Consider the following 115,343-nt stretch of genomic DNA (forward strand, 5'->3'; position numbering starts at 1 on the left):
TTACCGTTGCCGCCGTCGCCCACAATCAAGCGAATCAGCTTCATGCCGGTGACGTCGCCGGAAACCTCCTGAGGAGTGTTGCTACCGGTGATCACGCCGGTCTGCGGTACCACATCAACCCAGTTAGTGCCGTCGGTGGTGCCTACCACACGGAAGGTAACCGAGCCGCTCTGGCCATCTTGCACACCCACGGTGGCCTTGAAAGCCTTGCACTTGCCGCTGAGCTCGAAGCCCACATCGGCAGGAGAGTGGGTACCTAGACCCTTGGTGTACTGCTTGCCGCCCATCACGATTGGGCCGCCATCACCCTTTTGGTTTTCGCCAACCTCACTGTCACGCTCAACCGGACCCCAACCGTTGGAGTTGTACTTGGGGCTGAAAGGCAGGTCAGAGAGGTAGTTGACAGCGTCAGGTTTCACCGAGCCCAAAACCGCCACGTTAGTGTCACCACTAGCGCTGCGGGCGCTACCAGCGATCTTGTAGGTGGCCGTGTGTACCACGTTAGCGGTGGAGCCGCCCGCACCCTGGGGAACCTTGACGGTCCAGGTGGTGGTGAAAGTGGCGCCCTTGGCTAGCTTGGCGGTGGTGGCCGGGGTGTCAGCAGTGGCGCTCCAGCCGCTAGGCAGGGTCAGCTTGCTGGTCACATCGGTGATTTCGCTGGGTTCGTTGTTCACCAGGGAGCTGGTCATGTGGAAGGTGGAGCCTTCAATGGCCGTCTCGTTGGTGTCAATTGAGGCAGCGGCACACGCGGGCATATCCGTGGTGGCACCCAGGTCCTCTACGCGGAAGTTGTCGAGCGTAAAGTCGTTGCCGTCCTGGCCGCCCTGGGTGTTGTACAGACCCACCCAGTAGGAGCCACAGCCACCCACGTTAAGTTCCTGTACATAGTGAGTGGGGCTGGTGGCCACCGGCATCACCGTGGAGTACAGGTAGTTAGCGTTTAGTCCGTTGGCACCCTGGGCGTCATAGGCGGTAACCCAGTAGTAGGAGCCGCTGAGCGCGTTTTCGTAGTCATACGAAATGCGGTAGCGGTGTCCGGCCTTGAAGTTTACAGTCTGAGGCACGGTGCGGTAGACCAGTCCCCCATTTTCTTCGTGGCTCTTTAGGGACCAGTGTCCGGCGACGGCGTCGTCGGTGGCCTTCTTGGAACCGTCCGGTAGGGTGCCGCCCTTTTGGGTGTAGGGGCCGTTGAGGGAGGCCAGTACCGTACGCGGGTCGGTGATTTCGCCGGCGTCGCCCTTAACGAAGGGGCCCCAACCTTCGGGGACATTTTCAAAGTCCTCAAAGGCGATGGTGACCGGCTTGTCGCGGGTGGCGCCCAGATCATCGTTGCGCTGCTGGCTGGCGGCGCTGGTGACGCCTTCACCTGAAGCAGACACGCTAACCTGGCGGGTCTTGCCGTCCTTGACCTGTACCCAAGCGCTGCCCTGGTAGGTGCCGGCATTGAGGGTCATTTCCTGGCTAATGGAGGAGTTGCCCTTACCCAGCTGGGCGATCGGGTCGCCGTGAGTGTCGTGGGGGGCGGTTACCTGGCCGGTGGTCTGGTAGCCCTTGAAGCTACCGGAGTTGAAGCCGGGGTCCACAAACACAGTTCCAGCGCCCCACTTGGGGGTGGCGGCGGCTGCGGGGGCCTTGGCGGGAGCCAGTACAAAGGCGGTGTGGTCGCGTTCAGCGGCCGGCACGGTCTCGTATACGGACTCAGGGATGGTTACCTTGCCGCCCTCTACCTTTACGTCAGTTACCTTTACACGGCCCTTGTCGGTGAGGCGGTAGACGCTCAAAGAGCCCACGTTCTGGTAGGACTTGGTTAGGGTCCAGGTGGTGGCGGTACCAGCGGGGTTGTAGTAGTACAGACGTGGTGCGCCGCCCTTAGCGCCATTGTCGATCCAGGGCAGCAGGTAGCTGTCGCCCTTAAGCACGGTGGCGCCGTCGTAAACAAACTGGCGGCTAGCGGACATGTCAGCCTTGATAGCCCCGGCAACCTGGGTGGCCGGAGTCTGGTTGGTGACCGCCGTAGCACCTGAGGCTACAGTGCCGTTAGCGAAGGTGTAGGTGTAGACGGTCTTGCCGTTTTCACCCTTAGCGCTTTCTTGACGCATAATGCGCGAGTTCTGCAGGAACTTAACCGGCAGGTTGTTAGCCCAAATATTGCGGTAGAAGGCGCCCTGGTCTTGGTGGCCAGTCCAGCCCTCAAACTCAACAATCTGGGGGTAGCCCAAAACTACGTTGGGGTTCCAGTTGTCCTTGTTGGAGTTGTCAACAAAGCGGATCACGTCAGAGTTCAAACCCTTGTTGGTGGCGCCGCCATAGTTTTCATCATTGGACCAGTGCGACCAGGTGGAGTAGCGCTCAAAGCGGTCAGCCCACTCTGAACCCATTTCCCAACCCATCTTGTTTAGCTCGCGGCCCAGGCGCTCAGCTTGCCAGCCCGAACCGTAGTAAACGTCAATGTAGATCCAGCGGAAGTTGGGGTAGGTAGCTAGCGGGAACTGGTTACGCAGATCCTGGAAACGCTTAATTACCGCGCCGCTACCTAGATCAGCGCGCTGATCAACGTAGTAGGACTGGTTTAGCCAGTTCCAGCCGCGCCCGCCAGTGAAGGGTAGGGAACCGAAAGAGTTGGCTTCGGGGTAGGCCTCAGTGGTGTTGACGTGGACGCCGTAAATCGCGTTGGAGTTGGCGGTGGTGTTGAACAGGGTGGCAAAGTCCTTGTCACCACCGGCGCGGGTGTTGATGTTGCCCGCATAGTCCATGTGTCCAGAGTCGTGGCCTTCAGAAGCGTAACCCTTGAGCATCACGCGCTGGCCTAGGCCGTCAGTGGCCAGGTTGACGCGCTTTACGTCGTCGGCTACCTGCAAGAAGGGGTGCGTGGCGGCCGAGCCGAAGTCAAAGGGAATATGGGTTACTACCCACTTGTGGTTGTCAGCTGCACCGGCCACCCAGGGGGTGATGTCCGCATAGGCGACGGCGGCATCCTGCCAGTTCACCGTGCCCGAGGAGTTGGCGTCACCGGTGAACACCAAAGTGGTGTAGGGGCGCTCTTCATCGCCGACGGCGTCGGTTGCTGCAGCTGAGCGGTAGGTCCACTGGCCGTTGGAGGCCAGTAGGGTCTTAGAACCATCTTGGTCAACTACCCGGCGCTTCCAGCGCGAACCGTCGTCAGCTTCCCAGCCGGTGGGGCGGTCATAGGTGGCGTTGGTTTCCATACCCACAGCCACCTTAGAGGTGTTAACCATCAGGTAGGTACTGGGGGCGTCAGCGTCGCTGACCGGGGTGGACTCGCTTAGGCTCTCAATAGTGTCAGCCACACCAGCGTATTTGTTCTTAGCGCTAGCGCCACGTGAAACCAGGGTGATACCGGCAGCGTAGGCGCCGCCGTCTTTAGCGCTAACCGATACCAGGCCATGGCCGGGAATCTCGACGGTGTGGGCGCCACCGGTGAGTTCAGTGATACGGAAGGTTAGGGTGGGACGCTTGGCACCAGTTGTGCCCTGGGCCTTTGAAGTAATCTCCTTTACTTCAATTTCGGCCTTCATGGTGACGTCAGTGTCATTGAAGTCAACCGTGTAGGCCACCTTGGTGTTGGATTCTTTAACTGCCTGCACCGACTTGACAGTGTAAGCCTGATTGTCAATCAGTACTGAATCGAGGACCTGGGTGCGGCCGCCAACTTTATTGCCCGCGAAGGTGTAGCCAAGTACCTGGGGGAAGGCGTTGGATACGGTCGCGGTCAAGTTACCGGCGCTAATGGTCTCCGGAGCACTAATGACACCAGAAGTTTCCGGGGTCACTGCGCCAGCAGCTGCCCCTGGAAGGGATAGGGCGACAACCCCTAGCAATGCTAGGGACCGTCGGTGGAGGTGTCTTACCTTCATCGTGTAGGGCTCCTTTGCCTAGACGTGGTTGACCCAATTTTGTCCTTTTGCAACAAAAAGCGTCAAGTCTAAGCAGAACCGAACAGCAGAAGTTGCAACCAAACAGTTACAAATCTGGTTTGAGCTAATAATTTAACTAACGCCTACTGCGCGCATTTGTTCGTTTATTGTAAAGACTGTTTTGCGCACAAACCGAAAAGTTTGGGGTAGTCCATGTACCACAGCTTCATTGCCGCCTGTACATGGGAACACCGCCGCCAGTGAGCAACACGCACTATAGCCAGGGTGATGAGCTAGCTATAACGGAACACTCGCAGTAGCGGCGGTGCGGCGATAGATTACCTTGGTTTTTACTAGTAATTCCAGTACCTAAACCTCATTTTTTGCACTTTCTTTTAAGCCAAAAGTGTTTCTGCAGGCCAGCAAGTTACAAGTAGTCGCAAATCACTTTATATGTGGGCTAATTAACTAAAAACGGTGCTGAGCGGGTCTAAACCCACCCAGCACCGTCGAATTAGTTAAAAGCGCAGGTCACTCCGCACTGGCGGCGCTAGCAGCCGAACCGGCCACAGCCGCACCGGGAATTAGCGTCAGACCGTCGTCGGCAACGTCAACCGTAACCTGCTGGCCGTCAGCAACCTGGCCGGCCAAGATCAGGCGGGCCAAGCGGTCACCAATCTCACGCTGCACCAGGCGACGCAGCGGGCGAGCCCCGTAAGCCGGGTCGTAGCCCTCGTCAGCCAGCCAAGTGCGGGCGGCGTCGGTAACATCCAGGCTGATGCGGCGGTCAGACAGACGCTTGCTCATCTTGCTTAGCTGCAAGCCCACAATCTGGCCCAACTCATCCTTGCTCAGCGCATTAAAGATCAGCACATCGTCAAGGCGGTTGAGGAACTCAGGCTTGAAGGCGGCGCGCACCGTAGCCATAACGTTCTCGCGCTTTTCCTCCTGGCTCAGCGCCGGGTCTACCAGGAACTGGCTACCCAGGTTGGAGGTCAGGATCAAGATGACGTTACGGAAGTCCACCGTGCGTCCCTGGCCGTCAGTTAGGCGACCGTCGTCGAGCACCTGCAGCAAGATGTCAAAGACCTCAGGGTGGGCCTTTTCCACCTCATCTAGCAGCACCACAGAGTAGGGGCGACGACGCACCGCCTCGGTCAGCTGACCGCCCTCTTCGTAGCCTACGTACCCGGGAGGGGCACCCACTAGGCGCGAAACCGAGTGCTTCTCGGAGTATTCGCTCATGTCGATACGCACAATGGCGTGCTCGTCATCGAAGAGGAACTCAGCCAGGGCCTTGGCCAGCTCAGTCTTACCTACACCGGTGGGGCCTAGGAACATGAAGGAACCGGTGGGGCGGTCAGGGTCAGAAACCCCGGCGCGCGAGCGGCGCACAGCGTCGGCTACAGCCGCAACCGCGTCCTTCTGGCCGATTAGGCGCGAGCCTACCTGCTCTTCCATGTGCAGCAGCTTTTCGCTTTCGCCCTGCATCAGCTTGCCTACCGGAATACCGGTCCAAGAAGAGATAACCTCAGCGATCTCCTCAGGGCCAACCTTCTCAGCGATCATCGGCTCGCCAGCATCAGGCTGGTTTTGCTCACTGGCTTCAGCCTCAGCGATTTGACGCTGCAAGCTGGGCATTTCGCCGTAGCGGATACGTCCGGCGGCCTCAAAGTCACCTTCACGCTCAGCCAGTTCGGCGCGGGTACGCAGCTCATCTAGCTGGGCGCGCAGCTCACCAATGCGGTTGTGACCGGCCTTTTGGGCTTCCCAGCGGGCGTTTAGGGCGCTGAGTTCTTCGTTTAGGTCAGCCAGGCGGGCACGCAAGGCAGCCAGGCGCTCTGCCGCACCGGCGTCGGCCTCATCTTCCTTGGCGCTGGAATCAGCCAGGTAGGCTTCTTCCATCTTTAGGCGGTCTACGCGACGGCGCAGCTCGTCAATTTCCACCGGGGAGGAGTCCAGCTCCATGCGCAGGCGGGAAGCAGCCTCATCAACCAGGTCAATGGCCTTGTCGGGCAGTTGGCGGCCGGTGATGTAGCGGTCTGACAGGCTGGCGGCAGCCACCAGGGCGCCGTCGGAGATGGTCACATGGTGGTGTGCCTCGTACTTGGGGGCGATACCACGCAAGATAGCCACGGTGTCAGCCACGGAGGGCTCACCCACATAAACCTGCTGGAAGCGGCGCTCTAGAGCTGGGTCTTTCTCAATGTTTTCGCGGTATTCGTCCAGCGTGGTGGCACCCACCATGCGTAGTTCACCGCGCGCCAGCATGGGCTTGAGCATGTTGCCGGCGTCCATGGCCCCTTCGGAGCCACCGCCTGCGCCCACCATGGTGTGTAGCTCATCGATGAAGGTGACTACCTCGCCGTCAGAGTTCTTGATCTCGTTGAGCACGGCCTTGAGGCGCTCTTCGAACTCGCCACGGTACTTGGCCCCGGCCACCATGGAGGATAGGTCCAGGGAGATTAGGCGCTTGTTGCGCAGCGATTCGGGCACGTCACCGGCCACAATACGCTGGGCTAGGCCTTCTACCACGGCGGTTTTACCTACGCCGGGTTCACCGATTAGCACCGGGTTGTTCTTGGTGCGGCGCGATAGCACCTGCACCACGCGGCGGATTTCGCTATCGCGGCCGATTACCGGGTCTAGTTTGCCGGCGCGGGCGGCCTCGGTCAGGTCAGTGCCATATTTCTTCAGGGCTTCAAAGGTGCCTTCAGGGTTGGCGCTGGTTACGCGCTGTCCGCCACGCACGGTGGGCAGGATTTCGCGTAGGGCTTGGGCGGTGGCGCCGGCGTCACGCAGGGCGCGGGCAGCAGCGTCGTCGCCTTCAGCGATGGCGATCAGTATGTGCTCGGTAGAGATGTACTCGTCAGTTAGTTCTTTGGCGAGTTTGTCGGCCTTTTCCAGGGCGGCTAGGAAGCCACGTGAGGGGTTGGGCTCCACTACGGAGCTGCCTGCTGAGGAGGGCAGGGAGGTTAGTGCGGTGCGGGTGGCGGTCCCTACGTTTTTTAGGGTCTGCGGGCTTAGTGCGTTTAGTAGCCCGACGGCGACGCCGCCCTCTTGGCTTAGTAGCTCACCAAGTAGGTGGAGCGCCTCCACCTGGGGGTTGCCAGCGGCTGCGGCGGCTTGCACAGCCCCCGATATGGCTTCTTGGGATTTGGTTGTGTAGTTGGTGTCCACGGTTCTCCTTGAATTTAAGTAGTTATAGCAACGCGGTCAGTCTCACTTTTAGCTGCATGAGCTGATGGAACCGACAGCGTCACGTTCCGGTGAGTACAACTTCCACAGACTTGAGTCTATTCCACTCAAGTTTATTTTTCTTGAGTGACGCCAATCACTTATCTTTGATGTATGGCTATTTGGGACTAAGGGCTAGACTCGCTGCTGATAGTTCCCTATACGTAAGGAGAAAACGCATGGGTATCGCAGATTTCGCCAAGCAGGCCGAAGAACTAGCCGACAAGGCTAAGGAGGCCGCCAAGAACGTAGACGCTGACCAGGTTGCTGAGACCGCCCACGACCTAGCCGACAAGGCTAAGGGCACCGCCGGTGGCAAGTTCGACTCTGCCATCGAGACCGCTGAGGGCCTAACCGACAAGGCTGCCGACGCGCTCAAGAACCTCAAGTGATCTAAAGTCGCGCTTATCGCAGGGGAGTTGCCAGCAGGCAGCTCCCCTGACGTTTTATATTTGGGCTATGACTTTTGCGTCTCGCAATACTTTGACCCTCGCGCTCGGGCATGGTGCCCGGGCGGCCTCCCGCCTGCGTGGCAGCGGTGGTAGCGCCTTCCCCGGCCTAGTTATGGAGAAGGCAGACCCGCATTTTATGGCTCGCGCCTTGGCTCCCCTGCCCTATGGGGTGGTGCTGGTTAGCGGCACTAACGGCAAAACCACCACTACACGCATGGTGGTTGAGTTACTGCGCGGCCAGGGCCTGAAGGTGTTTACCAACCCCACCGGCTCAAACTTCACTCGTGGTGTAGTTGCCGCCCTGCTGGGGGCCATGCCGTTAAATGGCCGCCTTGACGCCGACGTCGCCGTACTGGAGCTGGACGAAGCCCACGCCACCCATTTCGTGCGCACCGTCAAGCCGCGCGCCGCCCTGCTGCTAAACGTCATGCGCGACCAGCTAGACCGCTTTGGGGAGATTGACTACACCGCCTCCCTGCTACACAAGGTTGCCCGCGCCACCACTGGCACGGTAGTGCTGAACGCTGACGACCCGCGTCTGGCCGCCCCCAGTTTCCGTGCCGACCTGCGTGCTGATGTGCGAGGCTTTGCGGTCAGCCCCCAGCTGCGTAGCGTTTTTCTTTCCGACGACGAACTGCACGACTCTCTCGACGGCTGCACTCTAGGCCAGCCCAAAAAGGACGCCGAGGCCAAAGCGGACACTAAGGCCGAGCCGACCACCGAGACTGAGCCAGCCGCCAAGCCAGAGCCGACAGAGCAGCCCGCCCAGCCAGAGCCGACAGAGCAGCCCGCCCAGCCGCTAGAAATTGTGGCCACACTGGAAGAAATGATGGGCCGTCACGCGGTTATCGACCTGGCCGGGCGCCGTCATGAAGTGGACTTCGCCATTCCCGGCGCCCACAACATCCTCAACGCCACCGCCGCCATGGGCCTAGTTAAAGAGCTACTGGGCGAGCGCACCGATGAGCAGGCCCTGGCTGCCAGCGCCGCTAAGGTCACCGCCGCTTTCGGGCGTGGCGAGCTACTGAGCATTGACGGCCAAGAAGTTGAGCTGGGCCTGGTCAAAAACCCCGCCGGCTTCCGCATGAGCCTACTTAGCGCTGCCGCCGTACGCTCCCAGCAGCCCCCGCTGATCATGATCGCCATCAACGACCAGTACGCTGACGGCCGCGACATGTCCTGGCTGTGGGACGTGGACTTCACCCCCCTCAAGCAGGCGGGCGTAAGCATCGTTACCGGCGTGCGGGCCACGGACATGGCGCTGCGACTGAGCTACGACGACGTCGCCGTCGGCAAGGTTGAAGCAAACCTCAGCCAGGCGCTAGCCCAGCTGGTCAAGCTTTCACGCGAGCAGCACCGGCCTATCCGCATTTTGAGCACCTATACCGCCATGTTGGAACTGCGTTCCCTGCTGGCAAGTTACACCGACGTGGAGGAGGTCCTATGAGCGCCATTAAAGTTTTGCAGCTCTACCCGCGCGACATGAGTATTTATGGCGATCGCGGCAACACCCTGACCCTAACCAAGCGTTTGGGCTGGCACGGCTATGAGGTGGAGCTACTTTCACACAACCCCGGAGATCAGCTGCCCGAGCAGGTAGATATTTTGGTTGGCGGCGGCGGCCAGGATTCAGCGCAAGAGCGTATCCAGGACGACCTGCAAAAGGTTGCCCCGCAGCTGCGCGCCTGGGCCAGTGACGGCGTGCCCATGCTGGTGATCTGCGGTTTGTATCAGCTGTTTGGGCATGAGTTCCGCACTGTGGGCGGGGAGGTTATCCCGGGCATTGACGTGCTTGATGCACATACCGTGGGTGGGCCTAAGCGCCTGATCGGCAATCTTACGGTTGAAACTGATGACTTCGGCAAGGTGGTGGGCTACGAAAACCATTCGGGTCTGACCACTTTGGGTAGCCAGGCGCGTCCGCTAGGGCGCGTAAGTGGCGAGTGGGGTAATAACGGCACTGACGGCACTGAGGGCGCGCGCGCCCATAACGTGATCGGCACCTATCTGCATGGCAGTGTGCTGCCTAAAAACCCTCGCCTAGCTGATTGGCTGCTGGCCCGCGCGGTTGAACACGCAGGTCAGACCTGGCACCCGGCCGAGTTGGATGATTCACTAGCTATAGCTGCCGCCAAGGTAGCTATGAGCCGTCCCCGGTAGAGGTTTACAAATGCCAGTTCCCAATTTCATTACTGAGTTACGTTCCAGCGTGGGCCACCGTCCCCTGTGGCTGCCGGGCGTATGTGCGGTTATTTTCGACGACGCCGGCAGGGTGCTGCTGGGGCAGCGTGCAGACAATGGTTTGTGGGCTGAGATCCGTGGCATCCCTGACCCGGGTGAGCAGCCGGTGGCCGCGCTTAAGCGCGAGGCACTAGAGGAGGCTGCTCTGGAGATCGAAGTTGATGAAGTGTTTTTGATTGATGCTTCTGACCTGGTCACCTACCCCAACGGGGATCAGGCCAGCTACATGAATCTGTGCTTCATTGCCCATGCAGTCAGTGCCGAGGCAGCAGCCGGAGCCCATATCAATGATGATGAATCAGTGGATATGGGTTGGTTTGAGGTTGATGATCTACCTTCACCACTAGCCCCTAGCGCCAGACAGCGTCTAGAGCTAGCTCAGCGCTACCTGGCTGACCCGCAGCGCCGTACCTTCCTAGGCGAGTAGCCGCCTAGCGGCGCGCCTCAAAAACGGCGCGTAGGCCTGCGCGCTTTACGTGCCCCTGGCTAAGCCGGCGCCGACTCCCAAAGCGGCGCGCACCATAGAAATTAGTGAACGCTAACCAATGCGGCCCCAAGGCTAATGCCTTGGGGCCGCAGGCTTGCTTGCGCACCGCCATTTACCTGGTATTTCGTTTTTAGTTCACACCCCATGTGGTCATATCACATACGACATTTACTTAGGTAAACATAAGTCTGCGCACGCATAATTTTCCACGTTTTTCAAAGCTTATTTATCCCTGTGGTTAACTGCTTTAGCTGCGGTTTACTTGATCCTCATTATTTACAGAAAACACTCCCGTATTAGGTATAACTATGCACACTAATTTACCATTACGCTCACAGTGATCAGACCTATATGCGTCCAGGCGGTTTTGTATCCTATTCGACAAGGCGCATGACTTTCGTAGAAGCCGCACAAAATTTATGGCTCCACCTTGGAGCATCTGGTGCGATTGCAGGCTCGGAACAAGCGGCTACCACCTTTGGTTGACTAATTATTTAGAGCGCCAAGACTGCTATAAGGCACGCACTTATTAGCTGTGCCTGGAATATGGGTAGGGATATCTTAAATAAATCCTGATTTCGTTCGGGAAATCCAGTAGATATTACCTCTTTACCCCCATATTTTCAGCCCCCCAAACCCTACTTGGCATAGATGTAGCTGTAAACAAGTACCGCAAGTGTCTCTACCGTCTGGAGCGAACATGAATAAGGGAGCAGAATCTCTAAGTTCAGGAAATCAGCCTGTTAGCGAGTCGCGCCATCGTAAGGTAAAAAAGGCGTGGCGACTACGCCAGCTGTGGCGCAAGCTAAATTCAGAAGAGGCGTCACTAGTAAGTACCAATCGCCTACTGGAGCTACTAAAGACCCAGCCCCAAGACGCTAGCATCTGCATCGATTGGAGCGGTAAGAGCGACGGAAGCGTCAATGTCATATTGGAAGCAGTGGGGGTTAACGACAGTTTCGACCGCGACCTAGAGTGGGCCTGTCGCGGCGCCCAAGTGTGGGAACCTATCGAGGTCTATCAACCTGCCTGCCCAGATCAGGTGTATGAGGTTTTCGGCGCACTACCTGGTCACCTAGAAAACGTTGAAGACATCCTCAGCCCCACCAAGCCTGAGGTTATGCTGCCCGGGCGGCGTAAGCCCACCTGGCCCTTGCCTCGCAGCTCAAACTCGCAAATGCTTATGGAAACCCTCAATGAAGTGGGTGGCCACCTACGTGTGCGGCTAGGTAAGGCCGAGGAAATTGAATGCGAGATGGCTGAAGAGGCCTTCACCAGCACCGAAAAGCTAATGGCGGGCAGCGACGTCGGCAATTACCTGGGCACCCCCATGCGCCTAAGGGTTTTTATGGGCGCAGACAGCTCCCAGGGATTCCCCTCCCGGCTATGGATCGCACTATGCAGCTGGGCAGTAGGCATCCGCTACGAACAAATCACCAACCGCGCCGAAGCTGAAAAACTATGGTGCAGCCAGGAAGCACTTGTGGGAGCAGCCCAACCGGAGGGGCTAGTTAAAGTATTTGCGCGCCTACCTGTAGCAGATACGCAAGCCAAGATCATTGGTCTGCCTGCAGTGGAACAGGACCCCGCCGTCGTACCCCTATCTGACCACACGCAGGTACGTGAGGAAGCAGGCGGGATGCGCCTGGGCACGGCCACCACCACTACCGGGGACGCCGCTGACGTCTACCTGAACTCAGAAGGCGCCTTGCAGCACGTGCAGGTTGTGGGCGCTTCGGGTGCAGGCAAGTCCACTCTGGCTGCTGCCATGGTGCATTCACTGGTGGCCCAGGGGCGCGGGGGCATTGTGCTAGACCCGCACGGGCAGCTGGTGCGGCGTATCGCGGATGAACTGCCCGCCGAGGCTTTGGAACGCTGTCTGTTTATTGACTACGCGGATCTGAGCCACCCGGTACCTATCAACCTGTTTCACTGCGGCGACTTTGACATTGCATGTAGCAAAGTCGTTGAGATCATGTATCTCACTTTTGACCCAACCAGGCAGGGTATTGTGGGACCGCGTTTTGAGCGGATTATCCACCAGCTAGCCGAGCTTCTAAGCCACATCTATGAATCTGAGTTGCCAATTACCCTGATCCCCGAGCTGCTGCTAGATAAGAAGGCTCTGGAGAATCTGGCCAGGGCCGTCTCAAACATAAGCCCAGAGCTGACGCGCAGCGTTATGACTGAGATTGTCACTAACCGCTCCTCCGACTACGCGGAGCTTATCGCCTGGGCGAGCTCTAAGTTTGAGCGCATGCTAAACTCGCAGGCTTTGCGCGCCGCCCTAGAAACTGGCGCCGACGCGCTGGATTTAAACGAGGCTATGGCATCCAACAAGATTGTGTTGGTGAACTTGGCCTCACCCAAGATTGGTCGCTTCGCCGCACAAATGCTGGGCATGTTGTGGCTGGCTAAGCTGGCCCTGGCAGTACCTAACCGTCAGGATGACTACCTGCCTTTCCATGTGGTGGTTGATGAAGCCCACCTTTTTCAAGAATCCCTGCTTAGCCAGATGCTGGCGGAGGGACGCAAGTTTGGGATTGCTTTGACGCTGCTGCACCAGCACATGGGGCAGCTGTCTATGAGCTTGCTTGAGGCTTTGCGCGGTAACGCCTCTTCAGTGATTGCGTTTAGGACCTCAGTTCGTGACGCCCCGGAGGTTGATGAGCGTTTGGGGGTGTGGCCGGGCGGTTCTTTGAGCCGGCTACCTAACTTGAGCGCTGCGGCGACGCTGGCCACCAGCTATGGCCAGACCCAGCCTTTCACCTTGCAGGTTGACCACAATGAGCAGGTACGCGCGGGGGTTATTAACGGCCACCCGGTGGTGCACGCTTTTGACCAGGTTTTGAGCCGCTCACACAAGCAGCTGGTGCAGCCGTTTAACTTTGTTGCCCCCAAGCAGATGGATAATGTTCGCGCCCTAACCGAGCAGCTGCAGGAGATCAACAAGAAGGCAGGTGTACAGGACGGCGAGGCTTATACCTCCACCAAGCCCACCCCCACCTTCTTGGAAAAGTGGGCCGCCAACCGCAAGAAGCTGACCGACACGGACAGCGAGGACTCCGACTAGGCCCCATTCGCGCGGCTTCCCACCCCGCTGGGGGCTTGGCTATAGCGCCAGGCCCCCAGTTCCACTCAGTTCAACCTATGCAGCCCGGCGCAAGCCGACGCAGCCCGGTTCACTCTGGCACAACCCGGTCCACTCTGGCGCAGCCCGGTCCAGCCCAGCACAACCTGGTGTAACCCGGCGCAACCCGGCGCGGTCTGGCGCAAGCCGACGCAGCCCGGCGCAACCCAGTCCAGCCCGGCGCAATGACCCCGGCAGCACCTTGCCTGCATGTAAATGTAATAAGGCCTTGCATATAACTTATGTTTGGCATTAAGTTGCTTTCCGTAAGTGGTGCGCAACACTGCCACCACCCCTGAGTACGCAGCTCACGGGTGGTGTTTGCGCGCCTACATCCTCGACACGGAAAAGCGCTCGGTAGCTGGTGAACGCTGCGCCGTTCATTGACAGCGTTTGTCTTTAAGTTGCTGTAGCTATTTTTGAAGCGCTTTTTAACTGGTGATAAGGCATGGAAGAACAAAAAAACTGCGCTTGGCCCTGGTTGGTGCGCTGGTAGTTATTTTGGTGTTGGTTGGAGCTTTAATTTGGGCTTTAACTGACGACGACGCCGTTAAGGCTGCTTCTGGGGCTGCAACTCCCGGCACTAGTGGTTCTAGCCAGGCGGCACCTAACCAGACAGGGTCTAACCAAGCAGGATCTAACCAGGCGGGGCGCAGCGATGCTAGTTCTGGAAGTACTTCTTCAACTACAGGCAGTCAGAGCTCAACCGCCCCTAACGGGAAAGTAAACACCTGGGGTTCAGTCTGTGGCCTGGCCGGCTCTGAACTTAAGCCTACGAGTCAGGTAAACATGCCAGCCATGCGCAGCAGCCTGTTTGTTGATAGCACTTATTACTACTACAACAACCTGACCGGCCCAGGTAAGCGGGCTGATGGTGATTTGCCCACCTGCTATGCCCATAGTAGTGAAGGCGCTATCCTAGCGGCCACTAATTTTCAGGCATTGGCAGGTGGTGGTCGTAGATTAATTGATTTAGTTAAAGCAACTACCTATGAAGATGATGATCAAAAACGCCTGCTAGCCAAGGGTAAAGATTCGTCTGAAAATCCCACAACTGTACAAACTGTTGGCTACAGTATTCAGGTGATTGATGAAAATAATGTTGTTGTGCGTTTAGCTATACGTATCCCTAAGTACCCATATATCTTGAGTCAAAGTACCTTTACTCTAATCTGGGATAAGGGTGATTGGAAAATTAAGATTGGCCCAAAGGGGCCACTAGATATAACGGTAATTAGTTCTGTAGAAAATGCCGGTATGGTGCCCTGGGTAAACTAATACCAGCCTGCTTAGCACAAACGATCATCAGCAGGATTGCCTCTAAACATGGTGGGGGACTTTCTTTAGAAAGTCCCCCACCATCATTTCCCCGCCGCATCACCTTTACGGTTGACATATTTACGAGATTCAGGCCATCTGAGCCCAATAAATGTGGTCATAGTCATCATAAGATAAGAGGTCATTTTGAAAAGTATAACTTAATTCTCGGTCAACTTCTCCTTCATTTGGACCTACGGCGACATCACCGACAAGAGTTGACGGTATGGTATATAAACCAAATTCATAATTGATTACGAGCTGAGTCAACTGTTCAAGTGTTAAGTTACCTTCACCATATTCTTTAATCATACGGGTAACCGTGCATAGACGCTCGAAACCAAGCTTTTCTAAAGCTTCAGGAACCTGCTCTTCTAGCATTGCCTTTACAAGATCCCAGTCAATCTGATCTTGCCAAGGCCGCCTGAAATCATAAAGGTGTTCTTGGGTGCCCGTAAATTCCCAATCAAAGAAATTTAACAACGCTCGTAACTCTCTAGGCTCAACCTTACAATCAGAATATTCATCCAAAATCTGGAGTACTGTGCGCAACCGGTCCACACCAACTTCATCCACAGCCTCAGGCGCTAAACGCCTAATCGCTTCCTCGGCTACCTGCGGATCAATCGTTAGATCCTTAGTCGGATACTGTTCCATTTCAATCTTTTCCCTTCTGATCAAATACTTCTTTATACATAAATAGAATCAGAGCTTATTCAGCCCTTTGAGCCCAATAAATGTGTTCATAGTCATCATAAGATAACTGCTTCTCAGAAAAAGCCCTACGCAGTTCCTGACTAACCTGTCCTTCAGCTGGGCTAGAACCAATATCTCCCACAAGCGTTGCAGGTATATCAGTCAGACCAAAATTGTAGTGGATCACAAGTCGAGTCAGTTCATCAAGAGTTAGGTTACCTTCACCATATTCTTTAATCATGCGGGTAACTGTGCATAGCCTGTCGAAACCAAGCTTTTCTAAAGCTTCAGGAACCTGCTCCTCTAGCATTGCCTTTACAAGATCCCAGTCAATCTGGTCTTGCCAGGGACGCCTGTAGTCATAAACATGTAAACGAGTTCCAGTCAATTCCCAATCAAAGAAATCTAACAACAAGTACAGCTCTTCATCATCAACCTTACAGCTAGAGTATTCATCTAAAATCTGGAGCACTGTGCGCAACCGGTCCACACCAATTTCATCCACAGCCTCAGGCGCTAAACGCCTAATAGCATCCTCGGCTATCTGCGGATCAATCGTTAAATCCTTAGTCGGATACTGTTCCATTTTGTTCTCCTCTCAAATTCAATGCACCCAAAAGCCAATTAGGGCGCACAAACTCCACCTACTCAACTAATTAGCGAGCAGGAAACCTAAATAAATCAATGTTTCCACCATTAGGGCAGCGCCAATACAGGCACAGCATTAATTGCCGCCCTTAAAAGTTTTAGTCGGTTGCAGCGTTATCGACATTGACTCAGCTGCTTGTTGTTAGGGCCTTGAAGTATCAGCCCCTTCAATCACTATGTTAACCCCAATGCCCCTATATGGCCAGCATTTTTAGTTTGGAAAATTTACAAACATCTGGCCACCAAAATTTACCCAGCCTATACCCTCGAACACTGGCACAGCAGAGCCGGCAAGGGGGCAGCTAAGCTGCTCCCTTGCCGGGGCCCAGCCTTGGTTAACAAGGTTTAATTGGTGTTGCCCTGATAGCCGCGCTTAAAGGCCAAGACCCACTCAGGCCAGTCCAAACGCTTGTGTTGCCAGCGCGCGTAGATCTCTCCGACCAACCAACACACGGTGCCAACCAGCCAAATGATCATCAGTTGTGGCCGGGTGTTCCACACCTCCCGGGCAGCGAAAAACAGGAACAGGCTCAAAACCAGCGGCCCGCTCGTGCGCATCCTCGTAAATAACTGTTCCATCATGTTCACCTCTAGACACCTGCTTTGTCTGCGGCTACAGAACACTGGCGCAGCCAAGGCAGTAGGGATGGGTGTATGCACAACCACTATGTAGCCGCGCACATATTCATTAAACACCCAACCAAGTGACGGGCGCCATAGAAATTTAGTCAACATTTAAACGGCGTGTGCCCCAAGGCCAAGCCTTGGAGCACACCACCAAACAAAATCACCAACTAGCCTCGCCAACTACTGCACAAACGTGCACCGCTGTGCAGCGCCCACGCAGCAGCCAGACCTAGACCAGCCAAGCTGCGCCGTCGTCGTAGGCGAAACTAGATACTAAAACGCAACTTACACGCGGGGCTGACGCTGCGCCCACACTACCGGCTCTACGCGGTGACCGGTGTAGAAGGGGGTATCTACGCGCACGTGCAAACGCGCCTCGGTGTAACGCTGAGCGTGCATAACCCCCTCAAGGCGATCAAGGCCGTCAGCCTCAAAAGCCAGCACCCACTCATAGTCGCTCATACCAAAAGCACTCAAAGTCGAGCCCTTAACATCTGGATACTGAGCAAAACCATTACGGCCGTGATCAGCCATAATGCGTGAACGCTCAGCCGCATCGAGCAGATACCAGTCATAGGAGCGCACGAAGGGGTACACCATGATCCACTCGCGCGGCACCACACCCCCAAAGCAGGCGGGAATGTGGCGGCGATTGAACTCGGCCGGAGTGTGCAGACCCATGCAGCTCCACACCGGCTCCAGGTAACGCCCCAGCGCACTGGCGCGCAGACGCTGGTAGGCATCCTGTAGCGCCTTGGGGTCGTCGTTAAGCCACCAAATCAGCAGGTCAGCCCCAGCCCTAAAACCGGCCAGGTCATACCAGCCGCGCGTGGAGGCGCCTGAGCCGGCCACATACTGCACCGACTCGTACACCAGTGCCTCACGGACGGCGTCGTCGGCAGGCAGCGGGGCGGCCAGCTTCCAAACCGTGTACAGGGCGTAGTGCTGCTTGTTGTTTACCTCGTCAAAGTCCACGGTGGCGACGTCGCGCGGATCGTGGCGGCTGACAGTGTCTGGATGCCCATGCGGGCGGGTTTTAGCCATAGCTTTCTCCTTTGGCTGTGTGGTTACCTTAGGGTCTTTAGGATCCTGCGCCTGGCCCGGGTGGCAGTTTTTAGTCTCGACGCCGTGGCTCGCCTCAGCCGGGCAAGCGGCGGCCTGGTTACGGTTTTGCGTCTCTGCAGCCAGTTTGGCCAGGTATTTCTTGCCAACCTTGGGGTGGCCCTGCGGCAAGGGCAGCACCTGCCCTTCCTTAACCAGCTTGTGGGCTTGCTTCTTGGTTAGCGGGCGGCCATCCCAATCCTTAGCGTTGGCACTGATTTGCGCTTTACGCTCTTTCTTAGCGGCTTTTTTGGCAGCTTTCTTAGCTTTTTTCTGGCTGCGCTCAAGCTCCTGCTCGGCGCTAAGCTCCTTAGCTTTCCCCATGTTCAACTCCTAAAACTGTTAAATGCGGACGCCGGGGCGAAACGGTCTGGGCCGGGGCGGGCCGGGGTGGCCCCGCTACGACAGCACTGCGGCGGACATACAGTATGGAACGGGCCAGTGCCGGTGGTGTTAACAATTTCGTAGCTTTCGCCACGGGCGTGTGCGGCGCGCTCCTCCATAATGTCCACCAGGGAGGACACAAACTCTGGGTCTTCGCTGACAGTGTCTGCGCGCTCATAGCCCAAGCCCAGTTCGGCGGCAGTTTGGGCGGCTTCCGTATCTAGATCGTAGACCACTTCCATATGGTCAGTGATGAAACCAATGGGAGCCACCACCACTGCCTGAATCTGGTCTCGGTCAAGCTGGGTCAGCACGTCATTAATGTCGCTTTCAAGCCACTTGGCGTGCGGCGGGCCAGAACGCGAGCAGTAAGCCAGATCCGCGTTCACCTGCTTAACTCCCAGCGCCCACTCCAAAGCTGGCTGTAAAGCCTCAATCAAAGCCTGGTGCTGGGCCACATAACTAATCTCGTTAGCCAGGCGGGGGAAACGCTCCAGCTCCTCAGCGCTAGGGGCACTACCGGCCTCCATAGCCAGCGGGATCGAGTGGGTTACATACAGAAGCTTGATTTGCTGCGGCTTAAAGCCCTGCTCAGCTAGCTTGGCGTAAGCCACCTGGATGGAACGTACCTGGGCGTTAAACATGCCGTCAGTGTTGTAGTAGGGACGCACCTTATCCACGGTCAAAACCCCGGGGGCGTAAGTGTCCTCTAACTCCACCAGGGCGGCTGCAATATCCTCACGGTACTGGCGGCACCCCGAGTAGGAAGCATAAGCAGAAGTGGGCAGGGCCAAGATGCGGCGCGCGCCGGCGTCGGCCAATTCCCGTAGGCCCTCACTAACGAAAGGATGCCAGTTACGGTTACCCCAACCCAAGGCAATGTCACAGCCGCGCTGATCCAGCTCCCGCCGCAGGTGGCCCAGCAGGCGACGGTTGCATTCATTAATGGGTGAAACCCCGCCAAAAAGCTTATAGTGCTCACTTACCTGCAGCAGGCGTTCATCAGGCACGCCGCGCCCGCGCGTAGCGTTACGCATAAACGGCAGTACATCCTCGGGCCCATTAGGTCCGCCGTAGGACAGCAGCATGATCGCGTCATAGGGCGCAAGTGAAGACATTTCTCTCCTTATTAGACACTGTCAAAGTGTCGCTTGGGCTAGCATCCATGCCTAACACTAGCTGCAAAGCCTCCAAGTATGCGTCCTGTTGTCCACTTTCGCCCGCTTTGCGGGCCATAACGGTGGGATTATGGATCAAACGTGCCGCCAAATGACGCAGTGCGCGGGTGGCGTCGTCGGCGCTAATGCACCCATCCACAGGGCGCAGCCGGGAGATCTCCTCCCCCACCACCTCATCCACATGGTCACGCAGGCGCCGCACCACCGGATCCATAGAGCGCGCCCCCAAGCTGCGCTCAAATACCTCCACTTCGCGGGCCACAATCTCGCGGGCCGCACGCACCTGTTCACCGTGCGCCTGGGGCACTGCGCGCTGCACGCTAAGCAGGTCAATGTAGCTGATGCCAGCTAGGTCAGCTACCGCCGCCTCCACGTCACGTTGCAACGCCAAATCCAAGATCACCAGTGGAGTTTTAACCCGCTGCACAATCTCGCGGGTGAGCACCGGGCTACCCAAGCCGCGACAAGTAACCACCAGATCTGCCGCGTCAAGCGCCTGCGCTAGCCGCGCCTCATCAACCCAGCCGATGCCACGTCCCTGCGCAAACAGCTGGGCGCGCTCGGAGCGCGAATACACCCGCACATTAGTGGCCCCCAGCTCGCGCAGGGCAGTAACCGTGGCACCCGCATAGGCGCCGGTGCCCACCAGCACAACCTGGGCCTCTTTAAGCGGGCGCAGTTTGGCGTCCTGTAAAGCTTGGGTAGCCAAATCCAGGCCCACCGCCACCACTGAGCGGCCCGAAGAAGCCAAGCCGGTGTGCGTGGCCACCAACCGACTGGTGCGTGAGGCGTGCTCAAGCGCGCGCCCCAAATCGCAGCTAAGAGTGTCTTCCTCCCAGGCCGCATGGAAGGCGCGGCGCAGCTGGCCAGCAATTTCGCGCTCCCCCACCACCATGGATTCCAGCCCGGCGGCGGTGGCAAATAGGTCTAGGTGGGCTTGGTGTCCGGCCAGGTGGCGCAAATGCACCTGCTCAAGGGGTAGTTCAGTACAGCGAGCCAGCACCGCGCGCACGTCGTCGGCAACAGCGGGAACAGCAGGGGCGACGCCAGAGCCAGAGACGGCGGAACCGGGGCAAGCTGAGCCAGCGCGGGCGGCGTCGGAGCCAGACTGACCAGAGCTAGCCAGCCTGCTTGGGGCGTCAACCAGGATTGCCAGGCGGTTGCAGGTACGCACCACCACGGCGCCGCGCAGGTAGGGCAGCGCGCGCATGAGTTTGGGGCCCAGGTTGTCTACCCGACTGAGTCGGGCAACCTCATCCAGGCTTTGATAACGATGATCGGCGGAGAGTAGATGAATAGTCACAGCGAGTGCTATTCAAGCACCTATCGGCCCGCCACACACACTTATCTCGCGATTTGCGCAAAACTATTTTTATGCCACCACGACAGTTAACTCTAGAGCGTCGGTTTTCCCTGTAACCGCAAGGTTTTTTAAGTGTCGAAGTGTCATTTTAAATAAATAAAGACGCGGCGTCATAAAAGCGGTTAGGTAAGCATAACTGCCACTAATGCGGTATTTGAAAACGTGAATATTATTTAAATTATCTATGGCTAGAATTAATAAACGATGAATGCTTTGCCGCCACCCCACTCGCCCCAGCCCGCCCTCTTGGCTGCACTTAATGGGCAACGCCCCGCCCGCACCCCGGTGTGGTTTATGCGCCAGGCCGGGCGCTCTCTGCCTGAGTATCGCCAGCTGCGCGCCCAGGTGAATCTACCCATGCTTGAGGCTTGCCTAAATCCGCAGGTGGTTGCACAGGCAACGCTTCAGCCGGTGCGCCGTCACGGGGTGGATGCGGCTATTTTCTTCTCAGACATCATGGTGCCACTACGCCTGGCAGGGGTGGATGTGGAGATTAAACCGCAGGTGGGGCCGGTTTTATCGACTCCAATCCGCACGCGCGACGACGTTGAGCGCCTACTTGGGTGCGGTTTCGGCCAGGGCACTTGGGCCAGTCACGACGGCGCCACTCACCAGGGCGCTGAGGGCGTGGCCGCCCTACGTGAGGCTATTGCCCTGATTTTGACCGAGCTAGGTACGCCCGCGCAGGCGCCGAAACCAGGGGCGCTGCAACAAGGGACGCCGCAGCCGCTAGCTCAGGCACAGCCGGCGGGCTGGACCCCGCTGATTGGCTTTGGGGGCGCGCCTTTCACCCTGGCCGCGTACCTGGTTGAGGGCAAACCCAGTCGCGACCACCTGGCCGCGCGCTCTCTAATGCACGCCGACCCGCCCACTTGGGACCTGCTAATGCGCTGGTGCGCGCAGGTCACGGGCGATTTCATAGCATTGCAAATTAGCTGTGGCGCCTCGGCGGCGCAGCTGTTTGACTCTTGGGCCGGTTCGCTCAGCCCCACCGACTACCGCGAGCGCGTGGCTCCTTACTCGGCGCTGGCTATTGCGCGGGCGCGTGAGGCGATCAGCCCAACTACTGGCAAAGCAGCGCCGCTGATTCACTTTGCTACTGGTAGTGCGCGCCTGTTGCCGCAGATGCTGGCGGCGGGGGCGCAGGCCGTGGGGGTTGATGACCGCACCGAGTTAGATTGGGCGATTGGCCAGCTTGAGGGTAGCTGTCCGGTGCAGGGCAACTTGAACCCGGCTTTACTGACGGCGCCGTGGCCGGTGATTGAGCAGGCCATCGTGGAGTGTTTGCGTGCGGGGCACCAAGCGCCAGGGCATGTGTTCAACCTGGGGCACGGGGTGCCGCCAACTACTGACCCAGCTGTGTTAACGCGAATCGTCGAATTTGTTCATAAGGAAAGCTTATGAATCTGGATATTAAAAACAGCTCTGTCCCTGCTGGTCACAAGTCCTCTGCTGAGCGCAAGAGCGCTGCCGCCCCGGCCACTCTGACAGCTTCGGCCGCCCCGGCCACCCCGGTCACCTCTCACCCCAATCCGCTTAGCGACCTGCCCGATGAGGTAGATGCCCTGGTGATTGGCGGCGGGATCGCCGGCCTGTCTGCCGCCTGGCAACTAACCCAGGATGGGCTCAAGCCGCTGCTGGTGGAGGCGCGCGGCTATCTGGGCGGACTGATTGCCCCCGGCTATATTGGCCCGGTCCAGGTGGATTTGGGCGCTGAGACTTTCGTTCCGCGCGGGGTGGAAACCGCCCAGATGGTGGCCGCTTTGGGGCTGGAGGCACTGGCCCCCAGTGGTGACGGCGCGCGCCTGTTTTTACCTCCCAACCGCGCCAATGGTGAGAGCCACTGGCGTCTGTGGCGGTTCTTGCGTGATGCCTACCTGGGCATTCCTGCCGATCCGGGCGCGGACGACGTCGTCGCTATTTTGGGCGCTAAGGCTGCGCAACGTGCCGCCCAAGACCGCCAGCTGGGCAGTGAGGTGGGCCAGGGCGCTGAGGGCGAGACTTTGGCGGGGTTTGTGGCCGCGCGCATGGGGCAGGCGGTGGTTGATCGCCTGGTGCGCCCGATAGTTGCCGGCATTTACACGTGCGATCCGGCCGATCTGGCCACTGACACGGTTACGCCGGGGCTGCGTCAGGCTACTCGTGAGCATGGCTGCCTGGCTGATGCGGTGGCTTTCCTGTTGGCGCGTTCGCGTAAAGCTACTGGTGGGCGCAGTGTTGATAAGTGCGTTCGCGGTGGCATGTTCCAGCTGACTGCGGCTTTGAGTCAGGCCATCACGACGGCGGGAGGCACTGTGCTCACTCGCGTTGGGGCCCAGCAGCTCATTGCTCCCGACGCCGCCTCCCACGGCGTCAGCGAGGATACCGCCCACGGCACCAACTGCGGCGCCAGCAATGCGGCTTTCCACGACGCCAGCGACGGCGTCGGCTACTGGCAGGTGGTGCTAGCTCCCACCAAGCCGGGCCCGACCCCTTCGAGCGAGCCGGTCCCTGCCGGCGCGCCGCGTACTTTGCGCACTAAACGCCTGGTGGTGGCTTGTTCGGCGCGACCGGCCTTGCGGCTGTTGGCCAGTGCAAACTTGGCGGCCCTAGACACTGACATCACTATTCCGGTGGGCGCGCCTATTGCGCGCTACTCGCTGCTGGTTGATAGCCCTGAGCTGGACGCCGCCCCGGTGGGTCAGGGCCTGCTGGTAGCTCCGGCGTCGCCCGCAAGCTGCACCAACACCCAACCCGACGCCGTCGAGAGCCCCGTGGGAGCCAAGGCCCTGTCGCATTTAAACGTTAAGTGGCCCTGGATCGCCCAGGCTTTGGCGCCTCACCAGCATTTATTGCGCCTGTCCTATGGGCGTTTGGGGCAAAGTGAGCCGCAGGTGAGCCTGGAGCAAGCCCTAGCTGACGTGCAGGTTTTGACGGGCGTAACTATCCACCCCGAGCAGGTAAGCGAGCACAAGCTGGTGCGTTGGAATGGCACTTTGCCGCCGCTGCCGCCCAGCTACCGTGCGCGCATTGCGGCTTTTATGAGCCAGGTTGAAAACATTGAGGGTTTGGCGGTTACTGGCGCCTGGGTTGGTGGCACGGGCGTCAATGCGGTGGTAGCTCACGCGCGCACGAACGCCAGGCGCCTACAGCGCTCATAACGCCACAGTCCGCATAGCACTACAAATATATAGGAACTTCTTATGAGTGAAAAGGTTGTGCGTCTGGGGACGCGCGGGTCGGCTTTGGCTTTAGCCCAGTCGGGCATGGTGGCGCGCATGTTGGAAACTGCCGCCGCCACCCAGGGGCTGGATTGGCGCGTGGAGCTGGTTACTGTGCGAACTCAGGGCGACACTTCGCGCGCGGCGCTAAGCCAGCTTGGGGGCGTTGGGGTGTTTGCCGCTCAGCTGCGCACTCACCTGCTTGAAGGGCAGGTGGATTTGGCGGTGCACTCGTTTAAGGATCTGCCCACCGCCCCGGTTGCGGGGCTGCGCATTGCCGCTACCCCGCGTCGCGCCGATCCGCGTGACGCCCTGGTGGCCTCGAACGGCATGAGCCTGGCGCAGCTGCCTAGTGGGGCGAGTGTGGGTACCGGCTCGCCTCGGCGTGTGGCCCAGTTGAAGGCTTTGCGCCCCGACATTAAGACCGTGGATTTGCGGGGTAACGTGCCCACGCGGCTAGGTCGCGTGCGCGGGGTTCAGGTTGCCGCCGACGCTGGCACATCCCCCCAGGCTCTTGGCACCGGCGCTGATTTGGATGCCGTGGTGCTGGCTTGCGCTGGATTGGAGCGGCTGGGTTTGGCTGAGCACATAAGCGAGGCTTTCAACCCCGAGCAGATGCTGCCGGCGCCGTCGCAGGGTGTGCTGGCTATTGAGACCGCCCAGGAGCTTGACCCCCAGTTGGAGGCGGTGATCGCCCAGGTGAACGATCCAGCTTCGCACTTGGCTGCGGTGGCCGAGCGCGCGGTGATGTCTACTTTGCAGGCTGGGTGCGCAGCCCCCGTGGGCACTTACGCCTACTTGGTGCACGCCGGCTTTGATTATGAGCTGCACTTAGAGGCCGGGGTGTTTGCTCTCGACGGCGCCGCTAGCGTGCGTAGTCGCCAGGCCGTGACGCTTGGGGGCGTGGACCTAGCCAAGGCTTGCCACCTGCAAAAAGCGGCGGAGTTGGGTCAGCGCGCCGCCCAGGATTTGTTGGCGCAAGGCGCCGGGCAGGTAGCGGATTTACAGGCTGTTAAGGAGCGTGGCTAAAGAGTTAGGGGGGTAGCTGAGGCATTAAGGAGCGCGGCCAAGACAGCGCTAAGCCCAGAATTAAGGGTGCGGCGAGGATAGCAAAAGCCGCAGCAATGCTGAGGCTACGGCGACAGGGCAACAACTAAGCGCGCAGCAAGGTGACAACTAAGGTTTTACGATCGGATTTAGAGGTAGATGGTTATGGTTGTTTCACGTGAAACACTCGCCGGTTTACGGGTGGCTTTGCCGCGCCTAAAGTCCGACGACGCCATTGCGGCAGCCCTTAAAACTGCCGGCGCCCAGGTGGATACTTTCGCGCTAACTCAAACCGTTCCCATTGAATCTGCGCAGCTAGAGCAGGTGCGCGAAAGGCTTGCGGCTGGCCATTACGCCTGGGTGGTGCTGTCTTCTTGGCGAGCAGCGCAGGCCGTATTGCCGCAGTTAAATGCGCTCGCGCTAGCACCCACCTCAACCCCCGCACTCAACTCAGCCACCCTCGCATTGAGCTCATTTGCACTAGCCTCGGAAGCTGCGACTCGCGAGAGTTCTACACAATCCCTTGGTCACGCCAGTCAACCAGATTCCGTTCAACAAGCAGATTCCGTTCAAGGAACCACGCGCTTGGCGGTGGTTGGCCAGTCCACTGCCGACTGGGTAAACACCCACTGCACGCTTAAGCCCGCCCTGGTGGGCGCGGGTAGCGCCGCCAAGCTACTGGAAGTTTTCCCGACGCCGCCCGCCGCCCCGGCCACGCCACAGCAACCCACCCTCACCACACCCGCCACCCCAGCTGCCACGCCTGCAGCTCAGGCCAACGCGTTGGCGACGCCCACTGCCACCACAGCAGCAGCCTCCACGGCGACTACACCCACCATCTGCCTGCCTCAGTCGCAGCTAGCCGCCCCCACGCTAGCCCAAGGACTTAGCCAACTTGGCTGGCAGGTGGACGCCGTTGCCACCTACACCACCGAGCCCCTCCCCCAGCTACCCGCCCACCTCAAAACCCAGTGGCAAGCCGGGGCGTGGGACGCCGTCGTCGTCACTGCAGGCTCTAGCGCCCAGGCCCTACTGCAACTGCTGGGACCCCCACCTGAGAAAACCGCAGTGGTCAGCATCGGCCAGTCCACCACCGCGCGCTGCCGCGAACTGGGCCTGCGCGTAGACGCCACCGCCGCCAGGCCGCGAGCCGAACACATCACCCAAGCCATAATTAACCTATTTAAAGCAAAGGATTTTTCATGACCACCATCCCCCAAAGCGCCCTGGACCTGCTAGCCAGCCACGGCGTCGCGCCGGCCCCCATTCCCACGCTACGCCCGCGCCGCCTACGCTCCACCCCGGCCATGCGCGCCCTGGTTAGCCAGCACCGCATCGACCCGGCCAAACTGATCCTGCCGGTGTTCGTGCGCGAAGACATCAGCGAGCCGCAAGCCATTAGCGCCATGCCCGGCGTCTACCAGCACACCCTAGATTCGCTGCGACGCGAAGCGGTGGCCTGCGCCGAAGCCGGTGTGGGCTCAATTGACCTATTCGGCGTGCCCGCAGTGCGCGACGAAGTAGGCAGCCAGGCCTGGGCCAGTGAAGGCATTTTGAATCAGGGTATCGCTGCTGTGCGTGAAGAGGTGGGCGACGCTGTGGTGGTTTGCGCCGACACCTGCCTAGATGAGTTCACCAGCCACGGCCACTGCGGGCTGCTAGACGAGCGCGGCGGCGTCGACAATGACGCAACTTTGCCGCTCTACCAGGCCATGGCCGTCAGCCAGGCCGAAGCCGGCGCCCACATGGTCTCCCCCTCAGGCATGATGGATGGGCAGGTAGCCGCCATTCGCCAAGCCCTAGACGCCTCCGGGCACGCCGACGTAGCAATCCTGGCCTACTCGGCCAAATACGCCTCCGCCTACTTTGGGCCCTTCCGTGAGGCCGTGGGTTCCACCCTCAAGGGTGACCGCCGCACCTACCAGCAAGACCCAGCCAACCGTCGCGAAGGCCTGTATGAGGCACTGCTCGACGCCGCAGAAGGGGCTGACATGGTGATGGTTAAGCCCGCCGGCCCCTACCTGGATGTGCTCAGCGATGTGGCCGCAGCCAGCGACATTCCGGTAGCGGCCTACCAGGTCTCCGGGGAATTCGCCATGGTTGAGGCGGCCGCAGCCAACGGCTGGATTGACCGCGAGCGCGTGATCCTTGAAAGCGTGCTGGGCATTTTCCGCGCCGGCGCTGACACGGTACTTACCTACTGGGCCCGCGAAATCGCCCAGATGCTGCGATAAGCCAGTGAAGCCAGGGATGCGGCAGCCCAGCGGTAGCCCGGGCACAGCAGCCCGGCGGCAGCCCGGCTGCAATCCAGGCACACTGGCTCGGGCGCACCATCCCGGCTGCCGCAACGCCGCAGGAAAAACAGACCAAACGCTGCGATAGGACTTAATTATGAATCTAAATGAACACTTATTTACCCAGGCCAAGGGGATTATTCCGGGTGGTGTTGACTCTCCCGTACGCGCCTTTGGGGGCGTGGGCGGCACCCCGCGTTTCATCAGCGCCGCTAAAGGGGCCTACGTTACCGACGCCGACGGGCGCGACTATGTGGACCTGGTGGGCTCCTGGGGCCCGACCCTGCTAGGCCACGCCCACCCGCAAGTGGTGGCCGCCGTACAGGAGGCCGCCGCGCGCGGGCTATCCTTTGGCGCCCCCACCCAGAGCGAAACCCTGCTGGCCCAAAAGGTGCGCGAACGCGTGCCGTTTGTGGAGCGGGTACGTTTTGTTTCCACCGGCACTGAAGCCACCATGACCGCGATCCGCCTAGCGCGCGGTGCCACCGGGCGCGAGCTGATCATTAAATTTGCCGGCAACTACCACGGTCACAGCGACGGTCTACTGGCTGCGGCCGGCTCTGGCGTGGCCACGGGCGGCCTACCCGGCAGTGCGGGCGTGCCCGCAGCGATTACCGCCTGCACCATCGTGTTGCCCTACAACGACTTTGAGGCGCTAGAAGCCTGCTTCGCCGAACGCGGTCAGGAAATCGCGGGCGTTATTTTCGAAGGCGCCCCCGCCAATATGGGTAGCGTGCCCCCACTGGCCGGCTGGAATGAGCGCATCCGTTCCCTATGCACCCGCTACGGTGCGGTAATGATTTTGGATGAGGTACTCACAGGTTTTAGGGTCAGCTCTGCCGGCTGGTGGGGTTTGGAGGCTGTGGCCGGCTGGCAAGAGCACGACGGCGCCACCCCCGCCACCGCGCTGGACGCCGTCGCCGCAGCTGAGCCCAGCGCCGTCGCCACCCCCAAATGGGTGCCTGACCTGGTGACCTTCGGCAAGGTCGTGGGCGGAGGGATGCCACTAGCCGCCGTGGCTGGGCGCGCCGACATCATGGACCTACTGGCGCCGCTGGGGCCGGTGTACCAGGCGGGCACGCTCTCAGGTAACCCGCTAGCCACCGCCGCTGGCCTAGCCACGCTGCAGCTGGCCGACGTCGACGTTTACAACGCCGTCAACGCTAACGCCCAGGCTGTGGGTGAGATTGTGGGCCAGGCACTCACCCAGGCCGGGGTGGCGCACCGCGTGCAGCGTACCGGCTCGCTGATGTCCATCATGTTTGGCCCACAGGCAGCCCGCGACGGCGTCTACAACTACGACCAGGCGCGCCAGCAGGAAACCTGGCGTTACGCGCCCTTCTTCCACACCTTCCTGGAGGCGGGGGTGGCATTGCCGCCGTCGATCTTTGAAGTGTGGTTCCTATCCGCAGCTCACGGCGAGGCCGAGCTGGAAAAGATCGCTAGTGCTGCCCCGCGCGCTGCCGCAGCAGCCGCTGCAGCCCAAGCACCAGCCCAGTAACCAGCGCACCAAACGCCAGGCCGAACACGCCCGAGCAGGCCGTCTCCACGCACCACTTGACCACGCCACTTAACGAGTTGCCCAGACCCTGGGCAGCGTGGGTGGCGGCGTGGGCGGCGTGCTCCACCAGGTGATGCAGGGCGCCCACACCCAGGTTGTTGAGGGCGTCAATCACGATGTGACCGCCCACCCAGAGCATGGCCACGGTGCCAACCACCTCGATCACGCGGAAAACGCGCGGCATGGTTTTGACGATGGCACGCCCCAGTTTCTCCTGGCCGCGACGCACCAGGGCCAAGCCCAGGTCATCCATTTTCACCAGCAGCGCCACCAGGCCATAGACGAAGAACGTCATGATGAAGCCCACCACCACCATGATGGCGACTTTGCTCAGGTTGTCATTAGTGTGCAGGCCCGCCAAAGACACCAGCATGATCTCAGTGGAAAGAATCAGGTCTGTGCGCACCGCCGAGCTGACAATGGCTTTTTCCACGGCGGCCGGGTCTGTGGATTTGTCGCTGGCGCCGTGGGAGTTCTCATGTTCCTTGATAATCCCCCAGGCGCTAAGTACTTTCTCTGCGCCCTCAAAACACAGGTAAGTGCCTCCCACTAGCAGCAAAATAGGCAGCGACCAGGGTGCCAGCCAGGTCAGCAATAAGGCCACTGGCAAAATAATGCCCAGCTTGTTGATCAGTGAGCCGCGCGCGATGCGTTTAATAACTGGCAGTTCGCGTTCAGGCTTGATGCCCTGCACGTATTGGGGAGTCACGGCAGTGTCGTCGATAACCACCCCGATTGCCTTGCTAGATGCTTTGGTTGCGGCTCCCGCCACGTCATCAACCGAGGCGGCGGCGGCTTTAGCCAGGGCGGCAATGTCGTCAAGAAGGGCGACTAGACCGATACTCAAGTGACTCCTAAAACTGGTGTTGCATTCAGTGTTGCTTAATATCCAAACTGATTTTGTCTCTCATGACAAGCACAGGCAGGCACTGCAGACAAACAGGCAGTACAAATACAGGCATGCAGACAAATACAGGCAAAATCATCCCTTCCCTATGATTTTTCCATGGGGTTTTATAGGCAACGGACGAAATCTGCGTATCTGTAAACCATATCTGCGCGTCTAGCCATGTATGCCTGGAAACTACAAGGGCAAGGTAACATGCAAAGCTATCGCACCCGTCTAGCCATGCCTGTCTGGAAACTACGTGTGCTTGGTTGACCAGAGACATGGTCAGACAAAGGGGGCCTCTGGCTGGTCAGGGTTAGCAAAATGGGCACACGCCTGCAGAGTCCGGCGTCGTAGAACTATGCGGCCACCGAGCCACCAATCAGCTAATCAGTGGCAACCAGCCAGGCCGGCGACGTCCGTACCATCGTCATCAACCAGCCAGGCCGGCGTCGTCGGTACCGTCGGCGTCAACGTTAGAAGACCTATGAGGTTGAGCCAAAAACCAGGCCACTCAGGTGGACATGCAACATACATGCCTTGAGCCGCATAGGTATACACAATGTGAGCATGCGCCGCGTAAGCGCCATGCAAATACTGACATTTCGTCTGTTCCCTATAAAACCCCATGAATTTTTTATAGGGAAGGGATGATTTTGCCTGTATTTGTACTGCCTGTATTTGTATGCATTTTCTGCCTGCAGACATTTTACCTGCATTTGCCTGTGCTTGCAGACATGCCTGCATGCACCTCAGCCCAGGACTTTGGTGGACTCCACTGCCTCACTGTTGGCCTGGTTGCGCCGAGCCAGAATTGGCCGCAGCACTAAACCAATTATTAATGCCGGAATTATAAATAACAGCAAATGACCAATATGCCCCAAATATTCATTGCCGCTATACCCAGCCACTCCGCAGCGCAGCGCATCAATTACCGGCTTTGCAGGTAAATATGGGCTTAGTTCAGATAGGAATCCTGGCAAAATAGCCAGCGGGAAAGACCCGCCCGCACCGGAAACCTGCATCACTAAAAACAGAATACTAATCGCTTTGCCAACGTTTCCAAACGCGGCCACAAACGAATAATTAATCAGCGAAAATACTATTGCCGTAAGCCATGCGGTTATCATAAATAGCCATGGATGCACCGATTGCACATCCAAAAACAGCAATAAACCGCCAGCCACTAAAGTCGCTTGCGCCAAACCAATTGTGGCAAAAATACCCCAACGTCCAAAAAATACTTGCGAAGGCCGTAATTTAGACACATTAGAAACCGGCTGTGCACGCACCACCACACCAATTAGCATGGTACCCATCCACATCGCCACGGTTGCGTAAAGTGGCGCCATGGAGGAACCAAAATTTTCCACCGCGTAAATCGGGTGGCGCTCCACCACGGCCGGCGTGGTCAGGGCTTGGGCCAGGCGTTGAGGGTCGTCGCCAATAATTTTTTGCACCTGCGCCAAGTCGCCACTATCAATCGCCCCGCGCAGCTTTTCAGACAGTGTCTTCATCTGAGCCCCGGCAGCGCTGAGATCTTTAGCGGCGCCGTCGAGGTTAGTTTTCATTTGCGTCAGCTTGGCCTGTAGCGAGCCCGCCCCACTGCCTCCCAGCGAGGTGGAAACCGACTCGCGCACCTGCCCCAAACCGTCGGAGACCTGCGCCAAATCTGCGGCCAGCTGGTTAGCCTGGGGAGCGATATTGGTGTCTACCGTGGTTTTGAGCCCGCTTAGCTCAGTTTTGGCCTGGTCAATCAGGTTTTTCGCCTCGGTAATGGAGGCCTGCGAGTCACCGGATTTATTGGAAATCTGCGTGGCCGCCGACTGCAGCGACGTAGCCGCGCCGTTGAGCCTGCTGATAATCCCATCGAGGCTGGTCAGCACCCCTTGTGCGCGGGTAGGGTCGGGCAGCTGAGTGATCAGCGTGGCCAGGTTGTCGCGCACTTTCTGGTAGTTGGTGGCCTGCGCCTGTAACCCGCTGGCCTGCTGGTTTAGGCTGGTCACGACGGCGGAGACGGACTGCCCGGAGGAGGTGCTCACCTGGTCTGCGGCGGTGCTGACTGAATTTAGGGCCGTGGTGGAGGCGTTGAAAGCCCCTTGCAAGGCTTGGTTGGCATTGGCGACGGCGCTCTTGATGTTCCCGGTTTCGGTTGCCACCTGCCCTAGCTGGGTGCGTAGCTGCTGGGCGTCTTTGGACCCCTGCCCCACCAGACTGACGGAGCTGGTCACCAGCCCATTGGCGCCGTCGACCAAGCCACCATAGGAAGTGAGCAGGTTAGAGGCACTATCGAAGCGGGTAGACAGTGTCTCCACGCGCCCCACCACAGTATTTAAAGCGTTGGTAGCCTCGGGGGTAGACAGCTGGGTGGACACTGTCTGGGTTAGGTTCAGCACCACCTCCCCCACAGTTTTGGTGAACACCGTGTTCACCTGGGTGGAAACCGCCTGCGCCCCGGCCCCGGCGATCTTGGGGGCAATACCGTTGCGTTTTTCGTTGATGTAGTAGTTCAACTGCGTGCTTTGGGCGCTGGAGGAGAAAAAACTGAGCATATTTTTGCTAAAGCCCTCAGGAATCACGATGGCCGCATAATATTTACCCGATTTGGTGCCCTCCAGCGCCTGCGCGGGCGTGGTCACCTCCCAGTTGAGCTGCTTGTTGGCACGCAGCGCGGAAACCACCTGCTCGCCGGCATTGACTTTCATGGGGACCAGGTCGCTTTTGTAGCCGGTATCAGCATTGGCGACGGCGACTGTCAGGTTGCGCGTGTTGCCGAAAGGGTTCCAGGAGGCAGCCACGTTAAACCAGGCGAACACCGCCGGAATTACCACTAGCCCGAGGATAATCACCATGCTGATCACGTTGATGCGGGCGCGGCGTAGATCGTCGCGATATAGCTGCCAGGCCCCCGCAAGTGGCTTGGCCTGGGCTTTTCGGCTGGTCCGGGTTTGGGTGTCCGTGCGAGTTGGGACGTCAGCCCCGGTTTGGGTGGCCGTGCGAGTTGGGACGGCGGCGCGAGCCCGAGTCCCACCGTCATGCTTGACACTGTCAGGCGCCTTAGCTCCAGAGCGCCAGGCCGACGCCGCACTGCGCTTTTCGTCTGCGTGCTTCATCGACCGTCTCCTTCGTCTACAACCGGAATTTGTGCGGTTTCAGCCTGGCTACGCCCTAGCACATCGTCAGGCACCTGCCGACCACTTTCGCCAGCCTTTGCCGAGCCGGCCTGGCCACGCCCCGCTGCCGCAGCAGCGTCGGCACTTTCCACACCGGCAGCGTCGGCACTAATTTCAGCTAACGCAAGCCGCGAGCGAGCCCTGCCCTGGCGCCGTCGCCCCATATGTCCATGCAGCATGGCCTTGATTTCGCCGTCACCCATTTCCAGCAAAGCCGCCTGACGCTCCAGGCGGTCGCGGCGGTACTCCATATAAACCAGGAAGCCAATCATGGCAACCAACCACACCATCCACACCGCCACATAAGTGATCCTCTGGTTGGTAGTGCTAAAACTACTGGTCAGGGCGGTAACCGCTGGCACCACCACACCCAGCACAATCGCCGCCACGCGCATACGCGGATACAGGCGCTCAAAACGGCGGCGCTGATAGTCGGTTTCCCAGCGGTAATCTTCACGGTCGGCCAGGGCATGCAGGATCTGGGTGGTGCGCCAACGCCGTGAATCACGAGTCTCCTCAGCGTTAAACAGGCCGCCCTCAGCAATCGCCGCAGCAGTCAGGCGGTTGATGTTAACCAAGAAAGGCCGCAGCCCAACCCCCACGGCAAAAGACCCAGCCGCCATCAGCCCCAAAACTCCCAGGTCATACAGGAAATGGTGAGCATAGAAGCCACCAATAACCTCTCGCACAGCTGCCACCCCATATTTAAAGGGCAGCACCGGGTAAACCCAGCCAAAGAAACTAGGCACCATTTCAATTGGGTATAGACCGGAAGAGCCAGGAATCTGTAAAATTACCATAACAACACAAAGACCCTTACCAATATGCTGGAAGGATGCACTGAGCGCATAGATAATAGACAGATAAGCCCAACCAATAAGGATTGTTGCCAGGTAGAACAGCACCACACTTTCGTGCTGTACACCTAGGATCAGGTCGCCGGTGGTGACCACAATGGCTTGCACTGCACTAATTGCGGCCATTAACAGCCAGCGACCCATATACGCCTGCGTATGCGTGATGGCCCCGATTCCCTCGCTGTCTACGTTCAGCTTGATCAGGACCACCAGCATGAACGCGCCCACCCATAAGGTCAGGTTGGTGAACACTGGGGCCATGGCCGAGCCGTAGTTAGCCACCGGGTAAACCTTGTGAGTGCTTAGCAGCGTGGGTGAAAGCATGAAGTTCGCAACCTTGTCCGCGCTCACGTCCAGCTTGTCGGTGAGCTGACGCAAGGCTGAGGTGCCGCTGATTGCCCCCAGGTCAGCGCGGGTGGATTCCAGATCGCTTTGCAGCTGCGTCAAAGTGGTGGCGCTTTGATTCAGGGCACTTTGCGTGGCCGCCAAGTTTTTGTCCAGCTGGGTGAGCATGGATTTTAGCTGCGTGATCTGCTGGTTTTGGTTGCTGATGGTGACCGCCAGCGTGCCCGAGAGGCGGTCCATGTTGTACAGCGAGCTACTGACCTGCGGCAGCGAAGAGGAAAAAACACTTTCTCGCGCGGAGCTAAAGGCAGTGGTGGAGGTGTTAGCCGCAGTGTTTAGCGCACTGGCGGCGTCGCTAAGCGAGGTGGAGGTGGCCGAAATTGAGCTGCCCACTGTGCGCAGATTGCTTAGGTTGGTGGCGGCGTTGGTGTTTTGCTGCGTCAAAATCGCCAGCGCATCGGATCCCCCGGGCACATTCCCCAGCCCCGCATTTTGCAACTGGGTCAGGATTTGGCCTTGAGTTTGGTTGATTGACTCTAGCTCACTCACGACGCCGTCAACTCGCCCCTGCGCGGATTGCACCGCCCCGTTAAGGTTGGCCGCATTTACTGACAGTTTGCCGGTGGCCTGAAGCGTGAGGCTAGCCGATTTATCGAGTATACCCGGGGCTTTGGAAGAAAAGTCGGTGATGGTTGTGGCCGTGGTGGACAGCAGCGTGCCGGTGTTTGTGGCAATCTGGCTCAGGTTTGTGACCTGGGTTTGCAGCGCAGTCAGTGAGTTTTGGGCGCTGGCAATTTTGGCTCGCGCCTGGTCGATTTGCTGGCTTTGACTTTGTACTGAAGCCAAGGCTGCAGCTAGTTTTTGGGCGCCTTGGGCCAGGGATTTGTCTGTGTTGGCGTTAACGGTGGCGGTTTGGGCGCGCACCTGCTTAGAAAAGTCTCCTAGCTTGGTGGTTACCGCCTTGGATACTTGCGAAACAAAGGCAGAATTAATTTTCCGATCCAACGTGCTGGCGCCAGCGTTAGTGATTTGCGGGGCCACCGCGTTGAGTTTTTGGTTGACGTAATACTCCAGCTTGGGCTGAGTGTAATGCTGCGGGTCCATGAAGCTGACCAGGCTGGTGGAAAAGTTCGCGGGGATGATGATGGCCGCATATGACCTACCGGTTTTTACGTCGTCGATAGCCCCCTGCCGCGTGGTGAAGTACCAGCCCAAGTCGTGATTATCTTTAATTTGGGCGGCTACTTGAGCGCCGGCGTCGATCTTGCCGGTAGCGCCAGTGGTGGCTCCCTTATCTTCATTAACGACGGCGACGCGCAGGTGGGAGGTGTTGGCGTAGGGGTCCCAGAAACCGGCGATATTGAACCAGGCGTACATCGCGGGCAGGAAACACACACCCACCACCACGATCACGGCGAAAGGCACTCGCAAAATGCGCCCAATATCTCGCCTGAAAATTTTGAAAGCTACCCGCAAAGCCACGTCACCTTTCAGTTGGCCCACACATCAGCTGCGCATGTATCTGGGGAAAACTCGCAGCTAACAAGACTTCAAGTCTAACCATCCATAATCACCAACCACATGCACCACCCATAGGGGTCAGCGGTGAAAGTAAGCACCCTTAATGTGACCTACACCCTTATGCGTGTGGCGTAGTTATTAACAAGGGAGAAGCCTGGAATTAAACTCAATACATGGAAAACAACGCAGCCGCTTTCTCCACTCGCGCGATTCACTTGGGTTTTGAGCCAGATCCGGTTACCGGTGATGTGGTTCCGCCCATGCATGTGACCAGCACTCACGTGCAAAATGCTCCCGGCGATCTCAAGCAGGGCTTTGAGTATGGTCGTTGTGGCAACCCCACCACCAACGCTTTCGCCGGCGCCCTAGCTGCCCTGGAAGGCGCCACCCACGGGTTCGCCTTCCCCTCCGGCATGAGCGCCGAGGACACCGTAGTGCGCCTGCTAACCCGCCCCGGCGACCACATCATTCACTCAACCGACGTTTACGGCGGCACTCACAAGCTTTTCAGTGTCATTAAGCCCGCCGAGGGCTTCACTTCAGCGGCTGTGGACCTCACCGATCTGGATGTGGCCGCACGCGAAATTCGCGCCCAGCGCCCTCAGCTGGTGTGGGTGGAGACTCCCTCTAACCCCTTCCTAACGGTTACCGACATTGCCGCCGTCGCCGAGCTATGTCACGAGGTGGGGGCACTTTTGGTGGTTGATAACACCTTCGCCACCCCGCTGCTGCAGCGCCCGCTGGAGCTGGGCGCGGACGTGGTGGTGCACTCCACCACTAAGTACATTGGTGGGCACTCGGATGTGGTTGGTGGCGCGGTGGTGCTGCGCGACGGCCTGCAGCTGCCTGAGCACGTCACCCCGTTCTTTGATTCTCGCGACGCCGCCGAGGAGCTAACCCGCCTGCAGATGACTTTGGGGGCTATTGAGTCCCCGCGTGACGCTTTCCTAGCTCACCGTGGCCTAAAAACCCTGGCAGTGCGCGTGGAGCGCCACTGCACCAATACTCAGGCGGTGGCCGAGTTCTTGCAGGCCCACCCCAAGGTAACTGCCGTCTACTACCCGGGCCTGCCCAGCCACCCGGCGCACGAGTTGGCTCAGCGCCAAAACCCGCTAGGTAGCGGTGGGGTACTTTCTTTCGAGCTGGCCAATGAGGACGACGCCATTCGCCTAACCGGCCTGACCCGCGTATTTGCGCTGGCTGCGTCACTGGGCGCGCCCGAGTCGCTAATCGAGCACCCGGCAATCATGACCCACTCGACCCGCACCGGCGGGGTTGGGGGCGTGCCCGGAACCCTGCTGCGTCTGGCCGTAGGCCTGGAGGACGTCAACGATCTGATCGCCGACCTTGATCAGGCCCTAGCCCAGATCTAAGGCTTGGCTGGGCTGACTGGGCTGGGCTGAGCTGACTGGACCGGCCCGTCAGATTGGCCTGCCGCGCTGGCCTGGACTGACTGGGTCAGCCGGGCGCCGTCGTCGGCCCTAAAAACAAACCCAACGCAAGCCGCCCTGCTAACTGGATCACACCGGTAGCGGGGCGGCTCACGTGTGTCTATCCTTACCTGGCCATAGCGCCCTAGCGTAGGCTGGCGCGGTGAGTACCGCATTGACACATCTTCCTGACACAGCGCTAGTTTTTGAAGGCGGCGGTATGCGCGGGGTGTACACCGCCGGACTGGTGGCCACCCTGATCGAGGCGGGCCTAGATTTTCCGCATGTTTCCGGCATTTCCGCAGGTAGCTCGCACACTGTTAACTATGTTTCGCGCGACGCCGCCCGCGCCCATGACTCCTTCGTAGACGTGGCCCTCAGCCCCGAATTTGGTGGTTACAAGCATTGGCTAGCTGGGCGCGGCATTTTCAATGTGGACTATCTCTACCACGACATTGCCGAGGCTGACGGCGATTTCCCCTTCGACTACGACACTTTCATGGCCAACCCGGCGCAAGTGCGGATCGGCTCTTTTAACGCCACGCGCGGCCAGGCCGTGTGGTTCACCAAAGAAGACATGCATAGCGTCTCTGACGTGGGCTTACTTGCGCGCGCCTCATCCACCCTGCCGGTGCTGATGCCGCCGGTAGAGATTGACGGCGACACTTACGTCGACGGCGCTCTTGGACCCAACGGCGGCATTCCGCTGGATGCCCCCATGCGCGACGGCTACCGCAAATTCCTGATTGTGCTCACTCGCCCGCGCGACTTCATTAAGCCGGCCACGCGTCTGGGCACCCACGCCAGTATGCGCGCCGCCTTCCCACGTCTACCTTCCATTGCCGACGCCGTCACCGCCCGCAGCGCCCGCTACAACGCCGCCCGCAAAACCGCTTTCAGACTGGAAGCTGAGGGACGCGCCTATGTCTACTGCCCGGAAGTCACCGAAATTTCCAAGCTCGAAATGCGCTATGAAGTGCTCGAAGAGGCCTACCAGGTGGGTTACGCCCAGGCTCAGCGTGAGCTGCCGGCAATCAAGGAATTCCTGGGGGTCTGAGCGGGACGTTCTCAGGCTTGCGTTAACAAGAGACGGAGTGCCTGCCCGGGACGGGGCGGCGCCGTCGGGACCACGGGCCGGCGTCGTCGTCGGGAGCTTGGGGCGGCGTCGTCGAGCACACTGAGCGCGTAATTTGGGTCACGCGGACACCGCAAGACAACTAGAATTTACTAAATTCCCAGTTTTTCTAAGGAGACGCAATGGCCCACGAGGCACTAGTTCAGGCTCTACCCAAGGTTGAGCTGCACGTACACATTGAGGGCACGCTAGAGCCGGAGCTGAAATTCAAGCTAGCCCAGCGCAACGGCATCAAGCTGCCTTTTAGCAGCGAGCAGGAAGTTAAGGACTCCTACACTTTCAACGATCTAGCTTCCTTCCTAGACGCCTACTACGACGGCATGAATGTGCTGCTCGCCAGCGAAGACTTCTATGACCTGGCCATGGCCTACTACCGCAAGGCCGCCAGCCAGGGACTGCGTTACGCAGAAATTTTCTTTGACCCCCAGGCACACACCTGCCGTGGGGTCAGCTTCCACACCGTGATTTCTGGTCTGCGCCGCGCCCAGCTTGAGGCCGAGCAAACCCTGGGCGTATTTAGCCAGTTCATCATGTGTTTCCTGCGCGACTTCCAGCCCGAATACGCCATGGCTACGCTGCTGGAGTCGCTGCCTTACAAGCAGTGGATCGTGGGCGTGGGCCTGGACTCTGACGAAACCGACCACGAGCCGGCCAAGTTTGCCGCAGTCTTTGCCCGCGCCCGCCGCGAGGGTTACCAGCTGACCATGCACTGCGACGTCGACATTAAAGACTCTATTGAGCACATCCGCCAGGTCATTGAGGACATTCAGGTGCAGCGCGTGGACCACGGCACCAACGTGGTGGAGAACCCGGCGCTGGTTAAGTACCTGGTGGAGCACCGTATTGGGCTGACCAGCTGCCCGATTTCGAACCTGTGGATTTCTGAGTCTGACAAGGTTGAGTTGGTTAAGCAGCTAGTTGCCGACGGCGTTTTGGTGACTATCAACTCTGACGACCCGGCCTACTTTGGCGGCTACATCGGCGACAACTTCCAGCGCGTGGCCGACCACGATGGGGTTGACGAGGACTTCCTGCGCGCCCTGGTGGCTAACGCGATCGAGATTTCCTGGGCGCCGCTGGCCGTAAAGCAGCGCCTGCGCGAAGAGCTCGCTGCTGTCTGATTTAAACACATACAAAATCATCCCTTCCCTATAAAAATTCCATGGGGTTTTATAGGGAAGGGATGAAATGTCAGTATTTGCGACGGCGCATGCATATTAGTGACGGCACATGCAGGCTAGCCTGACGCGCGCAGGCCGAGGCTGCAACAGACTAACCCAACACAGGCAGGACCGGGCCGCAGGCAATCCAGCTAGCCGGGGGCTGCAAACAATCCGAGGCCGCAGACAGGCCAGCCCAACGCACGCAGGCCGGAGGCTGCCTGCAGGCCCGGAGCCAGCAGATAGCAGTAAATATTAATTATTTACTGGGGTCCCATTTACCCGACGCGTCGAAATAGTAACGCTTGCCGTCAATAGTTTGGTAACCGGTAAGCATTAGACCCTTATATGCGCCGCTCAAATTAGTGGAGCCTTTACCTGGGTCTAGGTAATACCAAGCATTACCGGACTTAAACCAACCAGTGGTTAATACGCCGTCGTCCCCAAAGTGATACCAACCCGGATAGGCCTTATACCAACCGGTAACCATTACGCCACCGGGAGTGAAGTAATAAGATTTCCCACCAATGGTATTCCAGTTGACATACATATGCCCGTCGCCACCGTCTAAGTAAAAGCGTGCCGAGCCCTCAATATGCCAGCCTTTACTTAAACCATTAGTGGTGAAATGATACCAGTATTTGTTACCTAATTTATCTGTTTTCTTTGAAGCACCCCATCCACTGGCAGCCCAACCATTTGCATCAAATAGATATTTAACGCCTTTAATTGTGGCTACGCATTTGCTTGGGTAGGAGCCGTCCGAATTGCGGTACCACCAGGAGTCACCACCCTGATAAACCCAGTCTCCGCCTTTAACCGTGCAGGTCTTGTCCACCCAGCCGTTACTGGAGTCGATGACGCCGGTGCCTGGGGCGCCCATCTTACCGACTACGCCAGCTTGGGTTAGCTGCGCTGCCGACGACGCCACCACTACCGGGGCCGCCACGGACGACGTCGTCGCTGCCGGAGCTGCAACCGCGCCACCCCCGAGAGTCGCCGCAGCCACAGCCGCAGTTAGCAGGAAAGTGTTGGTGCGGCGCAAAATTCGCTTGCCTAATCCGCTGTTTTTAAGCACTTTAGACCACCTTGATCTGAGAATTTGACTGGTTCAAAAATATCCAATTCACCTTAAAATTGCCTAGACATTGAGAAAAATTGGGGAGTTTCACACTCAAAGTGGCAGGTGGCGCAGGCATTTACAGTGTCCAGGAAGTGGACCTGACTAGGCTGGCTAAGCTGGCAACAAAGAGGCCGAGCGCAAGGCGGTGCGATCAAAGCTAAGGCTGGCCGGAAGTAAGGCCGGCCGCAAGAGCCTACTGAGCCAGATCGTTTGGGCAGGTCAGATTGCTTGGGTAGGTCAGGCCTGAAGTGCAGGTCCGAGGCCCCGGCTAACTACCAGGTCTGCGGTTAAGTCGAAGCGCCTGGACTTACAGCACAGGGCATGGACTCACAGCGCGGAAGCTTGGCCCATGCCGCAAATCCTTGTTCACACCATAGGCCCTTGCCCACGCCGCAGGGCCTTAGCTCACGCCGCAAATCCTTGACCACACCCCAGCCGATTGGTTAACAACTTATACTCTCGCGCGCAGATACTGACATTTCATCCGTTCCCTATAAAACCCCATGGAATTTTTATAGGGAAGGGATGATTTTGCCTGTATTTGCCTGTGTTTGTGTGTGTGCTTATTCTCCGCGCAGGGCCTCTACTGGGTCTTCGCGCGCCGCCTTGGAGGCCGGAAGTAAACCAGCCAAGAAAGTCAGGGCCATGGAAATAACCACCAAAATCACCCCGGCAGCAACCGGCAGCGTGGCAATATCTTGCACTCCGAAGCGGTCGGCCACGTAAATATTGGCTGGAATAGTCACCAATACGCTCACACCTACACCTAGCAAACCTGCCAGGGCCCCCACAATCAGGGTCTCCGCATTAAATACGCGACGAATATCGGCTTTAGACGCACCAATTGAACGCAAAATTCCAATCTCTTTACGCCGCTCCAACACGGAAATAAATGTAATAATGCCAATCATAATTGACGACACCACCAGCGAAATAGACACGAATGCCACCAGCAGTGCAGTCACAATATTAATGATATTGGTGATTGAACTCATCAGCATTCCCACCAGGTCTGAATAGACAATCACTTTGCTGGTTTGTTTGGCAGCTTTAGCTTCCGCATTGTAGCTGGCAAGAATGGATTTAACATGGTCTTTATCGGCGAAAGACTTCGGATAAATATCAATGCGTTCCGGCTGGTCAGCGCGCGCATACCCTAAGGTGAGTAAATTGGCACGAGCCGTGGTGGCATTAGGGTTAAGTAGCTGCGTCAATAATGCCGCAATTTCCGCCGGCTTCATATTGAACTTAAATGCATCTTTAAGTTTGTTCGCATCCACCTGCATAGCACTGGACAGGTTACCCATAATCTGCCCCATGGCGTTTTGCACCTGGGTAGTTAGCTGGGTTTGCAAGGTGGTCATCAGCTGATTGAGTGAGCTTTGCAGCAACTGCCCAACAGCCTTACTTAGCGCGGTAGTAACCGTAGAACTAAGCGCATTGGCCACTTTACTGGAAATCTGACTAGCCAGGTCAGCTGAAACATTTTCAGCAATTTGTTGCACCGCCGGATCATTACCCAGAGCCTGGGTAAGATTCGCGGTAAGCTTGGCCCGGTCAATTATGGTGTCGCCACTAAAGATTGGTACCAACAGTTTTTGCACCTGCTCAGTTTGCAGATACTTTGTCACCGCCGCAGCAATCTTGGCAGGGTCAGCTTGCCCTGGCGTTCCTGAGCCACCATCACCGCCGTCGCCGTCGTCGCCCCCATGCTGCGCATACCAGGGTATAAAACCGCCCACCACCTGGGTGAGGATGTTACTTAGCGCCTGACTGCCACCAGGCTTGATAGCCCCGTTAGCTAGCGCCGCCTGCACCACTTTGGCTAGGTCAATGTTGGCCAGTTGCGGAAACTGTTTCTGCAACGTCGAGTAATCCAACTTGGATGCGTCCAGCCCATTTAAATCAATCGCAGGCATCTGACTTAGATCCAAGCTACTTAAATCCAGCTGCACATTACCCACAGCCCCACTTAAATCGATCCCAGAGAAATCTAAATTATTCAGTCCAGTATTAATAGAGGACGGATCAAATTTAAATGCTGCCATCAATTTATCTTGATCAATAGTGATCAGCGAAGACAAATCAATTTGCGGATTAGCGTGTTCTTTAGCTTCCTCTTCGAAAGTCTTGCCGGTAAATACGTTGCGTTTGGGGTCAGCTAACTGCTGCTTAACAATTGGCGACGCCGCCGCCTTAGCAATTACCTGTTGCGTTAGCGCCCCAGTGTAGTAGATACCCGGAGAAAGCACGCTAGATTGCCCAAATCCACCGCCGCTGGAAGTGGGTTTAACTATGCCCACAATCTTTAGATCAGTTCCAGCAGCTACAATTTGCTTGAGCGCAGCAGGATCATTATCCCGAGCACTCCAAACCTTATATTTCGCATCATATTTGTAAAGATCAGGCACATTAACTAACTTAAACTTAGCGCCCAAAATTTGCTTAGGTGCCCATATAGCAGCCGTATTTTTGAGTTTTACACCCTCGTTTTGACGCAGTTTAGCCATAGCGTTTTGCAACTGTCCATAGTCGCGTAACCCTAGCGTGTACTCAAGTCGCTCAGGCAAGCGCCCATTAGAATCTAGCGCCACCACCAGCTCATTTGCCGCCGTCGGCCACCGCCCACTAACCACATCATAGCTATTTACATACAGCGAACGATCATTAGCTAACTGTTTGAAAATATTTGTGGAAGTCATGGATTGGAAAGCCCCAAAATTAGTGGAGCCTTCAGCGAAGGTCACATCTGGATTTACCTGCACCGGCCCTTTAGAGCTTTTTGGCAGATAGATGCGCGGATTAATTCCATAATTATATTCAATGGTGCGCACATACTTATTTATGTTGCCACCATTACCCTTTAAATAGCTTTGCAGCGAGGTTAAATCATTGGTTTTCATTGACGCAGTCACATTAGATAACTGCGAGGCGGTATGAATTTTACCGTCATTTGGTGCCGCTTCACCCGCTGCCGAGGAAGATAATACGCCGGTTAAATCCATTCCCACCCGCTCAACAGTGAGTGGATAAGAGGCCATAGCGCGTTCCTGGGTGGTAATAATGTAATTATTCGCACCGCTCGCCAGCGCCAGCACCAGCGCAATACCAATAATGCCAATCGACCCCGCAAATGAGGTCATGGCGGTGCGCCCCTTTTTGGTCATCAAGTTGGTAAAACTGAGCCCCAGCGCGGTCAGCGGCCCCATAGACACGCGTCGCGGCTTGTGCCCGGGACGGCTGGCATCCGCGCGGTTTTTGTTGCGCCCCCGCCGTTTTGCGGCCCTGTCTGTTCTGCGCCTGCTCGCCCTGTGCTGGCCTTCTTTATGCCCGACGACGCCGCCCGTGCCCTCAGTCGCGCCGTCAGCCTCAGTCGCACCGTCACCCTCTGTCGCCCCGCCATTCTCAGTCGCACCGTCGCCCTCAGCAGCGCCATTGCTCTCAGCAGCACTACCATCACCCTGCTCACCAGCGCTTATGATGGGCAGCTGCGCAGTGTCATCATTCAGGGCCGCAGCTTCACGCGCAGCCCTAGCTGCGCCGCGACCTGCGCCTTTAGCCCCGCCGTCGCCCGCGCCGTCGCCACTCTCAGCACCCCCGGCCACGCCGTCGCCAGCCACACCAGCCCCGCCGTCGCCGCCACCGGCACCCTCTGCATCACCGCCGCCGTCGCTGTCCACATCCTCCAGCTCCCCCACAACCGGATCCGAGTCAGAAATAATGCGCCCATCAGCCAGTTCCACGATGCGCGTGGCATATTGGTGAGCCAACTCAGGGTTGTGGGTAACCATAATTACCAGGCGCTGGCGGGCCACCTCCTGCAGCAGGTCCATCACCTGCACCGACGTGGTGGAGTCCAATGCGCCGGTGGGCTCGTCGGCCAGCACAATTTCGGGGTCATTGATCAGCGCACGCGCAATGGCCACGCGCTGCATCTGCCCGCCCGACAGCTGGGAGGGCCGCTTGTGCGAGTGCTCCGCCAAACCCACAGTTTCCAGGGCAGCCAGGGCGCGGCGTCGTCGTTGCCCGCGCGAAACCCCCGAAAGCGTAAGTGCCAGCTCCACATTGGCCACCACACTTTGGTGCGGGATCAGGTTGTAGCTTTGAAACACGAAACCCACGCGCGCATTGCGGTAGGCGTCCCAGTCGCGGTTTTTGTAGTGGGCGGTGGAAACGCCGTCGATCACCAGATCGCCTGAATCGAAGTGGTCCAGCCCGCCGATCACGTTCAGCATGGTGGTTTTACCCGAGCCCGAGGCGCCCAGGATTGCCACAAACTCGTTGTCACGGAAAGTTACGCTCACGTCATCCAGCGCCACCTGCGTCAATGCGCTGGTGACATAGGATTTCGAGATTTCGCGGAGCTCAAGCATGCCCTCAGTCTATGCAGCATCGCCTCAAGCGCGGGCGCGGGTTCATTATTAGGAATGCTAATAGGGAGGCCGCTGCGTTGAGGGTGGCGCCCGTATTTGAGGGTGACGCCCACATTAATGACGACGCCGCATTGGCGGCCCGCTTGCAGTGGCACCGCCGCCACACCAGCGACGCCGTCCATGTTCTCTCTCCCGCGCCGCCGCCCGCACCTCTCGCGCCAGCGAGCAGCCACCGCCCAAGCATTACTGCACCGCCGCCCAGCCACCACCACGCCGAGCGTGCCGCGCCGGGCGCGCCGCCCGCACTCCTCCCCGGCATCCTGCCTCTCCCGCCCGCTCAGCCACCGCCCACCCTGGTCTCAGAGCCCAAACATTTGTCTCACACTGCAACCCTACGGTTTACAAATACTGACATTTCGTCCGTTCCCTATAAAACCCCATGAATTTTTTATAGGGAAGGGACGATTTTGCCTGTATTTGGGGTTGTATACCCTGAAGTGCGTGAGTAAGACTTATACCCCCGCCTCGGCTTACACCCCTGCCTCGGCACTGGGTCGAAATGCGCGTCTGATTTACGGCACGATTGCAGCAACAACTTGGTTTGGTTTCAGTGCCACTGTAATTATTACTGCCTGCGACGGCTATGCACGCGGCAATGTGGACCCCGGCATGTTTGGCGCCAGCGCCCCGGGCTGGTCCGGCGCCCCTACCCGACTATTTGAAACCTTTAGCTACTTCACGGAATGGTCAAACATCCTGGTGGCAGTGGTGGCCACGTACCTGGCACGCCATCAGGGCCCGGCCAGTAACTGGTGGCGAGCTTTGCAGCTGTGCGCCACCATGATGATCACCGTGACCGGCATTGTTTACGCCGGTTTTATTGGCCCATACAAAGAGCTTTCGGGTTGGGATTACCTAACTAACCCAATTCAGCACATCGCGGTTCCCCTGGCCATGGTGCTGGCCTGGTTTATCACCGGCCCGCGTGGAGGTATTGATCGCGGCGTGATTTTGCGATCCCTAGTGATTCCGGTGGCTTGGGTGCCTTTCATTCTGATTCGTGGCGCCATCACCCACACTTATCCTTACGGATTTTTGAACGTGGAGGTGCTTGGTTACGCGGTCTCGCTAATGGCCATTGGTTTCACACTGGTTTTTGCGCTGGTGTGCATCTTGATTTTCGCCGGTTTTGACCGGTGGCTCACGCGCCGCGCTCAGCATTAAACACCTGTTTACTGGGCATTTGGGGTCGACGTAGTGGCACGCCGGCCCCTTTTTCTTGCCCAGTTCTCTTGCCCACGCAGGCCCAGCCCAAGCATCCTTTTGCGTTAGCTCTTTTGTATGTCACGTCTCCTTATATATAGGTACAAAAACGACGACGCCGCTCGCCAGCCCTCCTCGACGCCGCGCCACAGCATCTCCCGCTTGCCAGCATTCCCATTCGCCAGCATTCCCCTTGCCTGCTGAACTCAGCCGAGCGCCTCAGCGGCGCCGTCGAGCCAAATATCAGCAAAACGCAACTCATCAGACCTTCAGGGCACAACGGTGAAATTCGGGTTTAGGCAGTTTTAATGGTAGGACACAGCTTGCCAGCCCTCCCGCTTGGGTCAACCCAGGGCCAAACTTCGAGGCAAAAAGCCGCACCTGGCACTTATAAAACGCCAAAGTCGATCGGCATCAACCAGTTTACAAACCGGCTTCTACCTGCGAATATGCACATATTTTCAGCCATCCAGTCTTGTTAAATAAGCTGCAACACCACCCTCTTGACAAGGCTTAACCAATCACTTTGAAACAACGCCCGACAAACTGATTGTGACGTGCAGTCATGCGCACAAATGGACCTGCGGGGGCGCCGCTATCACACTTTAGGTTAACAACTGATATGGTTTTAATATAACTTCTTAACTTAATTTCGAGGCTTTTTCCTTAAAGTTTCCTGAGAGTATTCTTGGGTTCCACTTAAGGAATGATCACGCTTGGTTAACATATTGTCACACCAACCCCAGACCCTGCCCTCAAAAGTGCCTCTGACCTGCACTTTCAGCATATTCCCAGGTAATATAAAAGATAACAACTAATAAAATTAAGCTTTTATAACGCCTGTCACTGGGCTTTAATTCTGGCCAAATTAAGACCTATTCTGACACCACTTGAGTTCCCAAGAAGAGTTATCGGAGTAGTAGACGTGGCACAGGAAATTTCACGGCGTAACATCGCCAAGGGTGCTGCCTGGTCAGTACCAGCCATTGCGATCGCTAGCCCTGCGGTTGCGGCTGCAACCAGTGCTTGCACCCCCCAAAAGAAGCGCATCATTGACGAGGCATTCAACTGCATTTGCCTGATGGCCTATTGGACCGAGCCCTGCTGGGGCCTTGGTAACGGCTGCAACAAGGTGCCTAGCTTCAACGTGATCAACCTCAGCCGTTACGAGGTTAACGCCAGCATCAAGAACCCTCTGAAGATTCACTTCGAGGCTATCCGTACCTCTCGCTCTGGCTACGTACCCAACGGCCCGGCCAAGCCCACCACCAGCTGGGGTTACATTGACAACTACACCCGCAACGTCGATGTTTACACCGGCGACAAGGGTAACCAGAAGGGCATCTCCTGGAACTGGACCTTCAACCAGGTTCAGGGCGGTCACGCCGGCACCCCCATTCGCTCTGCCGAGTGGGCTGTTGACCGTGACAACCAGGCTGACTTCTCCTTCAGCACCGGTATAACCGAGGGCGGCGGCATTATCGTTCAGGCCACCCTGATGTCCCTGCCTAAGGTGACCATCAAGCGTGAGTCGATCGAAGAGATTCACCACATCGACCTCAAGCGCTGCGAGGAATACATCAAGATCAAGAACGAGACCGCTACCGTAAAGATGATTTACGGCGGCCCGCTGCTGAGCAGCTCTACCGGTGTTCTGTGGAAGACCAACGGGCACAGCTACACAATTCCCGGCGGCACCCACTCTTGGAACGTGGGCGAGTCTTGGTGGAGCTGCTCGGTTGGTAACTGGGTCTCTGACACCCTGCCTCCGCGCGGTAGCCGTGGCTACGAGTCCACCGACGGTCGTTTCTGATCCTAGAAGCCCCCATACTTTAAGGACGAATTATGGTTTCGCGTCGCGAACTAATCATTGGCACCGCCACCGCTACGGCGGCTGTGTCACTGTCGGCCGGTGCTTTTGCGGCCCCTTCCCCCGACAAAAAGAAGGTTTCCTCTACCGAAGCCCGCAAGGTTATTGACGAGGTTCTCTCTGCTGTCGCCTGGGACGGCCTGACCGCCTACTGGACCGAGCCGAGCGACGGCCTGGCCAACGGCTTTAGCAAGGTACCCAGCTTCAACCTGATCAACCTCAGCGACTACGCCCTGACCGTAGCCAGTCCCTGGATGATCACTTTCTCTGCGGTGCGCGCTGACGGTACTGCCGCTCGCCCCAATGGCCCGCTACTAGCGTCCACCTCCTGGGGTAAGACCAGCCGCGTAAACCGTAACGACGCCGTCGACGAACAGGCCGCCCGCACCTGGACTTGGACCGCCAAGGGGCTAAACGGCAAGGGTTACGTGCCCGCAGCTCGTCGTCGCGGTGGCGACAACATCGCAGACATGGCCTTCTCTACCGGCACCACCTGGGGCGGCATCAAGATCCGCGCCACCCTAAGCCAGGCGCCGGTGCTCTACCCGAGCCTGCAGGAGATCGAGGCTGTTAAGGGCGTGTCCCTGGCTGGCGAAAGCGCTTACTACGCCAACGCCATCAAGTCTCAGCCCAAGTCCTACTTCCACCTCTACGACCACCACGCTCAGGCTGGTAAGGCCGTGTGGCGCAACAACGGCGACTCCTTCAACCTACCCGGCGGCACTTTGCGCTGGAGTGAAGGAGAGTCCTTCTGGAGCACCGAAGTAGGTAACTTCTGCTCGGAGATGCGCCCCATCGGCGTAGTTCGCGGCCAGAACGCTGACGGTATCTTCTAAAAGACACCTTCTTCCTTTCTACGACGACGCAGGCAATGCCTCAAGATTTTCTTGGGTATTGCCTGCGTCATTTGTAATATGTAAAGCTGACCAAATCCGACTTTGAGAGTATGTGCACAATTTTCTCAGGATATTTTAAGGAAAGGTCATTTTTGCGCGAAATTTCGCGCCTTTTATAGAGATCATACAAGTTTTGCCGCTTTTCTTTGGCTCAGTTATAGTTCTTGGTGTTGATAGGAGTTAAGACATCAGATCAGCTTAGGTTGTCAACATCGTGCCCTTACGGTGGCGACAGGCTTTGATTCGCGGCTGCGCATCTTTCCCCAGGTGCGTATCCAGGTCAAGCAAAGCTGCTCTGCGGCCTTCAACTGGATGAGGCTTGCCATCCATTAAATTGCAGGCCATCCCCGACTTGCGTCGGAGCGGACTGTGCCTCACCCCTTTCCTATTGTCCGCTCCGGCGCGTTCCCGTATTTAGGCTAGTTTTCCCGCGTTCAGGCCCGTTTGCGCATGTCAATGAGTGGGCAGCGGCTTAAATCTAGGCGCACATTGATCCACTGTTCTACTTCTAGACGCTGACTAGTGCGTAGCGTGAGCGGGTCAGCTGCGGCCGCCTCCAAGCTGGCTTGTACCAGGTAGCTGCCTTGGCTCATAGTCACTGATTCGACGCCGGCCTGCGCAACCCCATCCCCTAGGCTTGCGTCAGCGGGGGCTAGCGACCAGGCCCCTGGTGCGGGGGCTAGGATCTGCCCGTACTCTAGCTTTAGCGGCAGTTCCAGTGCTGCGACGGCGTCGGCATCTAAGAAGGGACCAAAACCCAAAAAGCGAGCCACCTGCACGCCGCCAGGATCAGCCCACAACCCCTCAGGAGTGTCCAGGCGAAGCAGGCGCCCACCAGCCATAATGCCCACCACGTCAGCTACTCGCATGGCTTCGTCTTGATCGTGGGTGACGTAAATGGCGCTGGTGCCACGCTCGCGCAAAATACTGCGGATGTCGCGCGCCAGGCCTTCACGCAGCGAGCGGTCAAGCGCCGAGAGCGGCTCATCTAGCAGCAGCAGGCGCGGATTGGGGGCCAGGGCGCGCGCCAGGGCCACGCGCTGGGCTTGACCACCTGAAAGCTCGGTTACCGGCGAGTTTGCGTAAGCACTCATGCCCACCAGCTCAAGCATTTGGGCCACTACCTTTTCAGAGTGGCGCCCCACCCCGTAGGCCACGTTTTCGGCCACGCTCAGGTTGTTGAACAGCTGGCCGTCTTGGAACATCAACACGAATCCGCGCTGATGCACCGGCACTTGCAACACTGATTCGCCCGCGTAGCAGATATCGCCGCCACTGACGTCCACCAGCCCGCCCACCGCGCGCAACAGCGTGGATTTGCCGCTGCCACTGTCTCCCAGCAGGGCCAGGGTTTGTCCGGGGGCTAGGTTTAGGCTCACATTGGCGACGGCGTCGACGTCGCGTCCGAGGTAGCGCACCCGTAGGTTTTTTATTTCTAGCTGCGCGCTAGTGGAAGTGGGCGCAAAACTGTTGGAGACCGACGGCGCCGGGGCCTGGGACGCGCCACTGCGCCGCGAAAAAATACCTTTTAGATTCATAATCAATCCTTATTAATCGCGCTGGCGGTGCGCTTCATGCGGGAACTTGGCTTGCCACTGTCCGCCCCACGGTTGCCCAGCTTGCGACTGCCCGGCTTGCGAGCAGCGGCGCGGTTTTGCAGATACTCGCAGATCAGCATGATTGAGGCACTCCCCAGAGCCAGCACCACCGCGCCCGCAATCGCCATGCCCTGATTTACGGCACCCGGGCGGCTAATTAGCTGGGCCACCACCACCGGCAGGGTGGGGCTTTGCGGTCGAGCCAGGAATGAGGTGGCCCCAAACTCGCCCAGGCTTGTGGCCAGGGCAAAGCCTGCGGCTAAACCGCCGCTGCGCCACAGCACTGGCCCATCCACGCTGCGGATTACCTGCCCCGGCCCGGCACCTAGGGAGGCGGCGGCTTCGCGTTGGCGCGGGTCAATTCCTCGCAGCGCCGGCACCAAAGTGCGTACCACCAGCGGCACTGCCACCACAGCTTGGGCTAGCGGCACAATCCACCAGGATTTAGTTAAGGCCAGTGGCGGGCGTGCCAGGGTGATTAGGAAACCAAAACCCACAGTTACTGCGCTAACCCCTAGCGGCAGCATGAAGAATCCATCTAGCCACACCAGGCCACGTTTAGCCCAAGTGGAGCGGGGTTGGCGTGAAACCACTACGGCAATACACACCCCCACCACCATGGCGATAGCCCCGGCGGTTAGGGCTGTGCGTAGCGAAAACCAGGCGGCTTGCTCCACACTCACCAGCAAAGCTGGGGTTGCTTGTGGGTTAAACAGATCCAGGTAGTTGGCCAGGGTCCACTCGCCGCTACGTTTAAATGAACGCACCAGCAGCGAGGCTATCGGGGCCACCAGCAGGAAGCAAATCAGCGCCGTCGTGAACGCAATAGCCGGTAGGTCACGCCAGGTAAGGGCGCTAGCGGGAACCTGACCCACCCAGTCACTGCGCGCCCCAAAGCGCCGTCGGGCCCGCTCAGCAACCAACAAACAAGCCGCCACCAGCACAATCTGCGCAACCGAAAGTACCGCAGCGCCACGCAAATCAAGGAACTGGGCGGTGAGCACGTAGATTTCAGTTTCAATCGTGCTCACCCCGCGCCCACCAAGCACCAGCACCACCCCGTAAGCGGTGCAGCAGTACAGGAAGGTCACTGAGGCGGCCGCCGCGATCATGGGAGCCAAGCGCGGCAAGGTGATGGTGAAAAACACTCGCGCCGGCCCGGCCCCTAAACTGGCTGCCGCCTGGGCGGGACGCGGGTCCAGCTGCGCCCAGAAGCTACCTACCTGACGCAGCATGAAGCCGTAGTTGAAAAACACCATGGCGGCAATAACCGCCTGTGAGGTGCCATCTAAACCCAGTGATTCTAGCCAGCCGCCCTTGGTTAACAGCGAATGGAAGGCCACCCCCACGGCCACGCTGGGCAGCACGAAAGGCACAATCACCAGCGCTTTTAGCAACCCCACCCCCACAAAACGACGGCGGTAAAGCAGGTGTGCCCCGGGCAGGGCGGCGAGTGCACTAATTCCTGTGGCCCAGGCGGCCTGGTACAGGGTTTGGCCCACCACGCGGCTGGTGCGTTCGCGCAGGAACACTTCGCCCACCCCAGCCAGGTCAAGGTGGCCGTTATCGAGCAGGCCGCGCATCACCAAACTGGCCACTGGCCAAGCGAAAAACAGTCCCAGGAAGCCTAGCGGTAAAGCTATTGCCAGGCTCCAAGCCAGTTTTTGGCTGAAGGTTATGCGCGGCCCGATGCGCTGGGTTCCGGCAGACTCGCCTGTGGTGCGCTGGGGCCCGGCATGGCGGTCCCCACTCTGGATTTTTTCTGGCGTGCCGCTCACTTGCCGACGGCGCTGGCCCATAGCTTGAGCCACTGTTCACGCTCCGCCGCGATCTTGTTGGGGGCAACCTCTACCGGCTTTTCAGCCAGCGGGCCGAACTTGGCCAGCGCCTCGGGCAGCTGCACGGATGAGTCCACCGGGTACATGTACATCTTCTTGGGAATGTCTGCCTGCACATTTTTAGACAGCATCCAGTTAATGAAGGCCTGACCACCTGCCGGGTTGGCGGCGCCCTTAAGCACACCGGCGTATTCCACCTGACGGAAAGCGGTGTCTAGCAGGGCTGCAGTGGTGGTGGAGGCGCCGTCCTTGCTGACCGTGTAGGAGGGCGAGGAGGCATAGGAAACCACGATCGGATAGGCGCCCTTACCTTCACCGGCACTGAAATCGGTGTTGTAGGCTTCGGTCCAGCCCGAGGCGATCTTAGCGCCGCCCTTAACTAGGGTCTTCCAGTAGTCGCTGAACTTGTCGGCGCCGAAGTGGCCTACCGTTGCCAGCATCCAGGCCAGGCCAGGGGTGGAGGTGGTGGGGTTGATGGCCACCAACAGCTTGGCGTATTCAGGCTTAGCCAGGTCCTCGAAAGTCTTGGGCTCAGCCAGGTTGTGGCTGGTGAAGTAGGTTTTGTCGATGTTGATGGCCACGTCACCCATGTCGATGGGCACCAGCGCACGGTTGTTGTCTACCAGGTACTTTTCGGCGCTTTCCGGAATGGTGTCCACGGTGCGGTCTTTGTCGATCACGCCTTGAGCTAGCAGGCGGGAGGCGTAGGTGTTGTCCACGCCGAAGCACACGTCACCTTGGGGGGCGTCCTTGGACAGGATTAGCTTGTTGACCAGCTCGCCGCCGTCGCCGCCGTCCACAATTTCCAGCTTGAAACCGCTGGTTTTCTCAAATTCTTTCTTCAGGTTGTCAGAAACCTGGAAAGAACTGTGGGTTACCACCGTGACTTTTTTGGCGTCAGCCTTGGTGTCTTGCCCACATGCCGCCAGTGTGGCCGCGCTGGCCAGGGCGAGGGCGCCACCAATTACTCCACGACGAGTTAGCACGTGACCAGTTAGCATTACTTCCTCCTGCTTGAGCTGGAGGGGAAGAGAGCCCGACTCCCTTACGCCGGTATTACCCGGATCAGGTTCGAGGGTCTGCGCCAAGCGCACTCTCAGCACCGCTGTGGTGCTCCCCTGGGGTTTGCATTTACATGGTACTAGTTATTGCCGCGTTTTACTGCCTCTAGCATCAGCTGTGCTACGTCCATAACCCGCACGTCTTCAGCGCCTTGGCTGGCCACGCCGTCGGAAAGCATGGTGGTACAGAAGGGGCAGGCAGTGGCCACGATTTTGGCCCCCGTGTCTAGGGCTTCGCGGGCGCGGGTGGCTGCGATGCGGGTGCCGATAGTTTCTTCCATGAAGGCTCGCGCACCACCGCCACCACAGCAGAAGGCGCGTTCGTGGTTGCGCGGCATTTCCACCTGTTCGGCGCCGGTTGCGGCCAGGAGTTCACGCGGCGGAGAGTAGATCCGGTTGTGTCGTCCCAGGTAGCAGGCGTCGTGGTAGGTGACTTTGGGGGTTAGTTGCAGCCCCTGCACTGCAGCAGGTTTTGCCGACGCCGTCGCTTCTGCCGACGACGCCGCAGAGTCCGCCTGGGTGCTTGCCGCTGCGGATGGTGCCTGCTGCGCCGGGGCAGTTTCCGACGCCGCTACCGACGCCGTCGCTGCCTGCTGCGCGGACGCCGCTGTGGGGGCCACCGGCTTTAGGCGACCTTCACGCACCAACTGATTTAGCAGCTGGGTGTGGTGCAGCACCTGATAATTGCCGCCCACCTGCGGGTATTCACGCGAAATAGTGTTGAAGCAGTGAGCGCAGGTAACCACAATGCGCTTGGCGCCAACCTCGTTTAAGGTTTCAACGTTTTGCGCAGCCAAAGTTTGGAACAGGATCTCATTACCGGCGCGGCGGGCGGGGTCACCAGTGCAGGATTCGCCGTCGCCCAAAACCGCGAAAGAAACCCCGGCAATATGCAGCAGCTCAGCCACCGCGCGGGTAGTTTTCTTGGCGCGATCCTCATAGGCACCAGCGCAGCCCACCCAGAACAGGTAGTCCACTTCGCTGGCGTCTTCCACATCCACACCCACCACGGGCACATCAAATTCCAGGCCCTTAGCCCACTCTAGGCGCTTGCGCGGGGGCAGACCCCAGGGGTTGCCTTTAGATTCAAGCTTGCGGAACATTTGCCCAAGTTCCTTGGGGAAAGCCGACTCCATCAGCACCTGGTTGCGGCGCAGATCAATCACGCGGTCAATATGCTCAATGTCCACCGGGCACTGATCCACGCAAGCCCCGCAGGTGGTGCAGGCCCACAGCGCAGCCTCGCCGATGACTTCGCCAACCAGTGGGGCGGGTTTGGTGGCCACGCCAGTTTCCGACGGCGCCGCTTTGGCCTGCAGCAGCGCCCCCAAAATGTCTTGGGTGTGGGCACTGTTTTCGGCCAGGCCCAGGGAGGTGTTTACGCTCAAACCGTCACGCACCCCCAGGCGCACTGGGCGCTGAGCGAGCTGCTCGTCGCTGACCTCTTCAGGTTCCACCCCTAGCTGCTGGGCAGCGGCAATAAAGGGGGCTACGGCGGCGTGGTGGTCACGCAAAGCCAGGGTGAAAAGCTTGGGGGAAAGCGGCTTGCCGGTGTTCCAGGCCGGGCATAGATCCTGGCAGCGGCCGCATTCAGTGCAGGCAGAAAAGTCCGCTAGAGCTTTCCAATGGAACTGCTCGATCCGGCTAACCCCAAAGGTAGGTTCGGCGTCGGACTCTTCAAGCTCATCGAGTAAATCGACAGTTAGGGGTTTGCCATCCACAATCATGGGGTCAAGCGGACCCAGAGCAGAGGTGCCGTCGTCGTGCTTGCGGGCGTAGATGGTGATAAAAGCCAGGAAGCGGTGCCAGGCCACGCCCATAGACGGCTGCAAGCCCACAATCACAAACCAGGTCATGGAGCACAGGATCTTAACCAGCGCCAACACCGCAATGACATTAGCCAGCGTCTCTGGATTGGCGCCCTGACCCAGCGGGCGACCCAACCAACCAAAAATCGGGAAATGCACCCAGCTAGCCGACTGCTCATGCTGGGCGGCGCTAAGCCAAGCCGATTCGGCCACGCGCAGCAAATCTACGCAGCCCACCACGGCCACAATAGTGGCCTCCACAAACCGCGCCTGCCAGCGAGTTGAGCCGGTAAAACGCGACTTGCGGCCGTGGGCGGTGTTAACGCTGCGCACCACAATCAAGCCAATAATGGCGATCGTGGAGGCTAAAGCAATAAATTCAACAAGCCATTCCCAGGGCGGAAAATGCCCGATTAGCGGCAGCGCCCAGTCGGGGCTAAAAATCTGCGCATAGCCGGTGACCAGCGTAAAGAACAGGATCGGGAAGGACACCATCACTAGCCAGTGGGCTAGGCGGATCCAGGGGCGACCTTTAAAGTCCTGGTGGCATAGGACTTTCACCAGCAAAGTTTTAAGGCGCTTGCCCACCGGGTGCAGGCGCTGACGGTCTACCGGGGCGCCTAGGCGGAAGCGGTTAGCGATAGTTAGGCAGGCGCGAGTGAAGAAACCCAGGCCCACCAGGGTGGCAATGACGGCTAGTGCGCCGCAGACCCACTGGATTACAGAAATATGGTTCATGCACCCAGCCCCTGCCAGTAGCCCAGTCCCTGCCAGTATTGGCGAACAAAACGCAGCCCGGTTAAGGATGCTGTAAAACTCAGCCCAATTGCTGCGCCGGATTGCGTTAGGCGGTATGCCAACATGCCAGGGACACAAACACTCATACCTATAGCCTACCGGCAGCTAGTTATGTGCACTGTTAGCTAAGCCCGCCCCCTGGTGTGGCAAGGGCCGCGCGCTTAGGCTCTGCCAACCTAAGGGGTCGCAGCTGGTCGCGCAGGGCTCGCCGGACAAGCAGCCCCTGCCGGGCCGAGCAGCTGCCGAGCCAGCGAGACTTGCCAGGCGGGGCTTGTCGGGCCAGCCAAACAAGCCTTGGTGTCAGCCCGGCCAGCAGCGAGTGTCAGGCTTCGAGCTGCTTGGGCTGGTTGTGGCCCTCGAACCAGACGGCGGCGCTACGCAGAGTGAGCTCGCGAGTAAGGGTTAGCACTGCGCCAGAAATAATGGCGAATGCAGCCAGTTCAGCCACCGCGTAGCTCGATAGCTGGCTTTGGTCTTTGGGGGCCGGGCGGCCGGTCACTGCCCGCCAACTTAGGGAAACTACCTTGTCAGCCACATAGCCGGAGGCGAAGGTGGCCGCCGCAGCGGTCAGCTTCCAGGTGAGGTCTTGCTTCTTGTTGCTCTTAGCCATGGCTAAATTCTAGCGACGACGCCGTCCACTCTCGACCCGCTTACGGCCTCTCTTGCAGCCTCTGCCCACTTAGGAGACCCACCAAATGCGCCGCCACCAGCATTTTTAGGCAGCGTCGGTTTAATTAGTGTCGATTTCTATCACTACCCACCCATTATTATCACAACCACACATTAATCTATTTAATTCACACCAGTCACACCAGAACAATTCTATACCTCAAGATTAACTTTAGATTTTTAAATTAGTTCTTTCTAAGGTTTAAATATTTACCTTTAATTAGTTTGTTTACTGTGCGCGAAACTTAGGCAAAATTGCCTCACGTAGCAGCCTAAAGATATAAACTGATCAGACCTCCCCTAAGAAGCTTTCCAATTATTAGCTAAGCGGAGGTACTTACATACTCACAACCTCAAGGAAGGTGTATCAATGCTAGACAAAAAGGCTTTCGCAAAATGGCTGCAGGCGCGCCCTAGGCTAAACGTTGCCACAACTAACGCCTCAACTACTTTCAGTCAGGATCCGCCCAACGTTACTAGCGAACCTGACATCAGCCTGGAAATTGCTAAGCAGACCATTGTTGGTCAGGCTGCGCAGTTGATCCAGCAGGCCCAGGAGCTTGAGCAACAGGAGCAACTACTTGAACAGCAAGCCCAGGAGCTTGAGCAGCGGACCGCAGAACTCGAACAAGAGACCGAAGCTCACAAGCTCGACATAGATTACATCGACGATCTAGATACCCGAAAAAACCAGATTGAACAGGAACTAGAAGAAACTAAACAGGAACTAGCTTCAACTAAACAGAAGCTAGCAGAGACTAAAGAACTGACTACCAACCAGGCAGCTAACGAATCCTTGGTTGAAGAAAACAAACAGCTAACCCAGCAGTTAGATCAGAGGCAAGGGCAGATCGATAGCCTCAAAAACGATGTAATCGAAATGCAGAAAGAACTAGAAAAAACTGTATACCAGAGGGACCGCTTCCAGAGTCAAGTCAGTGTTGCTGATCAGGAACGTCTTGATGCGGAAGAAGAACGCGATAACGCACAAAGCGAGATGCGTAAATTAAGGCAGCAAGTTGACCGCCTTAAGAAATCTGCCAATTCTACAGCTGAGCCAAACTCTAAACTCACTAAAGATTGGTTTACCCACCCTGACCTAAAGCTTAGCGATTACGCTAGGTTTAAGCTCGATGTTGAGATTTGCTGGAATACCCTCGACAGCAAACTACGTGAAGATTACCCACTTAAGGATTACACCATTAAGGATGGGTTCCTTGAGAGTGCTAAAGAGACGTTGCCAAACGAATACACTCGCCTGGTACGTATCTGTACCGAGATTATCTGCGGCATTTCGCGTGCTCCCCGATCCGCTAACTGGTCCGGCATTGCGGGAGTTGACCGCGTCAACCACAACGGCCCCAACAACAACTGCCCGACAGTAACCCGCCAGCAGGATGACGCTACCTCGCGCAAGGTTTACGTCAAGCAGAAGAGCCCGGCGGCGCCGCGCTTGTACTACTGGCTGCTGCCAGACCAAAGCGTAGAGCTGGCCAAGGTCGGCTTCCACGACGATTTCGACCCCGGCCGCTGATCAAGGCCAAGCTAGCCGCCGCCTAACCAAACTGGCCCTGCATTAGCACAGAGCCCCTGCACTAATGCAGCAGCCAATACCAACAAAACTGCGCCCGCCAAAATTTGGCGGGCGCAGGCGTATCTATTGGCGTCTATTTGCGCCCTCGGGCGCGGGCCCTACGCCAGCCCACGATAGTCACCCAAACGCCAGCTATGGCCACGCCAAAGCCCAGGTTGGTCACAATAGACAAACTATCTAAGCGCTCTATGTGCATAGGCGGCCCCACCACTTTGACGTCCTTAGTGTTTTGACACTTAATCACATAGGTGCCAGCAGTGGTTGAGGTAAAACTTCCCGGCGGGAACTTCGAACTACCTTCCTTATAGGCCACCACTTTGCCAGCTGGATCGCTCACGCTACAGCTATCAACGTCCCTTGTGGTCAGAGAGTAGAGCATGTAGTTAGTCTTGGCCTCCAAGGCCACCTGCCCAGACTCGGGCAGCAGCTGCCCAGCCTTAAAGGAGCTAGGGCCTCCCGTCAGGTACAACCAAGAGCCAGCCAGGGTCACCATGGGCACCACCAGCATCATGAACACGCCGATAATAAACAGACGCCAGCGGCCGCGTTGCTTCTTCTTACGGGGTACAGCCCGGTAGACAAAACGTCCCCCGGGAGCCAGGCGATAGTGCCCAGCCGGTTCGTCGTCGTCGTTAGTAACGTTATAGCCCTCACGGACAGCCGAGCGGCCTGGAGCGCGCGTCCCCTCACCACGAGAAGACTTGCGCCCCTCATGGTCAGCGCGATCCTTATCGTCAGACCAGTAACTATAGCTTCCGGTTATGTTGTCATAGCGGCCATAAACGCGGTCAGAGCGCCCCTCACGCCCGGCCTGGCCCTCATGCCCGGCCTGGCCTTCACGCCCGGCCTGACCTTCATGGCCATGCCCGGCCTCATGATCGCTCAGTCCCTCAGGTCCGGCCAGGCTTTCATGTTCAAAGTGGCCCTCATTTTCAGCTTCGCGCTCACGCTCGCGTTCACGGGCCCGCCTAACATACTCCGCCTCAGCGGTAGCAAAATCGCGTTTAGCGGCGCGGCGTTTAGCCCGACGCTCAGCTAGGCGCCGCGCTTTAGCTTCACGCTCACGCTCAGCCTCGCGAGCCTGCTTTTCACGCAGAACGGCCAGCTCCTCAGGGTTCAAACGAACCCCGTATTTGGGCTGGCCGTCCTCAGTTTGGTAGTCGCTCACTTGGCCTGACGCAGCAGCTCTAGGGTCTCGCTAGCAACCTGCTCCTGCTTGACGTTAGCAACCACGTTCTCCACGAACAGGCGGCCGAGCACAATCGCGGTTACGGTGGGCAGGAAGCCCAGCAGCAAAGAGATCAGGAAGGCCACAAAGCCGTTCGAGTCGCCGCCGCTGGCGTAACCACCGTAAATGTAGCTGTTGAAAAACACCGACACGATCTTGGAGTTAGCAGCAGCTCCCGCGCAGATCAGCCAGGCGAAGACAGCGGTGACGGTGATGGTCAGGTTAGCCAGCTTGGCGCCGGTTAGGGCAAAGGACTGCTTGAAACCAAAGTCGAACAGCGCGCCAATCGGGCTGGGCTGGGCCGGGCCGGCCTGGGGGTAAGCGCCGTAGCCCTGCTGAGCGGCGTAAGCGTTGGGGTCGTAGCCAACAGCCGGAGCGCTGGCAGCCACAATCGGGTTACCGTAGGCGTCTAGCTGTACGCCACCGGCAGCGGTCTGAGCAGAGGGGGCGCCGTAGTAAGCACCTGCGGGGGCAGGGATATCATTAGCGGGGGCCGGAGCGCCGTAGGGCTGCTGGGGCTGGGGAACCTGGTTGTAGTCAGTCATAAAAGTCTGCCTCCAGTTAGATTTTCTTAGGGCTTTTAATACCCAGTTATGGGTTAGCCCTGATGGACTCCCCCTTAGCCTAACTCGAAAACCTTAGTTTCGTCTGGATCCGCGTTGCACAGTGACTTGTACTTCACCATCACTACCCGCCGCAAAAACACGCGCACCTGCGTTAATACGCCAACGCAAAATGCGATTTTCTGCCTGCAGGGCAGCGTTTTGCTCTTCGAGCAGCAAAATCCGGCGGATCCCCTCTAAGTTAATTCCAGCTTGGCTGAGGGTTTGGATATAGCGCAGTTTTTCGACGTCGCTATAGGAGTAACGCCGTCCACGCCCGCGTGACCGCTTGGGACTAACTAAGCCCAGGCGGTCATATTGGCGCAGCGTTTGTGGGTGCATCCCGGCCATTTGCGCGGCCACAGACACCACATATACGGCCCGGTGGTGGGCGTCAGGCTCTAGTGAACCGATCCCCTGGCCACGGCGTTTCACTTGGATACCGCTTCTTTGAGCTTAGCGCGCGGGTCGGCGTCACCCATGGCGGCGTCGAATTCTTCCAGAGCCTTACGGGCCTCGGCAGATAGCTGCTTAGGTACCGCAACTTCCAAGGTTACTAGCAGGTCAGTGTTGCCCTTGGGGGTGTGGGCACCCTTTCCGCGCAGTCGCACCACGCTTCCCGACGACGTGCCCGGCTTTACCTTAATCTTGCTGAAAGTGCCGTCAAAGTTAGGTACCTCAACGATGCCGCCCAGGGCAGCTTCCTTCAGGGAGATCGGTACGCTCAGGCGCAGGTCTTTACCGTCCTGCTTGAACACCGGGTGGGGGCGAACCTTGATGTTAACCACCATGTCGCCGGCGTCGCCGCCGTCGGTGCCGGGGCGGCCTTTACCGCGCAGACGGATCTTTTGCCCGTCCTTAACGCCCGCCGGGATACGCACCTTAACAGCCCGCCCATCAGCGGTAATTTCCACCATGGTGCCGTTGACGGCGTCGCGGAATTCTAGCGTGGCGTCGGTTACCACGTCCTGGCCGCGCTTGGGGCGTGAGAAGCTGAAGTTGAAAGGCCCGGGGCGTCCGTCGCGACCGCGTGTAGGCGAGGAGTAGCCGCCGAACATGTTCATCAGGTCATCAATGTTGATGTCTGCGCCAGCCGTGCCGCCAGCGAAACCGCCTGAGCTCGCGCCGCCGCCAAACATGGAACCAAACAGGTCATTAAAGCCCGCGTTGGCCCCACCTGAACCGGAGGTGAAGCGCGCACCGCCACCAGCCATGGAACGGATAGCGTCATACTGCTTGCGGTCTTGCTCATTAGAGAGCACCGCATAGGCCTCGCTGACCTCTTTGAACTTCTTCGCAGCCTCGGGATTGTCAGCGTTACGATCCGGGTGGTACTGCCTGGCTAGCTTGCGGTAAGCCTTCTTGATGGCGGTGGCGTCAGCGTCTTTAGCAACACCTAGTACCGCGTAAAAATCCTTAGTCATCCAGTCTTGACTGGCCATAATGTGGTCCCCACCTCCTAAATAAGGGGAAAGTCATTAATAGTTTCTTTTTTGGTTGCCGCTTTTTTCTTTAGCGGCTTTATTTTTTATAGCGACGGCGCAGGTAAAAGCTCACCTGCGCCGTCGTTATTTGCATGGTGCTTAGGCCGGGTTGGCGACCTGCACGCGAGCGTGGCGGACCACGCGCTCACCGAGCATGTAACCGGGCTGGATCACCAGGTTCACCGTAGGTTCGGTGACTTCAGTGGATTCCACTGCCATCAGGGCTTCATGCAGGTTGGGGTCGAATACGTCCCCGGCCTGGCCAAAGCGGGTAAGTGAGAACTTGTCTTTCAAGATATTCTCAATTTTGCTGCCCACCGCTTCAAAGGAACCAACCAGGTCCCCGTGTTGGCGGGCTAGTTCGATCTCATCCAAGACCGGGATTAGTGCTTCAGTGACCTGCTGGGCGCCGGCTTCGCGGTGAGAGGCAGCCTGTTCGCGAGAGCGACGCACATAGGCGTTGTACTCCTGCTGCAGGTTGTACAGGTCAGCACGGGCGCGGGCCAGCTGGTCAGTGGTCTCGTCTAGCTTGACCTGTAGTTCCTGGGCAGTGACCTGACCGGCGTCGGCCGCCTCCTGAGCGGCGTCAGCTGCGTCTTGGGCCGCGTCGGCCGCGTCCTGGGCGGCCTGGTTGGCGGCGTCGACGGCGTCGGTTACGTCAGCCTCAGCGAAGGCCTCGTTAACCTGGTCAGCTAGGGCCTGTAGGTCCTCGTTTGAGGGCTCAGTGCTCACTTGTTTTCCTCGTCATCAACGATTTCAGCGTCGACGATGTCGTCGTCAGCCTTGGGCTGCGAGCCAGCGGAAGCGCCGGGGAAACCACTGCCACCGGCGGGGCCGGCCTGCTCAGAGGCGTACAGGGCCTGACCGATCTTCTGGCCTACCTCGTTGAGCTTGTCCTGAGCGGTGCGTACGGCGTTGATGTCGTCGCCCTCAAGGGACTTCTTCAGCTCGTCAACAGCTGCGGAAACCTCAGAGTGGACGTCCTCGGGCAGCTTGTCCTTGTTCTCGCGCAGTAGCTTCTCGATGGCGTAGGCCTGCTGCTCAGCGGTGTTGCGGGTCTCAGCCTCTTCGCGACGCTTCTTGTCCTCAGCGGCGTGAGCTTCAGCTTCCTTGATCATGCGGTCGATGTCCTCCTTGGGCAGAGCACTGCCGCCGGAGATGGTCATGGACTGCTCCTTGCCGGTGCCCTTGTCCTTAGCGGACACGTGCACGATGCCGTTGGCGTCGATGTCGAAGGAAACCTCGATCTGGGGCACACCGTGCGGGGCCGGAGCGATACCGGTCAGCTCGAAGGTGCCTAGCGGCTTGTTGTCGCGGGCGAACTCGCGCTCACCCTGGTAGACCTGGATCAGCACGGAAGGCTGGTTGTCTTCAGCGGTGGAGAAAATCTCGCTGCGCTGAGCCGGGATGGCAGTGTTGCGCTCGATCAGCTTGGTCATGATGCCACCCTTGGTTTCGATACCCAGGGACAGCGGGGTCACGTCGATCAGTAGCACGTCCTTGCGGTCACCCTGGATAACACCAGCCTGCAGGGCGGCACCGATGGCCACAACCTCGTCGGGGTTAACGCCCTTGTTGGGCTCCTTGCCACCGGTCAGCTCGCGGACAACGTCGCTGACGGCAGGCATACGGGTGGATCCACCTACCAGCACTACGTGGTCGATGTCGCTGACCTTGACGCCGGCGTCCTCGATTACCTTGTGGAACGGCAGCTTGGTGCGCTCTAGCAGGTCAGCAGTCATTTCCTCGAACTGGGCGCGGGTTAGCTTCTCGTCCAGGTGGATCGGGGTGCCGTCGGGGCCCATGGATAGGTACTGCTGGTTGATGGTGGTGCTCATGGCGCTGGACAGTTCCTTCTTGGCCTGTTCAGCGGCGTCGCGCAGACGCTGCATGGCGATCTTGTCCTTGGACAGGTCTACACCGGTGTTGGACTTTACGCGGTCGATCAGCCACTTGACGATACGGTCATCCCAGTCGTCACCACCGAGTCGGTTGTCACCGGCGGTGGCGCGCACCTGAATGGTGGAGAAGCCGTCGTCATCCTTACCAACCTCAAGCAGGGAGACGTCGAAGGTACCGCCACCGAGGTCGAATACCAAGATGAGCTCGTCTTCCTTACCCTTTTCGAGGCCGTAAGCCAGGGCGGCTGCGGTGGGCTCGTTGACGATACGGTCAACCTTGAGGCCGGCAATGGTACCGGCGTCCTTGGTGGCCTGACGCTGAGCGTCGTTGAAGTAGGCGGGGACGGTGATAACCGCATTGGTGACGGGCTCGCCCAGGTAAGCCTCGGCGTCGGCCTTTAGCTTGGCCAGGATGAAGGCCGAAATCTGCTGGGCGTTGTAGTCCTTGCCGTCAATGTTCACCTTCCAGTCAGTGCCCATGTGGCGCTTGACGGAGGAGATGGTGCGGTCAACGTTGGTGACTGCCTGACGCTTGGCAATGTTGCCAACCAGAATCTCGGGCTTGGCGTCAGGGCCGGTGGCCTTGGAGAAAGCTACTACTGAAGGGGTAGTACGGCCGCCTTCAGCGTTAGGGATGATGGTGGGCTCCCCGCCTTCGAGGACGGAGATAGCAGAGTTGGTGGTTCCTAGGTCAATACCCACAGCGCGTGCCATAAGTTTGTGCTCCTTGTTTGTTCTGTCTGTAATGTCTTTACTCAAGTATTCAAGTTGAGCCAGTGACTGTCAACTCTCTTCTTGAGTCCACCTAGCTCAACTTTGCTAGGGGGTGAATCATTCCCACTATTTGATGTGAGCTGGCACACTTTAAACTTTATGTCCTATCCTGAGCTCGTGGGCCCAGCCAAAGACTCCCCCTCACCACCAAACTCACTGTCAGCTGCTTGGCTAGACTCACGCCGAAAGTTAGGGCGTGGACACCACTGGTTTTGGTCTTCACTAACCGCCATTAACTCTGGCCCTAGCTGGCACCGCGCTGCACGTTGGACCGCCACTGTATGCGGCGGCCTACTTGGCTGCGCCCTAGTTTTGGGTCCTTCCCACGCCACTTTGGGCTTGCTCGGGGCCCAGTGCGCCAACGTTGGGCGCGAAGAGCCACTACGACGGCGCACTGTCTCCATGGTCATTAACGCCCTGGTATCCCTAGGTTTTTTCTTCTTGGGTTGGTACGCAGCCCCATATCCTTGGCTTCTGCCCCCATTAATCACGGCCATGACTTTTTCGACCGTATGGGTGTGGCACGCCCTGATGGTGGGCCCTCCGGGGCCTACAAACACGGTGTTTGCCGGGGCCTACGGAACCTATATGGCCTCCACCCATTCAAGCGCACTAGAAACAATTGTTTCGGTTAACTCCCTGGCTTTCCTATTTGCTGCCTTAACTTCGATTGCCTTGATTGCCTGGCACCCCAACTCCCCTGCCCGCGAGGCTATCGCCACTGCAGAGGCCGCCGTCGCCGACTATGAAGCCAGCTTTGACAAGCCCCAATATGAGCGCGGGCCGCAACGCTCAGCCGCCTATAGCGCGGTGAATGAGGCTTGGTACACCCTGCGTAGTGCACGCACAGCCAACGAGCGCCCCCACACTGCCGCCTCACGTCAGCTACATTCACGCCTGCGTCGCCTGCATCGGCGCCTGGTGTTGGGCCTGCAAAGTGAGTCTTTTCCCGCCCAAAATCAGGCCACTGGCTCGCACTTTTTGCGCACTCCCCTGGGTCGGCCTCGCCCAAGCTACTTGCTGCGCCGGGCTTTCCATAAGGGCTCTCGTCCCTGGTTAACGGCGGTGCGGGCGCTGATTGCGGTGCTGCTAGCCACCACCTCTATGTTTTTTTCGCCTACCGCACATACTTCTTGGGCGGTGCTTAGCGCCCTGATTGTGCTGCAAAACGGCACTAGTCGCATGGATATGTCGGTGCGGGCACTGCACCGTGTAGTTGGTACTAGCCTGGGTTTAATTAGTGCTTTGGCGATAATGACGCTGGGGCTGGAGCCGTGGACCAAGCTGGTAATTATTTTCGCCTGCCTGCTGGGGATGAACCTGACGGCGAAGCGTAACTATGCGGTGGCGGTTTTCTTCATCACCACCTACTCGATGCAGATGCTTCCGCCCACCGCCCATTACTCCACTTCACTACTGTTTGCCGATCGCCTACTAGAGACTTTGGTGGGCGCAACCACGGCCCTACTGGCGATTTGGCTGGTGGGACGCCATGCCCCGATCTTGTTGGTGCGGCGCCAATATCGCGCGGTTTTGCGGGCTATTACAGCTGTTCTCGACGACGCCGCTCACGCTGAGCTAGATACTTTGGCGGCCTCCACGCACCGGCGCAACCTGGCTTTTGAGCTGTCTCAGTCCGGTACGGTTTTGGCTGGGGCACGGGCCGACGACGCCGCTAGCCTGGTGGGTTGGCATGAGTTATCGCGGGAAATTTCCCGGTTTGGTTTTGACGTGTTGGCTTCCGTGTGGCGCAAATCTAGCTTTGGTCAGGCACAACAGGCACAGTTGGCGGCCGCCCAGGCGGCGCAAAATCTGCGTGATTTTGTGCGTGACCTGCCCCCGCTTTCAACTACCAATATTGATACTGCCGCGCTAACTAAACGGGTTAGCTTGGCGCGCACCTTATACCTGGCAGATGCCTAAAAAATAGAAAGCAGTAAGCTATACAACTTACTGCTTTCTGATTGCTATGTTATACCAGTATTTTACCGGGCAGGCATTTGTGCCGAAAAATAATGGTTATAGCGGCATAAGGAGTTAGAAAATTACTTCTCGTCCTTGTGTACGGCATTCTTAACGCCTTCGATTGCGCCCTCTACAGAGTCCTTGACGTCCTCAACGGCGTCCTTAACCTTGTCAGCGAACTTTTCCGCAGCGCCTTCAGTTTCCGTCTTCTTGTCGCCGGTAACCTTACCCACAACTTCCTTGGCTTCAGCCTTGGCGTGGTTGATGCTGTCCTTGATCGACATAATCGTACTCCTTTTTAGATGGTAGTTAGCTTTTAGGATAATATTTTTTGGAGAAAATTGCTAGGATTTTTTCCCAAAGAATAATACGACTATAGCGATAACAATTACTGCACCCAAGATAGAGGGAATTAGAGCCTTACCAGCCAGGGCCGGACCCCAGGTACCAAACAGTCTTTGACCCACAAATGAGCCTATTAAACCTGCGACAACGTTGGAGAGTATCCCCATCGAGCCGCCTTTTCTAGTAATCACACCTGCGACAAAACCTATAAAGCCGCCAACAATAATTGACCAGACCAAAATTACGCTCCATTCGCACTATTTATGCGGAAAGTGTTTACTTTCAGCCAACACTGCGACAGACACGGTCTCAGATGATTTCGATACAGCATCTATTCGTGGAGGATTGGCAGTCAAAATAAAATATGTTGTGCAACACCCGCAATTGTCAGCATAACAGCATGTTGGTAACGCGATCAACAGGTTACAAATATTAGTTGCTCAGAATAGCTAGCAGCGATTGCAGCGCAACCTAACGCTAGGGCTGCTGATTTGGGTCTGGACCAGCCTTAGCTGCAGCGTTAGCAACTAGTTGCCAAGGACCCAGATTTAGCGGCCTAGATACCCGCACTATCAGGTCTTGCCCCTCGATTAAGCATTGATTGAGGCTAGCTTGATTATCGCTAGCCACCCTGCCGGCTTGCTGGCAAGGCTGCGCCCCACCGGCAGCTAGCGGATCATTAAGCGCTTGAGCGCCAGCTAGGGCGGCCAGGTCAGCTGCACTTTGAGCTTTAGCGGCGCCACTATAGGCCGCAGCCACCAGGGCGATTACCCCAGAAAGCAGCAACGCTAAAGCGATTAAAGCCAGCGATAGTACCGTGCCAGAGCCCTGCTCCCAACTGTGGGCTTTGCTTTGACCAGGCTGTCTCATGGCTGCTCCCGTGGGGCGCAGGCGCTAGCCCGAATAGTCCACCCCAGCATGTTTAGGATGGGTGGCAGTGACACGCTGGCCTGCGCACATTCTCCACTAACACTGATTTGGGCCGCACTATAAGCCCTAGCTGCTGCCGCATAGGGGTCCTCACCCGCCAATTGGGCTCTAGCCGCCGCATTGGCCGCGCCCACTGCCCGCACCTGCCTGACACCTACAGCAGCCAAACCCAGCACTAGTGCTAGCACGGCGATAACTGCTGGCAAAGTTAAGGCTAGCTCAGCGGTAACCATGCCCCGGCAGTTGCAACTAGCCCTGCCAGTGCAGGCGAGGGCGCAGCTTCGCCTGCGCCCACAGCGCACACCTAAACCCTGGGGAGTGGTGGCGGCGCAAGTATTTACGGGCTTGCGCCGCCACCTTGGCTTAGGGCGGCCAGTTAGTCCGCCCCGGCTCATCAGGACACGCTCAGTGCGCTAGAGAGCAGCGACTCGATCATTGGGCGTAGCCCACCAGAGCGAATAATCGCCAGTAGCAGCCCCGCAAACGCTGCGGCTGCCACCGTGCCAATGGCGTACTCGGCTGTGGCCATACCAGCTTCAAGATCTAGGCGCTTATCGCCCTGGGCGCCGCCTTCAGGCTTACCTTCACTCTTAGCGCACTTGGCCTCCACAGCCTCCTTTACTTCCTTTACCTCATTTGCCTCCTTGGTGCCCTTGAGTGAGTCACTGCCAGGCGCCAAAGACGCAGGCGGCTGCTCATGTGCCTGCTCCATGGTTTCCTCCTTTTGCCCTAATCTGGGCAGTTTTGGCTAGATGGGCGGCCTAGTTGACCAACCCGTAAACAGTTTGTGGCGCCTTGGCTAGCGCCTGCTTGCAGCCTGTGGATAGGGGCTGTAGGAGTAAATTTGTTCCCCACCTGTGCTCAAAAGCATTAGCGACGTCGCCGCAGCCAAGAGCGCAAAAGAGCAGCAAAGAGCAGCTTTTAACTTTGTACCTGGCCGAAGAGTTGCTGGGCAGGTACAAGACATAAGCTGGTCGACAGCGAGCTTAGAGATTAGGGGCGAAATTAGTTCCAGAGAGCTACTGGAAGAGCCGGCGAGATGCGGATCAGAAGCCACACCGGCGAGATTCATGCAGATACGGGGGCTTGCGGGCTAGCGTGCCAGCGATCGGAGGCACGGCAGTCTTAGCCAGCGCGCCAATCTTGGCCAGCACACCACTCGGTTGGGAGTTTCAGCCAGTTAGGCAGCCAGCTGAGCACGGCACTCTTGGCCGATGAGATGTCGCAGCAAGCTGAGCGTTAGGCAGCCAGCTAGGCGCCGTCGCCCCAAGATTTAGGCAAAACGCAGCCTTAAGCGCCGGCAAGCACGCTGCGGCCCAAATAAACCACGGCCGGCACAATCGCCAACAAAATAAAGGCCGGCAAATGACACAGCCCCAACGGCAACACCAGTCGCACCGCCAACCGGTTAGCGTCCGCGCTAGCCTGGCTTTCACGCTGATCACGTAGGGTTTGCGCCCAAGCTTCAAGCATCGGCAGGGGGTTGGCTCCAACTAGCCAGGCCGGCGCTAAACATTGACTAAGCGCCTTATAACCAGCCCGATTTGGCGCAGCCAGGCTCCAAGCCTCATCCCAACTCGCCCCAATTTCCAGCGCCCGCGCCACGAACCCAAAATCCTTGATTTCACAGGCAAACCCCAACGCCTCCAGGCATCTGGGGATACTGGCGCCACTATGCAGCGCCGCACCACACAGATCCAGCAGTAAGGCGTCGTCGAACTGGTTAACTTCCTCCTGGGCACGCTCCACCATGCGGGACGTAACCAGGCGCCCCACACACAAAAACCCCAGCCCACCCAGAGCCGTGATGGTGCCCAGGGCGCCGTCGAGCCAAAACTGCCACACCCGCACCCCTAAAAGCGCCCCTAAAGCCACCCCCACCAGCGGCAAAGCAGCCAACATGCGGGCCGTGGCCACCGGCGCCGCCAAAGCCGCATAGCGCTGCTGCGCGCCGCGAGTAGCCTGCGTGATCATGCCGGCCACCTGCCCTAACACCTGTGCCAAGGGCGAGCCCAGGCGCTGCGCCAAACGCTGCCCTGCCAAAGCCGATCTAGCCGCGAGCGCATTAACCCCCGCCTGTTGGCGCCGACTTTGCCCCAGCCACCAGGGGGTTTTGGCCGCAATCAAGCTATGCAGGTAGAGGCTTTCGCCCGCCTGGTTGAGTTGGCTGGGTGCCCCGGCTTCGGCTAGGGCTTGGCTCCAGGCTTGGGTGGGCATCTGTCCGCCGGTAAGTCGCACCGATACCTGCACTAGCAGCATATTTAGTGCCAGTGGTGGTTTGCGTTTGGGTAGGGCTGGTAGGTGTATGGGGCGGCTCCGGCTTAGGGGTGCCCACCAGCACCAGGCCACTAGGGTCAGCAAGCTGGCTAGTAAAAGCGGGTGGGTTTGGATTACTGCGGCGACGGCGCTAAACGCTACTGTCAGGGCGGTTTCTAGGGCACTTTCTAGGGCGCTCGCGGCCAGTGCGAACAGCGTGGCCAGCACGGTCAGTGTGGCCAGCGCGGCCAGTGCGAACAGAGCGGATAGTGCTGACAGCGCGCCGCTGGCTTTGCAGGTGGCGGCGCATAGTTTGGTTAGTGTTTCTACCAGCTGCCAGGTCATGGTTAGCTGCCTAAGGCTTGGTCTAGGGCTGGCCCAAGACGCCGCCGCAGCAGTTCTAGGGCGGCGCCTGGCACTAGCTGGCCGTCGTCATTCCAGGTCAGGGCGTCTTGGCAGATTAGTTCTCCATCTTGGCGCCATAGCACTGCCAGGCTGCGTAGCCGGCGTAGGCCTTGCTGACGTTCTAGGTGTATTACTGCGTCTAGGGCGCTGGCTGCCTGCAGGTTTAGGGCTTGGGGACTTAAACCGGCCAGGGCTCCCAGAGCGGCTAGTCTTGCGGGCACATCCACTGCGCTGTTGGCGTGGAGTGTGGCCCAGCCTCCCTCATGCCCGGTGTTGAGGGCGGTGAGTACGTCGGCTACTTCGCCGCCGCGACATTCGCCCAAAATGAGCCTGTCTGGCCGCATTCTTAAGGCGATTCGTACTAGTTCGCTCATATTCACCCCGCCGGCACCTTCCACGTTGGGGCGGCGTTCTTGCAGGTAAACCACGTGTGGGTGGTTGATGCGTAGCTCGCGGCTTTCTTCAATGCACAGCAGTCGCTGTTGGACTTCAACTAGGGCCACTAGGGTGGCTAGCAGGGTGGTTTTGCCGGTGCCGGTAGCCCCGCTGATTAGGCAGTTTGCCCGTTTTTTGACCAGTAGTTCCAGCACTTTTTGCATCCGTATGTCAAACATGCCCGCTTGGCGTAGCTGCTCAATGGTGAAGGCTTTGGAGCGAAAGGCGCGCAGGGAAATCAGGGTGCCGCAGGCGCTGACTGGCTCTAGCACGGCGTGTAGTCGGCTGCCGTCGCCTAGGGTGCCGTCCACTACTGGGCTGGCTTGGTCTAGGCGTTTGGCGCAGCCGGCGGCCAGGCGCACCGCTAAAGCGCGGGTGTCTGCCTCGCTCCAGCCTGGCGGTAGTGGGGCGCGCAGTAGCCCTTTTCCTCTATCTACCCACAGTTGGCAGCCGTTAAGCAGCACGTCAGTGACGACGTCGTCGTCTAGGTAGCGCTGTAAGGGGCCAGCCCCAGCGATGTCTTCATAAACCCCAATGGCCATATCCGCCATGGTTTGGGTGTCTGCCACGGGGCTAGCGGCCATGGCTTGGGCCCAGCCTTGGCCGCTGGCAATGGCGCGCCGTAGCCGACCGCCCCAGTCACGGCGAGGGTTTGCAGCGAAACTTGGTTCACTCATTTTTGGCCCTTTTGCGCCCAAAAGTTAGGGTTGAGCGCCCAGTTAGCTAGGCGCGCACCTACTTTTCTCTCTGCTCGTTTTAGCCGCAGTGGGTCTAAACCCAGCTGTAGGCGCTGAGTTAGCTCACGTCGATTAGGCAGGGCACACACCACCGGGGCACCTACCAGTCGGGCTATTTCTTGGCTGGTTAGGTCTGCTCCCTGCTCTCGTAGGGCTAGGGCGCCTAAGCCTGGGCGTACTTCTTGCAGCCAGCCGCGTGCAGCTAGGGCGGCGCGGTGGGTTTGGTCAGTTACCAGCAGTACCCGCGCACCTTCCAGCTCATCCCAGGGCAGGTGTGGCAGTTGCAGCGCCGGCAGATCCACTACTGTTAACTGGCAGGTGGTGCGTAGGGCGTAGATGGCTTGGCTCATTTGCAGCCAGTTTTTAGGCCCGCCTTGGCCGCCACTGCCGGCTAGTACCTTCACGCCGCGATATTTACCCAGCCCCCGCACTAGTCTTTGGGGCCATAGTGGCGACTGATTTTTAGGTAGCTGCCCCCAGCTAGCGCCCTGACAGTAGCCACTCCCCAGGTATAGGTCCAGGCCACCGTAGGGGTTGGCATCCACCAGGGCCGCAGTCACCCTAGCTGGCGCGGCCGGCACCCCAAAATCTGCCCCATCCAGCTGCATCCCTTGGCCCTGAAACCCGGCTAGCTGCGACGCCCCACCGCCACGGATTAGCTCACGCCCAGCCCACGCCAGTAGCGCAGCGCTATAGGTGGCCCCAATTCCGCCCACCGCCCCACACACAAACACCACTTGGCCAAGCCGACTAGCCTGTTTGCTTAGCAGCAGCCGGTATAGCCGCTCCACCTGAGTGGGTAGATTCAGCTCTATTAGCTCGACGGCGTCGGCGCGCCCCTCCAACTGGTCCAGCAAGCCCCGGGCATGGGCCTTTAAACCCGGCTGACACACTCCCAGGCAGCTTTCTAAACAGTTTTGGCTAAGGTAGGCGAACTGGCCGGCCATATGTAGCGCATCAACCCCATTAACCCCACCCCCGTCTGCAGCTTGCATAGGCACCTGGATGAAAGCCTCCACGTCAGCTATTTGCAGGTGGCAGTGCAGCTGCTCTAAATATTCAAGGGAGCCAAAATCCCAACACCAAAGGGCCCCCAGCGCGGCCAACTCCAGGCGGGCTGGGCTGACAAGCACATGCAGTTGCTACGCCAACGCCGCCCCCAGCGCCGCCCCCAGCGCCACTACCGCCAGCGCCGCCGCCAGGCGGGCTAGGGGCCGGCGCGCTTAAGTCAACCTCGTTTAACTCAACCATGCTCAACACCCTGCCCCCACCCACCCCTTAGGCGCTGCCAGGCTGTGGATAAGAACCATGGGGGTCAAAAAGTTACCCACTTGTGGATTAACTCGGGAAATTTTCAGCTTGCGCTTTTACACTTCACAACACACCCCCTAAAACTTCCTAATGCGAGGTAACCGCGTGTTTAAAACCCAACTGCGCCGCCTAAGCCCGCGCCGCACCGCCAGCCCCAGCGCTACCCCCAAAACCGCCACCCGCTGGCTACGCCCAGCCCTGGCCACACTAACCACCCTGATGCTAGGCGCTGCCGCCCTAGCCCCCACCAGCCCCGCACAGGCTGGAGTTTTCAGCAAAGACCCTAACGGCGACGTCGCCCGCCCCTTCTACTACAACTCCGTCACCCTAGACGGCACCCCGGGCAAGCTACTGCGCCAAGAAGCCGCCGTCAGTGGCATCAACACCCTAGGGATCAGCAAAATCGGGCCCTACAAAGCCCAACGCATCCTCTACTCATCCAAAAACCGCACCGGCAAAGACATCGCCGTCAGCGGCATCGTGATTGAACCCAAACGCGCCTGGAGCGGTAAAGGCCAGCGCCCCATCATCGCCTACGCCCCGGGAACCCAGGGCATCAGCGACGACTGCGCCCCCTCCTGGAACATCGCCAACTCCATCGGCGACTATGAACAGCTGTTCTTCAAATCCTTCCTGGCAAAAGGCTACGCCGTAGTAGTCACCGACTATGAAGGCCTAGGCACCCCCGGCGCCCACACCTACATGGACCGCGTCTCCCAAGGCCACGCCGTGCTGGACTCAGCCCGCGCCGCCACCCAGCTAAAAGGCTGGGACCTGGGCAAAAACAACCCCATCGTAATTAACGGCTACTCCCAAGGTGGCGGGGCCGCAGCCAGCGCCGCCGAACTAGCCGGCACCTACGCCCCCGAACTGAACATCAAGGGGGCAGCCGCAGGTGCAGTCCCGGCCAACCTCAGCGCCCTACCCGCCAAGCTCGACGGCGGCAAATCCGCCCTATTTGAGCTCTACGCCCTCAAAGGCCTAACCACCAGCTACGGCGTCACCCTGCCGCTGTCACCCCACGGCCAGCAGGTAATGCAGCGCGCTACCAACACCTGCGTCATGGGCGGCAGCTTCTACAGCGGCACCCGCCTATCCCAGCTGACCAGCGACGGCACCGACGTGAACCAGCTCATAGCCCAGGAGCCCTACCGCACCATGCTGGCCGAGCAGCGCATCGGTAACCTAAAGCCCACCATGCCTGTACTGCTCACCCACGGGCGCGGCGACGACGTCATCGACTACCAGGTGGGATCCACCCTGGCTAGCGACTGGTGCGCTCGCGGTGCACGGGTGACTTTCACCCCCAATGACGCCAAGTCGCACACTGCCGGCGCCAGCGAGCACCTCAAGCAGTCGCTGGTGTTCACCATGCTGGTTTTGGATGGGCTCAGCCCCAACTCTTGCTCGGCCCGCTAATCTCCGGGCCCGGCGCGTTAGTCCCAGGCCTGGCTCACTAAGCCGACCCCTTTGGCCCGCCAGTTGGCGCTCGTTCAGTTACGACGACGCCGCTGGCGGGCTTTTGCGTGTCCGCCAGAAAGTTTTAAGTCAGTTAGCCTCGGCGTTGTTTAGCGCTGCGTGGTGCCGGCCTGGACGGCGCGTGAGAGCTCACTGCCTTGACGCATCCCCTCTAGCAGCGCCTCAGCCTGCCAAATAATCCAGGCCACCACGCCCTCCAAACTGGCACTGGCATAGGCCTGGGCAGCTTCAGCGTAAGCTGCGGGCACGCGTCCTGCGTAATAGTCGCTGACACTGACCCCGGTGGGGTCTAACCCGTCGCGCACACTCAAATGCCGCACCAGCAGTCTTCCTAGCGCCCCATTAGCTAAAGCGAAGGGGCGCACCGTAAGCATTTCGGCGTGCACCAACGCCACGCGCACCAGTGCCGGCAGGTTTGGGGTGTCAATTAAAGCCACAATCTGCGCTAGGCGCTCACGTAGCTCTTGGCCGCCCAGGTTTGGCCCCGGCCCACCTTCAAGCAGCTGCCCACCCTCAAGCAGCGGATTTCCGTTTTCACGCAGCCCGCCACCTTCAAGTGCCGCCTTTCCGCCCTCAAGCATCCCGCCGCCTTCAAGCGACTGGTTTTCAAGCGCCTGCCCGCTTTCGCGTGGGCAGCCCACCACCGCCTCACTGATTAAGCCCCCAACTGCCAGCGGCCCCGCAACGTCACGGTGCAAAGTTGCCATAAGCTGCGCCGTCGCCGGCACCACCGGACAAGTACGCCCCACCAAATCAGGCATATAACCAACCAGGCGGCTGTGCGCCCGCCACAATCCGGTGGCCGCATCCCAAGCCGGGTCCTTACTGGAAGCATGTACCCCTGCCCCCTTAGGCCCGGCGGCAATTTGTTCACGCAAAGCCTGGGCGCTAACCACCGCCCCCTCAATGGCCGCGCCACTAACCGCCGCGCGCACACTAGCCTCCGCGCGGGCCTCACGCCAACGTTTACGCAGTGCCTCCTGCCACCGCAGCTGCGCTGAAGCCTCATATAAAGCCTCACTTGCAGCCGCTACACGTTCTTCACGGGCCAGTGCCAAACAGGCGTCAATAAGGGCATTAGTGCTCACAAATCAAAGCCTACGCGCTAGGCTCTAAGTGTGAGTACCGAGGCCACCCACCCCACTACGCAGCAAGTTGCCGACTCAGCCCCCCACGGGCGGCGCAGGAGTCACATAATCGCGAGCATTTTTGGCTTGGCGCAAGGGGCGTGGGTGATGGCCCTGGCCGCCTTCGTAGTCAAATACCAGGGCCCTAACTTTGTCTTCAGCTACCAAGCTGAGCAGTACCTGCTGGCCTTGCCGTTGGCGGTGGCGGCTTTCGCGGTTTGCCGCTGGGTTGAGCGCTACTATGCCCGCAACTCCTCGCTGGGGGCGGTGGTAGCCGGGGTGTTTTTGCTAGGCGGCTCCCTGGTGCTGCTGTGGCTGCAAAAGTACTTCACCCTGGGACTGATCTCATTTGTTTGTGCCATGCTGCTATTTGGTGGGGCCATGGGTATGCGCCGTGCTCGCCGTGCTGGGCGACGTGAGGCGGTTTACGCCCAGCAAATGGCCAAGCTGGACCAGCAGCCCGGCCAGGTGCCGCTGCCGCCGCCTTCGCGTAAATCTGACCACGTGCTTTCTTTGGTAATCACCCCTTTACTGACGGTTTTTGCGCTGGTAGCTACTGGTTTTAGTTCCGGGGTGGTTGCTGGCGCGGATGTTTTCGCTGCCAACGCCCACACTTTCAGCCACGGCAAGGTGCTGTTTGCACTAGTAGCCGGAGCGCTGCTGCTACTAAGTGTGGGGGCCTTAAGCGGCAACTCCACCGCCGGTACAGCCGCCACTGCGGGCACAATTTTCGCTTTCTACCTGGCGCTATGGGTGGGAATTTTGCTGGGTATCAAGCACCCGCTGTTCACTGACCCGGCCAGCTATATCGTCATTGATCCGGTGGTGTGGATTTTCTTGGCGGCAGTGATGTCACCACTGGCACGTGGCTCACACTGGGCCCGCCAGGCCGGGCGTACCCAAATGGCTACGCAGTTAGCTATGGAAACCAATAAAGCAGCTGCTTAATCCATTAATCCAGACCTAAATATTTTTAGGAAAAACATTATTTTAGACACATATTCAGGCAATTTGCGCGGTTTTACGGCGTGCCTGGTAGTTAACGCAAAAAATAAGGGATACCTTTGCTTGCGCTATAGCTTTTGCCCAAGGAGACGCTGTGAGTACTAATCGGCCCAACGCAAGCATCTGGGACGACGACGAAGGCGAGGCCCAGCTGCGCCCCATGATGCGTAAAAATAATGCGCATCTTTTCGACGACGAACCTCCAGTTTCTTCACTTTCAGCCGCTAGCGCTGCCAGTGCCGCCGCTGCAGTAGCTGGTTACACCGCCAGTTCTGCCGCTGAGGCCAACGCCGCCTCGGCTTTGAGCGCTCCTAGCGCCTACTCGGTTGGCAGCGCCTCCTCTGCTTTGAGTGCCCGCTCTGCCGGTAGCGCCCACTCTGCGGTCAGCGCCTCTAGCGCCGCTGTGCCTTCAGCTGCCTCTGCGGCTGCGCCTGAGGCCGCTGGAGCTGCGGTTTCTGCACCCACCCCAGATTCAGCTGGTTCAGCCCCGCTCAGTGCCCGCTCTGGTGCTACTCCCGACGCCGCCCCTAACGCTGCTTCTGCCCAGTCTGGCGCCCCTAACGCTGCTTCTGCCCCGGCTATGCCACCCAGCCAGGCCCCCAAGTCAGCGCCTAGCGCACCGGTTAACGGCCCGGTTTTGGGCACCACCCCTTCGGTGCACGTGCCCGCGAGCTCTTTGGCTAACAATGGTGTGCCAGCCATGCTGGCTAACACCCCGCAGGCTACTGGCCGTCACTACACTAACGCTGAAAATGCCCACACTTCTGGCACTTTTGACTCTGCTGCCCGCCGCGCTAATGCCACCACGGCTGCTACCGGCGCCACTGCGGCTACTGGCGCTAGTGCGCTGACTGCGGCCAGTGCTGCTGCCGCTTCAGTTACTGCCCAGTCTCCCGTTAGTGCTGCCTCAGCTAATGCCCCGGAACTGGCCGACGCCGCTAAGCCAGCTGTTGCTGACGCCGGCGCCGCTAACCCTGGCTCTGGCGCGGTGCGTCGTCGTAGCCTGTTTACTGCCGTGCCTCAGCCTGTGCCTGTTGATGAGGATAGCGACGATGAAACCATCCAGGTGCCGGTAGTGCGTGAGGATCTGATCCCAGATTCCTTCTCTGCCGCTAGTGCCGTATCAGCTAGCGCCGCCTCTGCTAGCGCAACCTCGGCTGCTGAGAGCGCTTCTGCCGCTGAAACTGTCTCTGCTGCGGAAACCACTTCGGCTGCGGAAACCAGCTCTAGCGTGAGCGCCGCTAGTGCCCCCTCTAGCCTAGAGCACAGCTCCGCTGCGACCTCCCCGGCCTCAGCTAGCGGCGACGTCGCCCCGGAAAGCGCCGCCCAGGCAGACCAGGAGGCTGTAGACAGCGTCCAGGAGCTAAATGACGCGCATGAAGTTGAGGCCACCGCTATCCCGCTGCCTACCGACTTTGATGCTCCCTCTGCTATCAGCATTCCTACCCCGCCGCACACGGTGAGCTCGGCTTTGTCGGCAGAGTCCACTTTCTCTATTGATTCTGCGGTTTCTGCCGCCTCTGCCGCCTCTAGCGTGGGCATTACCCTACCGTCTGCGGCTACTCCAGCCCCAGCCGTGCCAGTCACCCTGGCGCCAGCTGTCCCGGTCACCCCGGCTGCCGGTGCCACGGACACAGCCAGCAACGAGCTCAGCAAGACCACCCCAGCTGCAGATGCACCCGAGCCGCCGGCTCCCCCGGCCCCTGAGCAGCCTGAAGCGACTAAGGCTGACTTTGCTGACGATGAGTTGGTGGCCAGTGACCACACTGAAACCACCATTATGGACGCCGCCGACATGGAGCTGGAGGAGGTTGTTAAGCCAGTAGTTACCAGCACCTCCCCGGTAGGGGTTGAGCGCCTAGACCACCTGGCCACGGCAGACTCTGCGGATCTGGCCCCGGTGGCCCCCAGCCCCTCTAGCGCGATCTTCGCCTCCACCCGCACTGCTGCTTTCAGCGATTCGGCTAACCAGTCCGATGCAGACAATGAGGTTGACGACGACGTACTGCTAGCTGGCTCCACCGTGGTCGGTAAGCCCGCCTCACGCGCTGCCGCCCACTGGGGTGGCACTCTACTGGCGCTAGTGCTGTTCCCGATCGCCTGGTTCTTGATGCACACCGCCGCTAACGCCCTCACCGGCGCTTTGGCTGATGGCTGGCCTAAGGTCTTCTCCACCGCCGGCATCATTGAGCTAGGCATGGCGATAGTGCTGCTGATCGTGGTTATGGCGACGGCGACCCGCTCTTCCCTGGGCACCTTCGTCACCGGTATTACTACCTTACTGATTGGCTTGCCCTTTGTGGTGGTGCCTTCGATTACCAAGCAGTACCTGGGTGATTTCCTGGCCAATATGGCTTTGCAGTCGCGCTTTGGCCGGATCTTGTCTGAGGCTATTCTTCTCGACGGCGTCAGCGGCCGCCTGGTGATCATTGGCCTGTTCCTGATCATGCTGGGCGTGGTTTCGCACTCTACCCGTCGCGCTGGACGCCGCGAGCGCCTAGTGATGGATCGTGCCAACACCAAAAAGTAGCCTTTAGCTAAGAGCAGCCTGGTTAGCTAACCCCAAAAAATAACCTGTTAGCGGGCAGCGTTGGCCCCCGGACTTAAAGTCCGGGGGCCAGTTACGTTTTGTGGGCGCTAGCGCGTTAGCGCCGTCTGAGGACCACCTGGTTAACGGCCAGCGGGCCGGTTAGAGTCCGGCCAGGGCACCGCCCGCGCAGCAGGGCATTAGCGCCACCGCGTAGCAAGCGCTAGCACGCTAGCGGGTGATGGTGTGGTGGTGCTGTGTAGCACCAAAAATAGCCTCGTTGTCGTACTCGAAGTTGTTTGGGCTGATGGGTTTACCGGCAGCCATTTCGGCGCGCATATGGGCCACTACCGCATCCAGAGTGCCGAATTTAGCGGCCACTAAACGCTGACGCTGGTAGCCCACCCCGTTGCGACTGATGTCGTCCAAGATGGCAAGGTCATCTAGGCAGCCCAGGTCTGCAGCGGCAGGCTCTAGCTCTTTAAGCAGTAGCGGCAGGGTGTCGGTAATGAGCGCCTCATCGCCGTGGATGTTTTCGATCAAAATCGCTTCCATGCCGTAGCGAGCAGCACGCCACTTGTTTTCGTCCAGGAACCAGGGCGAAATGGTTTCTAGGGTTTCACCCTTATCTAGGCGTCGTGAAGCGGTTTCTACCAGGGCATGTACCAGGGCAGCAATGGCGCGCACCTCGGTTAAGTTAGTGGCGGCGTCGGCCACGCGCACCTCAATGGTGCCCAGGCGCGGCGAGGGGCGAATATCCCAGCGGATCTCGTCGAAGTGGTCAATCACGCCGGTTTTGAGCATGTCGTCGGTGTAGTGCTCCAGGTCCTGCCAACGCTCAAATAGGCGCGGTACGCCCGCCGTGGGCAGCTGCTGGAACACCATGGCGCGGTTGTCACAGTAGGCAGTGTCCACGCCCGCCCAGAACGGGGAAGAAGCGCTGAGGATCTGCATATGCGGCAGTTTGGTGGCCAGGTAGTTCAAGATCGGCATGACCTTGTCACGGTCCTCAATACCCACATGCACGTGGGTGCCAAATAGCAGCATTTGCCGGCCCCAGAACTGGGTACGGTTAACTAGCTCGGCGTAGCGACCTGAGTCTGACACGCGCTGGAAAATTGGGTCAGCAAAGGGGTGTGAGCCGGCGCTGGCCAGGTCGATGCGTAGCGGCTCTAGCACCGGGCGTAGCAGCTCTATGCCTTCTTGTAGGTCGGCGGCGCAGGCGGCCACGGAGAACTGTTTGCGTGAAACTAGCTCCACCGTGTTACGTAGCATCTCCCCATGCACCAGCGGGGTGTCGGGGTGGGCGCGGTGGAGCTGGTCAATTACCCAGTCACCGCATTGGCGTAGGTTTTCGTCGTCGCAGTCAATTAGCTGAAGCTCCCACTCCACGCCAATGCTGCTACGGTCCGACTTGGCAAAGTCGATGGCCATTTTTTCTCCTCTACGACGCCGTCCCTGCTTTAGGGCTTATATGGCGCCGTTTGTTTTGGGCCAGCTTAGGCGCAGTGTGTGCTTAGGCGGTGCGCTGGTAGCGCTCAACGAAGCGGGTAATGAGCTGGTTAGCGCTGAGTACATCAGCACTGTCGCAACGCGCTATGACGGCGGCCTTCTGGTCTGCAGGGTAGTAGGTGTCTCCGTAGGTGTTGATGCGGATATGCATACCTTTACGGGTGATTTCGGGGTGGAACTGGGTGCCGTAAACGTTTTTACCCCAGCGCAGCATTTGCACGTGGCAAAAGTCCCCGGTGGCGAGGATGGAGGCCCCCTTGGGCAGTATCCCTACGGCCTGTGAGTGGCCGGTATAGGAGTAGAAAACTGGGCCTGCGTGGGCGGTAAGCGGGTCGCGGTGACCGTCGTCGGTAAGGCTGATACGGGGGGCCTGTAGGTCCTCCCCGAAGCCGTCTACCAGTTTGCCGCCGCTAGCTAGACTCAGCGCCTGCAAGCCAAAGCAAATACCCAGGGTGGGGAAGTCTTGGTCGATCAGACGCTTAGCTAGCGCACGTACACGCCGCTCTACGCGCTGATGCTCGGGGGATTTGTCCTCGCCGTGGAAGCCGAAGGGAGAACCCGTAATGATTACCCCGCTGTAGTCGCGTTGCAGGTTTAGGGTTTCCGGCTCACATGCATCGGTATCTAGTAGATCCATGATCTCTAGATCCTCATCACCTAGGCGCCCGTACATTCGCAGCGTGTTTAACTCATCAGTGGCAATGTCTCCGGTGGGACGGCAAACAGCCACAAGGAATGGTAAACGCGAGGTTGCGGGTGCCGATTCGGTGTGCATACATTGCACGCTACCAGTAACCATCAGCAACGCACACTATGACAATGGTTAAAAACAAAACGTCCCAGGAGCTTTACTCCTGAGACGCAGTTTATGAGTCGGGGTGACAGGATTTGAACCTGCGGCCTCTTCGTCCCGAACGAAGCGCGCTACCAAGCTGCGCCACACCCCGTGGTGCCTGCCTATCATAGCGTGTTTAGCAACCTTAAAGCCAATTGCAACCCAAACTTGGGATGTGTAGCGCGTTACAAACAGCTATTTAGCGGGCCGTGAGGGTCAGCAGGGTGGCTTCAGGGCGGCAGGCGGTGCGTACCGGCGTGAAGGGGCTGGTCCCCAAACCTGCCGAGACGTGCAGGTAGGCCTGGCCCTCCTCGCTAGCTGGGGCAGTGCCCTTGTGGATGGCTTTGAAGCTGGCAGGCCAGGTACTTAGGCCGCTGGCCTGGGCTGGGGGTAGATCACAGTTGGACACTAGGGCCCCATAGCCGGGTAGGCACAGCTGCCCTCCATGGGTGTGTCCAGCCAAAATTAGCTGGGCGCCATCGGTCACCATCTGGTCTAGTACGCGCTGGTAAGGGGCATGGGTTACGCCAATTTTCACGACGGCGTCGCTAGCTTCCCCTGCAGCGCCCTCCCCCGCAGCTACAGGCTCCGGGAAGGCGTCGTCGTCGGCATGAGCATCAGCCACACCCACTAGCTCGATGAGCTGACCGGCCGCTTCCACCATATCGCGACAGTTATCCAGGTCTTTCCAACCGCCAGCTAGCTGCATGTCACGTACTTCCTCCCAGGGCAGTACAGGCAAGTCAGCAACCGGATCATCATTGCTACGCGGATCGCGGCGCAGGTAGCGAGTGGGTGAACGGAAAACCGTGCCGTGACGGTCGTGATCACCGAGCACAAAGGCGCCGGGGAAGGCCAGTAGCGGCTCCAGGGCCTCACCTAGGGCGCTTACGCCACCTAGGGTAGATAGATTGTCACCAGTGTTAATAACCAGATCTGGCTCAATATCTGCTAGTGCCCGCACCCACGCCACCCGGGCTTTGGTAGCTCCTGTTAGGTGCAGGTCAGCAATATGCAGCAGCTTGATGGGCGCCGAGCCGGGGGCCAGTACGGGCACCTCAATGCGACGCAGCACCGGCCAGCGAGCCTCGATTAGGCTCCACCCTAGGGTTGCCACCCCCACGCCGCCGACAGTGCCGACGGCGCAGGCTAGCTGTTTAAGCGCACTCACTGGCCGTTCCCGCTGTTGCGACGGTCCTGGGGGGTACCGGTGGAGTTGTCAGCACTCAAACCGTTGTTGGTGGTGTTGCCACCCTGGGAGTTGTTGTAGTTACCGTTGGTGCCGTTGTTGTAGTTGCCGTTATTGCCGGTACCGTTGTTGTTAGTACTGCCATTGTTATTGCCGTTGTTGTTATTGTTGTTGTTGTTATTGTTGTTGTTGCCATGGGGGGTGGCCCCGGTGTTGCCGACGGCGCTGTTGCCACCCAGGCTGACCTGGTTGAACTGCTGAACTTCAGTGCCCGAAAGAGCCGAGTTCATGTAGTCGCGCCACAGCGGGGTGGGCAGGTCAGAACCGTACATGGTGGAGTAGTAGCGACCACCAATAACCTGGCCGTCCATGTGGAAGTTACCCTCAGAGTGGCCTACCCACACGGCGGTGGACAGCTGCGGCACAAAGCCCACGAACCAGGCGTTATCCATCTTTTCGGTAGTACCGGTCTTACCTGCGCTAGGCCGGTTAAGGGCAGCCGCTGCGCCAGTACCGTTCCCCTTCATTACATAAGTCAGGGTCAATGCCACCTGATCTGCGTGAGTGGGGTCCATAACCTGACGGCAGGCAGTTGAGGGGACCTTGATCTCAGTGCCGTCATCCTTGGTTACCTTGGTGATGGCGGTGGGCGGGCAGTAGGTGCCGTGAGCCGCGAAGGTGGCGTAAACATTGGCCATGGTGATCGGAGCTACGTTCATGGTGCCCAGCACCATGGAGGGGTTGTGGTCGATTTCCCCACCATCAACCGTGGTTATACCCAGATCCTTAGCCAGGCTAGTGACCGCACACAGGTCCATACGGCTAAGCATGTATACGTAGCTAACGTTTACCGACAGGGCAGTAGCGTTAATAACCGTGTGGTTAACGTTTTCTGAAGCATTAGCGTTAGACACGTTCCAGTTTTCAATGGCGAAACCCGGGTCACAGCTGGCGTGGAAGTCACCGGTAGTGAAGGTGTGGGGGGCACCGCCTAGCACCGTGTAGCCAGACATACCCCGTTGGTACCACTGGGCCAAAACAATCGGCTTGAAGGATGAACCAGGCTGGAAACCACCAGTGTTAGAGCCACCATGCTTAGAGTCGGCCGCGTAGGACAGCTTAGTGGCGGTGGGGTCATCATTGCTGGGCTCACCATAGTTGGTATTTTGCACCATGGTGATGATCTTGCCGGTGCCCGGCTCGATAGACACTAGTGCACCCTTAACGTTGGACTCATCCCCAGTGGGCAGCCAGTTAGCCATGGTGTCGTAAGCGGCCTGCTGCTTGGCCATATCCAAGGTGGTGGTGATCTGCAGACCACCACGCAGCAGCAGCTGACGGCGAGTAGCCTCATCCTTACCGTAGGCGTCGTTGGTGAGGATCTCACGCACCACGTATTCACAGAAGTAGGCAGCACTCTTGGTTACGCCGTCAGAGCCTGAGCCACAACCACCGACGGCGTTGGTTACCTTCAGCATGGAGTCGATGCTCTGACTGGTGGCTTCCTTGTACTGCTCCTGAGTGATGAACTTTTCCTCAAGCATCTTCTGGAGCACCCAGTCACGGCGGGTCTTAGCCGCCTCAGGGTTGGTGATGGGGTCGTAACGGGTAGGCCAGTTAGTCATACCGGCCAGCAGTGCAGACTCACCAATGGTTAGGCTGTCGGCGCTGTGAGAGAAGTAGTGACGGCTGGCAGCCTCAATACCGTAGGTGGAAGGACCGAAGGCGGCAATATTGAGGTAACCCTCTAGGATCTGCGCTTTGGTGTAACGCTTTTCCAGCGTTAGCGCATACTTGGCTTCACGCAGCTTACGAGCCGGGGTGGCGGCGCGAGCAGCCTCCACAGCCTCCGGGTCGCTAGCCTGCAAACCTGCCTCAATAAGCACGTTCTTGACGTACTGCTGAGTCAAGGTAGAGGCACCCTGGGTGGAGCCACCAGCGGCGTTGGTGACTACTGCACGCAACATACCCGACAGGTCCACACCCTTGTGCTTGTAAAAACGCTTGTCCTCAACGGCCACGATAGCGTTTCGGGCATTCTTGGAAATCTTGGCTAGCGGCACCACAATACGGTTTTCCGCATAGAACTGGGCGATGGTCTGCCCATCAGAACCCTTCAGATAGGAGATCTGGGAGGGCTGAAGCACGTTGAAGTCGCTAGGTAGCTCATCAAACAGCTGCACTGAGGCATCTGTGAGAACTGAAGCCGCCCCTACAAAGGGCAGCGCAAAACCGGCGGCGAACACACCGCCACCAACGGCCAACATAAAAAATGAGAGCAGTGCGGCAAGTAGCTCCCGGGGAGAGGATAGGGAGACTCTCGAGCTAGCAGACTTCGACATAGTCCCTAGCCTACGTCATGGGGCAAGCAATGAGACAGAGCGGCTTGGTAACACTTCTGCACGTAGGCCAAAATTTTTGTTAGGACTAATACCTTCTCTAGACCCATTTTTGTGCCGTTTTGGGAAATTTTGAAATAACGTGCAGCGAGAATTTGAATCCGCGGACAAACAGGCGTAGAGTCTGGGGTGAGCTGAGTAACAAAGAAGTGCTCGCCTGGACAAATGAAAGTAGTTCCAAAATGAATAACGAAATTCATTCCTGGACCCAATTGGCAGCGTGTGCCGGCATAGACACCACCCTGCTGTTTGGAAAGGGCGCCGAGCAAAGGCAAGCACGCGAGTTGTGCTACTCCTGCCCGGTGCGTTTGCAGTGCCTGGCTGAAGCTCTTAACGCCGACACCGATTTTGGAGTTTGGGGCGGTTTAACTGAACGCGAACGCCGCGCCCTGGCCCGCAACATGCCTCACATCACTGACTGGACTGCCTGGCTCTCCAGCGACGATGCCCTGGCGGAGGAAATCCGCCAGTTACGTAAGCCCGCCCGCACCTCCCTACTGCGCCGCAAGCCCAACCTGAGCGAGAGCGTCTCGCACACCACCCCCACTCGCGCCGCAGCCTAAGATCAGACCACTTCAAAGCCCCCCACACCCACTCTTTCATCCCACTAACAGGTAGGGTGTAGCCATGACTACTTGGGAATACGCAACCGTGCCGCTAATCACGCACGCAACTAAGCAAATCTTGGACCAGTGGGGCGCCGACGGTTGGGAACTAGTTCAAATCGTTCCCGGCCCGGCAGGCACCGAAAACCTAATCGCCTACCTCAAGCGTCCCACCAACTAGTTATCGCTAGCGCAGAAAACTAGTACAGATAAATCAGTGCCCGGTCGTAATTAATACGACCGGGCACTAAAGCTTATGGGCGCTATTTATGCGCGTTTATCAGCTTATGGGCGCTTATCAGCGGGCGCGGCGCTTGAGACGCTCGACGTCGATAAGGGTTACAGCGCGCCCCTCCAGGCGGATCCAACCACGAGAACTGAACTCAGCTAGAGACTTGTTGATGGTCTCACGCGAAGCTCCAACTAGCTGAGCTAGCTCTTCCTGGGTTAGGTCGTGGGGGACATGGATGCCGTCTTCAGTGGGTGCACCAAAGCGCTCAGCCAGGTCCAACAGGGCTTTGGCTACACGTCCGGGAACATCGGAGAAGACCAGGTCAGCCAGGGCAGTGTTGGTGAGGCGCAGACGTACCGCCAGGGCGCGCAGCATGTCCTTGGCTAGCGTGGGGTGGGAGTCAATGAAACCCATTAGCTGGTTGTGTTCTAAAGCCAGTAGCTCAGTGGTGGCCACAGCAGTAGCAGTAGCAGAGCGCGGGCCCGGATCAAATAGGGTTAGCTCGCCGACTATTTCGCCGGGGCCTAGGACCGCTAGTAGGTTCTCACGGCCGTCAACAGAGGTGTGACCTAGCTTCACCTTACCGGTGAGCAGGATGTATAGGCGGTCGCCGGAGTCACCTTCATTGAATAGAACTTCACCACGGCGCAGAGTTGTCTGCGACATCATGCCACGTAGCTCTTCTCGCTCCTCAGGCGACATACGCTCGAAGAGTGGGATGCGCGCAATGATGCTGTCTTCCATATTGCGTCTCCTCGTTTGGGGATCAGGTAGCCGTCAAAGGGCTGATTATTGACTAATTTACCACACCTGTGACGTGGTCCACTAGCGATTTTGGGCATTTATACTCAGAGTTACTCAGGGCTGAGGTGGTAACGTCTGTGCAGATCAGTGCCATTTTTACTAGCTTTAGGTGAATTTTTGTGACAGCTTGCCACAAAGTTGTCAGACCTATAACCGCCCGCCCTATTTTGCGTCAGCTACCCTAAAGCGCACTTAACAGACACCTTTTTAGATCTATTTCCCTGCGCCAGCAGAGAATTTTCAGGCTTCCTCGGTTTAAGACACCAAGCATTTCACTGGTGAAATTGTAATGACCAGGCCCCCTCAAACTGCCCTTATCGGTTAACCTGGAGGGGTGCCTCAGGTTGAAACAAAAGCGAACTACCGCGCCCGCATGGCTCAGCGCCAAAGCGTCATTATCGGTACCTGTCTAGTTCTAATGGTTATTGCTACGGCCTTCGGTTTGGTCGTAGGCACTGGACTAGTCAAAGTGCCAGACCCCGGTTTCCAGGCCGTGCCCACCCCTACGCTAATTAAGCGCATCCCGGTGTGCCCCACTGCTCAGGCGGTTACCGGCGAGATCACCGACATTAGCGTCAATATCTACAACGGCACCAAGAAGGCCGGTTTGGCCGGTAGCGCCGAGACCAACTTGAAAGACACCGGTTTAACCGTACTTAGCACTGGTGACTGGGCTGAGGGCGCCTACGATGGCAATGTGCTGCTCACCGCCGGCCCAGCTGGTATCACCAATGCTTACACCGTGGCCCAGGTGTTTAGCGGCACCGTAGTGGTCCAGCAGGACCCGCGCGCCTCTTCCTCAGACACCACTGTTAACGTAATTTTGGGTGCCCAGTACAACCACGGCATCAAGTCTGCTGCGGAAATGGCTGCTATTAAGTCCGGCTCGCCCATTACTGCCCCCGCCGGTTGCTCTCAGCCCACTGCGGCCGCCTCCGAGGGCAAGAAGTGACCTTTTTTGCTTGCGCTTATATTCACCTTCTTACAGCTAGGGGTTGTTAGCGCATTAACCTACTTCAAGCTGGCAGCATGGGCCCGCGCTTATATAAAGGCTGTGGGCGATGTTCCCCGTGAAGCTTGGTCCGCCAAAGACCTGCTGTTAGTAGCCGCTTTAACCAATCGAGGCATGGCGGTTAGCGTGCTACTAGGTGGGGCGCTTTTAGTGGGGGCTCTGTCACTACCCCAGGCCTTAGGCGCCCCGGTTGCGGCGACGTCGCTATCCCTGCCCGTACCGGTACTAGCCGCCCTGATCCCTGCCGCCCTAGTGGACTGGCGCGTGCAGCATTTACCCACTCGTCTGCTTTTAGTTGCCGGCGCAGTGCTGCTTTTCGGGATGGGTTTAGCCTGGCTAGGCCCGCAAGTAGCGCCTGCTGGTATCGACGACGTCGCCGCTCCCCTACGCGCTGGCGACTTACTGCGGGCTTTGGGCGGGGGCGCCCTGGTGTATATTGCCCTGGCTGCATTGAGTTTGCTGCCGCAGCTGTGGGGGCGGGCCCCGGGGATTGGTATGGGCGACGCGAATTTGTATGTGGTGCTGGGGCCGCTGTTGGCTTTGCACGGCTGGAGTACCCTGCTAATGGGCTTGTATTTGGGTTTTTTCTTTGGTGGTCTGGTGGCGCTGGCTTTGCTACTTAGCGGCAGGTTGAAACTTAAGGGACGTATCGCTTTTGGGCCTTGGTTGATGGCGGGGGCCGCAGCGGCCCTGGCGCTGAGTGTGTCCTAACTACTACTGCCACAGCATTAGCTTGCGGCGAAATTAGGTCTAGACTGGTGGTCTGGCAGCGCTCGGACGACGACGCTCGAACGCGCCAGACGCACGGGCTCTGCCGCATGGACCCCTTTTTCCATTGCGACAGGAGACAGTAAATGTCTAAGGCAGGTTTTTGGACCCTGCACGGTGACGGCCGCTCAGTAAAGCCGGGAGACGTCGTCGCCCCCCACGAACGTCTAACCTGGCCGCGCACCATCGGGATTGGTGTGCAGCACGTGGTAGCTATGTTCGGCGCTACCTTCCTGGTGCCGCTGCTCACCGGCTTCTCCCCTACTACTACTTTGTTCTTCTCCGGCCTGGGTACCTTGCTGTTCCTAGGAATTACTGCCGGACGTTTGCCTTCCTATCTAGGTAGTTCTTTTGCCCTGATTGCCCCTATTGGCGCAGTCACTGGCTACAACGCTTCTAATGGCGGTTTGATTGACCCACACAAGGCCTCCCTGGCTCAGGGAGGCATTATTGCGGTGGGTCTAACCCTGGCGGTTATTGGTCTGCTGGTGCACTTTGTGGGTGCCGGCTGGATCGACAAGCTGATGCCTCCGGTGGTTACCGGCGCGATTGTGTCCCTGATTGGTTTCAACCTGGCCCCCTCAGCCTGGAACAACGTTAAGCAGGCTCCTATCACCGCCACCGTCACTATTGTCTCTATCCTGCTGATCACGGTGCTGTTTAAGGGCATCATTGGGCGTCTGTCCATTTTGATTGGTGTGCTGATTGGTTACGCCACCGCCGTGGCCCTGGGTGAAGTTGACTTCTCCACTATCGACAAGGCCGCCATCGTGGGTCTACCCGCCTTCCACGCTCCCAGCTTTGACTTTAAGTACCTGGGGGTGTTTGTGCCCGTAGTGCTGGTGCTGGTGGCTGAGAACGTGGGTCACGTTAAGTCCGTGTCTGCTATGACTGGCGAAAACTTGGACAACATCACCGGTCGCGCCCTGTTTGCCGACGGCGTTTCCACCATGCTGGCCGGTAGCGGCGGTGGTTCTGGTACCACCACCTACGCCGAGAACATTGGTGTTATGGCCGCTACCCGCGTTTACTCCACTGCCGCCTATGTGGTGGCCGGCATTTCTGCCCTGGCGCTGAGCCTGCTACCTAAGTTCGGCGCGGTTATTGCCACCATTCCCGCTGGCGTGCTAGGCGGCGCCGCCACGGTCCTGTACGGCATGATCGGTATGCTGGGTGTGCGTATTTGGGTGCAGAACAAGGTTGACTTCTCTGACCCGGTAAACCTCAACACTGCGGCTGTAGCCATGGTTGTAGCTATCGCTGACTACACCTGGGTAGTGGGCGACATGTCCTTCTCCGGTATCGCCCTGGGCTCCTTCGGCGCCATCATCATCTACCACCTGATGCGCGCTATCTCGAAGCTGCGTGGCACCAACCTGGAAAGCCCCTCCCCCGCCTCAGCACCTGCCGGTGTGGAACTGGAGGGTCCAGCCTATTCCAAGCGCCACAAGCAGGCTCCTAAGGCTGACGAGCAGGAGTAACTGACCGTTACCCAATAACACTAGGGTCACTTATGTTTCACGTGAAACATAAGTGACCCTACGTTTATCTGGGATAGTCAAAACGGCTGTGGCCGGCTAGGCCTACCTTGCGTGCCGGCATACCCACCTTGTGTGCCGGCACGCCTGCTTCGAGCTGTCAGCATGCACAGTTTGTGCGCCGGCACGCCCAGCTTCGAGGGTCAGCACGCCCAGTTTGTGTGCCGACAGATCCAACTTTGATAGTTGGCAGCTGGGTTGATGTTGCGCCCTGCGGCCCAGCTGGGCACACTTAAGACATGAGCGTATCCGGCGTATTTACACACCAGCCCCCCAATAACAATGCCGGCGCTAATCAAATCGGCTTCCCGGGCCAGATTGTTCCTGACGATTTTGTGTTTCCAGGTACGCAAGAAGTAAATCCACGTGAGGTATTTGCTTTTGCTGGCTATAACGCTCCGCGACAAAAAACTCCAGCAATCTGCTTCATCGCCCTAGTCTCGCTACTACTATCCCCGATTCCCGGGGTAGTTCTCGTAACCATGGTTTTGGGGATTTTTGCGATCGTAGAATCTAAGCGGGCCGGTTATCGCGGCTGGGTAATCTCCTGGATCGCCACTATTATTTCCTGCCTGGTTTTTGCCCTTTACCTCCTGGCAAACGCTTAAACGGCGCTGCTAAGCCTAAGCCCCACGGCACCATCGAGCCTAAGCTCCAGTACGCCGTCGGCCCCGATACCCAGGGCGCCGTCGAGGAACCCCGAGGGCACTGTCGAAAAACGCAGCCAGCAGGCCTTTACAGGTCACCACGCTTTTGCAGGCGCTGCAAGGACAAGTAACCCAGCGGAATCGGGATCCAGAAGGTAACCAGACGGTAAACCAGCACCGCAGACACAGCCACACCGCTAGGTACCCCGGCAGTAACCAAACCACCGGTGAGAGCCAATTCCACCGGACCCAAACCGCCAGGCGAAGGCACCACAGAACCAACCGTGTTAGAAGCCAGGTAAGTAATCGCCAGCACCGCGAAAGGCAGCGAATAGCCGAAGGCCCACAGTGAAGCCCCGAAAGACAAAATGTAGGCCAGCGACAAAATCACGGTACCCAACACGCCCACACCCATACGGGTGGGGTTGGAAGCCAACCACACCAGACGCGGCCACACCTGCTTAACAGTGGGCTCAATATGCACCCAAATCCAGTTGCGCAGCTGCGGTACCGCCAAAGCCGCTGCAGCCACTAAAATCGCCACCACTACCGCAACCAGCACCCAGCCAGAAGGCAGCGACAGGCCCGAAGAGGTACCGGTGGTAGCCGCCAAAATACCCAGCAGCACCACAGTTACCGCAAACTGGGAAACCTGCACCAACGCCACGGTGGCCACACCCACCGCCGTCGGCACCCCCTTGCGGTTAAGGAAACGCAGGTTCATAGCCGCCCCACCCACACCAGCCGGGGCCACCAGCGCCACCACAGAGGAAGCAAAATGTACCTCAGTAGCCCGAATCAAGCCCAGCTTGTTGGGGGTGAAAGCCACCAGCGTCATACCGGCGCCCACATAGGTGGCCAGAGAGAACACCAGCGCCGCCAAGAACCACCAGAAATTAGCTTGCGCCACCGCCGCAGAAATCTGGGTGAAGTTCATCTGCCCCAGCACTGTCCACAGCGCCACCACACCCACAATCGCCATGAAAATAGTGCGTGCAGAAAAGCGGTTAATCTTAGCCGGTTCAGCCTGGGCCGTGGGCACCAGCGCCACCAGCGCATCACGCAACTCCTGCAAAATCTTGCCACGCCGCCCCATAGCGGCGCGGGTAGAACGCGGTAGCACCACCTTTTGCAGCATCGGCGCGATAGAAGCCACCTGATCCTGGTCTAGCACCCGCGAGGCGGAGGCAATAGCTCGCTCCACCCCCACATTTAGGGCCACCAAAGCCAAGGTTTGGGCTAGGTCCATGCGGCGCGAGAGCTCAGAGGAAGCCAACTCGCCGTCATCCCAGTCGGTTAGCCAAATATGGTCGCCAGCATCCACCAGCACACTTTGATCGCTGATGGCGCGGTGGGCCAGGCCAACCGTGTGAGCGCGACGCAGCTGAGTCCACAAATCCAGCAAAGTGTCGTCAGAGATTTGGTCGCCTAACTGCCCAAATGAGCGCGGAGAGACAATATGCTCAGTGACCAGCAGCATTGATTCTTCTGCCTCAGCTACGCCCAGAATTTGCGGAGAGCGCACAGCCCGACTGCGCGCCATCTGGTTCATCATCACCGTGTTTTCTGCGCCGGCGCGTACCGAATAGTTTTTAGCCGGGGCCAGGCCGCGCGTACGCAGGGTGTCCCAGGCGGTGGACAGGAAGCCCACCACGTGCGTGTCAGTGTCCATTACGCTCAGGTCATAGCGTTTGCCGTCTCGGTCCCACACAGCGTAGATACGGTGAATATCTTCGCTTTGGGACTGCCACAGCTCTTCGGCTAACTCCAGCTCGTGGGCGCAGTTGTAGTCAGGTAAGGGGGTAAGTTTTTCGTTGTCTCCTGCGGGAGCTAGGACTTGGGGAGTTTCAGCTTCGACGACGGCGCCGTCGTCTTGGGGGGAAACGATCGGGTTTTCGCGTACTTTCTCGGTATAACCAAGCTGGGAGTCGGTACGTACCTGCCAGGCTTGCAGGGGGGCTTGGCGCGGGTTTAGACGCACCACCTTGACAGCGTCCACACCGCAGCGGCGCAGGCCACGTGCTAGAGCTATCCCGGTGGCGTTTTCGCTGGCTACACCCATAATGTAAAGCACCAGGTAACTGGCAATCAGACCTAGCAACACTGAGGCTACCGCTGCCAGCAGGGTGATAGCTGAACGCAACACCGAAATACCCACCACAATTCCCAGCAGCCACCAGGAAGTTTTCACCAGCTTGGATTGGCGTTTACCGGAAGCCAAAATAACTGCAGCCAAGGCAGCATAGGTGGGTGAGAGAATCTCGTAGGTGTTTAGGTTGCGGTAGGAGATCATGCCGTTGTGCACCTGGTTAAACAGCGGCAGCTGCAACAGGTATATGAACAGTGCAGATAGCAGATAAGCACTGATTAGGGCGATCAAGGCTTGGCCTGAACGCCACCAATCTTTGTGCAGCAGGGCGCGGCCCATCAAAGCTAAGGGCAGCGCCAAAGTGACGATGCCTTCAAAGGCTTGCAGCGGGAACACCAACACCCGGCGCAGCAGCTGGGAAAAGACGGTCTGCACATCATAAATGACAGCGGTGGTGGTTTCCTGGGCGAACACAGCCAGCAGAAAAACCGTTACTAGACCTAGCGCGCAGAAAGCAGCAAATAGCAGGTCGCGGGTGCGGTGCTCGCGCCGCTCTAGAGTGTCAACCAAGGTTAGGGTGCTGGTTTCCACCAAAGCTGGCTGCGGCTTCACTTGGGAGGTGGTGCCTACGCGGGGAAAACCTACTGAGCGGGCCGAGCTGGCGGCCTCAGTGGGGGCGCTGGGTTTTTCGACGGCGGTAGCTACCCGGCTATCCGGGGTGGCGGCGGGGCTACCGGCCGCAGATTGATCTGGCGCTTGGGTCATGGGGCTAGTCTATGAAACTAGGCCTTATATCCCCACCTATCCCCGCTAAATAGGAATTAGCTCATTAATGATGTTTTATTTTTGTCCGTTGCACCTTCCAAGACACTATCTAGATAACAAAGCGCGCACCCGGGCTAGCAGCCCAAAGTGCGCGCTTTGATTTGGAGTAGCCAGATTATTCTAGATCACTTCACGCGGCGCAGACGCAGCGAGTTAGACACTACGATCACGCTGCTCATAGCCATAGTGGCCCCGGCGATCATGGGGTTGAGCAGACCCGCCATGGCCAGCGGAATTGCGGCCACGTTATAGGCGAAAGCCCAGAACAGGTTCTGCTTAATGATGCGCAGCGTAGCGCGCGAAACCTTGATAGCAGCCACAACTGCCTCCAGGTCGGCGCGCACCAGCGTGATGTCAGCGGCCTCAATGGCCACATCTGAGCCGGTGCCCATGGCCATGCCCAAACCGGCAGCGCCCGCCTGGGCTAGAGCGGCGGCGTCGTTAACACCGTCACCAACCATGGCCACATTAGCCCCCTCACCTTGCAGGCGAGCCACCACGTCGCGCTTATCTTCGGGCAGCACCTGAGCGATTACGTCATCAATACCCACCTGGGCGGCGATGAACTTAGCGGCGCGCTCATTATCACCGGTGAGCAGGATGGGACGCAGCCCCATGGCTTTGAGCTCACTAATGGCTTTGGCGGTGGTGGGTTTGGGCTCGTCGCGCACAGCTAGGGCGGCACGCAGGGTAAGCGAATCGCGTGAGCCTGCGGCCACTAGCACCACGGTGGCGCCGGTGTCTTCTAGGGCGCGTACCTGGGCTTCAGCCTGCTCGCTTAGGCTTACGCCCTGCTGGCTCAGCCAAGTGGCTTTACCGACGACGGCGTAAGTGGCCTGGCCTGCTGCGTGGGCTACCGTGGCGCTGACCCCACGACCAGCATGGTTAGTGAACTCGCTGATCTGGGGCGCCTGGACGCCGTCTAGTTGTGTGCCCGCCACAATAGCGCGGGCTACCGGGTGTTCAGAGGGAATCTCTAGCGCCTGGGCCAGGGCCAAGGTTTGCAGCTGGGCTGGGCTTAGGCTGGCGCCCTGTCCCAAGTCCACAACCGTGGCGCCGTCGCTAGCAGCACCGGCACCAGCGCCGCCAGCATCACTTACCCCGGCGGCGTCGTCGAAAAATACCGCCTGAGCCAGGTGCATTACCCCCGTGGTGACCGTACCGGTCTTATCCAGCACCACCGTGTCAATGCGGCGGGTAGATTCAAGCACCTCCGGGCCACGAATCACCACACCCAACTGGGCGGCGCGGCCAGTACCCACCAGCAGGGCGGTAGGCGTAGCCAAACCCAAGGCGCAGGGGCAGGCAATTACCAGCACCGCCACTGCCGCCGTAATCGCGGCCTGGGCGTTGTGGCCGGTAGCCAGCCAGCCTAGGAAAGTTAAGGTAGCCAGAGCCAAAACCGTAGGCACAAACACCGAGCTGACCCGGTCGGCTAGGCGCTGCACCGGCGCCTTTGCAGCCTGGGCGGCAGTAACCACCTGGGCGATACGCGACAATGTGGTGCCCGCACCCACCCGGGTGGCGCGCACAACCAACGTGCCCGAAGTATTCACGGTGGCGCCGGTAACCTCGTCACCTGCACTTACATCCACCGGCAAAGATTCACCGGTCAGCAAGGAAGCATCAATGGCGCTGTGGCCCTCAACCACCACGCCGTCGGTGGCAATTTTTTCGCCCGGACGCACCCGGAAACGATCGCCCACCTGCAGGCGGTCAATCGGAATTTCCGTAACCGAGCCGTCAGCGTTAACCCGCGCAGCAGTTTTGGCGCCCAGCTGCAAAAGCTTACGCAGCGAGTCGCCCGAGCGGTGACGCACCCGCGCCTCCGCCAAACGCCCTGTGAGCAGGAAAGTCACGATCCAGGCGGCAGACTCAAAATACATGTGGGCGTGCTCGCTTTGGGCGCGCGGAATGAACTCCATGCTCATGCGCATACCCAGCGTGCCAGCGCCCCCAAAAATCAGCGCCCACAGGCTCCACAAGGTGGCGGTAATAACCCCCAGGGAAACCAGGGTGTCCATGGTGGTGGAGCCGTGGCGCAGGTTAGTGAAAGCGGCCTTGTGGAAAGGCCAAGCACACCAAGTCACCACCGGCAGGGCCAGTGCGGCCACAACCCACTGCCAGCCATAGAACTGGGCGGCGCTGACCATGGAGATCACCATCAGCGGCACTGATAGTGTGGCCGCCACGATCAGGCGACGACGCAGGTCAGCGGCGTGGGCCAGGTGGCGGGCTTCCTGCTTGCGCATAGCCTCGACGGCCCCGTCCTCCACCTTAGTCACGGTGGCGCTGTAACCAGCTTTTTCCACCACGGCCACCAGCTGCTGCGGGTCTACCGGGGCGCTTAGCTCAACGTGGGCTGATTCGGTAGCCAGGTTAACTGAAGCGTTAACGCCAGCCACTTTATTCAGTTTTTTCTCCACGCGCGCCACGCAGGAGGCACACGTCATCCCACCCACGCTCAAATCTACGCTGCCATGATTGGCGCTAGTTGAGGTGGTTTCTTGGATATCAGTCATTATTTAAGGCTCCGCCTCACTCGTCGCGTTCGATGGCTTCCAGGGTGTAGTTGCCGGCTTCATCGACGGCGTCGGCCAGGGCCTGGTCGTCTAGGTGCACGTCAGAAACCACCATTACGTCAGAGACGCCACCCTTGTTCAGGATTACTGAAACGTTCTTGACGCCCTCAACCTCTTCTAGCTCTTCACTCACGTGACGCACGCAGTTAGAGCAGGTCAGGCCTGAAACCTTGAGGACGGTGGTGCGGTCGATGTTTTCAGCCATTTTCTTCTCCTAAATGTGTTGCCTACCCAGCCACAACGCAGCTGGCAGCTATGAATATGGGCTAGCCGGCCTGTAGACAGCTTTAAAACTGTCCCCCAAGCACGACTAGCCCAACCGGGATATGCCCCGAATTATTCCTAGTTAATCCTCTAGGTGGCGTACCAAACTTTCAGCCAAGCCCACGTAGGTGCCCGGGGTTAGCGCCAGCAGGCGAGCTTCGACGTCGGCAGGCATACCCAGCTCAGCGATAAAGTCGCGCATAGCCTGGCCGGTAACCCGCTTGCCACGGGTCAGTTCCTTCAGACGCTCGTAGGGGTCAGCCATGCCGGTGGCGCCAGCGACGGCGGCCGCGCGCATAGCCTGCTGCACCGGTTCACCTAGTACCTCCCAGGTGGCGTCTAGGTCTTCAGCCAGGCGGCGCTCATCCACATCCAGGCCGCCCAGCCCCCCGCGCACATTAGAGATAGCCAGCAGCGAGTGGCCCAGGGCCACGCCCACATTACGCTGGGTGGTGGAGTCGGTCAGGTCGCGCTGTAGGCGGCTGGTTACCAGGGTGGCCGCTAGGGAATCTAGTAGCGCACAGGAAATCTCAAAGTTGGCTTCACCGTTTTCAAAACGAATCGGGTTGACCTTGTGCGGCATGGTGGAGGAGCCGGTAGAGCCCTGGGCGCTTAGACGCTGGTGGAAGTAGCCCAAAGAAATGTAGGTCCACACGTCGGTGGCCAGGTTGTGGGCAATACGGTTGTAGCGGGCCACGTCGCTGTACAGCTCAGCCTGCCAGTCGTGGGATTCAATCTGGGTGGTTAGCGGGTTCCAGATCAGGCCCAGGTGCTCCACGAAACCGCGCGAAACAGCCTCCCAGTCAGCTCCCGGCACGGAAACCACGTGAGCGCCGTAGGTGCCGGTGGCGCCGTTGATCTTACCCAGGTATTCGGTGCCCTCAATGCGGCGCAGCTGGCGGCCCAGGCGCCAAGCCAATACGGCCAGTTCCTTACCAAAAGTGGAGGGGGTGGCCGGCTGACCGTGGGTGCGGCACAGCATGGGCACAGCCTTGTACTGGCGCGCCATTTCGCTGAGGTCATCCACCAGGCCCTGGGCGGCCGGCAGCCACACCTGTTTGATAGCTGAGCGGATGGTTAGGGCGTAGGCCAGGTTGTTGATGTCTTCACTGGTGCAGAAAATGTGCACAATCTCGTGCACCTGGGGCAGCACCGTGTCTTGGCCCAGCACCTGGGGGGCAGCATCTAGGCGACGCTTGAGCAGGTACTCCACAGCTTTCACGTCGTGGCGGGTGACTGCCTCAATTTCAGCCAGTTCATCAATTTCGGCGCGGCCAAAGCTGGAAACAATACCGCGCAGGTACTCCTTCTCAGCGGCAGAGAACTTGGGGGCGCCCGGCAAAACCTCGTTATCGGTGAGGTAAATCAGCCATTCAACTTCCACATGCACGCGAGCGCGGTTCAAAGCAGCTTCAGACAGGTGGTCTACCAGCGGCGAGGCGGCGGCGCGGTAGCGTCCGTCCAACACTCCCAGAGCTAGTGGCGGGTTTACTTCAGCTAGATTTACACGAGATAGGGGCAGGTCAGCAGTCTCAGCACAACTCATGCGCTAATTGTCTCAGCTGACCTGCCCCTAGCACCAGAGGCCCGGTTTAACGTGGTTTTAGGCCACTTTTTCGCCGGGCTGGCGGCTTAGGCGCGGGCGCGCCGTCGGTTTTAGCGACGGTGCAGGTAGTCGCGTAGTTTGCCAGAGCGCAGCGCCCCACCAGCGGCCACTAGACCCCCGGCTACCAGCACTAATCCTCCGGCCACACCGGTAACCGCCAGCGAGCCGTGGTGCGAGGCGCCGCTGTTACCGGCGAAAGCTACCTTCCCTGAACCCTTTGAGGAGGGTAGCGGTGAGGGCTTTAGCGCCGCCCTGCCGGTAGGCATGGGGCTGGCACTAGGCATGGGGCTGGCGCTGGGCACAGCGCTAGCCGTGGGCGCGGCGGTGGGGCTGGGTGCAGTGGTGGGCACAGCAGTAGGCGCAGCGGTCGGCGTGGCAGTGGGCGACGCCGTCGGGGCCGGGGTGGGGCTTTGCGTGGGCTGCTCGGTGGGCTGCGGGGTGGGAGCGGCCGGCAGCATCCGGCGCTTACCTAGGTTCTGGTCGAAGCGGGTTACCGGGTAGGTGACCTGACTGTCGCCCTGGGTGTAGGTCAGCGTCAGCGTGGCATCCAGGTAGCCCTGCTTGGCTTCCTGCTCGCTTACCACATAACCGCTGGTTGAGCACCACATGGTTGTGCCGGGCGCAATGTCGCCGCTGCAAGATTCAATTTCGGTGCCCTTGGGGCCCTTGGCGCCGTCGATGTGCAGGGTATTACTGGTGTTGTTGACGATGCTCCAGTGGAAGGGCAGCTTTTCGCCAGCCTGGTAGGGCTTGGCCATAATGTCGCGGGTGTAGTCGCTACGCTCGCCGGCCACGGTCAGTGCAATCAGCTCAGGGGTGGTGAGTTTAAGCTCCACCGAGCCACGCAGGGTGTACTGGCCTGCCTCCAAGGTGGCATCCACGTTGTAGGTGTCAGCCACAATGTCCTTGGTAGCGGTGACCTTGACGTTTACGGTGGCCGACTCGCCCGGCTTTAGCGCCGGGGTGGCTACCAGCTCGCTGCTGACGTTTTCGGGCAGGCCGGTTAGGCGCATGGAGCCAGCCGGCAGGGCGACGTCGTCGTCATTGCGGATAGTGACGCTTACGCTGGTACTTTCCCCGGCCCCCAAGCTGACGCTAGCGGGAGCAAAGTTGGCGCAGAACGGCTTTAGCCACTCGCGCCCGAAGGTGCCTACGCGGATTTCCTTGTCGGTTTTAGTTTCATAGGCGACGGCGAAAGTGCCGTCCTTGAGGGCGGTCACCGAGGAGTAGGCGTGCGGGCCGTAGTGGTAGACGCGGCTAACAGGCCAGGTGGCGCCGTTGTCGCAGGAGTAGCGCACGTTACCGGTGATGCGGTTGATCCACTGGCCTTTACGGTCAACATCTATCTGCCAGTTGTAGGGGCTGTTGTTGGCGTTGGTGAACAGCAGCTCCTTGGCGGCCTTGCCGCTGGTGGCCTGGGGGTTCATACGGGTAATGCCGGCGTTTACTTCCGGGTCTACCAGGGCAGTGTCTAGGTACTGGTTCTTCCAGTTGACGCCGCCGTCGTCAGAAATAGCGACCAGGCGCCCCACCCCGTCACCCCAGTTACGTGAGTTGAGCATGAGGCGGCTGTCGCTTAGCTCAATCACCTTGTTTTCGTTGAAGCTGTTGCCAATGCGGTTACCGGCGTGCCAGGTGGCGCCGTGGTCGTCAGAGTAAACCGAGTAGGCGTAACCGTTGTGGGCTGAGTCAGTGCCGATATATTGCTGCACCAGGCGCCCGGCGTATTTGCCGTGCCTGATTTGAATGCCGTTACCGGAGGTGGCGAAGGTGCCGGTGATGCCCTTGGGTTTAACCACATTGGTGATTAGGCGGTGGGTCCAGGTTTTGCCGTTGTCGGTGGAGGTGGAAACCTCGGCGCTCATAACGTTGCGGGCGGCGTCGTCGTCAGAGTCAACGGACTGGAAGAAACCCGCATCCTTAGAGTAGACATGGAAGTTGAACAAAATGTTCTTTTCCGCGTCATACACATACGAGGGGTCTGAATAGCCCTGCTTTTGGGCGCCGGGAATGCCCGCGTGGATGACGGTTTGTTCACCCCAAGTACGCCCGCCATCGGTGGAGCGGCGCTGCAAAATGGAGTTGGGGTTGGGGGCGTCCCTCAGGCTGGGACGCCCGTCATAGGAAACTACTAGATCACCGTTGTTTAGCTGCACGATTGAGGGGATGCGGTAAACCGGGAATTTACCGTCACCGCCATTGGCAACTGCTTGCGAGGTGAAATCCTGGCCAGATTCGGTGGCAGTTACGCCAGGGGTTAAAACTACACCGGTAAACGATAAGGTCAGCGCAGCCAGTGCGGCTGCGGTTTTAGCGTGGACACCCTTTGGGGACACGGGAACTCCTTCATTGGCGCTCAGGGGAGCTAGTGCGGGTCTGCGCACATCGCTGTTGTGATTGTAAGCTTAACTGCGCGAAATTGTTACATAATGTGACTTTTTCGTTAGCTTTTGCGTCAGTTTCGCTCTTGGGTGGTGGTGACGGTGGCTTTTTTCTTGGGGCGACGGCGGCTTCTCGCGCGGGGCCGACGGCGCACGCCCCAGGACCAACGGCGCTCGCGGCTGCGGGGTCGGTGCCGCACGCTCTGGGCCGCGCGTTAGGGCCAAGCCGGCGCCGTCGTCGTCGAAAACCGAGCCAGCGCCGTCGAGACCAAAGCACACCAAAGCATGCAAAACCTACCCTTAGCTGAGCGTGTGCGCCGCGCCCACAGCGCATATGCTTGTTAGGCCTAAAAGCAGCTTGGCAAAATATAGGCGTGGCTGTAGCTATACCTTCTTCTGCGCGGGCGCTGCTTGAGCACCTGCCGCCTAAGGTGGCCGCACGCATCAGTGAGACTGTGGCTATCGCCAACCTAATTCGCTTAATTGCGCGTTTGGAGGCGGCGCGGGCCACCGTCCTACTAACGCTGACTTTTTTACTGGCCATAACCCTGGGTATTAACAACCACTCACTTTTACCCTTCCGGGTTGGGCCATTTTGCTCCCTAGCGTTATGCCTGATCAGCGCCTATTGGGGCGGCAAAATCATTACTCAGCACACGCGCGTGGCCTACGACAACGGCACTGACGCACTGGTGCGCACCGACGCCCTAACCCCCACCGCCTCAGCTGCAGCCGCCCAAACCGCCATGGAAATTTCGCAAATGCTAATTTCCGGGGTGTTGTTTGCGGGCGTAATGCTGGGCACGCTACCTCACATGCAATTTCAAAAAGCCAGTTGGCTGGCTGTGGGCGTGGTGGTGATGGGTTCACTGACCTCCTCACTCGCGTTACTGTGGGCAGTGATTTGGCCGCATGCGCCGCGCCGCTGGATGCGGATAGTTAACGCACTTATCGGCACTTGGATTTGCGTGATGTGGTGGTCTGGGCCGCTGGCTGCACTCATGCACCACAAACCTGACATGCTGCTGGGCTGGCTTAACCAGTACAGTTTCTTTTCTGATGATCCCACCTGGCCGGTAGTCATTTACGGCTTTATGGCTGAAGGCATCTCCTATGTGGCCCTATATATGCTGCGTAAAAGTGCCGCCTGGAATAACCCTTCGGCGGCCCTGCGCCAAGCCATGGAGATCACCGGGCCGCGCTGGGCCGGGCCGGGGGCTGTGGCCCTAACCCAGGAGGCGCAGCTATGGCCGCAGCTGACTGTGGCGCAAACCTTTGAAACCCTTGATGGCCTGCGCGGTTTCACTGAGCCGCCGCCCCACCGTGAGCAGATGCTGCAAGCGTGTAAAACTCTTTTACCCCCACCCAATAAATTTATTGACGAATGTACCTTTAGCGAGCGCGAACTGGTGTTATTGGTGTGGGCGCTGAGCCAGGAGGCGGATCTGATTTTGATTCACCGCCATGAGAGCTATCAGCTTTTGCCGCGTTCTATGCGAGTTGTGTGCCGGCAGCTGGTTAAGCAGCGCATGGCTGAAGGGGTGCGTTTTGATTTCTCCCCCGCCTACGACGACGATCTGCTGAGGCTAATTCACTCCGGCCAGTAGTAATCTGCCAGATTCCCTAAAACTGCATCTACAGCCATACTGGCGCCACTGCGCTCGCTTTGTGCGAGTTACCTTTACGAGTTCTACTCACGAATTAATGCACCGGTGGGGAACTTTTTTACCCCAACAGCCTTATCCACAGCCTAAAAGCGAAGCCTTGACCCGGCGTCTTAGCGTTTAGCCATGAGTAACTTGCATTACGTCAGGCAGCTGGCCCTAAGCGCTAAAAACCAGGTGCCCACCATCCCCAACCAGTGGCGTGGTAGCGCGGCGCAAGCCGCTGGTCAGTCTTTAGCGCAACTGAGCGCCGCCATAAACCTGCTGATCGGCGCCGTCGACAATGACATTAAAGCGCTAAGCACCCCAAGCTAGGCCTAAACATGGGCGACATTGTCTACGTTTCTGGGCCCGATAAGAATCTGCATGTGGATCCGCAGGTGCTGGCGAGGCTTAAACGGCAGGTTATGAAAGTCCACTCACTGTTGGAACAAGCCAACGGCGCCTATAAGGTAGCTCGCGCAGAGCCCAATCCTGGGGCACTGGAACTACCGCGTATGCCGCTACAACCCCCGCCAATATTTCCTCAGCCCCCACCCAAGCGGCTGCCCCCTGAGCTGGATGCGGCCACAACCAAGGCTTTAAAAACCTGCATCAGTCAGTGTGAAACTAACGCTGACGCCCTACAGGTGGGCTATAACCTCTACACCGATGCCGAAATTAAAGCCCAGGCATCGTGGAAATTAGAGGGGCTCAAACGCGCCAACCCTGTCTCCATAGCTAAGCATAAGAGGAACAATTTTCTAACTGAAACTGCGGTACGCATCGAACTACGTAAGTACGGCCTAGATACCCCTGAAAATCTACAGAAAACGCTTAAAGAGTTGGGAATAGATATTGATTTAGAGGACGCTAAAGCTATTTATCAGATAGTGGTATTGCTAGTTCGTAGTGGCTATGGGGGCTGGTTAATTAGTGAAGTACCTGCTCTAATTACTATTTATAAAGCTAGCCCCAGCCTTGGCGTATTTCTGCAGGCAGCTATGGTTTATGCTGGAGCTTTTTTGGGGCCTGAAGCTAAACTCTGCCTATCCGGAGTAAAAGCACAGCTCACCTATGGCCTTGCGGGCGGTAATAAGATTTATTGGCGCGGTAAATGGGTTGAGCCAAGAAAACTTAGCGATGTTGAGGCCACCAACTACTACCTGGCTTATCTAGCTGGCGGGAAAAAGAATTACCGACTCACCCTGATCAGCGACGGCCTGCGCATGGACATGCCCTCCCCCGCTATGGGGCCGCTCAGTTTCTCTTTTAGCTCTAGCTTGGGCGCTGAACTAGCTGCTGCCGTGTTTGCAGGTATAGCAAAAACTACTGCCGGGGTAGGCCAGGCCAGTCAGGTCAAATTCAAGCCGTTAACCAGTAAATATGACGGCTCGGTGGCCGACACTATTAATTACTGCGATCACATAAATTCTCCTGACCCGCAAACTGGAACATTTTCCATTATTAAAACCACCTATTCTGATGGAACCTGCTCCTACCAGGTGATTTTGCCGGGCACACAACAGTGGACTGCAGGCAAGTCAAACCCTCAGGATCTACTAACTAACTTGCAGGCTAATGCCGGCGCCAGTGACGACTACTCGCAGCTGGTGGTTGCCGCCATGACTAAGGCCGGCATTAAAAGCACTGATCCGGTATGCATTTACGGCCACTCCCAGGGTGGGATTGTGGCCACGAACCTAACCGCTAATGCGCAGGTGCGGGCACGTTTCAATATTGTGGCTACAGCTACCGCCGGTAGCCCTACCGGCAACAGCGTAATTCCGTCAGGTACGCAGTATTTGAGTATGGAAAACGCCGACGACGTTGTGCCCAGCCTGGATGGTAAGGCGCCGGTTAGCGCCCCTAACCGCACCAACGTAGTCACTGTTCACCAAGGCAATGACCAGCATGATCAGCGCGTCTATGCGCATTCAGCTAAGCAGTTACCTAATGAGCCGGGTGCGCAAACCTTTAATAGGGCTTGGAACCAGGATGCGGGTAAAACTGTGGTTTCGCGTGAGCAGGCTACTTTCCAAATTAAACGCACCCCAGTAGCGGAGCCTGCCCCCAGGCCTTCACCACACCCAACCCCCAGTCCTTCACCACAGCCAGCGCCCACCCCACGCCAGGCGCCCAGCCAACCACAAGCAACTCCACCACAGGCGACGCCAAGCCAACCTACAGAGCCACAACCAAAGCCTTCGCCAAGCCCCAGCCCCGGCCCCAGCCCAAGCCCCGGCTCACAGCCCAAACCTTCACCAAGCCAACCTGGCCCTGGCCCAGGCCCACAGCTCAAGCCTTCGCCAAGTCCCAGCCCTAGCACGAGGCCTAGCCCAAACAAGCCGACGCCGCACTAGGGGCGGCGTCGGGCAATAAAGCATATTCAGTTATCGAAGCAGATTTAAGGCAGGAAAATGGCCACAACCATCACGATACTGATAATGATTTCGCTGACCCCAACCACGCGGGGGCGAATCACCTTGGCGCGATTGCGCACCCTTTGGCGCTGCATAAGCGGTAGCACTAGGGCACGCGCAGTTAGCACCACCCACAGGGCCAGGTTGGTCCAGCCAATCAGGCCGGCGCTGGCCGCATATGCCACCAGGGCTAGCCCCACCAGGTGGAAGCCAAAGCTAAGGCAGATCATGGTGGGCTTGCCGCGGCCACGAATCATAGCTTTTACGTAAGGGACTGTGCCCACGAAATAGCCGCTGACCAGGGAGGTAACCAGCCAGGCCCAGTGCCAGCCGGTTAGGTTTTGAGGACCCCCAAAGCTTTCTAGGGTGCTCGCACCCTTCTCTACGCCTAGGAATCCGCCGGCGCCGCCAGTGGCGACGTCGTAGCTGACGGCGGTCATTAGCGTGGCCGCAAGCGTAGTGGTGACGCCGCTAAGCAGTGAGCGCTCTTTACCTATGCGCACCTGCCACAAGGCCAGTGCCAGTAGCGGGGCAAAAACCGCAGCCCAGCGGAGCAGATAGGGGGCACTGATCAGGCTCGCCAGTCCAGCTAGGGCGCAGATACCCGAATACCAGACCATGGGCACCAGTAGCAGTAGTCGCTTAGCTTCTGAGCGGGTGCGTAGCCACTGGGTCCAAGCCCAGAACGCAAAATAGCCCATCCAGAAAGCCGGCCAGATCAGGAGGTAATGCCACGACCAACCCCCAATAAATGCGCCCACTAGGGGTGGAATGATCAGCATTCCCCAGGCGCCATGCTGGTTAGGCACCCAAGCTCGGGTGCTGGGACGGCGCCTAATTTGCTCGGCGCTAGGGTGGCGGCCAGGGCGTTGTGCGCGCTGTTGTGCAGCGGCTGAGGCACCAGAAAGTGGCTGTCCGGTGGCTAGCAATACGTCGTCTTCCAAGCCCGGTGCTGACTGCTGGAAGGGTACCGAGCTGGCTGCCTTCTGCGTGGTCTCGTTGCTATCTGGGTCTTGATACTCCACCCTTGGCACGCTGGAGCTGGGCCGTGCTTGTCTAACTCCAGCTGACGCAGCTGGCAGCTTGGTAGCCTCGGCAGGGCTGGCAGCGGAGGGAACTGAAGACGTAGAGCTCATGGCTTTATTCTAGGGAAAAGCCTTAGATATTTAGCTGACACGGTGTAGCAGTATTGCCTGTTCGCGTTTGCCATAACTGGGCTATAAAAGCGGCGGCCGAGCTAAACAGGCTCTGGCACAAACAAAGTGGGATCACAAAACTGGGGCCGGGTTGACACGGTCACGCCGCAAGCAAAGTAACCCTAGAGCATAAACAAACTGGGGCCGGGCACTAACGCACCCGACCCCAGCTAGTTAAGCGAGATTAGTTGGCTAGCGCTGCGCTAACCACCTTCTTGGCTTCCTTCTGGACTTCCTTCAGGTGGTCTTCGCCCAGGAAGGACTCGGCGTAAATCTTGTACACGTCCTCAGTGCCAGAGGGACGGGCCGCGAACCAAGCGTCCTTGGTGGTGACCTTCAGGCCGCCGATCGGCGCGTCGTTACCGGGGGCGCGCACCAGGCGCTGCTCGATGGGCTCGCCAGCCAGCTCGGTGGCGGTGACGTCCTCGGGAGAAAGTGCGGCCAGCTTGGCCTTTTCTTCCTTGGTGGCGGCAGCGTCGATACGGGCGTAGGCCGAAGCGCCGAAACGCTCTACCTGCTCAAGGTGTAGCTGCGAGGGGCTCTTGCCGGTGACGGCGATGATCTCGCTTGCCAGCAGGGCCAGGATGAGGCCGTCCTTATCGGTGGTCCACACGCCGCCGTCGAAACGCAGGAAGGAAGCTCCCGCGCTTTCCTCACCGCCGAAGCCCACAGAGCCGTCTAGCAGGCCGGGCACGAAGTGCTTGAAGCCTACGGGCACCTCCACTAGCTTGCGGCCGATGGATGCCACCACGCGGTCGATCAGGCTGGAGGAAACCAGGGTCTTACCTACGGCGCAGTTTTCACCCCAACCGGGACGGTGGGTGAACAGGTACTCGATGGCCACAGCCAGGAAGTGGTTGGGGTTCATCAGGCCGTCGGGGGTGACGATGCCGTGACGGTCAGAGTCGGCGTCGTTACCAGTGGCGACGTCGTAGGGGGTGGCGCCAGAAGCGTCGGGGGTCATGGCGTTACGTAGGGAGGCCATGGCGTAGGGCGAGGAGCAGTCCATGCGGATCTTGCCGTCCCAGTCCAGGGTCATGAAGGACCAGGCGGGGTCTACCTTGGGGTTGACCACGGTGAGGTTGAGGCCGTAGCGCTTGCCGATCTCAGCCCAGTACTCAACCGAGGCGCCACCTAGCGGGTCTGCACCGATGCGCACGCCGGCCTTGCGGATAGCCTCCATGTCAACCACGTTGGCTAGGTCAGCTACATACAGCTCACGGTAGTCGTGGCGAATGACCAGCTCGCTCTTGAGGGCCTCGTCGATGGGCACGCGCGGCACGTTGCGCCAGGCGCCGTCCACTAGTAGTTCGTTGGCGCGGTTGGCAATCCAGCCAGTGGCGTCAGAGCCGGCGGGGCCACCGGTGGGCGGGTTGTACTTGAAGCCACCGTCACGCGGGGGGTTGTGGCTGGGGGTGACGACAATACCGTCAGCCAGGCCAGGGCCGGAGGTGCGCACACCCTCGGGGGTGCCAGCGCCGTTAGCCACCAGGATGGAGTGAGAGACGGCGGGGGTGGGGGTGTAAGAGTCGCGAGAGTCGATAGCAACCTTCACGCCAGCGCCTACCAGCACCTCGACGGCGGAGCGCCAGGCCGGTAGTGATAGGGCGTGAGTGTCGCGGCCCAGGTAGAGCACACCGTCGGTGCCCTGGGAGGCGCGGTACTCAACAATTGCGGCGGTGGTTGCCACAATGTGGGCTTCGTTGAAAGCAGTGTCTAGGGAGGAGCCACGGTGACCGGAGGTGCCGAAAACTACTCGCTGAGCGGGTACGGCAGGGTCCGGTACCAGGTCGTAGTAGGCCTGGCGAACTTCTTCGACATTGATGAGATCTTCAGGTAAGGCGGGTTGGCCAGCTCGTTCATGCATGTCTGTAGTGTGGCACAGCTTACCCGCAAAAATCACCCCATCACATGCAAATACTCACAAATACAGGCAAAATCGTCCCTTCCCTATGATTTTTCCATGGGGTTTTATAGGGAACGGACGAAATGTCAGTTTTTGTGCAGCCCATACTGACACCACGCCCCACACTGGCGCACCCACACTGCCCAACACTGGCGCGGCCCACGCTGGCGCACCCCACACTGGCGCATCCCACCGGCGCCAGCACACCCCACACCGCCGCACACCCACGTCACCGTCGTCGTCGCCCAAACTAGGGCCACCCCAAACTAGGATGGACCTATAGGCACCAAGCCAATCTAGGAGGTCCCATGCCCACCGCAATTTCCACCCCTAACGCCCCCGCCGCCGTCGGCCCCTACTCTCAGGCCGTTTCCACTGGCGACGACGCCGGCGCCCAGGTTTTCATTTCCGGCCAGATTCCCCTGGTTCCGGCCACGGGACAGCTGGTCGAGGGCGACATCCAGGCTCAGGCACGCCAGAGCCTGACCAACATCGGCGAGATCCTAAAGGCTGCCGGCCTCAGCTTTGCTGACGTAGTTAAGACCACCGTGCTGCTGGCGGACATCAACGACTTTGTGGCGGTTAACGAGGTGTATGCCCAGTTCTTCACCGGTCCGGTACTGCCGGCGCGCGCTGCTTTCGGCGTGGCCGCACTACCCAAGGGCGCCCGTGTGGAGATTGAGGCCGTCGCGGTTCGCCCCTGATTGGCAAGCTCCTCCCTGATCAGTGCACTTTTGGGAGCTGCCGGGACTTCTTGACGCCGTCGCAGCTGCCCGCAAAAACTCAACGGTCCGGTCGACTAATGTCTACCGGACCACTTTTATGCCCAAAGTCCCAAAATCCGCTAGACAGTTGAAAGTTAAACAACCTAGACTCAAGCCATCACGGCACGGTCTTGCACCTAAGTTCCCAGCAAGCCGCCCACCCCCAAAGCCTTCTAGACACTGTCCAAATACTTAAAGGAGCACATCATGACCAAGATCGGTATCGTCGTCGGTTCCGTCCGCGAGGGTCGCGTAGGCGACCAGATCGGCAACTGGATCCTGGAGCAGGCCCGCGCCAACCACCCCGAGGCCGAGTTCACCGTAATTGACCTGAAGGACTACGACCTGCCCATGTTTGACGGCCCGGTTGCCCCCATGGTTCTGGGTGGCAAGTATGACAACGACGCCGTCACAGCCTGGGCCAAGGCTCTAGACGAGCAGGACGGCTTCATCTTCGTAACCAGCGAGTACAACCACACCATCCCCGGCGCCTTCAAGAACGCCGTCGACTCCATCAGCCCCGAGCTAATCGGCAAGGCTGTGGCTTTCGTGGGTTACTCCTGGGACGGCGCCATCCGCGCTGTTGAGCAGTGGCGCACCCTGTCCGCACAGTTCGACATGTATGACATTCGCGCCCAGCTAGCCCTGACCTTCCCCATGGACTTTGAGGGCACCGACACCTTCGCCCCCAACGAGCGCCGCACCGACGAGCTGGAAGCCCTGCTCTCCCGCCTGATTGAGGTCAGCGCCAAGCTAGCCGCCTGAGCCCAGCATCAATCTGAGCCCAGCATCCGCCCGAAAGCTGCGCTAGCTACCTGAGCCCAGCACACTTCGCTCTAACGGCGCACCTCCCGCATGGCCCGGCATAACCCTGCCTTAACGGCATAACCCCGCCCTAACCCTGTAGGGTTGACTTATGTCGAAAAAGAGTCAGCGCCGCGCCCGCGCCCAGGCCAAAAAGGCCGCCCAGGCTGTACAGTCCCCCGCCAAGCCCAAGAAGGTTGAATTCGTAGCCCGCCCCTTCGCCGGCCTCAAGAATGAAGCTGAGCTGGTCGCCATGGCGCAGATCATCCCCGCCGCCACCATGACCGTTAAGCTCAACGACAGCGAGCACATTCCTGCTGCTCACCGTGGCGCCACGGTTGAGCTGGCCACCCTGCTGCCGGACCTAACCCAGGGTATGCGCCGCGCCGACGACTGCTACCTGATTGCCATGCAGACCACCAAGCACTCCGGCGACGCCTCGCGCGACGTCGCCTACGCCCTGCTCAACGCCCTGGAGCTAGAAAACAACACTGGCCTGCAGCTAAGCACCCTACCTGAGCCCGGCCCGCGCCTACAGGACCTGCTAGACGCCGACTTTGAGCCGGTTTTCCAGCTGCATGATTCTTTCGGTTTCTGGGCTGCCCCCGGCGAGCTCAGCGACGAGGAGCTAAACAACCTGGTCAACCAGTCTCGCGACGAGATTGTGGCCACCCGCCAGGTCCCGGGCGTGGAGCACGCCTTCTGGTGCCGCATGGGCGGTAAGGAGTACGTGCGCTGGGTACGTGAGGAGGACGAGGACGCCTTCTTCAACGCCCTGGCCAAGGTGCACGCCGCCCGCGAATCTGAGCTTAGCAACGACGACGGCGCCTCCCTGGGTTCCTTCCTGGGCGCCTTCCGCGCTTACGGCATTGCCATCCCGGTGTGGCAGCTTGAGCCGGGCACTACCGCCGAGCAGCTAACCGCCCCCATGCAGGCGCTGGGTGCACGCCTTCAGGCTGCTCTGGCCGACGACGCCACCCTGAACGCCGACGAGCGCCGCGCCAAGGCCGGCATCATTTCCCGCCAGGTGAACCTGTAAATCAGCGATTTTAAGGAAACACCGTGACCCTCACCCCGGCACAAGAGGTCGCTCAAAAGCTTGCCCAGCTGGAGGCTCACTCGCAGGCATCAGCCGACGACGCAGCCCCCGCTGACGCCGTCGCCCCTGCGCACGACGCCGCCCCTGCTGAGGCTGCCCCTACCGGCGCCGTCGCTGGCACCCCTGCGCACGACGACGCCAGTAGCCAGCCCGCCGCGCAAGCCCGGCAGCCCGGCGCTAACTGCTGCGCCGCCAGCGAGTATCTGCCTGACCGCGCTGTTGCCTACGTGGTTGACCAGCGCGTTCAGTATGCGGATTATTTCGGCAGGCTGCCGGTGGCGGTGATTATCCCGGCCTATAACGAGGCTGAGCGCATCACCGCAACCGTGCAGGCGGCCTTGGGGATTGCCGGGGTGGAGCGGGTCGTGGTGGTTGATGACGGTTCTACCGACGACACCGCCAAGATCGCTAAACGCGCTGGTGCGGAGGTTATTTCTAAGCCTCACAAGCGCGGCAAGGGCGCAGCCATGGGCTCGGGCGTGGCTTATTTACGTAAGTCTGCCCAGCCGGGCGCGGATTATTTGCTGTTGTTTGTCGACGGCGACCTGGGCGCTAGTGCCTCGGCTTGCGAGGTGCTGATTGAGCCTGTGGCCAGCGGGCGTTGCTCTATGAGCATTGCGGTGCCGCCAGCTTTTAAGGGTGCTGGTGGGCATGGTTTTGTGCTGGGCACGGCCCGCAAGGCCATCAGTGAGGCTACCGGCTGGGAGCCGCAGGCTCCGCTTTCGGGGCAGCGTTGCATGAACAGTTTTGTGTTTGAGGCTTGCAAGAATCAGCTCTCTAGGGGCTGGGGTGTGGAAACCTGGTTGAGTGTGAAGGCACTTGAAGCTGGTTTCACTGTGTTAGAAGTGCCTTGCTCGATCACTCACCGCGTTAGTGTCAATAATTTGGCTGGACGCTTGCACCGCCTGGAGCAGTTCCGTCAGGTTCGTAAAACTACGCGTAAGCTGCGTCCGAGCCTTGTCAGCCGCCTTTTGAGTAAGCGCAGGGGCCAAGCAGGTGCAAAGTCGAGCCAAGCAAACGTCAACCAGGCTGCGGCTTCACAAGCTCCCTTTGAGCCTTACCGCATGTTGCGACCCACAGCCTAAAACATGTTGCGCCCCACAAACATGCTACGCCCCACGGCTTAAAAGCAGCCTGAACAGGGCGTCCTGAAGTAATGTGCCAGCCGAATGGCGCAGCCACTTGAGCATACGTGGCTGCGCCATTAGTTTTAGTGGTAGCTAGTTGTTTTCGCTGAGGCCGCAATGAGGCTGCGTGTCTTATAACGTCGCCTCCCGACGAGACCCCGCAGCCCCATCTCCACCACAGCTTCTGTTGACACATCACTCCCTGTTGCATCAAGTTTTTGTGGCAGCTCCAGTGACATAAAGCAGGCCAGGGGCACTAGCAGGAACAGGCTGTAGACCGCCATCGAGGCGCCCGAATCATTTAGGGCCACTTCCAGCAGCATCAAAGCAGTCACTGGGGCGAACATCAAAACTACAATGCTAGATGTTTCCGACGCATGAATAGCGACATAGAACTTTACCCAAACCCAGACAATTAATGCCATCACTATTAAGGCAACTAACATTTTCGCAGCCAGATAGTCGGATTCAGCTAAAAATGGCTCCATCAAAGCCATGAACCTATGGTCTATATCCGCAGCAAAAGCAGAAAGGTAATCAGGGCTCTCACCAGAACCACACCATTTAGTAAACGTCAGGATCGATAGCGAAATAAATAGAATTAAGCTTAAAACATAGATGTTAGACAAGCGTAAGCTGGGTTTAGACAGTTTCAAGACTAGTGCAGTCAACGCAACCCCAAAAACTACGGCTCCAGCAAAATTATCCCCTAAGCTTGGCAAGGCAATAGCCATTATAAGTAATACCCCGATTCCTCCTATTACTATCTGAGAAATGCGCAGGCTTAAACTGCGATCAAGTCGGTTAGCAAGGTACGCCAAGGCTACCAGAGCCCCCATACCCCCAAAAGCAAAACCGGCACCAGATAGCCCATGTAAATTAGTCGAATCGAGGGCAGCCATAGCAAAGGGACTATTCAAGATTAGATGACTACCACTGAGGCCATCACCCAACCAAAAGAAAGCATTTAACACACAAACCATTACGAAGCCACTTGCGTAATTAGCGAATTTTATGGTTACTAGCTGCACCAAGCAAGTAACCGCTAAACTTATGCCGATAATAGCCGCCACAAATGGAATATACCCCAAATCTGCACTCTTAGCAGGATCTTCGTAATTACTGACAACATTGGCATAGTTGGCGCTTGCAGGGGTTGAATTCATCCTCCATGCATACCACCGAGTTATGCTAAGTAATATACATCCCAATGGCACACAAGCTGCAAAGACAAGTAGGTTGCGCCCAACCAGCGACCTTATACCAATCGTTTTGAACTTCTTTGGAGAAAACTCAAATTTAGCGACCCCAGTTAACCACACCACAACCGGAACTAGTAGGAGAAATATCATGGCCAGCACATTAAAGTTAGCAGCATCTTGTGAGACTTCAATTTTCTTTCCCTGCTCTATCAGAGAGTTAATTAAAGATAAACGCGCTTTAGGCACAGAAGCCTTGTAAATCTCCCGATAGCCTTCATCCCATAGATTTACTTGCCGATCTTTAAAAGCCGATTTATCGACTCTACCAGGAGATTGCGGCAACACCTTACCCACACTCCCTCCAGGAAGGCTGGCGCCATAGCGAGCCGCAACAGTAGGGGCTATATCAGTTAACCTAGTTAAATTACCGCTATAACCAAGCGAAGACCCTGAAAACATTTTATCGAACACGGATCTATCTAGGCTAGGAATTAGCGCAAGATTAGGTTTTCTATGCTCGCTACTTAAGGCATCATAATTGTTGCTAAGCGAGATAAGCATTACGTCAACATTGTCGCCATAATATGTTCGAAACAGGCTAAGATACTCCACATATTGATACCAGCCTTTATTTCTAGCATCAATAATCGTCACATCCGCCGGATAGTCTTCAAACAATCTACGCTTATTGCCATAAGGCCAATATCCGCTGTAATAATCATCTTCTGCAACGATTTGCCTGACCCTACAACCAGCAGATTTTAAACTGCGCACTAATATTGAAGTACGAATATTATAATCACCGTTAACGAAATCGTTTTGCTTCCCAGACATTAGTGAGGCAAGCAGATCTTCTTCACCAAGTTTAGAGCTCGGAACAAATACATTCATCGGCTCAGCCGAATAACTTTCAATATATTTAGCCATCAAGCTGTCATATTTTGAATATTTCCTATTTTCCATAGGTTTATGATTTGCGATCGCGCTAATATTTTGCCAAGTTAGCTTCCTTGTAATCAGCATAATAAGAGGTTTGATTCTGGTAGTGGCTGTAGCTCCACAAGTATTTGTTACTTGCGAAGACTTATATTGCAGCCCACTCCCTTTAATAGTCACAGCATTGGCTCCACTGGCTAGCACCAGTAGACATACAAGAATTACCGTAAAGAGTTTCGCCAGCGTTATTGCTATTCGGCTAGCTATGACGCTGCCATCAACTACACCAAAGACACGTGTCTCGCCGTCGGTTTTAAACCGACGTAACCCAGCGCCTCCAGACAAGCCGCTCACCTGCATAAAACGTGAACTGCGTAAACCTAAGCGATCGCTGCCAAACATGAAATCCAGCATAGCGCCCATTTGACGCGGCAGTTGACGATTCCCGAAGCAAATTACAAGTTTTTACTCAAGCACCAACACTTAGAGCTGCACATGCCAGACAACAAAGCCACCTGCCCAGATCACCTACAGTCAGTCAGCTACAGCAGTCTCTGTATCAGGTTTTGCCGGCAGTTCCAGGGACATCAGGCAGGCCAGAGGCACCAGCAGGAACAGGCTATAGACCGCCATCGAGGCGCCTGAATCATTTAGGCCCACTTCCAGCAATAGCAGCACAGTTAGGGTATCCAGCTGCAACCGATACACCCCGGGCACGCCCTGCCGGCGCGTGGCGTGGTAAAGCCACAACCACACCACCACCACAAGGCTCACCACCACTAGAGCCACAACAATTTTCAAAACCATCAAGCCCACCTGGCCATTAGCATCAATGAACGGGCCCACTAGGGCCTTAAATTTTTTGCCAATGGTAGCCAGGAAAGTGCCGTCTAATAGCTGCCCACCAAAACGGCCCAGGTGGGTGGAGTTTTCCCCACGCAGCAGCCATTCCAAAATTGCTACGCCCGAAAGTAAACCAGCGGAAATAAAGCCAAGAAATGCCAAAATACGTGGGCGCAGGCTGCGGCCGGATAGTTTCACTAGAGCCACGCCTAGTGTGGGAATTAGTGCCAGCGCTCCACCAAAATCAGCGCCCAGGAAGGGGGCGGCGTCGACAATTACTAGCAATAAACCAACCCCGGACACTGCCAGCAAACTGGCGCGTAGGCTATAGCGGGATTTGAGCCAATCGGCCCAGGCCAGCAGGGCGATCATGGCCCCTACTGCACCGAAAGCGAAAGCCGTATTGGACACCCCATAGAAACGCCCTGCCACCAGCGCGTTCATGGTTAAGGGACTGTTGAAGGTGAGGTGATTGCCGCTAATGCCGTCACCAAACCAAATTAAACCGTTTAATGCGGCAGCAACGATAAAGCCGGTAGAACAGCTCGCAGATTTTCGAGTTAACCAATTAATTAGCGCGGTTAGCACTAAAGCTATTAGCATCGCGCCAACAGTAGCTGTCACCACTTGTAGCGCAACAGTTTTGAAGGTATCTATATCCTGATCGGCACCATTACCCATGGTGGAAGACCTGGTAATTATCACCGAATACCAGGGGACTAAATTAATTAGCAAATACCCTACAGGCAGCGTGGCAGCAAATACACTCAGACGTTGCAAGGAAAGGAATCGCTTGCTACTAAATTCTGCGCCTTTCGTGCTACAGAATCTACGTTCTAACATTTACGCCACCATAGCCACACTACAGCCAGAGTAAAAACAACTATGATTATAGTATTGTAAACCATCACCGCGCGGGAAGCATGAGCGTGGTTATTTTGGTTAATTAATGAGTTAATTAAATCCTGACGCGCGGAAGTAACTTTAGTTGTAGCGGGATTATCGGAGGAATTTTGCGCCTGCTCTACACGCTCACCAACGAACACAGGCTTATTAATGGTTTGTGGATTTTGTATCAAGGCTTGTCCAGAGGCACCTTCGGGCGCTTTAGCACCGTAGCGAGCTGCAATGGTTGTGGGAATGTCGATTAATTGCACCAGGTTGTTTTGGTGTGTAGAGGGTACTCGCACCTTCTCCCCCGCAGCATTAGCATCACGCAGAGACGGAATTAGTGCTAAATAGAGCCTATCATCATCAGAAATACCGTTTTCGGTGGTAATCGAAATCGTCATAATATCAACACTAGAGCCATAACACTCCTTTAACTGGCGCAGCTTAGAGACAACTTTATCTGCTTTATCA

83 protein-coding genes, 1 tRNA gene, 1 pseudogene and 1 riboswitch (2 of these 86 only partly in view) are annotated in these 115,343 nt (G+C 58.4%); of the genes and pseudogenes, 36 read left to right on the forward strand and 49 right to left on the reverse strand.

Translation table 11 applies throughout. From position 1 onward, the window contains the following. Window positions 1–3,875, reverse strand: partial view of an endo-alpha-N-acetylgalactosaminidase family protein gene (locus tag HMPREF0045_RS05995; protein WP_005986487.1) — the 5' portion only. The gene continues 1,585 nt to the left of window position 1, outside the view; the window shows 3,875 of its 5,460 coding nt (coding positions 1–3,875); it begins with the start codon at window positions 3,873–3,875; its stop codon lies beyond the left edge, outside the window. A gap of 531 nt (window positions 3,876–4,406) precedes the next feature. Continuing rightward, window positions 4,407–7,055 (reverse strand): ATP-dependent chaperone ClpB, encoded by a 2,649-nt coding sequence (gene clpB, locus HMPREF0045_RS06000; protein ID WP_005986489.1) that lies wholly within the window; start codon window positions 7,053–7,055, stop codon window positions 4,407–4,409. Window positions 7,056–7,291: 236 nt separating this feature from the next. On the opposite strand from clpB, the gene HMPREF0045_RS06005 reads away from it, so the two are divergent. The 6 genes from HMPREF0045_RS06005 to HMPREF0045_RS10495 all read left to right on the forward strand — a co-directional run bounded on the left by HMPREF0045_RS06005 (window position 7,292) and on the right by HMPREF0045_RS10495 (window position 14,700). After that, window positions 7,292–7,504 carry a hypothetical protein gene (locus HMPREF0045_RS06005; RefSeq protein ID WP_005986491.1) on the forward strand — a complete coding sequence of 71 codons (213 nt, stop codon included), beginning with the start codon at window positions 7,292–7,294 and terminating at the stop codon, window positions 7,502–7,504. Window positions 7,505–7,571: 67 nt separating this feature from the next. After that, entirely contained in the window at window positions 7,572–9,011 is a 1,440-nt protein-coding gene (locus tag HMPREF0045_RS11010) for a Mur ligase family protein (protein WP_005986494.1), read from the forward strand. Beyond that, window positions 9,008–9,724, forward strand: a complete 717-nt coding sequence (locus HMPREF0045_RS06015; RefSeq protein ID WP_005986497.1) for a type 1 glutamine amidotransferase — start codon at window positions 9,008–9,010, stop codon at window positions 9,722–9,724. The genes HMPREF0045_RS11010 and HMPREF0045_RS06015 overlap by 4 nt, the downstream gene beginning before the upstream one ends. Before the next feature lie 10 nt (window positions 9,725–9,734). Next, a complete protein-coding gene (locus tag HMPREF0045_RS06020) occupies window positions 9,735–10,232 on the forward strand; it encodes an NUDIX hydrolase (protein WP_005986498.1) in 498 nt (165 codons plus the stop codon). Between the two features lie 760 nt (window positions 10,233–10,992). Beyond that, window positions 10,993–13,365 (forward strand): type IV secretory system conjugative DNA transfer family protein, encoded by a 2,373-nt coding sequence (locus tag HMPREF0045_RS06025; RefSeq protein WP_005986500.1) that lies wholly within the window; start codon window positions 10,993–10,995, stop codon window positions 13,363–13,365. Window positions 13,366–14,220: 855 nt separating this feature from the next. Continuing rightward, a complete protein-coding gene (locus HMPREF0045_RS10495; RefSeq protein WP_155813108.1) occupies window positions 14,221–14,700 on the forward strand; it encodes a hypothetical protein in 480 nt (159 codons plus the stop codon). A 129-nt stretch (window positions 14,701–14,829) separates the two neighbouring features. Here the strand turns inward: HMPREF0045_RS10495 and HMPREF0045_RS06035 are convergent, their stop codons facing one another. The 5 genes and pseudogenes from HMPREF0045_RS06035 to HMPREF0045_RS06060 all read right to left on the reverse strand — a co-directional run bounded on the left by HMPREF0045_RS06035 (window position 14,830) and on the right by HMPREF0045_RS06060 (window position 20,676). Beyond that, complete coding sequence (locus tag HMPREF0045_RS06035; RefSeq protein WP_005986504.1) at window positions 14,830–15,396, reverse strand: hypothetical protein; 567 nt, start codon at window positions 15,394–15,396, stop codon at window positions 14,830–14,832. Window positions 15,397–15,451: 55 nt separating this feature from the next. Beyond that, complete coding sequence (locus HMPREF0045_RS06040) at window positions 15,452–16,021, reverse strand: hypothetical protein (RefSeq protein WP_005986506.1); 570 nt, start codon at window positions 16,019–16,021, stop codon at window positions 15,452–15,454. A gap of 407 nt (window positions 16,022–16,428) precedes the next feature. Continuing rightward, window positions 16,429–16,671 carry a hypothetical protein gene (locus tag HMPREF0045_RS06045; RefSeq protein ID WP_155813109.1) on the reverse strand — a complete coding sequence of 81 codons (243 nt, stop codon included), beginning with the start codon at window positions 16,669–16,671 and terminating at the stop codon, window positions 16,429–16,431. 324 nt (window positions 16,672–16,995) lie between these two features. Continuing rightward, a pseudogene (gene hemQ / locus HMPREF0045_RS11340) lies at window positions 16,996–19,313 on the reverse strand (hydrogen peroxide-dependent heme synthase). Next, window positions 19,291–20,676 (reverse strand): glutamyl-tRNA reductase, encoded by a 1,386-nt coding sequence (locus HMPREF0045_RS06060; protein WP_005986514.1) that lies wholly within the window; start codon window positions 20,674–20,676, stop codon window positions 19,291–19,293. Before HMPREF0045_RS06060 ends, hemQ begins: the two are co-directional and overlap by 23 nt. 264 nt (window positions 20,677–20,940) lie before the next feature. Between HMPREF0045_RS06060 and HMPREF0045_RS06065 the strand changes: the two genes are divergently transcribed. From HMPREF0045_RS06065 to hemL, 6 genes are all read left to right on the forward strand, one after another. After that, the gene (locus HMPREF0045_RS06065) at window positions 20,941–22,140 is read left to right on the forward strand and encodes a uroporphyrinogen decarboxylase (protein WP_005986516.1); all 1,200 of its coding nucleotides are present in this window, start codon (window positions 20,941–20,943) and stop codon (window positions 22,138–22,140) included. Further along, window positions 22,137–23,876, forward strand: a complete 1,740-nt coding sequence (locus HMPREF0045_RS06070; RefSeq protein ID WP_005986518.1) for a protoporphyrinogen/coproporphyrinogen oxidase — start codon at window positions 22,137–22,139, stop codon at window positions 23,874–23,876. Before HMPREF0045_RS06065 ends, HMPREF0045_RS06070 begins: the two co-directional genes overlap by 4 nt. A gap of 42 nt (window positions 23,877–23,918) precedes the next feature. Continuing rightward, window positions 23,919–24,965 (forward strand): hydroxymethylbilane synthase, encoded by a 1,047-nt coding sequence (gene hemC / locus HMPREF0045_RS06075; RefSeq protein ID WP_005986519.1) that lies wholly within the window; start codon window positions 23,919–23,921, stop codon window positions 24,963–24,965. A 183-nt stretch (window positions 24,966–25,148) separates the two neighbouring features. Next, window positions 25,149–26,189, forward strand: a complete 1,041-nt coding sequence (locus tag HMPREF0045_RS09700; protein ID WP_005986522.1) for a uroporphyrinogen-III synthase — start codon at window positions 25,149–25,151, stop codon at window positions 26,187–26,189. Continuing rightward, window positions 26,186–27,217, forward strand: a complete 1,032-nt coding sequence (gene hemB / locus HMPREF0045_RS06090; RefSeq protein ID WP_005986524.1) for a porphobilinogen synthase — start codon at window positions 26,186–26,188, stop codon at window positions 27,215–27,217. The genes HMPREF0045_RS09700 and hemB overlap by 4 nt, the downstream gene beginning before the upstream one ends. Before the next feature lie 157 nt (window positions 27,218–27,374). Then, window positions 27,375–28,778 (forward strand): glutamate-1-semialdehyde 2,1-aminomutase, encoded by a 1,404-nt coding sequence (gene hemL, locus HMPREF0045_RS06095; RefSeq protein WP_005986526.1) that lies wholly within the window; start codon window positions 27,375–27,377, stop codon window positions 28,776–28,778. Here the strand turns inward: hemL and HMPREF0045_RS06100 are convergent. The 4 genes from HMPREF0045_RS06100 to HMPREF0045_RS06110 all read right to left on the reverse strand — a co-directional run bounded on the left by HMPREF0045_RS06100 (window position 28,720) and on the right by HMPREF0045_RS06110 (window position 35,605). After that, the gene (locus HMPREF0045_RS06100; protein ID WP_005986528.1) at window positions 28,720–29,685 is read right to left on the reverse strand and encodes a DUF808 domain-containing protein; all 966 of its coding nucleotides are present in this window, start codon (window positions 29,683–29,685) and stop codon (window positions 28,720–28,722) included. The two genes, hemL and HMPREF0045_RS06100, sit on opposite strands and share 59 nt — an antisense overlap. 432 nt (window positions 29,686–30,117) lie before the next feature. Continuing rightward, entirely contained in the window at window positions 30,118–30,474 is a 357-nt protein-coding gene (locus HMPREF0045_RS10500; RefSeq protein WP_155813110.1) for a hypothetical protein, read from the reverse strand. 5 nt (window positions 30,475–30,479) lie between these two features. Next, entirely contained in the window at window positions 30,480–32,840 is a 2,361-nt protein-coding gene (locus HMPREF0045_RS06105; RefSeq protein ID WP_005986533.1) for a YhgE/Pip domain-containing protein, read from the reverse strand. Next, entirely contained in the window at window positions 32,837–35,605 is a 2,769-nt protein-coding gene (locus HMPREF0045_RS06110) for a YhgE/Pip domain-containing protein (RefSeq protein ID WP_005986535.1), read from the reverse strand. Before HMPREF0045_RS06110 ends, HMPREF0045_RS06105 begins: the two co-directional genes overlap by 4 nt. Before the next feature lie 191 nt (window positions 35,606–35,796). Between HMPREF0045_RS06110 and HMPREF0045_RS06115 the strand changes: the two genes are divergently transcribed. The 3 genes from HMPREF0045_RS06115 to add all read left to right on the forward strand — a co-directional run bounded on the left by HMPREF0045_RS06115 (window position 35,797) and on the right by add (window position 39,309). Further along, the gene (locus HMPREF0045_RS06115; protein WP_005986537.1) at window positions 35,797–36,996 is read left to right on the forward strand and encodes an aminotransferase class I/II-fold pyridoxal phosphate-dependent enzyme; all 1,200 of its coding nucleotides are present in this window, start codon (window positions 35,797–35,799) and stop codon (window positions 36,994–36,996) included. A gap of 220 nt (window positions 36,997–37,216) precedes the next feature. Next, window positions 37,217–38,110 (forward strand): patatin-like phospholipase family protein, encoded by an 894-nt coding sequence (locus tag HMPREF0045_RS06120; protein ID WP_040315754.1) that lies wholly within the window; start codon window positions 37,217–37,219, stop codon window positions 38,108–38,110. Window positions 38,111–38,310: 200 nt separating this feature from the next. Next, on the forward strand, window positions 38,311–39,309 hold the full coding sequence (gene add, locus HMPREF0045_RS06125) for an adenosine deaminase (protein WP_005986541.1): 999 nt from the start codon (window positions 38,311–38,313) through the stop codon (window positions 39,307–39,309). A 298-nt stretch (window positions 39,310–39,607) separates the two neighbouring features. On the opposite strand, the gene HMPREF0045_RS06130 is transcribed toward add, so the two are convergent. Together HMPREF0045_RS06130 and HMPREF0045_RS06135 are read right to left on the reverse strand one after the other, a co-directional pair. After that, window positions 39,608–40,426 (reverse strand): hypothetical protein, encoded by an 819-nt coding sequence (locus tag HMPREF0045_RS06130; protein WP_005986544.1) that lies wholly within the window; start codon window positions 40,424–40,426, stop codon window positions 39,608–39,610. Window positions 40,427–41,034: 608 nt separating this feature from the next. After that, window positions 41,035–44,844: an ABC transporter ATP-binding protein/permease gene (locus tag HMPREF0045_RS06135; RefSeq protein ID WP_005986546.1), complete on the reverse strand. Its 3,810-nt coding sequence runs from the start codon at window positions 44,842–44,844 to the stop codon at window positions 41,035–41,037. 501 nt (window positions 44,845–45,345) lie between these two features. On the opposite strand from HMPREF0045_RS06135, the gene HMPREF0045_RS06140 reads away from it, so the two are divergent. The 3 genes from HMPREF0045_RS06140 to HMPREF0045_RS06150 all read left to right on the forward strand — a co-directional run bounded on the left by HMPREF0045_RS06140 (window position 45,346) and on the right by HMPREF0045_RS06150 (window position 48,813). After that, the gene (locus HMPREF0045_RS06140; RefSeq protein ID WP_005986548.1) at window positions 45,346–46,068 is read left to right on the forward strand and encodes a Pr6Pr family membrane protein; all 723 of its coding nucleotides are present in this window, start codon (window positions 45,346–45,348) and stop codon (window positions 46,066–46,068) included. Between the two features lie 964 nt (window positions 46,069–47,032). Continuing rightward, window positions 47,033–47,920, forward strand: coding sequence for a hypothetical protein (locus HMPREF0045_RS06145; RefSeq protein ID WP_005986550.1), 888 nt, complete (start codon window positions 47,033–47,035; stop codon window positions 47,918–47,920). 32 nt (window positions 47,921–47,952) lie between these two features. Beyond that, window positions 47,953–48,813, forward strand: coding sequence for a hypothetical protein (locus HMPREF0045_RS06150; protein WP_005986552.1), 861 nt, complete (start codon window positions 47,953–47,955; stop codon window positions 48,811–48,813). Between the two features lie 494 nt (window positions 48,814–49,307). Here HMPREF0045_RS06150 and HMPREF0045_RS06155 read toward each other — a convergent pair whose 3' ends face one another. The 5 genes from HMPREF0045_RS06155 to HMPREF0045_RS06175 all read right to left on the reverse strand — a co-directional run bounded on the left by HMPREF0045_RS06155 (window position 49,308) and on the right by HMPREF0045_RS06175 (window position 56,586). Then, window positions 49,308–50,411 (reverse strand): ABC transporter ATP-binding protein, encoded by a 1,104-nt coding sequence (locus HMPREF0045_RS06155; RefSeq protein ID WP_005986554.1) that lies wholly within the window; start codon window positions 50,409–50,411, stop codon window positions 49,308–49,310. Window positions 50,412–50,413: 2 nt separating this feature from the next. Continuing rightward, complete coding sequence (locus HMPREF0045_RS06160; protein WP_005986556.1) at window positions 50,414–52,282, reverse strand: ABC transporter permease; 1,869 nt, start codon at window positions 52,280–52,282, stop codon at window positions 50,414–50,416. Then, window positions 52,246–53,310, reverse strand: coding sequence for a thiamine ABC transporter substrate-binding protein (locus HMPREF0045_RS06165; RefSeq protein ID WP_005986559.1), 1,065 nt, complete (start codon window positions 53,308–53,310; stop codon window positions 52,246–52,248). The genes HMPREF0045_RS06160 and HMPREF0045_RS06165 overlap by 37 nt, the downstream gene beginning before the upstream one ends. Window positions 53,311–53,332: 22 nt before the next feature. After that, window positions 53,333–53,438, reverse strand: a riboswitch (TPP riboswitch). Between the two features lie 12 nt (window positions 53,439–53,450). Next, the gene (locus tag HMPREF0045_RS06170) at window positions 53,451–55,916 is read right to left on the reverse strand and encodes a (Fe-S)-binding protein (RefSeq protein ID WP_005986560.1); all 2,466 of its coding nucleotides are present in this window, start codon (window positions 55,914–55,916) and stop codon (window positions 53,451–53,453) included. Between the two features lie 382 nt (window positions 55,917–56,298). Then, entirely contained in the window at window positions 56,299–56,586 is a 288-nt protein-coding gene (locus HMPREF0045_RS06175) for a DUF4235 domain-containing protein (RefSeq protein WP_005986562.1), read from the reverse strand. Between the two features lie 429 nt (window positions 56,587–57,015). Here HMPREF0045_RS06175 and HMPREF0045_RS06180 point away from each other — a divergent pair, with 429 nt between their 5' ends. Continuing rightward, a complete protein-coding gene (locus HMPREF0045_RS06180; RefSeq protein WP_005986564.1) occupies window positions 57,016–58,179 on the forward strand; it encodes a hypothetical protein in 1,164 nt (387 codons plus the stop codon). A 133-nt stretch (window positions 58,180–58,312) separates the two neighbouring features. Here HMPREF0045_RS06180 and HMPREF0045_RS06185 read toward each other — a convergent pair whose 3' ends face one another. The 6 genes from HMPREF0045_RS06185 to dnaK form a co-directional block, all read right to left on the reverse strand. Continuing rightward, window positions 58,313–59,407 carry a hypothetical protein gene (locus HMPREF0045_RS06185; protein ID WP_005986567.1) on the reverse strand — a complete coding sequence of 365 codons (1,095 nt, stop codon included), beginning with the start codon at window positions 59,405–59,407 and terminating at the stop codon, window positions 58,313–58,315. Beyond that, a complete protein-coding gene (locus HMPREF0045_RS06190; RefSeq protein WP_005986569.1) occupies window positions 59,404–60,012 on the reverse strand; it encodes a hypothetical protein in 609 nt (202 codons plus the stop codon). The genes HMPREF0045_RS06185 and HMPREF0045_RS06190 overlap by 4 nt, the downstream gene beginning before the upstream one ends. A 93-nt stretch (window positions 60,013–60,105) precedes the next feature. After that, on the reverse strand, window positions 60,106–60,510 hold the full coding sequence (locus HMPREF0045_RS06195; RefSeq protein ID WP_155813111.1) for a heat shock protein transcriptional repressor HspR: 405 nt from the start codon (window positions 60,508–60,510) through the stop codon (window positions 60,106–60,108). After that, window positions 60,501–61,511, reverse strand: a complete 1,011-nt coding sequence (locus tag HMPREF0045_RS06200) for a DnaJ C-terminal domain-containing protein (protein WP_005986573.1) — start codon at window positions 61,509–61,511, stop codon at window positions 60,501–60,503. The genes HMPREF0045_RS06195 and HMPREF0045_RS06200 overlap by 10 nt, the downstream gene beginning before the upstream one ends. 141 nt (window positions 61,512–61,652) lie before the next feature. Then, window positions 61,653–62,285 carry a nucleotide exchange factor GrpE gene (locus HMPREF0045_RS06205; protein WP_005986574.1) on the reverse strand — a complete coding sequence of 211 codons (633 nt, stop codon included), beginning with the start codon at window positions 62,283–62,285 and terminating at the stop codon, window positions 61,653–61,655. Then, on the reverse strand, window positions 62,282–64,168 hold the full coding sequence (dnaK, locus tag HMPREF0045_RS06210; RefSeq protein ID WP_005986575.1) for a molecular chaperone DnaK: 1,887 nt from the start codon (window positions 64,166–64,168) through the stop codon (window positions 62,282–62,284). The genes HMPREF0045_RS06205 and dnaK overlap by 4 nt, the downstream gene beginning before the upstream one ends. Before the next feature lie 177 nt (window positions 64,169–64,345). Between dnaK and HMPREF0045_RS06215 the strand changes: the two genes are divergently transcribed. Further along, window positions 64,346–66,151 (forward strand): FUSC family protein, encoded by a 1,806-nt coding sequence (locus HMPREF0045_RS06215; RefSeq protein ID WP_231196684.1) that lies wholly within the window; start codon window positions 64,346–64,348, stop codon window positions 66,149–66,151. Between the two features lie 122 nt (window positions 66,152–66,273). Here the strand turns inward: HMPREF0045_RS06215 and HMPREF0045_RS06220 are convergent, their stop codons facing one another. The 8 genes from HMPREF0045_RS06220 to HMPREF0045_RS06255 all read right to left on the reverse strand — a co-directional run bounded on the left by HMPREF0045_RS06220 (window position 66,274) and on the right by HMPREF0045_RS06255 (window position 72,434). Then, window positions 66,274–66,477: a CsbD family protein gene (locus HMPREF0045_RS06220; protein ID WP_005986577.1), complete on the reverse strand. Its 204-nt coding sequence runs from the start codon at window positions 66,475–66,477 to the stop codon at window positions 66,274–66,276. 60 nt (window positions 66,478–66,537) lie between these two features. Then, the gene (locus HMPREF0045_RS10160) at window positions 66,538–66,777 is read right to left on the reverse strand and encodes a GlsB/YeaQ/YmgE family stress response membrane protein (RefSeq protein WP_005986578.1); all 240 of its coding nucleotides are present in this window, start codon (window positions 66,775–66,777) and stop codon (window positions 66,538–66,540) included. 238 nt (window positions 66,778–67,015) lie between these two features. Beyond that, complete coding sequence (locus tag HMPREF0045_RS06225) at window positions 67,016–67,408, reverse strand: Rv3654c family TadE-like protein (protein WP_005986579.1); 393 nt, start codon at window positions 67,406–67,408, stop codon at window positions 67,016–67,018. Beyond that, window positions 67,405–67,701: a hypothetical protein gene (locus HMPREF0045_RS06230; protein WP_005986580.1), complete on the reverse strand. Its 297-nt coding sequence runs from the start codon at window positions 67,699–67,701 to the stop codon at window positions 67,405–67,407. Before HMPREF0045_RS06230 ends, HMPREF0045_RS06225 begins: the two co-directional genes overlap by 4 nt. A gap of 161 nt (window positions 67,702–67,862) precedes the next feature. Next, window positions 67,863–68,180 carry a DUF4244 domain-containing protein gene (locus HMPREF0045_RS11015; RefSeq protein WP_005986581.1) on the reverse strand — a complete coding sequence of 106 codons (318 nt, stop codon included), beginning with the start codon at window positions 68,178–68,180 and terminating at the stop codon, window positions 67,863–67,865. Window positions 68,181–68,758: 578 nt separating this feature from the next. Continuing rightward, window positions 68,759–70,069 carry a type II secretion system F family protein gene (locus tag HMPREF0045_RS11020; protein ID WP_005986582.1) on the reverse strand — a complete coding sequence of 437 codons (1,311 nt, stop codon included), beginning with the start codon at window positions 70,067–70,069 and terminating at the stop codon, window positions 68,759–68,761. Window positions 70,070–70,071: 2 nt separating this feature from the next. Continuing rightward, window positions 70,072–71,241, reverse strand: a complete 1,170-nt coding sequence (locus tag HMPREF0045_RS06250; protein ID WP_005986583.1) for a TadA family conjugal transfer-associated ATPase — start codon at window positions 71,239–71,241, stop codon at window positions 70,072–70,074. Continuing rightward, window positions 71,238–72,434, reverse strand: coding sequence for a CpaE-like family protein (locus tag HMPREF0045_RS06255; RefSeq protein WP_005986584.1), 1,197 nt, complete (start codon window positions 72,432–72,434; stop codon window positions 71,238–71,240). Before HMPREF0045_RS06255 ends, HMPREF0045_RS06250 begins: the two co-directional genes overlap by 4 nt. A 283-nt stretch (window positions 72,435–72,717) precedes the next feature. On the opposite strand from HMPREF0045_RS06255, the gene HMPREF0045_RS06260 reads away from it, so the two are divergent. Further along, window positions 72,718–74,031: an alpha/beta fold hydrolase gene (locus HMPREF0045_RS06260; RefSeq protein WP_005986585.1), complete on the forward strand. Its 1,314-nt coding sequence runs from the start codon at window positions 72,718–72,720 to the stop codon at window positions 74,029–74,031. Between the two features lie 149 nt (window positions 74,032–74,180). On the opposite strand, the gene HMPREF0045_RS06265 is transcribed toward HMPREF0045_RS06260, so the two are convergent. Then, window positions 74,181–75,179, reverse strand: coding sequence for a Fic family protein (locus HMPREF0045_RS06265; protein WP_005986586.1), 999 nt, complete (start codon window positions 75,177–75,179; stop codon window positions 74,181–74,183). Window positions 75,180–75,209: 30 nt separating this feature from the next. Between HMPREF0045_RS06265 and HMPREF0045_RS06270 the strand changes: the two genes are divergently transcribed. Both HMPREF0045_RS06270 and HMPREF0045_RS09710 read left to right on the forward strand, forming a co-directional pair. Further along, window positions 75,210–76,166, forward strand: coding sequence for a hypothetical protein (locus HMPREF0045_RS06270; protein ID WP_155813113.1), 957 nt, complete (start codon window positions 75,210–75,212; stop codon window positions 76,164–76,166). 151 nt (window positions 76,167–76,317) lie between these two features. Further along, the gene (locus tag HMPREF0045_RS09710) at window positions 76,318–78,753 is read left to right on the forward strand and encodes a RodZ family helix-turn-helix domain-containing protein (RefSeq protein WP_005986590.1); all 2,436 of its coding nucleotides are present in this window, start codon (window positions 76,318–76,320) and stop codon (window positions 78,751–78,753) included. A gap of 228 nt (window positions 78,754–78,981) precedes the next feature. Here the strand turns inward: HMPREF0045_RS09710 and HMPREF0045_RS06280 are convergent, their stop codons facing one another. From HMPREF0045_RS06280 to HMPREF0045_RS06300, 5 genes are all read right to left on the reverse strand, one after another. Next, complete coding sequence (locus HMPREF0045_RS06280; protein ID WP_005986592.1) at window positions 78,982–80,184, reverse strand: glutamate--cysteine ligase; 1,203 nt, start codon at window positions 80,182–80,184, stop codon at window positions 78,982–78,984. Between the two features lie 82 nt (window positions 80,185–80,266). Continuing rightward, entirely contained in the window at window positions 80,267–81,037 is a 771-nt protein-coding gene (locus HMPREF0045_RS06285) for a glutamine amidotransferase-related protein (RefSeq protein ID WP_155813114.1), read from the reverse strand. A gap of 98 nt (window positions 81,038–81,135) precedes the next feature. After that, window positions 81,136–81,209, reverse strand: a tRNA-Pro gene (locus HMPREF0045_RS06290). An 87-nt stretch (window positions 81,210–81,296) separates the two neighbouring features. Next, window positions 81,297–82,268 carry a metallophosphoesterase gene (locus HMPREF0045_RS06295; RefSeq protein ID WP_005986596.1) on the reverse strand — a complete coding sequence of 324 codons (972 nt, stop codon included), beginning with the start codon at window positions 82,266–82,268 and terminating at the stop codon, window positions 81,297–81,299. Continuing rightward, window positions 82,265–84,628: a transglycosylase domain-containing protein gene (locus HMPREF0045_RS06300; protein WP_005986598.1), complete on the reverse strand. Its 2,364-nt coding sequence runs from the start codon at window positions 84,626–84,628 to the stop codon at window positions 82,265–82,267. The genes HMPREF0045_RS06295 and HMPREF0045_RS06300 overlap by 4 nt, the downstream gene beginning before the upstream one ends. A 239-nt stretch (window positions 84,629–84,867) precedes the next feature. Between HMPREF0045_RS06300 and HMPREF0045_RS06305 the strand changes: the two genes are divergently transcribed. Further along, a complete protein-coding gene (locus HMPREF0045_RS06305; RefSeq protein WP_005986600.1) occupies window positions 84,868–85,248 on the forward strand; it encodes a WhiB family transcriptional regulator in 381 nt (126 codons plus the stop codon). Window positions 85,249–85,312: 64 nt separating this feature from the next. Next, the gene (locus tag HMPREF0045_RS10165; RefSeq protein ID WP_005986602.1) at window positions 85,313–85,471 is read left to right on the forward strand and encodes a DUF4177 domain-containing protein; all 159 of its coding nucleotides are present in this window, start codon (window positions 85,313–85,315) and stop codon (window positions 85,469–85,471) included. A gap of 117 nt (window positions 85,472–85,588) precedes the next feature. Here HMPREF0045_RS10165 and HMPREF0045_RS06310 read toward each other — a convergent pair whose 3' ends face one another. Then, entirely contained in the window at window positions 85,589–86,266 is a 678-nt protein-coding gene (locus HMPREF0045_RS06310; RefSeq protein ID WP_005986605.1) for a Crp/Fnr family transcriptional regulator, read from the reverse strand. A 394-nt stretch (window positions 86,267–86,660) separates the two neighbouring features. Between HMPREF0045_RS06310 and HMPREF0045_RS06315 the strand changes: the two genes are divergently transcribed. The 4 genes from HMPREF0045_RS06315 (at window position 86,661) to HMPREF0045_RS06330 (ending at window position 90,252) form a co-directional block, all read left to right on the forward strand. Next, a complete protein-coding gene (locus tag HMPREF0045_RS06315) occupies window positions 86,661–87,278 on the forward strand; it encodes a LytR C-terminal domain-containing protein (protein WP_040315758.1) in 618 nt (205 codons plus the stop codon). Between the two features lie 6 nt (window positions 87,279–87,284). Further along, window positions 87,285–88,049, forward strand: a complete 765-nt coding sequence (locus HMPREF0045_RS09715) for an A24 family peptidase (protein WP_005986609.1) — start codon at window positions 87,285–87,287, stop codon at window positions 88,047–88,049. A gap of 143 nt (window positions 88,050–88,192) precedes the next feature. Further along, on the forward strand, window positions 88,193–89,587 hold the full coding sequence (locus HMPREF0045_RS06325) for a uracil-xanthine permease family protein (protein WP_005986611.1): 1,395 nt from the start codon (window positions 88,193–88,195) through the stop codon (window positions 89,585–89,587). 296 nt (window positions 89,588–89,883) lie between these two features. Continuing rightward, on the forward strand, window positions 89,884–90,252 hold the full coding sequence (locus HMPREF0045_RS06330; RefSeq protein ID WP_005986613.1) for a hypothetical protein: 369 nt from the start codon (window positions 89,884–89,886) through the stop codon (window positions 90,250–90,252). Window positions 90,253–90,379: 127 nt separating this feature from the next. Here the strand turns inward: HMPREF0045_RS06330 and HMPREF0045_RS06335 are convergent, their stop codons facing one another. The 5 genes from HMPREF0045_RS06335 to HMPREF0045_RS09720 form a co-directional block, all read right to left on the reverse strand. Then, window positions 90,380–93,145, reverse strand: a complete 2,766-nt coding sequence (locus HMPREF0045_RS06335) for a lysylphosphatidylglycerol synthase transmembrane domain-containing protein (RefSeq protein ID WP_005986615.1) — start codon at window positions 93,143–93,145, stop codon at window positions 90,380–90,382. A gap of 185 nt (window positions 93,146–93,330) precedes the next feature. Then, window positions 93,331–95,727, reverse strand: a complete 2,397-nt coding sequence (locus HMPREF0045_RS06340; RefSeq protein ID WP_005986617.1) for a heavy metal translocating P-type ATPase — start codon at window positions 95,725–95,727, stop codon at window positions 93,331–93,333. A gap of 16 nt (window positions 95,728–95,743) precedes the next feature. After that, on the reverse strand, window positions 95,744–95,992 hold the full coding sequence (locus tag HMPREF0045_RS06345) for a heavy-metal-associated domain-containing protein (RefSeq protein WP_005986619.1): 249 nt from the start codon (window positions 95,990–95,992) through the stop codon (window positions 95,744–95,746). A gap of 141 nt (window positions 95,993–96,133) precedes the next feature. Next, on the reverse strand, window positions 96,134–97,597 hold the full coding sequence (gene purB / locus HMPREF0045_RS06350; protein WP_005986621.1) for an adenylosuccinate lyase: 1,464 nt from the start codon (window positions 97,595–97,597) through the stop codon (window positions 96,134–96,136). A gap of 110 nt (window positions 97,598–97,707) precedes the next feature. Then, window positions 97,708–99,993, reverse strand: a complete 2,286-nt coding sequence (locus HMPREF0045_RS09720) for an exo-alpha-sialidase (protein ID WP_005986623.1) — start codon at window positions 99,991–99,993, stop codon at window positions 97,708–97,710. A gap of 419 nt (window positions 99,994–100,412) precedes the next feature. Between HMPREF0045_RS09720 and HMPREF0045_RS06360 the strand changes: the two genes are divergently transcribed. The 3 genes from HMPREF0045_RS06360 (at window position 100,413) to HMPREF0045_RS11150 (ending at window position 104,044) form a co-directional block, all read left to right on the forward strand. Further along, on the forward strand, window positions 100,413–101,645 hold the full coding sequence (locus tag HMPREF0045_RS06360; protein WP_005986625.1) for a hypothetical protein: 1,233 nt from the start codon (window positions 100,413–100,415) through the stop codon (window positions 101,643–101,645). A 183-nt stretch (window positions 101,646–101,828) separates the two neighbouring features. Further along, on the forward strand, window positions 101,829–102,017 hold the full coding sequence (locus HMPREF0045_RS06365; protein WP_005986627.1) for a hypothetical protein: 189 nt from the start codon (window positions 101,829–101,831) through the stop codon (window positions 102,015–102,017). An 8-nt stretch (window positions 102,018–102,025) separates the two neighbouring features. Further along, window positions 102,026–104,044 (forward strand): alpha/beta hydrolase, encoded by a 2,019-nt coding sequence (locus HMPREF0045_RS11150; RefSeq protein WP_005986629.1) that lies wholly within the window; start codon window positions 102,026–102,028, stop codon window positions 104,042–104,044. Window positions 104,045–104,088: 44 nt separating this feature from the next. Here the strand turns inward: HMPREF0045_RS11150 and HMPREF0045_RS06375 are convergent, their stop codons facing one another. Next, entirely contained in the window at window positions 104,089–105,240 is a 1,152-nt protein-coding gene (locus HMPREF0045_RS06375) for a YwiC-like family protein (protein ID WP_005986632.1), read from the reverse strand. 244 nt (window positions 105,241–105,484) lie between these two features. After that, the gene (gene pgm, locus HMPREF0045_RS06380; protein ID WP_005986633.1) at window positions 105,485–107,167 is read right to left on the reverse strand and encodes a phosphoglucomutase (alpha-D-glucose-1,6-bisphosphate-dependent); all 1,683 of its coding nucleotides are present in this window, start codon (window positions 107,165–107,167) and stop codon (window positions 105,485–105,487) included. A 347-nt stretch (window positions 107,168–107,514) separates the two neighbouring features. Between pgm and HMPREF0045_RS06385 the strand changes: the two genes are divergently transcribed. The 4 genes from HMPREF0045_RS06385 to HMPREF0045_RS06400 all read left to right on the forward strand — a co-directional run bounded on the left by HMPREF0045_RS06385 (window position 107,515) and on the right by HMPREF0045_RS06400 (window position 110,958). Continuing rightward, window positions 107,515–107,910 carry a RidA family protein gene (locus HMPREF0045_RS06385; protein WP_005986635.1) on the forward strand — a complete coding sequence of 132 codons (396 nt, stop codon included), beginning with the start codon at window positions 107,515–107,517 and terminating at the stop codon, window positions 107,908–107,910. A 267-nt stretch (window positions 107,911–108,177) separates the two neighbouring features. After that, the gene (locus HMPREF0045_RS06390) at window positions 108,178–108,735 is read left to right on the forward strand and encodes an NADPH-dependent FMN reductase (protein ID WP_005986638.1); all 558 of its coding nucleotides are present in this window, start codon (window positions 108,178–108,180) and stop codon (window positions 108,733–108,735) included. Between the two features lie 151 nt (window positions 108,736–108,886). Beyond that, window positions 108,887–109,813 carry a DUF5926 family protein gene (locus HMPREF0045_RS06395; RefSeq protein ID WP_005986640.1) on the forward strand — a complete coding sequence of 309 codons (927 nt, stop codon included), beginning with the start codon at window positions 108,887–108,889 and terminating at the stop codon, window positions 109,811–109,813. A gap of 23 nt (window positions 109,814–109,836) precedes the next feature. Beyond that, window positions 109,837–110,958, forward strand: coding sequence for a glycosyltransferase family 2 protein (locus tag HMPREF0045_RS06400; RefSeq protein WP_005986642.1), 1,122 nt, complete (start codon window positions 109,837–109,839; stop codon window positions 110,956–110,958). Window positions 110,959–111,083: 125 nt separating this feature from the next. On the opposite strand, the gene HMPREF0045_RS06405 is transcribed toward HMPREF0045_RS06400, so the two are convergent. From HMPREF0045_RS06405 to HMPREF0045_RS06415, 3 genes are all read right to left on the reverse strand, one after another. Beyond that, the gene (locus HMPREF0045_RS06405) at window positions 111,084–113,540 is read right to left on the reverse strand and encodes a hypothetical protein (protein WP_155813115.1); all 2,457 of its coding nucleotides are present in this window, start codon (window positions 113,538–113,540) and stop codon (window positions 111,084–111,086) included. 132 nt (window positions 113,541–113,672) lie between these two features. Further along, the gene (locus HMPREF0045_RS06410) at window positions 113,673–114,584 is read right to left on the reverse strand and encodes a hypothetical protein (RefSeq protein WP_155813116.1); all 912 of its coding nucleotides are present in this window, start codon (window positions 114,582–114,584) and stop codon (window positions 113,673–113,675) included. Window positions 114,585–114,817: 233 nt separating this feature from the next. After that, on the reverse strand, window positions 114,818–115,343 hold the 3' end of the coding sequence (locus HMPREF0045_RS06415) for a hypothetical protein (protein WP_005986647.1). 704 nt of this gene lie beyond the right edge of the window; 526 of the gene's 1,230 nt are visible here — the last part of the coding sequence; its start codon lies beyond the right edge, outside the window; the stop codon is at window positions 114,818–114,820.

It is taken from the genome of Actinomyces graevenitzii C83 (assembly GCF_000239695.1).
GTDB lineage: Bacteria > Actinomycetota > Actinomycetes > Actinomycetales > Actinomycetaceae > Actinomyces > Actinomyces graevenitzii.

Bases quoted from the DNA above. Each gene is read 5' to 3' on its own strand.
- HMPREF0045_RS06005 (WP_005986491.1), top strand. From the start codon at position 7,292: ATGGGTATCGCAGATTTCGCCAAGCAGGCCGAAGAACTAGCCGACAAG.
- HMPREF0045_RS11010 (WP_005986494.1), top strand. From the start codon at position 7,572: ATGACTTTTGCGTCTCGCAATACTTTGACCCTCGCGCTCGGGCATGGT.
- HMPREF0045_RS06015 (WP_005986497.1), top strand. From the start codon at position 9,008: ATGAGCGCCATTAAAGTTTTGCAGCTCTACCCGCGCGACATGAGTATT.
- HMPREF0045_RS06020 (WP_005986498.1), top strand. From the start codon at position 9,735: ATGCCAGTTCCCAATTTCATTACTGAGTTACGTTCCAGCGTGGGCCAC.
- HMPREF0045_RS06025 (WP_005986500.1), top strand. From the start codon at position 10,993: ATGAATAAGGGAGCAGAATCTCTAAGTTCAGGAAATCAGCCTGTTAGC.
- HMPREF0045_RS10495 (WP_155813108.1), top strand. From the start codon at position 14,221: ATGCGCAGCAGCCTGTTTGTTGATAGCACTTATTACTACTACAACAAC.
- HMPREF0045_RS06035 (WP_005986504.1), bottom strand. From the start codon at position 15,396: ATGGAACAGTATCCGACTAAGGATCTAACGATTGATCCGCAGGTAGCC.
- HMPREF0045_RS06040 (WP_005986506.1), bottom strand. From the start codon at position 16,021: ATGGAACAGTATCCGACTAAGGATTTAACGATTGATCCGCAGATAGCC.
- HMPREF0045_RS06065 (WP_005986516.1), top strand. From the start codon at position 20,941: ATGAATGCTTTGCCGCCACCCCACTCGCCCCAGCCCGCCCTCTTGGCT.
- HMPREF0045_RS06070 (WP_005986518.1), top strand. From the start codon at position 22,137: ATGAATCTGGATATTAAAAACAGCTCTGTCCCTGCTGGTCACAAGTCC.
- hemC (WP_005986519.1), top strand. From the start codon at position 23,919: ATGAGTGAAAAGGTTGTGCGTCTGGGGACGCGCGGGTCGGCTTTGGCT.
- HMPREF0045_RS09700 (WP_005986522.1), top strand. From the start codon at position 25,149: ATGGTTGTTTCACGTGAAACACTCGCCGGTTTACGGGTGGCTTTGCCG.
- hemB (WP_005986524.1), top strand. From the start codon at position 26,186: ATGACCACCATCCCCCAAAGCGCCCTGGACCTGCTAGCCAGCCACGGC.
- hemL (WP_005986526.1), top strand. From the start codon at position 27,375: ATGAATCTAAATGAACACTTATTTACCCAGGCCAAGGGGATTATTCCG.
- HMPREF0045_RS10500 (WP_155813110.1), bottom strand. From the start codon at position 30,474: ATGCAGGCATGTCTGCAAGCACAGGCAAATGCAGGTAAAATGTCTGCA.
- HMPREF0045_RS06105 (WP_005986533.1), bottom strand. From the start codon at position 32,840: ATGAAGCACGCAGACGAAAAGCGCAGTGCGGCGTCGGCCTGGCGCTCT.
- HMPREF0045_RS06115 (WP_005986537.1), top strand. From the start codon at position 35,797: ATGGAAAACAACGCAGCCGCTTTCTCCACTCGCGCGATTCACTTGGGT.
- add (WP_005986541.1), top strand. From the start codon at position 38,311: ATGGCCCACGAGGCACTAGTTCAGGCTCTACCCAAGGTTGAGCTGCAC.
- HMPREF0045_RS06135 (WP_005986546.1), bottom strand. From the start codon at position 44,844: ATGCTTGAGCTCCGCGAAATCTCGAAATCCTATGTCACCAGCGCATTG.
- HMPREF0045_RS06150 (WP_005986552.1), top strand. From the start codon at position 47,953: ATGGTTTCGCGTCGCGAACTAATCATTGGCACCGCCACCGCTACGGCG.
- HMPREF0045_RS06155 (WP_005986554.1), bottom strand. From the start codon at position 50,411: ATGAATCTAAAAGGTATTTTTTCGCGGCGCAGTGGCGCGTCCCAGGCC.
- HMPREF0045_RS06165 (WP_005986559.1), bottom strand. From the start codon at position 53,310: ATGCTAACTGGTCACGTGCTAACTCGTCGTGGAGTAATTGGTGGCGCC.
- HMPREF0045_RS06170 (WP_005986560.1), bottom strand. From the start codon at position 55,916: ATGAACCATATTTCTGTAATCCAGTGGGTCTGCGGCGCACTAGCCGTC.
- HMPREF0045_RS06175 (WP_005986562.1), bottom strand. From the start codon at position 56,586: ATGGCTAAGAGCAACAAGAAGCAAGACCTCACCTGGAAGCTGACCGCT.
- HMPREF0045_RS06180 (WP_005986564.1), top strand. From the start codon at position 57,016: ATGCTAGACAAAAAGGCTTTCGCAAAATGGCTGCAGGCGCGCCCTAGG.
- HMPREF0045_RS06190 (WP_005986569.1), bottom strand. From the start codon at position 60,012: ATGACTGACTACAACCAGGTTCCCCAGCCCCAGCAGCCCTACGGCGCT.
- HMPREF0045_RS06200 (WP_005986573.1), bottom strand. From the start codon at position 61,511: ATGGCCAGTCAAGACTGGATGACTAAGGATTTTTACGCGGTACTAGGT.
- dnaK (WP_005986575.1), bottom strand. From the start codon at position 64,168: ATGGCACGCGCTGTGGGTATTGACCTAGGAACCACCAACTCTGCTATC.
- HMPREF0045_RS06220 (WP_005986577.1), bottom strand. From the start codon at position 66,477: ATGTCGATCAAGGACAGCATCAACCACGCCAAGGCTGAAGCCAAGGAA.
- HMPREF0045_RS06225 (WP_005986579.1), bottom strand. From the start codon at position 67,408: ATGAGACAGCCTGGTCAAAGCAAAGCCCACAGTTGGGAGCAGGGCTCT.
- HMPREF0045_RS06230 (WP_005986580.1), bottom strand. From the start codon at position 67,701: ATGGTTACCGCTGAGCTAGCCTTAACTTTGCCAGCAGTTATCGCCGTG.
- HMPREF0045_RS11015 (WP_005986581.1), bottom strand. From the start codon at position 68,180: ATGGAGCAGGCACATGAGCAGCCGCCTGCGTCTTTGGCGCCTGGCAGT.
- HMPREF0045_RS11020 (WP_005986582.1), bottom strand. From the start codon at position 70,069: ATGACCTGGCAGCTGGTAGAAACACTAACCAAACTATGCGCCGCCACC.
- HMPREF0045_RS06250 (WP_005986583.1), bottom strand. From the start codon at position 71,241: ATGAGTGAACCAAGTTTCGCTGCAAACCCTCGCCGTGACTGGGGCGGT.
- HMPREF0045_RS06280 (WP_005986592.1), bottom strand. From the start codon at position 80,184: ATGGCCATCGACTTTGCCAAGTCGGACCGTAGCAGCATTGGCGTGGAG.
- HMPREF0045_RS06285 (WP_155813114.1), bottom strand. From the start codon at position 81,037: ATGCACACCGAATCGGCACCCGCAACCTCGCGTTTACCATTCCTTGTG.
- HMPREF0045_RS06300 (WP_005986598.1), bottom strand. From the start codon at position 84,628: ATGTCGAAGTCTGCTAGCTCGAGAGTCTCCCTATCCTCTCCCCGGGAG.
- HMPREF0045_RS06305 (WP_005986600.1), top strand. From the start codon at position 84,868: ATGAATAACGAAATTCATTCCTGGACCCAATTGGCAGCGTGTGCCGGC.
- HMPREF0045_RS10165 (WP_005986602.1), top strand. From the start codon at position 85,313: ATGACTACTTGGGAATACGCAACCGTGCCGCTAATCACGCACGCAACT.
- HMPREF0045_RS06310 (WP_005986605.1), bottom strand. From the start codon at position 86,266: ATGGAAGACAGCATCATTGCGCGCATCCCACTCTTCGAGCGTATGTCG.
- HMPREF0045_RS06325 (WP_005986611.1), top strand. From the start codon at position 88,193: ATGTCTAAGGCAGGTTTTTGGACCCTGCACGGTGACGGCCGCTCAGTA.
- HMPREF0045_RS06330 (WP_005986613.1), top strand. From the start codon at position 89,884: ATGAGCGTATCCGGCGTATTTACACACCAGCCCCCCAATAACAATGCC.
- HMPREF0045_RS06335 (WP_005986615.1), bottom strand. From the start codon at position 93,145: ATGACCCAAGCGCCAGATCAATCTGCGGCCGGTAGCCCCGCCGCCACC.
- HMPREF0045_RS06340 (WP_005986617.1), bottom strand. From the start codon at position 95,727: ATGACTGATATCCAAGAAACCACCTCAACTAGCGCCAATCATGGCAGC.
- HMPREF0045_RS06345 (WP_005986619.1), bottom strand. From the start codon at position 95,992: ATGGCTGAAAACATCGACCGCACCACCGTCCTCAAGGTTTCAGGCCTG.
- purB (WP_005986621.1), bottom strand. From the start codon at position 97,597: ATGAGTTGTGCTGAGACTGCTGACCTGCCCCTATCTCGTGTAAATCTA.
- HMPREF0045_RS06365 (WP_005986627.1), top strand. From the start codon at position 101,829: ATGAGTAACTTGCATTACGTCAGGCAGCTGGCCCTAAGCGCTAAAAAC.
- HMPREF0045_RS11150 (WP_005986629.1), top strand. From the start codon at position 102,026: ATGGGCGACATTGTCTACGTTTCTGGGCCCGATAAGAATCTGCATGTG.
- HMPREF0045_RS06375 (WP_005986632.1), bottom strand. From the start codon at position 105,240: ATGAGCTCTACGTCTTCAGTTCCCTCCGCTGCCAGCCCTGCCGAGGCT.
- pgm (WP_005986633.1), bottom strand. From the start codon at position 107,167: ATGCATGAACGAGCTGGCCAACCCGCCTTACCTGAAGATCTCATCAAT.
- HMPREF0045_RS06385 (WP_005986635.1), top strand. From the start codon at position 107,515: ATGCCCACCGCAATTTCCACCCCTAACGCCCCCGCCGCCGTCGGCCCC.
- HMPREF0045_RS06390 (WP_005986638.1), top strand. From the start codon at position 108,178: ATGACCAAGATCGGTATCGTCGTCGGTTCCGTCCGCGAGGGTCGCGTA.
- HMPREF0045_RS06395 (WP_005986640.1), top strand. From the start codon at position 108,887: ATGTCGAAAAAGAGTCAGCGCCGCGCCCGCGCCCAGGCCAAAAAGGCC.
- HMPREF0045_RS06405 (WP_155813115.1), bottom strand. From the start codon at position 113,540: ATGTTTGGCAGCGATCGCTTAGGTTTACGCAGTTCACGTTTTATGCAG.
- HMPREF0045_RS06410 (WP_155813116.1), bottom strand. From the start codon at position 114,584: ATGCTAATAGCTTTAGTGCTAACCGCGCTAATTAATTGGTTAACTCGA.